The sequence below is a fragment of the Pseudomonas sp. Irchel 3E13 genome (assembly GCF_900187455.1).
Taxonomy (GTDB): Bacteria; Pseudomonadota; Gammaproteobacteria; order Pseudomonadales; family Pseudomonadaceae; genus Aquipseudomonas.
In genome coordinates this window covers 1-115,343 of sequence record NZ_FYDX01000020.1, presented here as the reverse complement: position 1 = coordinate 115,343, position 115,343 = coordinate 1, and the positions used below count along the sequence as shown (strand labels likewise).

The 115,343-nt window shown below is 57.3% G+C and carries 100 protein-coding genes and 8 pseudogenes (1 of these 108 running past the window's edge); 37 read left to right on the top strand and 71 right to left on the bottom strand.

Going from position 1 to position 115,343, the window contains the following annotated elements:
* From CKW37_RS28310 to CKW37_RS28285, 7 genes and pseudogenes are all read right to left on the bottom strand, one after another.
* On the bottom strand, positions 1–1,077 hold the 5' portion of the coding sequence (locus CKW37_RS28310) for a PAS domain-containing methyl-accepting chemotaxis protein (protein ID WP_004577349.1). The gene continues 489 nt to the left of window position 1, outside the view; only the first 1,077 of its 1,566 coding nucleotides appear in the window; it begins with the start codon at positions 1,075–1,077; its stop codon lies off the left edge, out of view.
* A 572-nt stretch (positions 1,078–1,649) separates the two neighbouring features.
* Positions 1,650–3,902: a bifunctional diguanylate cyclase/phosphodiesterase gene (locus CKW37_RS28305; protein ID WP_024717484.1), complete on the bottom strand. Its 2,253-nt coding sequence runs from the start codon at positions 3,900–3,902 to the stop codon at positions 1,650–1,652.
* A 4-nt stretch (positions 3,903–3,906) separates the two neighbouring features.
* The gene (locus CKW37_RS33850) at positions 3,907–4,683 is read right to left on the bottom strand and encodes a methyl-accepting chemotaxis protein (protein WP_371316875.1); all 777 of its coding nucleotides are present in this window, start codon (positions 4,681–4,683) and stop codon (positions 3,907–3,909) included.
* Positions 4,684–4,764: 81 nt separating this feature from the next.
* A pseudogene (locus CKW37_RS33845) lies at positions 4,765–5,547 on the bottom strand (MCP four helix bundle domain-containing protein); the annotation flags it as partial.
* A 160-nt stretch (positions 5,548–5,707) separates the two neighbouring features.
* On the bottom strand, positions 5,708–6,085 hold the full coding sequence (locus CKW37_RS28295) for a response regulator transcription factor (RefSeq protein ID WP_004577346.1): 378 nt from the start codon (positions 6,083–6,085) through the stop codon (positions 5,708–5,710).
* Positions 6,086–6,166: 81 nt separating this feature from the next.
* Positions 6,167–6,796 (bottom strand): response regulator transcription factor, encoded by a 630-nt coding sequence (locus tag CKW37_RS28290; protein ID WP_004577345.1) that lies wholly within the window; start codon positions 6,794–6,796, stop codon positions 6,167–6,169.
* On the bottom strand, positions 6,793–8,241 hold the full coding sequence (locus CKW37_RS28285; RefSeq protein ID WP_004577344.1) for a sensor histidine kinase: 1,449 nt from the start codon (positions 8,239–8,241) through the stop codon (positions 6,793–6,795). Before CKW37_RS28285 ends, CKW37_RS28290 begins: the two co-directional genes overlap by 4 nt.
* A 329-nt stretch (positions 8,242–8,570) precedes the next feature.
* Here CKW37_RS28285 and CKW37_RS28280 point away from each other — a divergent pair, with 329 nt between their 5' ends.
* Entirely contained in the window at positions 8,571–9,641 is a 1,071-nt protein-coding gene (locus CKW37_RS28280; protein WP_231589926.1) for a cupin, read from the top strand.
* Positions 9,642–9,657: 16 nt separating this feature from the next.
* Here CKW37_RS28280 and CKW37_RS28275 read toward each other — a convergent pair whose 3' ends face one another.
* Together CKW37_RS28275 and CKW37_RS28270 are read right to left on the bottom strand one after the other, a co-directional pair.
* Positions 9,658–10,563 carry a LysR family transcriptional regulator gene (locus CKW37_RS28275; RefSeq protein ID WP_004577342.1) on the bottom strand — a complete coding sequence of 302 codons (906 nt, stop codon included), beginning with the start codon at positions 10,561–10,563 and terminating at the stop codon, positions 9,658–9,660.
* A 43-nt stretch (positions 10,564–10,606) separates the two neighbouring features.
* Positions 10,607–11,512 carry a LysR family transcriptional regulator gene (locus tag CKW37_RS28270; protein WP_004577341.1) on the bottom strand — a complete coding sequence of 302 codons (906 nt, stop codon included), beginning with the start codon at positions 11,510–11,512 and terminating at the stop codon, positions 10,607–10,609.
* A 112-nt stretch (positions 11,513–11,624) separates the two neighbouring features.
* Between CKW37_RS28270 and gcl the strand changes: the two genes are divergently transcribed.
* From gcl to pyk, 5 genes are all read left to right on the top strand, one after another.
* On the top strand, positions 11,625–13,400 hold the full coding sequence (gene gcl / locus CKW37_RS28265) for a glyoxylate carboligase (RefSeq protein WP_004577340.1): 1,776 nt from the start codon (positions 11,625–11,627) through the stop codon (positions 13,398–13,400).
* Positions 13,401–13,413: 13 nt separating this feature from the next.
* Positions 13,414–14,184 (top strand): hydroxypyruvate isomerase, encoded by a 771-nt coding sequence (hyi, locus tag CKW37_RS28260; RefSeq protein ID WP_004577339.1) that lies wholly within the window; start codon positions 13,414–13,416, stop codon positions 14,182–14,184.
* Positions 14,185–14,260: 76 nt separating this feature from the next.
* Positions 14,261–15,145, top strand: a complete 885-nt coding sequence (locus CKW37_RS28255) for a 2-hydroxy-3-oxopropionate reductase (protein WP_004577338.1) — start codon at positions 14,261–14,263, stop codon at positions 15,143–15,145.
* A gap of 181 nt (positions 15,146–15,326) precedes the next feature.
* Positions 15,327–16,607, top strand: a complete 1,281-nt coding sequence (locus tag CKW37_RS28250; RefSeq protein ID WP_004577337.1) for a glycerate kinase — start codon at positions 15,327–15,329, stop codon at positions 16,605–16,607.
* Positions 16,597–18,018: a pyruvate kinase gene (pyk, locus tag CKW37_RS28245; RefSeq protein ID WP_004577336.1), complete on the top strand. Its 1,422-nt coding sequence runs from the start codon at positions 16,597–16,599 to the stop codon at positions 18,016–18,018. The genes CKW37_RS28250 and pyk overlap by 11 nt, the downstream gene beginning before the upstream one ends.
* Positions 18,019–18,066: 48 nt before the next feature.
* On the opposite strand, the gene glcC is transcribed toward pyk, so the two are convergent.
* The gene (gene glcC / locus CKW37_RS28240) at positions 18,067–18,846 is read right to left on the bottom strand and encodes a transcriptional regulator GlcC (RefSeq protein WP_004577335.1); all 780 of its coding nucleotides are present in this window, start codon (positions 18,844–18,846) and stop codon (positions 18,067–18,069) included.
* Between the two features lie 259 nt (positions 18,847–19,105).
* On the opposite strand from glcC, the gene glcD reads away from it, so the two are divergent.
* The 7 genes from glcD (at position 19,106) to CKW37_RS28205 (ending at position 28,912) form a co-directional block, all read left to right on the top strand.
* Positions 19,106–20,605 (top strand): glycolate oxidase subunit GlcD, encoded by a 1,500-nt coding sequence (glcD, locus tag CKW37_RS28235; protein ID WP_004577334.1) that lies wholly within the window; start codon positions 19,106–19,108, stop codon positions 20,603–20,605.
* Complete coding sequence (glcE, locus tag CKW37_RS28230; RefSeq protein ID WP_004577333.1) at positions 20,605–21,657, top strand: glycolate oxidase subunit GlcE; 1,053 nt, start codon at positions 20,605–20,607, stop codon at positions 21,655–21,657. The genes glcD and glcE overlap by 1 nt, the downstream gene beginning before the upstream one ends.
* Positions 21,658–21,666: 9 nt before the next feature.
* Entirely contained in the window at positions 21,667–22,884 is a 1,218-nt protein-coding gene (glcF, locus tag CKW37_RS28225) for a glycolate oxidase subunit GlcF (protein WP_004577332.1), read from the top strand.
* A 198-nt stretch (positions 22,885–23,082) separates the two neighbouring features.
* Entirely contained in the window at positions 23,083–23,481 is a 399-nt protein-coding gene (locus CKW37_RS28220) for a heme-binding protein (RefSeq protein WP_004577331.1), read from the top strand.
* 45 nt (positions 23,482–23,526) lie between these two features.
* Positions 23,527–25,704, top strand: a complete 2,178-nt coding sequence (locus CKW37_RS28215; RefSeq protein WP_004577330.1) for a malate synthase G — start codon at positions 23,527–23,529, stop codon at positions 25,702–25,704.
* Positions 25,705–25,920: 216 nt separating this feature from the next.
* Entirely contained in the window at positions 25,921–27,606 is a 1,686-nt protein-coding gene (locus CKW37_RS28210) for a lactate permease LctP family transporter (RefSeq protein WP_004577329.1), read from the top strand.
* A 61-nt stretch (positions 27,607–27,667) separates the two neighbouring features.
* A complete protein-coding gene (locus CKW37_RS28205) occupies positions 27,668–28,912 on the top strand; it encodes a malic enzyme-like NAD(P)-binding protein (RefSeq protein ID WP_004577328.1) in 1,245 nt (414 codons plus the stop codon).
* Between the two features lie 14 nt (positions 28,913–28,926).
* Here the strand turns inward: CKW37_RS28205 and CKW37_RS28200 are convergent, their stop codons facing one another.
* The 5 genes from CKW37_RS28200 to proX all read right to left on the bottom strand — a co-directional run bounded on the left by CKW37_RS28200 (position 28,927) and on the right by proX (position 32,653).
* A complete protein-coding gene (locus CKW37_RS28200; protein ID WP_004577327.1) occupies positions 28,927–29,649 on the bottom strand; it encodes an LrgB family protein in 723 nt (240 codons plus the stop codon).
* A complete protein-coding gene (locus tag CKW37_RS28195; RefSeq protein ID WP_004577326.1) occupies positions 29,646–30,047 on the bottom strand; it encodes a CidA/LrgA family protein in 402 nt (133 codons plus the stop codon). The genes CKW37_RS28200 and CKW37_RS28195 overlap by 4 nt, the downstream gene beginning before the upstream one ends.
* Before the next feature lie 450 nt (positions 30,048–30,497).
* Positions 30,498–31,517, bottom strand: a complete 1,020-nt coding sequence (locus CKW37_RS28190) for an aldo/keto reductase (RefSeq protein WP_004577325.1) — start codon at positions 31,515–31,517, stop codon at positions 30,498–30,500.
* A gap of 97 nt (positions 31,518–31,614) precedes the next feature.
* A complete protein-coding gene (pcaC, locus tag CKW37_RS28185) occupies positions 31,615–31,986 on the bottom strand; it encodes a 4-carboxymuconolactone decarboxylase (RefSeq protein ID WP_004577324.1) in 372 nt (123 codons plus the stop codon).
* Positions 31,987–32,047: 61 nt separating this feature from the next.
* Positions 32,048–32,653, bottom strand: a complete 606-nt coding sequence (proX, locus tag CKW37_RS28180) for a glycine betaine/L-proline ABC transporter substrate-binding protein ProX (RefSeq protein ID WP_004577323.1) — start codon at positions 32,651–32,653, stop codon at positions 32,048–32,050.
* Positions 32,654–32,709: 56 nt separating this feature from the next.
* On the opposite strand from proX, the pseudogene CKW37_RS28175 reads away from it, so the two are divergent.
* The 5 genes and pseudogenes from CKW37_RS28175 to CKW37_RS28155 all read left to right on the top strand — a co-directional run.
* A pseudogene (locus CKW37_RS28175) lies at positions 32,710–32,880 on the top strand (aldehyde dehydrogenase family protein); the annotation flags it as partial.
* Between the two features lie 21 nt (positions 32,881–32,901).
* Positions 32,902–33,477, top strand: coding sequence for an aminotransferase class III-fold pyridoxal phosphate-dependent enzyme (locus CKW37_RS28170; protein WP_004577321.1), 576 nt, complete (start codon positions 32,902–32,904; stop codon positions 33,475–33,477).
* 315 nt (positions 33,478–33,792) lie between these two features.
* A complete protein-coding gene (locus CKW37_RS28165; RefSeq protein ID WP_004577320.1) occupies positions 33,793–34,194 on the top strand; it encodes a hypothetical protein in 402 nt (133 codons plus the stop codon).
* On the top strand, positions 34,191–34,511 hold the full coding sequence (locus CKW37_RS28160; RefSeq protein WP_023102075.1) for a hypothetical protein: 321 nt from the start codon (positions 34,191–34,193) through the stop codon (positions 34,509–34,511). Before CKW37_RS28165 ends, CKW37_RS28160 begins: the two co-directional genes overlap by 4 nt.
* Positions 34,512–35,366: 855 nt before the next feature.
* Positions 35,367–35,759 (top strand): hypothetical protein, encoded by a 393-nt coding sequence (locus CKW37_RS28155; RefSeq protein WP_011005898.1) that lies wholly within the window; start codon positions 35,367–35,369, stop codon positions 35,757–35,759.
* A gap of 217 nt (positions 35,760–35,976) precedes the next feature.
* Here the strand turns inward: CKW37_RS28155 and CKW37_RS28145 are convergent, their stop codons facing one another.
* Positions 35,977–37,677: a sigma-54-dependent Fis family transcriptional regulator gene (locus CKW37_RS28145; protein ID WP_095159416.1), complete on the bottom strand. Its 1,701-nt coding sequence runs from the start codon at positions 37,675–37,677 to the stop codon at positions 35,977–35,979.
* A 446-nt stretch (positions 37,678–38,123) separates the two neighbouring features.
* Here CKW37_RS28145 and xylS point away from each other — a divergent pair, with 446 nt between their 5' ends.
* A complete protein-coding gene (xylS, locus tag CKW37_RS28140; protein WP_011005901.1) occupies positions 38,124–39,089 on the top strand; it encodes a XylDLEGF operon transcriptional activator XylS in 966 nt (321 codons plus the stop codon).
* 186 nt (positions 39,090–39,275) lie between these two features.
* On the opposite strand, the gene CKW37_RS28135 is transcribed toward xylS, so the two are convergent.
* The 24 genes and pseudogenes from CKW37_RS28135 to CKW37_RS32695 all read right to left on the bottom strand — a co-directional run bounded on the left by CKW37_RS28135 (position 39,276) and on the right by CKW37_RS32695 (position 59,234).
* Positions 39,276–39,467 carry a 2-hydroxymuconate tautomerase gene (locus CKW37_RS28135; RefSeq protein ID WP_011005902.1) on the bottom strand — a complete coding sequence of 64 codons (192 nt, stop codon included), beginning with the start codon at positions 39,465–39,467 and terminating at the stop codon, positions 39,276–39,278.
* A gap of 48 nt (positions 39,468–39,515) precedes the next feature.
* Positions 39,516–40,310, bottom strand: coding sequence for a 2-oxo-3-hexenedioate decarboxylase (gene dmpH, locus CKW37_RS28130; RefSeq protein ID WP_095159415.1), 795 nt, complete (start codon positions 40,308–40,310; stop codon positions 39,516–39,518).
* Complete coding sequence (gene dmpG, locus CKW37_RS28125; RefSeq protein WP_011005904.1) at positions 40,307–41,344, bottom strand: 4-hydroxy-2-oxovalerate aldolase; 1,038 nt, start codon at positions 41,342–41,344, stop codon at positions 40,307–40,309. The genes dmpH and dmpG overlap by 4 nt, the downstream gene beginning before the upstream one ends.
* Positions 41,345–41,354: 10 nt before the next feature.
* Entirely contained in the window at positions 41,355–42,293 is a 939-nt protein-coding gene (locus CKW37_RS28120; protein WP_095159414.1) for an acetaldehyde dehydrogenase (acetylating), read from the bottom strand.
* Positions 42,294–42,307: 14 nt separating this feature from the next.
* Positions 42,308–43,093 carry a 2-oxopent-4-enoate hydratase gene (gene dmpE / locus CKW37_RS28115; RefSeq protein WP_045633702.1) on the bottom strand — a complete coding sequence of 262 codons (786 nt, stop codon included), beginning with the start codon at positions 43,091–43,093 and terminating at the stop codon, positions 42,308–42,310.
* A gap of 11 nt (positions 43,094–43,104) precedes the next feature.
* On the bottom strand, positions 43,105–43,953 hold the full coding sequence (locus CKW37_RS28110) for an alpha/beta fold hydrolase (RefSeq protein WP_045633701.1): 849 nt from the start codon (positions 43,951–43,953) through the stop codon (positions 43,105–43,107).
* Positions 43,954–43,963: 10 nt separating this feature from the next.
* On the bottom strand, positions 43,964–45,424 hold the full coding sequence (locus tag CKW37_RS28105) for a 2-hydroxymuconic semialdehyde dehydrogenase (RefSeq protein ID WP_064481766.1): 1,461 nt from the start codon (positions 45,422–45,424) through the stop codon (positions 43,964–43,966).
* A 34-nt stretch (positions 45,425–45,458) separates the two neighbouring features.
* Positions 45,459–46,382 (bottom strand): catechol 2,3-dioxygenase, encoded by a 924-nt coding sequence (locus CKW37_RS28100; RefSeq protein WP_011005909.1) that lies wholly within the window; start codon positions 46,380–46,382, stop codon positions 45,459–45,461.
* Positions 46,379–46,717 (bottom strand): 2Fe-2S iron-sulfur cluster binding domain-containing protein, encoded by a 339-nt coding sequence (locus tag CKW37_RS28095; RefSeq protein WP_045633698.1) that lies wholly within the window; start codon positions 46,715–46,717, stop codon positions 46,379–46,381. Before CKW37_RS28095 ends, CKW37_RS28100 begins: the two co-directional genes overlap by 4 nt.
* Positions 46,718–46,861: 144 nt before the next feature.
* A complete protein-coding gene (locus tag CKW37_RS28090; protein ID WP_045633697.1) occupies positions 46,862–47,638 on the bottom strand; it encodes a 1,6-dihydroxycyclohexa-2,4-diene-1-carboxylate dehydrogenase in 777 nt (258 codons plus the stop codon).
* Between the two features lie 114 nt (positions 47,639–47,752).
* Positions 47,753–48,763 carry a benzoate 1,2-dioxygenase electron transfer component BenC gene (benC, locus tag CKW37_RS28085; protein ID WP_064481765.1) on the bottom strand — a complete coding sequence of 337 codons (1,011 nt, stop codon included), beginning with the start codon at positions 48,761–48,763 and terminating at the stop codon, positions 47,753–47,755.
* A 9-nt stretch (positions 48,764–48,772) separates the two neighbouring features.
* The gene (benB, locus tag CKW37_RS28080) at positions 48,773–49,261 is read right to left on the bottom strand and encodes a benzoate 1,2-dioxygenase small subunit (RefSeq protein ID WP_045633695.1); all 489 of its coding nucleotides are present in this window, start codon (positions 49,259–49,261) and stop codon (positions 48,773–48,775) included.
* Positions 49,262–50,617 carry a benzoate 1,2-dioxygenase large subunit gene (benA, locus tag CKW37_RS28075; protein WP_045633694.1) on the bottom strand — a complete coding sequence of 452 codons (1,356 nt, stop codon included), beginning with the start codon at positions 50,615–50,617 and terminating at the stop codon, positions 49,262–49,264.
* A gap of 180 nt (positions 50,618–50,797) precedes the next feature.
* Positions 50,798–51,547 carry a TIGR03747 family integrating conjugative element membrane protein gene (locus CKW37_RS28070; protein ID WP_064481764.1) on the bottom strand — a complete coding sequence of 250 codons (750 nt, stop codon included), beginning with the start codon at positions 51,545–51,547 and terminating at the stop codon, positions 50,798–50,800.
* On the bottom strand, positions 51,544–53,700 hold the full coding sequence (traD, locus tag CKW37_RS28065; RefSeq protein WP_064481763.1) for a type IV conjugative transfer system coupling protein TraD: 2,157 nt from the start codon (positions 53,698–53,700) through the stop codon (positions 51,544–51,546). Before traD ends, CKW37_RS28070 begins: the two co-directional genes overlap by 4 nt.
* An 8-nt stretch (positions 53,701–53,708) precedes the next feature.
* A complete protein-coding gene (locus CKW37_RS28060; RefSeq protein ID WP_095159413.1) occupies positions 53,709–54,242 on the bottom strand; it encodes an integrating conjugative element protein in 534 nt (177 codons plus the stop codon).
* 311 nt (positions 54,243–54,553) lie between these two features.
* Positions 54,554–55,687 (bottom strand): annotated as a pseudogene (locus tag CKW37_RS28055) (TIGR03752 family integrating conjugative element protein); the annotation flags it as partial.
* Positions 55,684–56,592, bottom strand: a complete 909-nt coding sequence (locus CKW37_RS28050; protein ID WP_011005918.1) for a TIGR03749 family integrating conjugative element protein — start codon at positions 56,590–56,592, stop codon at positions 55,684–55,686. The gene CKW37_RS28050 and the pseudogene CKW37_RS28055, both read right to left, overlap by 4 nt.
* Complete coding sequence (locus CKW37_RS28045; protein ID WP_095159412.1) at positions 56,589–57,281, bottom strand: PFL_4703 family integrating conjugative element protein; 693 nt, start codon at positions 57,279–57,281, stop codon at positions 56,589–56,591. Before CKW37_RS28045 ends, CKW37_RS28050 begins: the two co-directional genes overlap by 4 nt.
* Positions 57,278–57,688 carry a TIGR03750 family conjugal transfer protein gene (locus CKW37_RS28040; protein ID WP_045633950.1) on the bottom strand — a complete coding sequence of 137 codons (411 nt, stop codon included), beginning with the start codon at positions 57,686–57,688 and terminating at the stop codon, positions 57,278–57,280. Before CKW37_RS28040 ends, CKW37_RS28045 begins: the two co-directional genes overlap by 4 nt.
* Before the next feature lie 12 nt (positions 57,689–57,700).
* Positions 57,701–58,069: a TIGR03745 family integrating conjugative element membrane protein gene (locus CKW37_RS28035; RefSeq protein ID WP_011005920.1), complete on the bottom strand. Its 369-nt coding sequence runs from the start codon at positions 58,067–58,069 to the stop codon at positions 57,701–57,703.
* Between the two features lie 22 nt (positions 58,070–58,091).
* On the bottom strand, positions 58,092–58,331 hold the full coding sequence (locus tag CKW37_RS28030) for a TIGR03758 family integrating conjugative element protein (protein WP_011005921.1): 240 nt from the start codon (positions 58,329–58,331) through the stop codon (positions 58,092–58,094).
* Entirely contained in the window at positions 58,328–58,699 is a 372-nt protein-coding gene (locus CKW37_RS28025; protein WP_011005922.1) for an RAQPRD family integrative conjugative element protein, read from the bottom strand. The genes CKW37_RS28030 and CKW37_RS28025 overlap by 4 nt, the downstream gene beginning before the upstream one ends.
* Before the next feature lie 319 nt (positions 58,700–59,018).
* A complete protein-coding gene (locus CKW37_RS32695; RefSeq protein ID WP_064481777.1) occupies positions 59,019–59,234 on the bottom strand; it encodes a hypothetical protein in 216 nt (71 codons plus the stop codon).
* On the opposite strand from CKW37_RS32695, the gene CKW37_RS28020 reads away from it, so the two are divergent.
* A complete protein-coding gene (locus CKW37_RS28020; RefSeq protein ID WP_081262894.1) occupies positions 59,163–59,498 on the top strand; it encodes a transposase in 336 nt (111 codons plus the stop codon). The two genes, CKW37_RS32695 and CKW37_RS28020, sit on opposite strands and share 72 nt — an antisense overlap.
* Positions 59,499–59,704: 206 nt before the next feature.
* On the opposite strand, the pseudogene CKW37_RS28015 reads toward CKW37_RS28020, so the two are convergent.
* From CKW37_RS28015 to CKW37_RS33835, 11 genes and pseudogenes are all read right to left on the bottom strand, one after another.
* Positions 59,705–59,812, bottom strand: a pseudogene (locus CKW37_RS28015) (IS5/IS1182 family transposase); the annotation flags it as partial.
* A gap of 118 nt (positions 59,813–59,930) precedes the next feature.
* Positions 59,931–60,706, bottom strand: a pseudogene (locus CKW37_RS28010) (transposase); the annotation flags it as partial.
* 221 nt (positions 60,707–60,927) lie between these two features.
* Positions 60,928–61,281 carry a hypothetical protein gene (locus tag CKW37_RS28005; RefSeq protein WP_011005926.1) on the bottom strand — a complete coding sequence of 118 codons (354 nt, stop codon included), beginning with the start codon at positions 61,279–61,281 and terminating at the stop codon, positions 60,928–60,930.
* 404 nt (positions 61,282–61,685) lie between these two features.
* Positions 61,686–63,083 carry an OmpP1/FadL family transporter gene (locus tag CKW37_RS28000; RefSeq protein WP_095159411.1) on the bottom strand — a complete coding sequence of 466 codons (1,398 nt, stop codon included), beginning with the start codon at positions 63,081–63,083 and terminating at the stop codon, positions 61,686–61,688.
* A 112-nt stretch (positions 63,084–63,195) separates the two neighbouring features.
* Entirely contained in the window at positions 63,196–64,296 is a 1,101-nt protein-coding gene (locus tag CKW37_RS27995) for an NAD(P)-dependent alcohol dehydrogenase (RefSeq protein ID WP_011005928.1), read from the bottom strand.
* 195 nt (positions 64,297–64,491) lie between these two features.
* Positions 64,492–65,544, bottom strand: coding sequence for a 2Fe-2S iron-sulfur cluster-binding protein (locus CKW37_RS27990; RefSeq protein WP_011005929.1), 1,053 nt, complete (start codon positions 65,542–65,544; stop codon positions 64,492–64,494).
* 149 nt (positions 65,545–65,693) lie between these two features.
* Positions 65,694–66,803: a xylene monooxygenase subunit XylM gene (gene xylM / locus CKW37_RS27985; protein ID WP_011005930.1), complete on the bottom strand. Its 1,110-nt coding sequence runs from the start codon at positions 66,801–66,803 to the stop codon at positions 65,694–65,696.
* A 27-nt stretch (positions 66,804–66,830) separates the two neighbouring features.
* Positions 66,831–68,294 carry a benzaldehyde dehydrogenase gene (locus CKW37_RS27980; protein WP_011005931.1) on the bottom strand — a complete coding sequence of 488 codons (1,464 nt, stop codon included), beginning with the start codon at positions 68,292–68,294 and terminating at the stop codon, positions 66,831–66,833.
* Between the two features lie 31 nt (positions 68,295–68,325).
* Entirely contained in the window at positions 68,326–68,934 is a 609-nt protein-coding gene (locus tag CKW37_RS33360; protein WP_226930338.1) for a zinc-binding dehydrogenase, read from the bottom strand.
* Between the two features lie 39 nt (positions 68,935–68,973).
* Positions 68,974–69,372 (bottom strand): annotated as a pseudogene (locus CKW37_RS33840) (alcohol dehydrogenase catalytic domain-containing protein); the annotation flags it as partial.
* 740 nt (positions 69,373–70,112) lie between these two features.
* A pseudogene (locus CKW37_RS33835) lies at positions 70,113–70,404 on the bottom strand (transposase); the annotation flags it as partial.
* A 59-nt stretch (positions 70,405–70,463) separates the two neighbouring features.
* On the opposite strand from CKW37_RS33835, the gene CKW37_RS27965 reads away from it, so the two are divergent.
* Positions 70,464–71,501, top strand: a complete 1,038-nt coding sequence (locus CKW37_RS27965) for an IS5 family transposase (RefSeq protein ID WP_023082810.1) — start codon at positions 70,464–70,466, stop codon at positions 71,499–71,501.
* A gap of 8 nt (positions 71,502–71,509) precedes the next feature.
* Entirely contained in the window at positions 71,510–71,758 is a 249-nt protein-coding gene (locus CKW37_RS32865) for a hypothetical protein (protein ID WP_090315687.1), read from the top strand.
* 34 nt (positions 71,759–71,792) lie between these two features.
* Here CKW37_RS32865 and CKW37_RS27960 read toward each other — a convergent pair whose 3' ends face one another.
* The gene (locus CKW37_RS27960; protein WP_010953870.1) at positions 71,793–72,152 is read right to left on the bottom strand and encodes a hypothetical protein; all 360 of its coding nucleotides are present in this window, start codon (positions 72,150–72,152) and stop codon (positions 71,793–71,795) included.
* A 118-nt stretch (positions 72,153–72,270) separates the two neighbouring features.
* Here CKW37_RS27960 and mreA point away from each other — a divergent pair, with 118 nt between their 5' ends.
* The 3 genes and pseudogenes from mreA to CKW37_RS27945 form a co-directional block, all read left to right on the top strand.
* On the top strand, positions 72,271–72,558 hold the full coding sequence (gene mreA, locus CKW37_RS27955) for a metal-sensing transcriptional repressor MreA (protein WP_010953869.1): 288 nt from the start codon (positions 72,271–72,273) through the stop codon (positions 72,556–72,558).
* A gap of 10 nt (positions 72,559–72,568) precedes the next feature.
* The gene (gene mrdH, locus CKW37_RS27950; RefSeq protein WP_010953868.1) at positions 72,569–73,702 is read left to right on the top strand and encodes a Ni(II)/Co(II) efflux transporter permease subunit MrdH; all 1,134 of its coding nucleotides are present in this window, start codon (positions 72,569–72,571) and stop codon (positions 73,700–73,702) included.
* A gap of 4 nt (positions 73,703–73,706) precedes the next feature.
* A pseudogene (locus CKW37_RS27945) lies at positions 73,707–74,117 on the top strand (YqaA family protein); the annotation flags it as partial.
* 145 nt (positions 74,118–74,262) lie between these two features.
* On the opposite strand, the gene tnpC reads toward CKW37_RS27945, so the two are convergent.
* The 4 genes from tnpC to CKW37_RS27925 all read right to left on the bottom strand — a co-directional run bounded on the left by tnpC (position 74,263) and on the right by CKW37_RS27925 (position 80,325).
* Positions 74,263–74,625 carry a Tn3 family transposase post-transcriptional regulator TnpC gene (gene tnpC, locus CKW37_RS27940; RefSeq protein WP_010953865.1) on the bottom strand — a complete coding sequence of 121 codons (363 nt, stop codon included), beginning with the start codon at positions 74,623–74,625 and terminating at the stop codon, positions 74,263–74,265.
* 8 nt (positions 74,626–74,633) lie between these two features.
* Positions 74,634–77,639: a Tn3 family transposase gene (locus CKW37_RS27935; protein ID WP_023082813.1), complete on the bottom strand. Its 3,006-nt coding sequence runs from the start codon at positions 77,637–77,639 to the stop codon at positions 74,634–74,636.
* A gap of 150 nt (positions 77,640–77,789) precedes the next feature.
* Positions 77,790–79,121, bottom strand: coding sequence for a hypothetical protein (locus CKW37_RS27930; protein WP_095159410.1), 1,332 nt, complete (start codon positions 79,119–79,121; stop codon positions 77,790–77,792).
* A gap of 241 nt (positions 79,122–79,362) precedes the next feature.
* The gene (locus tag CKW37_RS27925) at positions 79,363–80,325 is read right to left on the bottom strand and encodes a DNA-binding protein (RefSeq protein WP_004577307.1); all 963 of its coding nucleotides are present in this window, start codon (positions 80,323–80,325) and stop codon (positions 79,363–79,365) included.
* An 87-nt stretch (positions 80,326–80,412) separates the two neighbouring features.
* Here CKW37_RS27925 and CKW37_RS27920 point away from each other — a divergent pair, with 87 nt between their 5' ends.
* The gene (locus CKW37_RS27920) at positions 80,413–81,516 is read left to right on the top strand and encodes a site-specific integrase (RefSeq protein ID WP_024717480.1); all 1,104 of its coding nucleotides are present in this window, start codon (positions 80,413–80,415) and stop codon (positions 81,514–81,516) included.
* A gap of 112 nt (positions 81,517–81,628) precedes the next feature.
* On the opposite strand, the gene CKW37_RS27915 is transcribed toward CKW37_RS27920, so the two are convergent.
* A complete protein-coding gene (locus CKW37_RS27915; RefSeq protein WP_004577305.1) occupies positions 81,629–82,399 on the bottom strand; it encodes a DUF6602 domain-containing protein in 771 nt (256 codons plus the stop codon).
* 172 nt (positions 82,400–82,571) lie between these two features.
* Positions 82,572–83,267, bottom strand: coding sequence for a hypothetical protein (locus tag CKW37_RS27910; RefSeq protein WP_004577304.1), 696 nt, complete (start codon positions 83,265–83,267; stop codon positions 82,572–82,574).
* 555 nt (positions 83,268–83,822) lie between these two features.
* Here CKW37_RS27910 and CKW37_RS27905 point away from each other — a divergent pair.
* The 3 genes from CKW37_RS27905 to CKW37_RS27895 all read left to right on the top strand — a co-directional run bounded on the left by CKW37_RS27905 (position 83,823) and on the right by CKW37_RS27895 (position 87,007).
* Positions 83,823–84,389: a hypothetical protein gene (locus tag CKW37_RS27905; protein ID WP_004577536.1), complete on the top strand. Its 567-nt coding sequence runs from the start codon at positions 83,823–83,825 to the stop codon at positions 84,387–84,389.
* Positions 84,390–84,393: 4 nt separating this feature from the next.
* A complete protein-coding gene (locus CKW37_RS27900) occupies positions 84,394–85,227 on the top strand; it encodes a hypothetical protein (protein WP_004577537.1) in 834 nt (277 codons plus the stop codon).
* Between the two features lie 550 nt (positions 85,228–85,777).
* On the top strand, positions 85,778–87,007 hold the full coding sequence (locus CKW37_RS27895; protein WP_004577538.1) for a hypothetical protein: 1,230 nt from the start codon (positions 85,778–85,780) through the stop codon (positions 87,005–87,007).
* 7 nt (positions 87,008–87,014) lie between these two features.
* Here the strand turns inward: CKW37_RS27895 and CKW37_RS27890 are convergent, their stop codons facing one another.
* Genes CKW37_RS27890 through CKW37_RS27875 form a run of 4 tightly spaced genes read right to left on the bottom strand, consistent with a single transcriptional unit; the run spans position 87,015 to position 91,932 of the window.
* On the bottom strand, positions 87,015–88,412 hold the full coding sequence (locus CKW37_RS27890; RefSeq protein ID WP_157404876.1) for a TniQ family protein: 1,398 nt from the start codon (positions 88,410–88,412) through the stop codon (positions 87,015–87,017).
* A 29-nt stretch (positions 88,413–88,441) separates the two neighbouring features.
* On the bottom strand, positions 88,442–89,428 hold the full coding sequence (locus tag CKW37_RS27885) for an ATP-binding protein (protein WP_004577540.1): 987 nt from the start codon (positions 89,426–89,428) through the stop codon (positions 88,442–88,444).
* Between the two features lie 13 nt (positions 89,429–89,441).
* Complete coding sequence (locus CKW37_RS27880) at positions 89,442–91,316, bottom strand: helix-turn-helix domain-containing protein (protein WP_033727105.1); 1,875 nt, start codon at positions 91,314–91,316, stop codon at positions 89,442–89,444.
* Entirely contained in the window at positions 91,309–91,932 is a 624-nt protein-coding gene (locus CKW37_RS27875) for a hypothetical protein (protein ID WP_023102086.1), read from the bottom strand. The genes CKW37_RS27880 and CKW37_RS27875 overlap by 8 nt, the downstream gene beginning before the upstream one ends.
* Before the next feature lie 957 nt (positions 91,933–92,889).
* Between CKW37_RS27875 and CKW37_RS27870 the strand changes: the two genes are divergently transcribed.
* Both CKW37_RS27870 and CKW37_RS27865 read left to right on the top strand, forming a co-directional pair.
* A complete protein-coding gene (locus tag CKW37_RS27870) occupies positions 92,890–94,200 on the top strand; it encodes a hypothetical protein (protein ID WP_143502161.1) in 1,311 nt (436 codons plus the stop codon).
* Between the two features lie 656 nt (positions 94,201–94,856).
* Positions 94,857–95,276 (top strand): hypothetical protein, encoded by a 420-nt coding sequence (locus CKW37_RS27865; protein WP_095159408.1) that lies wholly within the window; start codon positions 94,857–94,859, stop codon positions 95,274–95,276.
* Positions 95,277–95,655: 379 nt separating this feature from the next.
* On the opposite strand, the gene CKW37_RS27860 is transcribed toward CKW37_RS27865, so the two are convergent.
* Together CKW37_RS27860 and CKW37_RS32685 are read right to left on the bottom strand one after the other, a co-directional pair.
* Positions 95,656–96,804: a reverse transcriptase family protein gene (locus tag CKW37_RS27860; RefSeq protein ID WP_095159407.1), complete on the bottom strand. Its 1,149-nt coding sequence runs from the start codon at positions 96,802–96,804 to the stop codon at positions 95,656–95,658.
* A gap of 159 nt (positions 96,805–96,963) precedes the next feature.
* Positions 96,964–98,214 (bottom strand): hypothetical protein, encoded by a 1,251-nt coding sequence (locus tag CKW37_RS32685; RefSeq protein WP_143502159.1) that lies wholly within the window; start codon positions 98,212–98,214, stop codon positions 96,964–96,966.
* A gap of 362 nt (positions 98,215–98,576) precedes the next feature.
* Here CKW37_RS32685 and CKW37_RS27855 point away from each other — a divergent pair, with 362 nt between their 5' ends.
* On the top strand, positions 98,577–100,886 hold the full coding sequence (locus tag CKW37_RS27855) for an AAA family ATPase (RefSeq protein WP_095159406.1): 2,310 nt from the start codon (positions 98,577–98,579) through the stop codon (positions 100,884–100,886).
* The gene (locus CKW37_RS27850) at positions 100,883–102,754 is read left to right on the top strand and encodes a UvrD-helicase domain-containing protein (RefSeq protein WP_095159405.1); all 1,872 of its coding nucleotides are present in this window, start codon (positions 100,883–100,885) and stop codon (positions 102,752–102,754) included. Before CKW37_RS27855 ends, CKW37_RS27850 begins: the two co-directional genes overlap by 4 nt.
* 909 nt (positions 102,755–103,663) lie before the next feature.
* Here the strand turns inward: CKW37_RS27850 and CKW37_RS27845 are convergent.
* Positions 103,664–104,485 (bottom strand): NADPH-dependent oxidoreductase, encoded by an 822-nt coding sequence (locus CKW37_RS27845; RefSeq protein WP_095159419.1) that lies wholly within the window; start codon positions 104,483–104,485, stop codon positions 103,664–103,666.
* 137 nt (positions 104,486–104,622) lie between these two features.
* On the opposite strand from CKW37_RS27845, the gene CKW37_RS27840 reads away from it, so the two are divergent.
* Positions 104,623–104,937: a hypothetical protein gene (locus tag CKW37_RS27840; protein WP_095159404.1), complete on the top strand. Its 315-nt coding sequence runs from the start codon at positions 104,623–104,625 to the stop codon at positions 104,935–104,937.
* Positions 104,938–105,070: 133 nt separating this feature from the next.
* Here CKW37_RS27840 and CKW37_RS27835 read toward each other — a convergent pair whose 3' ends face one another.
* From CKW37_RS27835 to CKW37_RS27825, 3 genes are all read right to left on the bottom strand, one after another.
* Positions 105,071–105,286 (bottom strand): antitoxin Xre/MbcA/ParS toxin-binding domain-containing protein, encoded by a 216-nt coding sequence (locus CKW37_RS27835; protein ID WP_095159403.1) that lies wholly within the window; start codon positions 105,284–105,286, stop codon positions 105,071–105,073.
* An 883-nt stretch (positions 105,287–106,169) separates the two neighbouring features.
* Entirely contained in the window at positions 106,170–106,955 is a 786-nt protein-coding gene (locus CKW37_RS27830; RefSeq protein ID WP_256587885.1) for a metallophosphoesterase, read from the bottom strand.
* Between the two features lie 278 nt (positions 106,956–107,233).
* The gene (locus CKW37_RS27825) at positions 107,234–107,926 is read right to left on the bottom strand and encodes an ImmA/IrrE family metallo-endopeptidase (protein WP_095159402.1); all 693 of its coding nucleotides are present in this window, start codon (positions 107,924–107,926) and stop codon (positions 107,234–107,236) included.
* Positions 107,927–108,306: 380 nt separating this feature from the next.
* On the opposite strand from CKW37_RS27825, the gene CKW37_RS27820 reads away from it, so the two are divergent.
* Genes CKW37_RS27820 through CKW37_RS27810 form a run of 3 tightly spaced genes read left to right on the top strand, consistent with a single transcriptional unit; the run spans position 108,307 to position 112,012 of the window.
* Positions 108,307–109,518, top strand: a complete 1,212-nt coding sequence (locus CKW37_RS27820) for a hypothetical protein (RefSeq protein ID WP_095159401.1) — start codon at positions 108,307–108,309, stop codon at positions 109,516–109,518.
* Entirely contained in the window at positions 109,515–110,012 is a 498-nt protein-coding gene (locus CKW37_RS27815; protein WP_256587884.1) for a three component ABC system middle component, read from the top strand. The genes CKW37_RS27820 and CKW37_RS27815 overlap by 4 nt, the downstream gene beginning before the upstream one ends.
* A complete protein-coding gene (locus CKW37_RS27810) occupies positions 110,009–112,012 on the top strand; it encodes a DUF3732 domain-containing protein (RefSeq protein WP_095159400.1) in 2,004 nt (667 codons plus the stop codon). Before CKW37_RS27815 ends, CKW37_RS27810 begins: the two co-directional genes overlap by 4 nt.
* A gap of 216 nt (positions 112,013–112,228) precedes the next feature.
* Here the strand turns inward: CKW37_RS27810 and CKW37_RS27805 are convergent, their stop codons facing one another.
* The 3 genes from CKW37_RS27805 to CKW37_RS32675 all read right to left on the bottom strand — a co-directional run bounded on the left by CKW37_RS27805 (position 112,229) and on the right by CKW37_RS32675 (position 115,047).
* The gene (locus CKW37_RS27805; RefSeq protein ID WP_095159399.1) at positions 112,229–114,262 is read right to left on the bottom strand and encodes a hypothetical protein; all 2,034 of its coding nucleotides are present in this window, start codon (positions 114,260–114,262) and stop codon (positions 112,229–112,231) included.
* Between the two features lie 9 nt (positions 114,263–114,271).
* A complete protein-coding gene (locus CKW37_RS27800) occupies positions 114,272–114,523 on the bottom strand; it encodes a hypothetical protein (protein ID WP_256587883.1) in 252 nt (83 codons plus the stop codon).
* A gap of 176 nt (positions 114,524–114,699) precedes the next feature.
* Positions 114,700–115,047, bottom strand: coding sequence for a hypothetical protein (locus tag CKW37_RS32675; RefSeq protein WP_143502157.1), 348 nt, complete (start codon positions 115,045–115,047; stop codon positions 114,700–114,702).
* Positions 115,048–115,343 lie beyond the last annotated feature (296 nt).

Below are 115,343 nucleotides of genomic sequence, written 5' to 3'. Positions count from 1 at the left end.
AGTGATGACATCCACTACGCTACCGATAGACTCGGTCTGACTTGCTAACGCATCGACCGCCTGACCAATTTCATTGACTGCCTGGCTCATGTTTCCCATGGAAACCAAGCTTTTCTGAGCCAAATCGCTGCCCTGCATGGCCAATCGGTCAGCCTCAGATGCTGCATGCGCAGTATTCTGCACGTTATGCGTGATCTCCTGAATCGTTGCCGACATCTGAGAGATTGCGGCGGCTGAGCGATCAGTTTCACTGCGTTGGCGTTCGAGTGACTGCGCTTGCGAACCGGACAGTTCAGATGAGTGTGCTGCCTTGGACTTAACACTAATCCCAGCATCGACCAAACGGGTCAGAGCCGTTTGCAGGCGTGCTTCCTCACTGATCATGGCCATTTCCAGTTGCCCTTGGGCTCCGGGGTTATCGCTATAAGTGAGAGCGACCAATGGACTTGTAAACGCTTTCGGGTGCTCCGCCAAAATGCGCTCGATGGTTTTACGCTGGCGCGACTCGAATAAGTACCAGGCACTCAAGAGACTCGCCCCCGAAATCGTAAGGGCCGCAGTCTGTGGCAGCCAGACAGCACTAGTCGCGGACAGACCTCCCAACATCAGCAGTGGCCAACCGAACTGTAGTGTTCCCAAAACTCGCGTCCCTAGGGATATAGCCGCTTTACCGGATCGCAGCCGCGCGTAAAGCGCCGTCGCGCGACGAATCTGGGCGCGACTAGGTAGCGAACGAACCGATTCATAACCACTGATGCGACCGTCTTCATAGATGGCGGTGACATAGGCACTGACCCAATAGAAGTCGCCATTCTTCGAGCGATTTTTGACCACCCCCATCCAAGGTTTTCCTTGCTTGATCGTCTCCCACATATGAGCAAACACAATGGGTGGCATATCCGGGTGGCGAACCAAATTGTGGGTTTGCCCTATCAGTTCTTCATAAGTGAACCCGCTAATTGCTACAAATGCATCATTACAGTAGGTGATCCGGCTGTCGAGGTCGGTGGTCGAGATCAGCCGCTGCTCATTGGAGAACGTTCTTTCGCGCTCGGTAATGGGCAAATTTACACGCATATCAGGCTACCTCTATTCTCATTATGATCTGGCCAAAAAACAGATTAACCATAGTGCTATCATCAGGAAGCTAAAAATGCATAGCACCCAATGAATCTGTAACCAAATTAATCCTTGAGCTCATTATGAATAGACTACAAGTTACTCCATTCCAATTGAACAACAATACCTCCAGCGGAAGCAGTGCGTTGCCTATGTCGACTGGGTTTTGATGCCCAATACGTTCAAAAAAGCGCATATGAAACAATCCGCCGCGAGGACAGCGCTGTACGTATCCTTGCGGCGACGGTAGGTATTTATTTAAGTCAAGAATTTCAGTGCGCAGGTTTTTATAAGAATTTGAAGGGATATTTTTGCACTAAAAAAAACAACTGGGCACACGCAACACGTTGCACGTAACAGATTGTCATTGTAAATCAGTCCAGCACCAGCAAACGTAATACGTCACTAGCAACGCTAATTTTTACGTACCTAGACGTCACAGCAGTTAGAAGATGCTGACGACATCAAAGTTCGCGCGGCTGCTCTATGAGCAACATGGAGCAACATGCTTCTCTCTTGGACATGGTTGATTAGACTGTTCCCAAAGCAGATGACATGAACAACTCGAATTCCTTCACCGGCACTGGTAGAGAGAAGTAATAGCCCTGAGCTTCGTCGCACCCCATACGACTCAATATGGGTAATACATTGTCGCTTTCCACACCCTCCGCGACGATCTGCAAATTAAGATTGTGCGCCAAGGTCACCATTGTGCCGACGATAGCTCTGTCATCGGCATTGTCGGCCAGATTCTGGACGAATGAGCGATCGATCTTCAGCCGATCAATCGTCAGATGTTTGAGGTAAGCCATACTCGAATAGCCGGTACCGAAATCATCGATTGCCAACCGTACGCCCATAGCCTTCAACCGCCCGAAACAAGCGATCATCCTCTCTGTGTCCTCGATGAGAATCGACTCGGTGAGCTCTAGCTCCAATAAAGATGACTCTAAACCGGATGTGCTTAATGCCAGGGCGACACTATCGACATAATCGCCTTGTTTGAACTCAATAGCAGAGCAGTTCACCGCGACTATGAGTGCTCCAAGGCCCATGCGTTGCCAAGCCACGGCCTGTTCGCATGCAGTGGTAAGCAACCAACGCCCGATGGGCACGATTAATCCACTGGACTCCGCTTCAGCAATGAACTCCCCCGGGTATATCATTCCTCGAGAAGGGTGGCGCCAGCGCAATAATGCCTCTGCTCCGACTACCTCACCGCTGTCTAGATTCACCTGCGGCTGGTAGTGCAGCTCGAACTCATCGTTGTGTAGTGCAGCCCGCAACTCAACTTGCAGTTGTAGTGACTTCAGCGCGCGCTCCCCCATCGCAGGGGTGTAGAAGGTATGCCGGGCCCGACCGCATTTCTTTGCTTGATTCAGCGCAATGTCTGCAGCCTTGAATAAGTCGTCAAAGCTCGTCCCGTGATCAGGATGACAGGCAATACCAATGGAAGTCCGCACCTCCAACAAGCAGTTATGTACCAGCCAAGGCTCTCGCAGACGACTGTCAAGGTCGCGCAGCAACTGCTCCAACTGTTTTCTGGTCGTGGCTCTGACCAACATCAGATACTCATCTCCCCCCAAGCGGGCAGTAGTATCGATGCCCTGCAGACTTGTAAGACGCTGCGCCAGTTCGCACAGCACCTGGTCTCCGGCCACATGACCGAGGGAATCGTTGATGGTCTTGAAATTGTCCAGATCGAGGTACAGCAGGTGGAAACCTTCTGCGTCGACAATGGCTTCTTCAATGCGCTCACTGATGCGATGCCGGTTCGGCAGCCCGGTCAGGGCATCGTGGTACGCCATAAATGCGAGGTCGGCTGTCGCTCGTGACTCACGCCGTTGCGCACGATGCAGACGACGGTCCAGAGAGATGATCACCAAAAAGAACACGGCGCTGAGCGCACAGGCCCAACCGAAGGTGTAGTGCCATTCCTTTCGGTAATCGTCGGTGGCAAGGCCGATAGTTAATGCCAGCGGATACTCGCCTATACGTTTAAAGCCATACAGGCGCTCAATGCCATCCAGCGGTGAACGCATATAGAAGTCACCGTCACGGCGTCCGCTCACATGCTGCTCGTCCAGGGCGACGCGTTCCTGAGGATCAAGAGGATTGGCCAGGGGGGGATCGCGCAGCACGCTTTCCGGCCGATCCACTCGACGTACACTGATGACGCCGTGGAGCCCGACGTCTACCTCGTGGAACAGTTCGAGCACCGTTGCCAAATTTAGCGACGTGGCGACCCAACCCTGCCTGCTTCCCAAGCGATCAAAGATAGGTATGGCGAAGTGCAGCCGCGGTTGATTAGGATCTTGCTCGATCACCAGCGAGTCACCGTCTTGCGCTTGCCGAGCAAGCAGTGACCAGTATCGAAGTTGGTCGAAGGAAGGCGCGGCGGTGCCATCGAAGCTGCTAGCAACCAGGCGCCCCTTTTCGTCGATCAGTTCGAAGGGCATCTGGCTTGGCAGGCTAGCCGCCTCTTCGTGAAAGCGCCTGATCAACGTGGCATCCAAACCGTGGTTACTTACCTCCCCGCCCGATAGCCGGGTAGCCAGAGTACGCAGATTGGCGTGTAGAGGTTGTAGCAAGCCAGAATCAAGCCGCGCCTCTAGTGCGAGCCCCAGATTGCGAACATCCAGCCGCGCCTGACGCTCTGTCTGTCGGTAAGCCACCACCAAGAGGGCTGCGAGCAGCACGAACAGACCGCAGCCGAATACCTTCCACAGATGTCCACGCCATGTTTGTAGTGCCGAGCGTGCGCTGTCACGGGTCGAAATCATGGGGTTACACCGAAAAACGCGAAATCATACCCTTGAGCTGGACCGCCAGTTGTGACAACTGCAGGCTTGCCACAGACGTCTGGGTCGCACTCGTGGCGCAATGGTTGGACAAGGTGCGGATGCTGACCAGGTTGCGGTCGAGCTCACGGGCCACGAGGGCCTGTTGTTCGGAGGCGCTGGCAATGACCAAATTGCGTTCGTTGATCATTGAAACGGCCTCCGTAGTTCGCTGTAACGAACCGCTCACAGCCTGGGCCCTCTCAAGGGTCTGAGCCACTTGACCAACACTCATCTGCAAGGCCTCAACTGTGACGACTGTGCCCTGCTGGATCGCAGTGATGATGCTCTCAATCTCCAGAGTTGAACTCTGCGTACGCTGAGCCAGTGAGCGAACCTCGTCGGCTACTACCGCGAAGCCTCTCCCCGCCTCTCCGGCGCGGGCTGCCTCGATCGCGGCGTTCAAGGCCAGTAGATTAGTCTGCTCGGCAATGCCACGGATGACCTCCATAACCATGCTGATGTCTCGTACCTGATCCGACAGTCCACTTGCCTGCCCCGAGGAACGCGTGATGCCCTCGGCTAGAACCTGAATCTGGTCAACGATGTTGGCGACCTGGCTGTGACCATTGCGCATCTCCTCGTCCGACTCGCGGGACAACTCGGAGGTGGAAACAGCATTGCCCGCCACCTCATCCACGGCGCTGCTCATCTGGGTGATCGCGGTCGCGGCCTGTTCGATTTCCTCGCTTTGCTGTTGAAGGCCTCGAGTACTCTCGTCCATCGCCGTGCTCATCTGCTCCGAGGCGGTGGCCAATTGACCGGCAGAGTCACTGATCAGGCAGATAGTTGTGCGCAGGCTATGTTGCATTTCCGCCATCGCATGCAGCAACTGCGCGGGCTCATCCTTGCCGGAGGGTACGATCGGCCTGTCTAGGTGACCGTCAGCGATGGCACGTGCCGCCTGCAGCGCGGTATGCAACGGCCTGACGATGCTGCGGGTGAGTAGCAACGCAAGCAGTACGGTGGCCGCAATCGAGGCACACAAGGCAGAGGCGACGACCACGACCACTCGTTCGTACAGCGCTTGGGCCTGAGTGATGGCCTTCGCCCCCCCTGCTTGGTTCTGCGAAACAAGTGCGTCGATCTGTTCGCCGATCAGGCTCCCACTTTGTGCCAGGGCCGCATTGATTTCCGCCTGTTGCGAAGCATCTGGGGTGCCAACCTGCAAGAGCCGAAGCAACCGGTCCAGATTGCCCACGTAATTTGCTAGCTCTACCTCTAGCATCTCGACCATTTGTTTCTCTAGCGCCGAAATCCCGCGGTTCTTGTATCGCGCTAGCTCTTCGGTCAGCCGCTGCCGGGCAGAGATGATCAAGTCTTCACTGCGAACCAAGGCCTGTGGATCAGATGTCGACCGAATGCGCACGCTCTCAATTCGCATAACGGCAACCTGAGCACTGAAGGTTTGCAGGATGCTCATTCCCGACATCCAAGTATCATTCACATGTCGTGCTACTCGATTTAGCTCGGCCATGCGCGACAAGCTGAAGATTCCAGTGAGCAGGAAGATTAGTGTGACCACCGCGAAGCCCAAGGCCGCACGCTTGCCTATCGTAAGATTGCTCAAAAGCACTGCGACCCCCATCCAGATAAACCCAGGAGATACCTCTCCTACTCTTCTGCCGTGAGATAGCCAGATGCCATCTCCGGATGAGTCTCAATGATGGAGCAACGTCACGATCACGCCTGCCACACCTTGGACGAGCCGGCGTCATATCATGGTGCTAACGACTCATACCTTGGTATTAACGCCCGCGTCCAAGTCGGCCCGCCCGCTCGATCAGGCTTACCAACGTGCGACCATCAAAGGGTTTGCCAAGGAACTCCAGAGCCCCGGCGGCCAGAGCCTGCTCACGCCAGCGAGCCTCAGGAAACGCGGTAATGAAAATTAGCGGCAGGCATACGCCCAAGGTCAGTAGCTGCTGTTGCAGCTCGAGCCCGGACAGCCCGGGCATCTGCACATCAAGGATTAGGCAATCGCAGGTGTGCAATGCTTGCGACGCCAGGAATTCAGTTGCCGACCCAAAGGTGTCAGCGCAATGGCCCATCGAACGGACCAGCCCATCGAGCGCCATCCTGACGCTTTCATCGTCATCGACGATACAAATATGGTAGGGAGACAAGACGTACTACCTGAAAAGCCAAAGACCGAGCTTTAGACTATGCTGCACTTGGCCTGCTGCAAATCATGCTCTGGTATGCCCCTAGGCTTGACCTTGTGCTTGCCATTGCACTGATAACGCTTGAGCCATGCGCACTAATTCGGCGAACGAGCCGGCGTTCATCTTGCGCATCGCACTGCCTCGATGAATCTTCACCGTGACCTCGCTAATCCCTAGCTCGGCTGCAATTTGCTTGTTCAACAGGCCAGTCGTGGCCATGGCCATCACCTCCTGCTCACGTGTGCTTAGGCGGTTGTGGCGCTCACGCAACTCGATGATGCCTTCCTCGCTCACTCGGCGTTGACGATCATGCTCAAGAGCCTCTACTACAGCATCGAGTAGATCCTGATCGCGAAATGGTTTGGTGAGAAAGCCCAAGGCGCCGGCCTTCATGGCCCTGACGCTCATTGGGATATCCCCGTAGGCAGTCATCATGATTACTGGAATGTTCACCCGCAAATCGTCCATACGAGCTTGGAAGTCCAGGCCGCTAGCGCCTTTGAGGCGCACATCGAGAATCAAACAACTAGGAACCTCCGGACGCGGAAACTGGAGGAACTCATTCGGCGAAGCGAAGGTTTTCACGGCCAGATCAACCGAACGCAGAAGCCCAACTACGGCCTCGCACAGGTCGTGATCATCGTCCACCATGTAGATGCAGGTGTTTTTCATGCTATTACCTCCTCGCAGACTCTAGGCAGTACAAACGACAATGTCGCGCCTTCTCCCGCTCGGCTGTCGGCCCAGATGCGACCGCCATGCACCTCGATGATTGAGCGGCAGATGGGCAGGCCAATACCGATCCCCTCATCCTTGGTGGTGAAGAATGCGTTGAACAACATGTCGAGGTGCTCTTCCTCTATACCTGTACCACTGTCTCTGACCGTGACCTGCACCTGCTGATCCTGCTCACAAACCTCGATGTACAAATGGCGAGCTGAGCCTTCACGCTCGTCGATAGCGTCGATGCCGTTAATCAACAGGTTGATCATGACCTGTTGCAGCTGAATCCGGTCACCGCGTACCGTCAGACGACGGACCGGGCTTCGAAAGAGTTGTATCCGGCGATGCTGGATATCCCGCTCAAGGAGGGTCAGGGATTCGCTCACAACACTCTCTATATCCAGGCATTCATGCCGTGGCTCGGCCTTGCGGGTATGTTCGCGAATCCGCTGTATCACATCGCTCGCCCGTCGGGCATTGCTGGCCACCCTGCCAATTGCCACGCGCGCTTCATGTGCGTCGGCACGGTCCAGCCAACGTTGGGCCGCTTCGGCATTGGTTACGATGGCAGCCAGTGACTGGTTAACTTCATGAGCTATTGAGGTGCCCAACTCGCCCAACATGCTGACTCTGCTTACGTGGGCCAGTTCAGCCTGGGAGCGATGTAGTGCGACCTCGGCTAGGCGCCGGTCGGTCACATCGTTGTTACTGGCCAGAATCGCCCTGGGATTGCCAAGTTGGTCTCGGTGTAGCGACCATCGGCTGAGGATTGTGACCTCTTTGCCGGCGCGTGTTGTCTCGATCAGTTCGCCTTCCCAAACACCTTTTTCCAACAGCTCGGCCTTGATTGCCTGCGGTGCCTGTGATGAACGACTGCAGAGCAAATCCCAGCAGTCTCGTCCGATTACTTCATCGGCGGTCCAGCCGTAGAGTGCCTCGGCACCGGAATTCCAACTGCGAATACGGCTGTCAAACGTACAGACGATAATCGCATCATGGGTCTGCGACAGCAGTGCAAACTGCTCTCGTAAACGGTCGGTGACCTTCCGACTTTTCACGGCAAGCCAGCCAGCGACTGCAATGGCAACAAGGCTGACTAGGCAGCGGGCCAAAGCCTCACTGAAGAACTGGTTGTGGTGCGAAAGCAGGAAAGCCGCCAACGTCAGGCAACTACAAATCGCTGCTAGCAGACGTATGCCCCTCACCGAAAGACGGGTCGTGGCGATCATGATGACCAGTACGTAGAGGACGGCAACGGCGATCTCGAACGAAGTCAGAGTGTCGACAATGAAGATCGCCAGGGTGATGAGGCAGATGAAGCGCAAAAGCAGATCGTTGAACGCGCCACGCTCTGGCGCCATTGCATCGATCTCCTGGCCAGGAAAGCCCTGCATAGACAAATCCACTAATGAAGAAGGGTAACGGCGACGTCGCTACGGAAACGAGTGATATCCGCGCTTTTACAGCAAAAAAATCCGGATTGGTAACACCGGAACTGGTATTCGTTTTTGCAGGTCCTCACAGCCCAAAGCTCAGTGCAATAGGTTGAAGGTACAACCTTCGAAGATGGCGCATACATACTTGGGCTTGATCCTCACTGGTTCCGGGGGCTGACAAAGGCATACGGCGCTATAGCTGTTTTTGAATCCTTCGCCATCGAGCAAGAGCACGGCCTCGTCTGCATACGAAGGTGCCGTCCAATATGTGGGGGTGTCATTATCCAATGATGGTACGGCTGTTCACATCCCCTACTGGCACAACACCTATGCTCTTTGGGGGCTTAATCCTCCTCCCCCACGTTTGTACAGTGACCTCGCACCACCGCTTTCATCGTTTATCAAGAGGTCATACCGTGAACAAACCCCTGAACGAGCAGATCATCTCAGCACGTCCGAGCTACTTAGCCGAAGCCGAATTCTTCGAGTACAGCAAAGCTGCCAATCCCATTGGCGCGAAGCTGATCTCTCGGGTGCCGTACCATACGTTTCCGGCGTCCCTATGTCAGGAGGGCGAGTCTCGAGTCATACCACTGGACTTAAGCCAAGCACTGGGTTGCGAAGGACCTGCCACGGGGCCGGGGCTGTGCGCTAACTTCGTACGAGTACTTGCTGGCGACAGCTTGCATCTAGCTCCTAACGCCACCTCGCAAGTGCTCTACGTCATCGAGGGTGAGGGTCGGTTGACCTATGACAAATCCACCTTCGAGTGGCATAAAGGCTGCTTCGTTGCGCTGCCGGCCATGCATGCGAGCATCCTTCAGGCGTCTAGCGACAGCCGATTCTACTATGTGCACGACGAACCGCTGCTTCGTTACCTGGGCGCCACACGCAGTGAGGACCGTTTTGCACCGACGCTGTATGCCAGCGAGGTCGCCAACGCCCACTTGCGCCAAGCCGCCGCCGACCCGCGGGCCAAGGACCGCAGCCGAGTCAGCATTCTGCTCGGTAATCGTAACTTCCCGCAAACTCGCACCGTCACCCACGTGCTTTGGGCGATGTATGGCCTGGTCCCGGCTGGTGCCGTGCAGAAACCCCACCGACACCAGTCCCTCGCGCTGGACTTTATCGTCGACTGCCCGCCAGGTTGCTACAGTCTGGTCGGTACACAACTCGACGAAGCCGGTGAAATCGTTAACCCGACTCGGGTCGACTGGACCCCAGGCCTGGCTTTCGTCACCCCGCCCGGTTACTGGCATGCCCACTACAATACTTCCGATCGTGAGGCGCTGCTGATCCCGATCCAGGACGCAGGGCTGCAGACCTGGTTGCGCGCCTTAGATATCCGTTTCAGTTGAGTACTGTGGCCGGCACTCAAAGACGCCAGTATGGAGCCTCGCCAATGCGTTGCACCATGAAGTCGATGAAGCTGCGCACCTTAGAGGAAACGATCCGTTTCGGCGGATAGATAAACCACAGCGAGGTACCTACCTCTCCAGGCTGGCACTGCCATGCTGATAACCAGCGCACCAACGTGCCTTGGCGGATCGCCGTAGCGACCAGCCAAGCCGGCAGCAGGACGGGGCCCTGCCCCGCCTGCGCGGCGACTAGCTGAGCCTCAAGGTCGTTGGTTCGCAACGTAACCGTGTGACTTTGCCGGACTGTCTCGCCAGCGTGGCTCCAATACAGGTCCAGACGTTGGCTGGACGCAATGAAGCCTTGATCCGCCAGGGCCTCTGGATGCTCTGGTCCGCTCGGCTCATGCCACAATGAGGGCGCGGCGCACAGCACCCACTGCTCGTCAGCAATCTTCCTGGCTTTAAGCGAGGAGTCCGGCAAGCAACCGAGACGTATTGCTAAGTCGGCTCCGGCGTCGATGAGATTGACCTGACTCTCCTCACAGGTGAGATCGACTTGGATTTGTGGAAATCGCGCCCTGAACTCGCTCAGCGCCGGCACGATGTGGTGCCGGGCAAACGCCGGTGGTGCGTTAAGTTGGAGCACGCCACGGGGCTCGTCATTCAACGAAGAGGCTGCGGCGCGCGCGACTTCCAGTTCATCCAGCACGCGCTGAGCATGTACCAGGAATGTTCTCCCGCCCTCTGTCAGCCTCAGCGCGCGGGTTGAGCGATTAAACAAAGCAATACCCAGGTCCGTCTCTAAGTCTCTTACGTACCGAGAAATAGTTGAGGCCTTCACCTCCAGTCGTTCTGCCGCCCGTGAGAAGTTGCTCTGCCGCGCCGCCTCGACGAAGGCATTCAAAGCACTGAAATAATCCAAACCCCGACCTCTATAGCATCCATAGGGTGCATCGCTGCCCCCATCACTGTTCCCAATATCCGGGGCTCTGGTACACCAGCTTCAGGTACTCAATAAAATGCCGCACCTTGGCTGGCAAGAAGCGCTGCTGTGGATACACCGCTTGGATATCGTAGTCATCGAGGGCAAAGTCATCCAGAACCGTGACCAGTTCGCCGCTTAGCAACTCCTTCTGAATCTCCCACGTCGAGCGCCAGCCGATCCCCAAGCCTTGGCGCATCCATGAGAACAGCAGTTCGCCATCGTTACACGCGAGACTGCCGCTGACCCGCATCGCTACCTGTCGGCCATTCCGCTGGAATACCCAGCCCCGTTGCTGGCCGCCCTGCAAAGTAAATGCCAAGCAATTGTGGTCGGCCAGGTCCTCCAGGGTGGTCGGACGGCCATTCCGGGCAAAGTATTCAGGAGTGCCACAAACTACCCGACGATTGCTGAACAACTTGACCGCTACATAGTTCGGGTCGGTTACCCCGCCAATGCGGATGCTCATGTCGTAGCCCTCGCTAACCAGATCGACGAGGCTGTCGGTGAGGTTGAACGAGAGCTTCAAGTTGGGAAACTCTTGGTGAAACCCCAATGCGTGCGGGGCAACGTGAACTCTGCCAAAAGAAGCGGGCGCCGAAACCATCAGGTTGCCTTTGACCATAGAGCCGCAGCCACTGATATCGGCCTCCATGTCGTCAAAATCACGCAGCAGTAACCTAGCGCGCTCCAGCAATTGCTCCCCAAGTTCGGTCAGGCGCAAACCCCGAGTCGATCGGTGCATCAGTTTCACGCCCAAGCGTTTCTCCAATGCATCTAGTCGCCTACCGAGTATTGCCGGGGTCACCCCTTCGCTCAGCGCGGCAGAAGCGAAGCTGCCCTTCTGGGCAACCTGAACGAAGCTATGTAGCTCTGTGTACCGTGCCATTCGATACCTTTCATATCGACAGAAAACATTTTTCAGGTGTTCTAACGCACGCAAGCCTAATACAGACTGACCTCCACTACAAAAATTATCGACCCGTGCGAAGGAGTACACAATGGCCAAAATGAGAGCAATCGAGGCCGCCGTTCTGGTGCTGCGCCGTGAAGGTATCGATACCGCATTCGGTATCCCCGGAGCCGCAATCAATCCGTTCTACGCTGCCTTGAAAAAAATTGGTGGAATCGACCATGTATTGGCCCGCCATGTCGAGGGTGCCTCGCACATGGCCGAGGGCTACACCCGTACCCACGCAGGTAATATCGGCCTGTGCATCGGCACATCCGGCCCGGCTGGCACCGACATGGTCACTGGCCTGTACAGCGCCTCGGCAGATTCCATTCCGATTCTCTGCATCACAGGGCAAGCCCCTCGAGCTCGACTGCACAAGGAAGACTTCCAGGCCGTCGACATCACCAGCATTGTCAAACCGGTGACCAAGTGGGCCACTACTGTGCTGGAGCCGGGTCAGGTGCCCTATGCCTTCCAGAAAGCTTTTTACGAAATGCGCAGTGGCCGGCCCGGCCCAGTACTGATCGACCTGCCATTTGACGTGCAGATGGCCGAGATCGAGTTTGACATCGACGCCTACGAGCCGCTACCGGTGCACAAGCCCCAAGCCAGTCGCGTTCAGGCCGAGAAGGCTCTTGCCATGCTCAATGCCGCTGAGCGCCCGCTGATCGTCGCCGGTGGCGGTATCATCAACGCCGACGCCAGTGACAAGCTGGTGGCCTTCGCCGAACTGACCGGCGTGCCGGTAATCCCTACCCTGATGGGCTGGGGAACCCTGCCCGATGACCACCCGTTGATGGCGGGCATGTGTGGCCTGCAGACCTCGCACCGCTACGGCAACGCTACCCTGCTCGAGTCGGATCTGGTGTTCGGCATCGGCAATCGCTGGGCCAACCGCCATACTGGCTCTGTCGACGTCTACACCGAAGGCCGCACGTTTGTGCACGTGGACATCGAACCGACCCAGATCGGTCGTGTGTTCACCCCGGACCTCGGCATCGTCTCCGACGCAGGCGCCGCCCTCGATGTATTCCTCGAGGTAGCTCGCGAGTGGCAGGCCGCTGGCAAGCTCAAGGACCGCAAAGCCTGGGCTGAAGCCTGCCGTGAACGCAAACGCACCCTGCAACGCAAGACCCACTTCGACGAAGTGCCGGTCAAGCCGCAACGGGTATACGAGGAAATGAATCGTTTCTTCGGCAAGGATACTTGCTACGTCAGTACCATCGGTCTGTCGCAGATTGCCGGCGCCCAGTTCCTGCACGTGTACAAGCCGCGTCACTGGATCAACTGCGGCCAGGCGGGGCCGTTGGGTTGGACCATCCCCGCTGCTCTCGGCGTGGTGAAAGCCGATCCAGAGCGCCAGGTCGTCGCGTTGTCTGGTGACTACGACTTCCAGTTCATGATCGAGGAACTGGCGGTGGGCGCACAGTTCAACCTGCCGTACATCCACGTGCTGGTGAATAACGCCTACCTCGGTCTGATTCGCCAAGCCCAGCGTGGTTTTGACATCGACTACTGCGTGCAGCTGTCGTTCGAAAACGTCAACGCGCCAGAACTGGGTAGCTACGGCGTGGACCACGTGACCGTGGTTGAGGGCTTAGGCTGCAAGGCCATCCGTGTATTCGACGCGAACCAGTTGCCCGCCGCCTTCGCCCAGGCCCGCGAACTGATGGAAACCTTCCGCGTACCGGTGGTGGTCGAGGTAATCCTGGAGCGCGTCACGAACATCGCCATGGGTACTGAGATCAACGCCATTAACGAATTTGAGGCGCTGGCTACCAGTCGAGCCGACGCCCCTACTTCCATCCTGCCACTGGACTGACCCGGAGCCGATCATGCCTCGTTTTGCCGCTAACCTGTCCATGCTGTTCACCGAGGTGGACTTCCTGGACCGTTTTAAAGCCGCCGCCCAGGCCGGATTCCGTGGTGTCGAGTACCTGTTCCCCTACGATTACCCCGTAGAGGAGATCCGCGCCCGCCTGGATGCCAACCAACTGCAACAGGTGCTCTTCAATCTGCCCGCTGGCGACTGGGCTAAGGGTGAGCGTGGTATCGCCTGCCTGCCGGAACGGGTCGAGGAGTTCCGTGCCGGCGTCGACATTGCCATTGAATACGCCAAGGTGCTGGGTAACACCCAGGTTAACTGTCTGGCTGGCATCACGCCGCAGGGTGTAGACCCGTTCATGGTGCAAAACACCCTGCTCGACAACCTCGAGTACGCTGCCGACCGCCTCGAAGCGGTGGGCATCAAGCTGGTGATGGAGATGATCAATACCCGTGACATCCCCGGTTTCTACCTGAACACCACGAAGCAAGCGCTGGAGATTCGTGAACAGGTCGGCAGCCCAAACCTGTTCCTGCAGTACGACATCTACCACATGCAGATCATGGAAGGGGACCTGGCACGCACGATGGCAGCCAACCTCGCTGCGATCAACCACATCCAGTTGGCCGACAATCCTGGGCGCAACGAGCCCGGCACTGGCGAGATCAATTATGCGTTCCTGTTCGAACACCTGGACCGCATTGGCTACCAAGGCTGGGTGGGCGCGGAATACAAGCCACTGACAACAACCAAAGCGGGGCTCGGCTGGCTCAAGGCCTGATCGAGACCAAAGCCCCCATACAGTTCCGTGACACGTAACTGTATGGGGTCAATAAATAGAAAAGAGGCAATTTCTCATGGCTAAAATCGGTTTCATCGGCACTGGTATCATGGGCAAGCCCATGGCCCAAAACCTGCAAAAAGCAGGTCATGAACTGTTCGTTTCTACCCACCATGACCCGGTGCCCGCCGACCTCATCGCCACACCACTGCCCAGCCCAAAAGCGGTGGCCGAAGCAGTTGAGTTCATCATCGTCATGGTGCCCGACACCCCTCACGTTGAGGATGTTCTGTTTCGTCAAAACGGTGTAATCGAGGGCGTGGGCGAAGGCAAGGTGGTGATCGACATGAGTTCGATCTCACCAACCGCCACCAAGGTTTTCGCCGAGAAGGTCAAGGCCACCGGCGCTGCCTACCTCGACGCCCCAGTGTCCGGCGGCGAAGTCGGTGCCAAAGCCGCGACCCTGAGCATCATGGTCGGTGGCTGCCCGAACGCCTTCGAACGCGCTCTGCCGCTGTTCCAGGCCATGGGCAAGAACATCACCCGCGTCGGTGGTAACGGTGACGGCCAGACCGCCAAGGTCGCCAACCAGATCATCGTCGCCCTGAACATCCAGGCCGTCGCCGAAGCGCTGCTGTTCGCCGCCAAGAACGGCGCAGATCCTGCCAAGGTACGTGAAGCACTGATGGGCGGCTTCGCCTCCTCGAAGATCCTCGAAGTGCACGGCGAGCGCATGATCAAGGGCACCTTCGACCCAGGCTTCCGCATCAGCCTGCACCAGAAGGACCTGAACCTGGCCCTGCAAGGCGCCAAGGAACTGAACATCAACCTGCCCAACACTGCCAACGCGCAACAGGTGTTCAGCACCTGCGCGGCCATCGGTGGCAGCAACTGGGACCACTCCGCACTGATCAAAGGCCTTGAGCACATGGCCAACTTCTCGATCCGCGACGAGAAGTGATTCCCTAGCGACTACAGCGGTTTCTTCGCTGGAAGTTCGCAAAGCGTCCAGCACTGTCTGACTTGCGACCACGGGTCAGGCAGCGGCAATGAGCAATACCCGCCCTTGGTTCGGCCTGCACGGAGGCAGTTCCAGGGGCGTTTTCGATTCTGCAGAACAACAAGAATTTTGGGAGCCTGCCATGTCGGTCGATCCGCAAAAAATCCTTCGCAAGCTGTTCGATACAGCCATCAACGCCGCGCATCCCCGCCAGGTGCTCGAAGCCCATCTGCCCAGCGACCGCACCGGCCGCGTCATCGTCATCGGCGCTGGCAAAGCCGCCGCAGCCATGGCCGAAGTGGTCGAGCGCAGTTGGCAAGGCGACGTCTCGGGCCTGGTGGTCACCCGCTACGGCCACGGCGCCAACTGCTCGAAGATCGAGGTGGTCGAAGCCGCCCACCCGGTACCGGACGCCGCGGGCCTGGCCGTTGCCAAGCGCGTGCTGGAGATGGTCAGCAACCTCACCGAAGACGACCGTGTCATCTTCCTGCTTTCCGGCGGTGGCTCTGCCCTGCTGGCCCTGCCCGCCGAAGGCCTGACCCTGGCCGACAAGCAGCAGATCAACAAGGCGCTGCTCAAGTCCGGCGCCACCATCGGCGAGATGAACTGCGTGCGCAAGCACCTCTCGGCGATCAAGGGCGGCCGCCTGGCCAAGGCCTGCTGGCCGGCCACGGTCTACACCTATGCGATTTCCGATGTACCGGGCGACCTCGCCACGGTCATCGCCTCCGGCCCCACCGTGGCCGACCCGAGCACCAGCGCCGAAGCCCTGGCGATCATCAAGCGCTACAACATCGCCGCACCAAAAGCGGTGATCGACTGGCTGAACAACCCGGCTTCGGAAACCGTCAAGGAAAACGACCCGGCCCTGGCCCGCAGCCACTTCCAGTTGATCGCCAAGCCCCAGCAGTCGCTGGACGCCGCCGCCGTGATCGCCCGCAAGCACGGCTTCAGCCCGTTGATCCTTGGCGACCTGGAAGGCGAGTCGCGTGAAGTGGCCAAGGTGCACGCCGGCATCGCCCGGCAGATCCGCCTGCATGGCCAGCCGCTGGCCGCGCCCTGCGTGATCCTTTCCGGCGGCGAGACCACCGTGACCGTGCGCGGCAACGGCCGTGGCGGGCGCAACGCCGAGTTCCTGCTGAGCCTGACCGAAAGCCTCAAGGGCCTGCCGGGCGTCTACGCCCTGGCCGGTGACACCGACGGCATCGACGGTTCGGAAGAGAACGCCGGGGCGATCATGACCCCCGACAGCTACGCCCGCGCCCAGGCCCTGGGCCTGTCGGCCGCCGACGAGCTGGACAACAACAACGGCTACGGCTACTTCGCCGCGCTGGATGCGCTGATCGTCACCGAGCCGACCCGCACCAACGTCAACGATTTCCGCGCCATCCTGATCCTCGAGACTGCCCAACATGACGCCTGATAAAAAAGTAAAGATCCTTGCCACCCTGGGCCCTGCGATCAAGGGCATCGACGACGTACGCCAGTTGGTCGAGGCCGGGGTGAACATCTTCCGCCTCAACTTCAGCCACGGCGAGCACGCCGACCATGCGATGCGTTTCAAGTGGATCCGCGAAGTGGAAAGCCAACTGAACTACCCACTGGGCATCCTCATGGACCTGCAAGGTCCGAAACTGCGCGTTGGCCGCTTTGCCGAAGGCAAGGTCCATCTGCAACGTGGCCAGTCTCTACGCCTGGACTTGGATGGCACGCCGGGCGATGAGCGTCGAGTTAATCTGCCGCACCCTGAGATCATCGCCGCCCTGGAGCTGGGCATGGATCTGCTACTGGACGATGGCAAGTTGCGCCTGCGGGTGACCGCCAAGCACGCTGATGCTATCGACACCGAGGTGCTCAATGGTGGCGAGCTGTCCGACCGCAAGGGCGTGAACGTGCCGCAGGCGGTGCTCGACCTCTCTCCGCTCACCGAGAAAGACCGCCGCGACCTGACCTTCGGCCTGGAACTGGGCGTGGACTGGGTGGCGCTGTCGTTCGTGCAGCGCCCGCAGGACATCGTCGAGGCGCGCCAACTGATCGGCGACCGTGCCTTCCTCATGGCCAAGATCGAGAAACCGTCGGCCGTTACCCAACTGCGCGAGATCGCCGAACTGAGCGACGCGATCATGGTCGCCCGTGGTGACCTAGGTGTGGAAGTGCCGGCCGAAAGCGTGCCGCAGATCCAGAAGAGCATCATCACCATCTGCCGCCAGTTGGGCCGCCCGGTGGTCGTTGCGACCCAGATGCTCGAGTCCATGCGATTCTCCCCTGCCCCGACCCGCGCTGAGGTCACGGACGTAGCCAACGCCGTGGCCGAAGGTGCGGACGCGGTGATGTTGTCGGCCGAGACTGCCTCGGGTGACTACCCACTGGAAGCGGTGCAGATGATGAGTAAGATCATCCGCCAGGTTGAAGCGGGCCCGGATTACCAGGTGCAGTTAGACGTTGGACGGCCTCAGGCCGAGGCCACTGTCTCGGATGCGATCAGTTGTGCGATCCGCCGGATCAGCGGCATTCTGCCGGTGGCGGTGCTGGTGAATTATAGCGAATCAGGGGCGTCGACCCTGCGTGCCGCCCGTGAGCGCCCGAGAGCTCCTATCCTCAACCTGACACCAAATCTGAACACAGGTCGACGTCTGAGCGTCGCCTGGGGCGTCTATTCGGTCGTCAATCAACGGTTGCGGAAGGTCGAGGATGTTACGAGTACAGCACTCTCTCAAGTGCAATTGCTGGAAATGGCCAAGCCCGGCGACACGGTTGTCATAACCGCCGGTATGCCGTTTGGACGCCTTGGCAGCACCAACACGTTACGCATAGAACAAATTCCCATGAGCTAGGACCCTCAGGCCATAGTCCCGAGCACAGGCGCTTACAAGCGCCTGTTTTTATTTCCAACCTTCCAGGCGCATAGTCGCTCGAACCAGGCGTTGTTCTTCTTGCTCAATCTCTTGCAGGTTGTCACGGACGCTAGTGATGTGTTCTCGAGCAGCTCGTTGGGCCTGTTCGGGTAACTGCTCCATCACCGCATGGTAGAGCCGAGAGTGCTGGCGATCGATCTGCCGTTTCTGCGCTGGCCGACAGTAGAGATTATTGACGGAAGCAAACACCGTGCTGAGCGTCAAATCGCTGAGTGACTGCAAGGTGTGCACTAAGACCGGGTTATGCGAAGCCTCACTAATCGCTCTGTGGAAGGCATGGTCGCGCCGGGCGTGCTCACGTGGGTCATGGGATTCTGGATTCTCATGGGCGTCTACCATCTCGTCGTAGCGACGTTTGATCAGCACCCGATCAATATCAGTCGCACGTAGTGCGGCCAGTCTGGCCGACTCTGCTTCAAGAAGTGCTCGCACTTCCAGCAGGTCGAACAGCGTCCGCGGTTGTGAGCTAAAAAGGTGCATCAAAGGGGTCGCATTACCTGTCCTACTCAAATCTGCAACGAATGAACCCCGCCCTTGTTCGGTCTCAACAATGCCTCTGCCACGTAGCACTCGCAAACCTTCCCGTAATGCTGATCGCGAGCATCCCAGCTTCTCCACCAGACGTCGCTCAGAAGGCAATGCCTGGCCAACCTTGAGTACACCATCGACGATCAGCTTTTCGATACGTTCGGCCACTTGATCGGCGATCTGTACTTTTTCATGCTTCTGCGAAACCACGGTGTTCATTGCCACCTCTCAACTGGTAGGACCAGCTTCTTATTGTTATCTCGTTAGAGAAAGATTTTCACGCAAAAACCTCTCTACCACCACATTCATTTTAGCCATGCGGCAAAAAAGTGGTCCTACCAGTTGGCGTGCTCATCGACTCCCCGCGATAGAACGAGCAGCCTAATCTCGACTTCGGTCTGGTGAGCCAGCGTCGTATGGGTGATCCCCCCAGGCGCCCCGGCCACGCCAAAAAACAACAAAAATACAAGTGAGCCTTATGAATATTCTCTACGATGAGCGAGTCGACGGTGCCCTGCCGCGGGTCGACAAGGCTGCCCTGCTTTTTGAGCTACAAGAGTCCCTTCCAGATCTGGAAATCCTCCACAGCCAAGAAGATCTCCTTCCCTACGAGTGTGATGGTCTTTCCGCCTACCGTGTGGTTCCGCTGTTGGTGGTACTGCCTAAGCGGATCGAGCACGTCCAAGCCCTTTTAAAGATTTGTCATGCCCGTCAGGTCCCGGTGGTCGCACGCGGCGCTGGCACAGGTCTATCCGGAGGCGCCCTGCCACTGGAGCAAGGCATTCTGTTGGTAATGGCCCGCTTCAACCGAATCATTGAGGTCAATCCCGAAGGTCGTTACGCACGGGTTCAGCCCGGTGTTCGTAACCTGGCGATTTCTCAGGCGGCTGCGCCTCATGGGTTGTACTACGCACCTGATCCTTCCTCACAGATCGCTTGCTCAATCGGCGGCAACGTCGCCGAGAACGCAGGTGGCGTGCATTGTCTGAAGTACGGTTTAACCGTACACAACCTGCTCAAGGTTGAGATTCTCACCATCGAAGGCGAGTACATGACCTTGGGCAGCGATGCGCTAGACGCCCCAGGGTTTGACCTGTTGGCGCTGTTTACTGGTTCTGAAGGCATGTTGGGCATTGTCACTGAGGTGACTGTCAAACTGTTGCCCAAGCCCCAGGTCGCACGCGTTTTGCTGGCTAGCTTCGACTCGGTGGAAAAAGCCGGGCGCGCAGTTGGCGATATCATCGCCGCCGGCATCATCCCCGGGGGGCTGGAGATGATGGACAACCTGTCTATCCGCGCCACGGAGGACTTCATTCACGCCGGTTACCCCGTGGACGCTGCTGCCATCCTGTTGTGCGAGCTTGACGGCGTAGAGTCCGACGTGCAGGAGGACTGCGAATGCGTCGAGGCAGTGCTTCGGGCTGCGGGCGCGACCGACGTGCGTCTGGCCTGCGATGAAGCCGAGCGCGCGCGCTTCTGGGCCGGACGCAAGAACGCCTTCCCGGCGGTGGGGCGCATCTCTCCAGACTATTACTGCATGGACGGCACCATTCCACGCCGTGAGTTGCCGGGCGTGCTCAATGGCATCACGGAGCTTTCGGAACAATACGGTTTGCGTGTCGCCAACGTATTCCATGCCGGCGACGGCAATATGCATCCGCTGATTCTCTTCGATGCCAACCAGCCTGGTGAACTGGAGCGTGCCGAGGCGTTGGGCGGGAAGATCCTCGAGCTGTGCGTGGCAGTCGGTGGCAGCATCACCGGTGAGCACGGTGTGGGCCGCGAGAAAATCAACCAGATGTGCGCGCAATTCAACAGCGATGAGCTGACCCTGTTCCACGCCGTCAAGCACGCCTTCGACCCGCAGGGCCTGCTCAACCCCGGCAAGAATATCCCTACCCTGCACCGCTGCGCCGAATTTGGCTCGATGCACGTGCACCACGGCAAGTTGCCCTTCCCTGAACTGGAGCGCTTCTGATGCGACACGATCACGACGCTAGCGCTGCCCTGCTGGAGCAGGTCAATCAGGCGCTCAACGAACGCACGCCTCTGCGCATTCAGGGCAGCAACAGCAAGAATATGCTTGGCCGTCCGGTCACGGGCGAGGTGCTTGATACCCGCAGCCACCGCGGGATTGTCAGCTATGACCCCACCGAGTTGGTACTAACCGCCCGCGCCGGTACGCCGTTGGTGGACATCGAGGCCGCGCTCGACGCCGCCGGCCAGATGCTGCCTTTCGAGCCACCGCATTTTGGCCCTGGAGCCACCCTCGGCGGCATGGTCGCCGCCGGACTTTCCGGCCCACGCCGCCCTTGGGCCGGCTCGGTACGGGACTATGTACTGGGCACCCGCGTTATCACCGGTCACGGCAAACTGCTGCGCTTCGGTGGTGAAGTAATGAAGAACGTCGCTGGCTACGATCTCTCGCGGCTGATGGCGGGTAGTTTCGGGTGCCTGGGGGTGTTGACCGAAGTGTCGCTGAAGGTGCTACCCAAGCCGCGCAAGTGCCAGAGCCTGCGCTTGGAAATGGACCTGCACCAGGCCTTGGGCGAGCTGGCCGAATGGGGCCAGCAACCGATACCGATCAGTGCAGCCTCCTACGACGGGCATGCCCTGCACCTGCGCCTGGAAGGCGGCGAAGGCTCGGTGGCCTCCGCGGTCGAGCGTCTGGGAGGTGAGGACCTCGATGGTAGTTATTGGACTGACCTGCGTGAGCAACGCCTGGGCTTTTTCGAGGCCCCTCAACCGCTGTGGCGCCTTTCGCTGCCACACAACAGCGCGCCGATCGAATTGCCAGGCAGGCAGTTGCTGGACTGGGGGGGCGCACAGCGCTGGTTGAAGTCCGACGTCCCCGCAGAACTGATTCGCCAGGCGGTAGCCCGCATCGGCGGTCATGCGACTCTTTATGAATCAGATCCGGCGTCGTTCCATCCGCTGGTGGCACCGCTGCTGCGCTACCACCGCAATCTCAAGTTGCAACTCGATCCCCAGGGCATCTTCAACCCGGGCCGCCTGTACGCCGAAGTCTGAGAGTGCACCATGCAAACTAATCTGAGCGAACAAGCCAAAAGTCTTCCCCGTGCAGAGGAAGCCGAACGTATTCTGCGCTCCTGCGTGCATTGCGGGTTCTGCACGGCCACCTGCCCCACCTACCAACTGCTGGGCGATGAGTTGGATAGTCCACGCGGACGCATTTACCTGATCAAGCAGGTGCTCGAAGGCCAGCCGGTCACGGCCAAGACCCAAGCTCACCTGGACCGCTGCCTGACCTGCCGCAACTGTGAAACCACCTGTCCGTCCGGAGTTCAGTACCACAACCTGCTCGACATCGGCCGCGCCGTGGTTGAGCAACAGGTGCCTCGCCCGCTGGGCCAGCGGCTACTGCGTGAGGGCCTGCGTGCAGTGGTACCGCGTCCTGCACTGTTCAGGGCCTTGACCAGCACCGCCAAAGCCTTCCGTCCGTTGCTGCCGCAAACCCTACAAGCCAAGCTACCGCGCCATCCGCACCCGGCTAAGCCTCGTCCTCAACTGTTGCATGCACGTCGTGTGCTAATGCTCGAAGGCTGCGTGCAACCTGCCCTCTCGCCCAACACAAATGCGGCGGCAGCACGTGTGCTTGACCGCTTGGGCATTTCTGTGACTGCGGCCCGCGAAGCCGGTTGCTGTGGTGCAGTGGACTACCACCTCAATGCTCAAGAAAAGGGCTTGGAACGCGCCCGGCGCAATATCGATGCCTGGTGGCCAGCTATCGAGGCAGGTGCCGAAGCCATCGTACAGACGGCCAGTGGCTGCGGCGCTTTTGTGCGCGACTACGGCCATCTGCTCGAAGACGACCCTGCATACGCCGAAAAGGCCGCGCGGGTCAGTACTCTGGCTCGTGACTTGGTCGAGGTGTTGCGCGACGAGCCATTGGAACGGCTGGGTATCCACGGCGATCGTCGCTTGGCCTTCCACTGCCCCTGCACTCTGCAACATGCACAAAAGCTCGGTGGCGCTGTTGAAGGTGTGCTTGAGCGACTGGGCTTCAGCCTAACCGCCGTGCCTGACAGTCACCTGTGTTGCGGTTCGGCAGGCACCTATTCGCTGACTCAGCCGGAACTGTCATTTCAACTGCGCGACAACAAGCTCAACGCCCTGGAAAGCGGCAATCCGGAAGTTATCGTCACCGCCAACATCGGCTGCCAGACCCACCTCGACGGCGCTGGACGCACACCTGTGCGCCATTGGATTGAACTGGTGGAAGAAGCACTCGTTTAGGTGACTCCGATGATCTCCCACGGCGCTACGTTCCGTCCGTGGGAGTTCCCGAAGTGCCATTCGATACCTTTTGTATCGGCAGAAAACGCTTTCCAAGTGTTCTGCCGCTAACAAGCCTCATCCAGACTGATAGCCACAGAAAACCTAGTGCCATGCAACGCATAGCAGTATGCAAGAAGCACTAGCCAGGAGAACACCATGCAACGCAAAGCTGTGCTCGAACAAGCCGAAGTCGCCCGCATCCTCGCTGCCGCACGCGAAGAGGCGCAGCGTAACCAGTGGGCGGTGTGTATCGCCGTAGTCGATGACGGCGGCCACCCGCTGGCCCTCGAGCGCCTCGATGGTTGCGCCCCCATCGCTGCTTACATCGCCACCGAAAAGGCTCGCAGCGCAGCGCTCGGCCGACGCGACACCAAGGGTTACGAGGAAATGGTCAACGGCGGGCGCACCGCGTTTGTCAGCGCACCGCTGCTGACATCGCTCGAAGGGGGCCTTCCGCTGCGGGTGGACGGGCAAGTGGTTGCTGCCGTGGGCGTTTCCGGAGTGAAGGCCGAACAGGATGCCCAAGTGGCTGCAGCCGGGATCGCTGCGCTCTGAGCGCGGCTTCAAGAACAGATGAACCAAGCGATAGGAGAGACGAGAATGACCGAGCGCGTGCCATGCCAGCGTTTGCAGGTGGCTGAGAACTTCAAGCACTTCATCGAGGATGAGGTGCTCCCCGGCACCGAGATTACGTCGGATCATTTCTGGAGGGGGCTCGATGCCCTGGTGCACGATCTGGCGCCGCGCAACCGCGCTTTGCTGGCCGAGCGTGTTCACTTGCAGGGCGAATTGGATACCTGGCACCGCGCCCACCCCGGGCCGGTAACGGACATGGAGGCCTATCAGCGCTTCCTTGGCTGCATCGGTTATCTGCTGCCACAACCTGAAAAGGTTAAGGTCGGCACGGACCATGTCGACCGTGAGGTAGCAGTGCAGGCCGGCCCGCAGTTGGTGGTGCCGGTGATGAACGCACGCTATGCGCTCAACGCCGCTAATGCCCGTTGGGGCTCGTTGTACGATGCCCTGTATGGCACCGACGCCATCGCCGAAGACGGCGGCGCCAGCAAGGGGCCTGGATACAATCCGGTGCGTGGCGCTCGAGTCATTGCGTTCGCCCGCGCCTTCCTCGACCAGGCCTTCCCCCTGCAGGGCGGTTCTCACGTCGATGCCAGCGCCTACCAGGTAGTGGATGGTCAATTGCGGGTATCGCTGCATAGCGGTGAAGCGATCGGTTTGGCCCAATCGGATCAATTCGTTGGTCACCAGGGCGAAGCATTGTCACCGACCGTCGTACTGCTCGTGCATCGTGACTTGCACGTGGAGATCCAGATCGACCCGACCAGCCCAGTCGGCAGCACCGATGCCGCTGGCGTCAAGGACCTGGTGCTGGAGTCGGCCTTGACCACCATCATGGACTGCGAAGATTCAGTGGCCGCGGTCGATGCCGATGACAAGGTGGCTGTCTACCGTAACTGGCTGGGCCTGATGAAGGGCGACCTGACTGAAACCGTGAGCAAGAACGGGAAGGCATTCACGCGTACCCTGAACCCTGACCGCACCTACCAGGGCCGCGACGGTAAACCAGTAACCCTGCCGGGGCGCTCGCTGCTGTTCGTGCGCAACGTTGGTCATCTGATGAGCACCCCAACCATCCTCGATCAGGAAGGTCAGGAGATTCCCGAAGGAATTCTCGATGCCGTAATCACTAGCCTTGCAGCCGTTCACGACCTGCGCCGCCGCGGCAACTCGCGTAGCGGCAGCGTCTATATCGTGAAGCCCAAGATGCACGGCCCTGCTGAGGTAGCATTTGCCAACAGGCTGTTTGGTCGAGTTGAGGATCTTCTTGGCCTGGCCCCTCATACCTTGAAGATGGGCATCATGGACGAGGAGCGCCGCACCAGCATCAACCTCAAGGCGTGCATCGCCGAAGCCGCCAACCGAGTGGTGTTCATCAATACCGGGTTCCTCGACCGTACGGGCGACGAGATGCACTCGACCATGGAAGCCGGCGCCATGCTGCGCAAGGGCGACATGAAGTCGACTCCCTGGATCCAGTCCTATGAGCGCAACAACGTACTGGTGGGGCTGGACTGTGGCCTGCGTGGACGGGCGCAAATCGGCAAGGGCATGTGGGCCATGCCGGACCTGATGGCAGCCATGCTTGAACAGAAAATTGCTCACCCCAAGGCCGGCGCCAACACTGCGTGGGTACCTTCGCCTACCGCCGCGACGCTGCATGCGCTGCATTACCACCAAGTAGACGTGCGTCAAGTGCAACAAGAGTTGGAACGCATCGACCTGGACAGCCAGCGCGCCGAGTTGCTGCAAGGCCTGCTCAGTGTGCCGGTCAGTGTCGATCGCAACTGGAGCCCGGCCGAGATCCAGGCAGAACTGGATAACAACTGCCAGAGCATCCTTGGCTATGTAGTGCGCTGGATCGAACAGGGCGTTGGTTGTTCCAAAGTGCTCGATATCCACGACGTAGGTTTGATGGAAGACCGCGCCACCCTGCGTATCTCCGCCCAGCATATTGCGAACTGGCTGCACCATCGTGTGGTTAGCACTGGCCAAGTCCGTGCAGCGCTGGAGCGCATGGCTCAGGTGGTCGATGGGCAGAATGCTGGGGACCAAGCCTACCGCCCGATGGCGCCGGACTTTGAAAGCAGCCATGCCTTCCGCGCCGCCTGTGACCTGGTGTTCAAGGGACGTGAGCAGCCAAGTGGCTACACAGAGCCGCTGCTCCATGCCTGGCGGTTACGCTTCAAACAGGCTCGCTGAACCCGTACCTGCCCGTCGCTGATGAGCTCACTCCCACATGACTGCACCGCGTCTGTGGGAGATCCCAAATAACGTTTTCGCAGCATCCAGTGCCGACAGGATCTGGCTTGCCAGCGAGGAGGCATTGCTCACCGTCATACACATTCGACCAGCTAACCCCGTCGAAACATCCGCATCACCCTTACAAGCTATCAACAATAAAAAGAGGCTTTTAACATGCAAACTTGGGAACAGATGTACACTCCCCTCGGCAGCCTGGGCTTGTCAGCCTTGGTCGCGCTGATCCCGATCATTTTCTTCTTTATTGCTCTCGCCGTCTTTCGCATGAAAGGCTATATCGCCGGCACCATTACCTTGGTGTTGTCGATCCTAGTCGCCACCCTGGCCTACGACATGCCCTTGGACATGGCCTTTGCCGCTGCCGGTTACGGCTTCGCTTATGGTCTGTGGCCAATCGCCTGGATCATTGTCGCGGCCGTATTTCTCTACAAGCTTACGGTCAAAAGCGGTCAGTTCGAGGTGATTCGCAGCTCGGTGCTGTCGATCACCGATGACCAGCGCCTGCAGGTACTGCTGATCGGCTTCTCCTTCGGGGCTTTCCTCGAAGGTGCGGCCGGCTTCGGCGCGCCAGTGGCGATCACCGGTGCCTTGCTTGTGGGGCTGGGTTTCAATCCGCTGTACGCCGCAGGGCTGTGCCTGATCGCCAACACCGCACCGGTGGCCTTCGGTGCTTTGGGTGTGCCGATTATCGTCGCTGGGCAAGTGACTGGCATCGACGCGTTCAAGATTGGCGCCATGGCCGGACGCCAACTGCCGCTGCTCTCGGTCATCGTACCGTTCTGGCTGGTAGCGATCATGGACGGTTGGCGCGGCGTCAAAGAAACCTGGCCTGCCGCGCTGGTGGCCGGCGCGAGCTTTGCCATCACCCAGTACCTGACCTCGAATTACATCGGCCCGGAACTGCCGGACATCACCTCGGCGCTGGTCAGTATCGTCTCGCTGACGCTGTTCCTCAAGGTCTGGCAGCCGACCCGTGCCGCCGATCGTGAGGTGGTCAGCGTGTCCGGCGGTGCGGCGGTCATGGGCGGCTTCTCCGGCCCTCGCGGCGGTACGCCGTCGCCGTACAGCTTCGGGCAGATCCTCAAGGCTTGGTCGCCGTTCCTGATCCTCACTGTGCTGGTAACCATCTGGACGCTCAAACCATTCAAGGCGATGTTCGCCCCAGGTGGCGCGCTCGAGCAGTTGGTGCTGATGTTCAAGATTCCGCACCTGGACCAACTGGTGATGAAGGCCGCACCCATCGTCGCCCAACCCACCCCAATGGCGGCGGTGTATAAGTTCGACTTGGTGTCGGCGGGTGGTAGTGCAATCTTACTGTCGGCGCTGGTCTCGATGTTTGTCCTGCGCATCAACTGGAAGACCGGACTGGTCAGCTTTAAGGAGACCCTGGTCGAACTCAAGCTACCGATCCTGTCCATCGGCATGGTGCTGGCTTTCGCCTTCGTCACCAACTATTCCGGTATGTCTACCACCTTGGCGCTGGTGCTGGCCGGTACTGGCGCGGCGTTCCCGTTCTTCTCGCCGTTCCTGGGCTGGCTGGGGGTATTCCTGACCGGCTCCGACACCTCGTCCAATGCCCTGTTCGGCTCGCTGCAAGCCACCACCGCGCACCAGATTGGCGTCAGCGACACCCTGCTGGTCGCTGCCAATACCAGTGGCGGCGTAACCGGCAAGATGATCTCGCCGCAGTCGATCGCTGTGGCATGTGCTGCCACCAGCATCGTCGGCAAGGAGTCGGATCTGTTCCGCTTCACCTTGAAGCACAGCCTGATCTTTGCCGCCATCATCGGTCTGATCACCCTGTCCCAGGCATACGTGTTCACCGGCATGCTGGTGCACTGATACCCACCGGGCGCCGGGTTCACCGGCGCCTTTCCACCCCAATCATGATCGGTGAGAACCCATGACCTCCAATTTCAAGCAAGCAGCCCTGGACTATCATGAACATCCCACGCCAGGGAAAATCCGTATCGAACTGAGTAAGCCGGCCAACACCGCCAACGATCTTGCCTTGGCTTACAGCCCAGGCGTCGCCGAGCCAGTAAGGGCTATCGCTGCCTGCCCAGATGATGCGTACCGCTATACCAGCAAGGGCAACTTGGTCGCCGTTATCAGCAACGGTTCGGCGATCCTCGGCCTCGGCAACCTCGGCCCGCTGGCCAGTAAGCCAGTGATGGAGGGTAAAGCACTGCTCTTCAAGCGCTTTGCGGACATCGATTCGGTAGATATCGAGGTCAAGGCCACGACGCCCGAGACGTTTATCGATACCGTGGCACGCATAGCCGACACGTTCGGTGGCATCAACCTTGAAGATATCAAGGCGCCGGACTGCTTCGAGATTGAGCAGAAATTGATTGAGCTGTGCGACATCCCTGTCTTCCACGACGACCAACATGGTACGGCGATCGTGACTGCGGCCGGTCTACTCAATGCGCTAGAAATCCAGGACAAGCGCTTAGAGGACGCTCGCATCGTTTGTCTTGGTGCCGGTGCGGCAGCAACCGCTTGCATGAACCTGCTGGTTGCACTCGGCGCCCGTCGCGACAAGCTGTATATGCTGGACCGTCAAGGCGTGATCCACTCTGGTCGTGAAGGTCTCGATCCGCACAAGTTGGCATTCGCCAATGACTCAGGAGCACGCACCCTGGACGAGGCCTTGCAAGGCGCCGATGTATTCTTGGGTCTTTCTGGTGCGAACCTGTTGACCCCTGAGGCACTCGGCAATATGGCAGCGAGGCCAATCCTGTTTGCCTGCTCCAACCCTGACCCAGAGATTAGCCCTGAGTTGGCCAAATCCGTGCGTGACGATCTGATCATCGCCACCGGTCGATCTGACTACCCCAACCAAGTGAATAACGTGCTGGGCTTCCCATTCATCTTCCGTGGTGCCCTGGATGTGAGGGCTCGACATATCAATGAAGCGATGAAAATTGCGGCGGTAGAGGCACTGCGACAGTTGGCCAAAACCCCGGTCCCAAGTGACGTACTGCAGGCCTATCAACTGGACAGTCTGGCATTTGGCCGGGATTACATCTTGCCCAAACCGATGGATGCCCGCTTGCTGGTAGCGATTTCGAGCGCAGTTGCCAAGGCTGCAGTCGAGTCAGGCGTTGCCCGCCTGCCATACCCGGCGCATTACCCCGTATAGGGGTAAAGCAACACTCAGGCAGGCCACAGGGAACTGATCAGGGGGACGATCACTGCGGTCAACAGTCCATTAAGGCCAATGCCGACCGCCGCGAACGCAGCCCCCAACCCACTGAGCGGAGCAATCTGCGCGGCGGCTACCCCACTGCCGGCGACCCCAGCAGCCAGCCCATGGGCACGCCAGTCGTCGACACGTAGCCAACCCAACACACTCCGCCCCAAGACTGCGGCTACGATTCCCCCGGCAATGGCCAGGCTGGCGGTCAGTGCGGGGACTCCACCAACCTCCTCCGACAATGCCATGGCGATTGGCGTAGTGACCGATTTGGGTGCCATAGAAAGCGCCACACTCCGATCCCCTCCCAGTAACCAGACCAGCACAACACCGCTGAGCGTCGTGGTGAGCGAACCGGCCAGGAGGGCCAACCCTACCCCACTCAAGCTGCGCCTCACATGGCTGAGGTTAAGTGCGAGTGGTACCGCAAGTGCGACAGTTGCTGGTCCCAAGAGGAAATTGATGAATTGCGCACCAGAATAGTAGGTGTCGTAACCGGTCCCGGTCGCTTGCAGTACCACGACCATCAATACGATGGCTATCAACACGGGATTCGCCCAGGCGGCCCCTGCACATCGACGTTGCACCTGTTGACCGACCACGAAGGCTAACAACGACAGCGACAGCCATAACAGAGGAGAGACTGCCAATGGTGTCCATAACGCAAGCAATGAACTAATCATGCCCGATCCTCTTCACTCGCCGATGCTTGACGCCGTTCAGCCAGACGCGTCAGGTGATGCATCACCAAGCCAGTGACCACCAGGCCAAGCAGTGTAGAAACTAGAAGGCCGACCGCAATCGGTATCCAGTCTCGCTCGAGTACACCCAACTCGGCCACAATACCTACGCCAGCCGGTACAAACAGCAATCCCATGTTACCGATCAGCGACTGCGCCACTTGCGTCAACGGCGCCGGTGCCCCATCACTTGGGACAATCCAATGGTTGGCAAAAGTGACCAGTGCCACTGCGAGCAGGAACATACCAATCACTGGCCCAGGTAACGGCAGATGGAACAGGCGCCGGGCAATTTCCCCCAGCAGTTGTGCACCGATGAGCATGGCGAAAGCAGCGGGCATATGAACCTCAGTCTAAGGTGTTGCGACCCGCGACCAGTCTAAAAACCTGAGCCACCCAGAGGTTGAAGACCAGTACAATGGACCGAACAGAGTCAGAACATGGCCCGTTCCCCTTTGCATCTGGAAGGACCGACGAGGTCATGCTGGCCTTTCGGGGGCGCGCTGAAAACCACCCGACTGGCAAATGATTTGTGCGGAAAGGGTATTTGAATGGGTATCCGCTGTGGAGAAGACATGGATACTTTGGCGAGCACGCTTTCTGACCTTTCAATGGCAACGCTGCAGGGTTGAACGTTACCACCACAGCCCGCTGGCCAATCGCCTGTTTGCTGCCCTACTTCGCCTCATACCCCGGCCTCGGTGGCCTGGCCGGGTAGCGTCAATATCGGCATTGAGCGCCAGCAAGTTGGTCTGCTCGCCATCCAAGTGAAGCTTACGATCGGCGGGACATTACCGCCGAGGCAAGGGAGAACTGAAACGCCCCTCGACCGGGTAGCTAGGGTCAGTGTAGTGCGGCGTGGAGCAATGCCCGGGCGGTACCAGGCTGTCGACGAAGCACTCGTCCTGCTCCTCGATACGCACCTGCAATGCTTCTAGGTAACCGTACCACTGCGCCTCGGTGCGAGGCCCGGCGATGACCGAGCTCACGCAGCGGTTGTTGAGGACCCAGGCCAGAGCAAAGGCAGCGCTGCTGGTGCCGCGCGAGGCGGCGTGGGCGGCGACCGATTGGGCAATGTGCAGGGATTCGCGCCGCCATTCGGTTTGGCGGATGCGCTGGTCGCCGCGCCCTGCCCGGCTGTCCGACGGTGGCGGGCCGTCTGGAGCGTACTTGCCGGTCAGAACACCCCGCGCCAGCGGGCTGTAAGGCACAACACCCAAACCGTAGTGATGGGCGGCAGGCAAATGCTCGACCTCAACGCTGCGGTTGACCAGGTTATACAGCGGCTGGCTGGCCACCGGCCGGTCCAGGCCCATATCGTCGGCCAGACGCACCACTTCGGCAATGTACCAACTGCGGAAGTTTGACACCCCGAAATAACGTACCTTCCCCTGGCGGATCAGGTCGCCGACGGCGCGCACGCCTTCTTCCAAGGTCACACCGGGAACGGCACGGTGGAAGTAAAGGATGTCGAGGTAGTCGGTGCCGAGGCGCTTGAGGCTCGCTTCGACGACTTGGTTGATCCATTTGCGCGACTGACCCTGGCGGTTCGGGGCAGTATCGACGGGTGAGCCGAACTTGCTGGCCAGCACCCAGTCGTCGCGCTGGGAGGCGATGCCCCGGCCGACGATACACTCGGCGGCACCGCCGGTGTAAACGTCGGCGGTGTCGATGAAGTTGACACCCTGGGCATGGGCGTGGGCAATGATGCGCTGGGCGGTCGGTTCGTCGGTCGCGCCGCCGAACATCATGGTACCCAGGCACAAGGGGGAGACCTTCAGGGCGCTGTGGCCCAAGTAGCGGTAGTCCATGAATATCACCGTGGGGAGGGTTGGAAGTGTGCCTGCAGCGGCTGAGTCACGGGGCGAACTCGCGATAGCGCTGACGCGAGAGCCCCGTGCCAGGGCATCAACCCTGCTGGAACACCTCACGGGCACAGCGGAAGCTGTCCACTGCCGCCGGCACCCCAGCGTAGATCGCCGCCTGCAGGAACACCTCGCGGATCTCGTCCTTGCTCACCCCGTTGTTCAGCGCGCCACGAATGTGAAGCTTGAGCTCGTGGGGCCGGTTGAGCGCAGTCATGAACGCCAGGTTAAGCAGGCTGCGGGTGCGCCGGTCCAGGCCCGGCCGGTTCCATACATCGCCCCAGCAGTATTGCGACACCAGTTCCTGCATCGGCATGCCGAACTCATCGGCGTTGGCCAGGGCGGCGTCCACGTAGGCGTCGCCCAACACTTCACGACGGGTCTGCAGCCCGCGTTCAAACAGTTCCTGATTCATGCAAGGTTCTCCGTTTCGATACTGGATAAGTGCCGGGGCGCCAGCCGCCCCGGCGTGACTGTCACTTGGCCGCGGCGATCCACTGATCGAACTGCGCCTGGTTGGCGCCGATCCACTGGTCGGCGAGCTTGCGGATCATTTCCGGCGAGCCGCCCTCCTTACCGATCGCTGCCTCCCACTGCGACCACACGGCAGTGGGGAAATGCACCTGCTGCATCAGTTGCCGGATCGCCGGGTTGTCGGCGAGGAACTGCTTGTTCGCCACCGTGTGGTAGTTCCACGAGCCCATGGCCATACGGCACGGGTTGGCATCGCCGGCGCAGCCCTCGACGTCCTTGACCAGCGCCGAGCCGTCGTTGGGAATGTCCGGGGGCAGCGCGTCCTTGGGCGTAGGCAGCCACAGCACGTCGCTACCCGGTACCAGCGCATTGGTCACCCACGACGGGCTCCAGGCATAGAAGAACACCGGTTTGCCGCCCTTGACCTTGGTCACCACGTCGGCCATCAGCGCCTCGTACTTGCCACGCACCTGGCGCACCGTGCCGGTCAGTTCGAACGCCTTCATCTGGTAGTCGATCACCTTGCCACAGCTCCACGCCGGGTCGCAGCTGGTCAGCTCGGCCTTGCCACTGGAGCCGAACAACGCGGCGACCTTCGGATCTTTCAACTGTTCCAGGGTGGTGATGTTGTTGGCCAGTTGGCCAGTGCGGTCTTCTTGTCGATCAAGTATCCGAGCAGTTGGAGTACGGCATGGTCGCGCTCAACACGCCGAAATTCACCGGCGCACCGATTCCTTTCGGTGGCTGGAAACAGTCCGGCCTGGGCCGGGAAGGCTCAAAACATGGCCTGGCCGAGTACATGGAACTCAAATACGTCTGCGTCGGCGGCCTTTGATCAAATAACAGGAGAACAACCATGGACAAGCAAAAGATCGACCTCATTTCGGCCCAGGATCGTGGCGCGGTACTGCACCCGTTCACCCACCTGAAGGACTTCGCTTCCGGGAAACTGGGAGACCCAACAATCGTCGAGACCGGCAAAGGTATCACCATCACAGACGCGACCGGCCGTGAGTACATCGACGGCTTCGCCGGCTTGTATTGCATGAACGTCGGCTACGGCCGCACCGAGGTAGCCGAAGCCATCTCCCGCCAGGCCCACAAGCTCGCGTACTACCATACCTATGCCGCGCACACCACCGACGAGTTGGCGCGGCTGTCCGATCGGCTGGTAAAAATGGCCCCGGGCAAGATGAGCAAGGTGTTTTACGGCCTGTCGGGCTCCGACGCCAACGAAACCCAAGCCAAGCTGGTGTGGTACTACAACAACCTGCGTGGTCTGCCGAAGAAGAAAAAGATCATTTCCCGTGATCGCGGTTACCACGGCTGCTCAGTCGTTTCGGGGTCCATGACCGGTATGTCGTTCTACCACGACTTCATGGACCTGCCGGTCTCCGGTATCTTGCGAACCGGCGCTGCGCACCACTACTAGTGATCAGAACTGAAAAGACCAAAAAGCGGTAAGTCAATCCCCCAAATCGACCCTGCCGCACATTCCCTAAACATTAGTTCCAGGCCGCCCACCGCCATCACGCGGCCTTAGTCGTTCAACCTGGCCCTTTCTGTGTCTACTGTGTCATTGGGGGATTCCAAGCCGTTGCTTGAAAGCTCCACATCCGTGACGTACATACGATTCCGCTGAACGACCGCCCTTGCCACGTCGACCATAAAAACCACAAAGCTATGGCTTTGCTTACTGTTGATTTGGGGGCATGCTGTTAACGAAAGGTCGCGAGGGGAACAAGTCATGAACCAAGAGGCATTTCAGTTAACCGCGCTGTCGGCTGCAGAACTGGCTGATTACCTATGCAACACGAAAGGGACAACCTCTCCAGGGGAGCGTTACGCCAAGGTCTTTGGCCTCAACCCAGCTGAGTTTGACGTTTACCTCACTACTTATCGCCAAAGCCAGTCAGATGGTGCAACCATGCCTGACTCCGAAGCAGCGCTACGCTTCATAACAGATGTCCTACGGGTGGTTCTGACGGTGACTGAGACCGGAGTTACTGTCGAGCAAGCCATTGGCTGGTTCCGCCAAGATCAATTGTTAACTTTCGAAGGGCGAACTGCGGAACAACTGGTCAGTCAGGGCCAAGCTGAGCAGGTGCTGCAATTTCTGGCCTCCTGGCAGGCCGGGAGCCAAGGATGAGTAACGACGCCTACCTACAGACCGGCCAGAAACCGAACTATCACTTATGCTATCGAACCATCCTTTGCGCCATGGATGAGCGATACGACATACGCGGCTATGTACTGGCGGAAATGGTGAGAACATGTCTGAAACACCGAGCTTGTCTATCTGCGGAACAGCGCGAGTACTTTATGCGATATGCGCAACCGGCGGCGATCACCTATCTCGAAAATCTAACGGCCGATTTACTGTTTGGTCCACAGGGACGCTTTTCACCTGAGGAGTATCGTTATTCACAAACAGCAGATATCAATCAGTTTCGAGGTCTCTGGTGAATACATGAAAAGAGCGCGCGCAGGACATTGGGCAGGATCGAACTCGCGCTTTATTTCGAAACCGATGAATCGGAGTATCACCAGCGAGCTATAGGTCCAACCTTGATCAACCAGCGCTGTTTTGCACTCACCTGAAACCCGTTCCACATTGTCCGCCAGACAAAGAAGGCGGGGTCGTTGCTACTGAGCCTTTTGTTTTTCACTCTAGCTTAGCGGGCCGCAACGTCCGATCAGTCGCACATCAGTAATGACGCGATGATCCCTGGCGGCATCTCCAACTGATGAGTCCTCTTGCGTTCAAATCAACGGGCAGCGATTTCGCCCAGTCGGCATCAAAATAGTCGCCGTCTTCATTGCACGAGTGACAGCGACACGCATGCTAAACGGGCCTGACGCACGCGATCCGCGATTGCTTCGGTCGGCAAGAAAGGATGCTACGTTTAATGAGATTCAACTGACCACCTCTAAGGTAGTCAGCTGAGCCTGATCCTTATGATCTCATGAGCGCTTCAGGGGTGTGCTTCCTTCAAGTAATGCCTTAACTCTCTGATGCGCACCGGGCATTGACGACTCATGGCTCCTCCTATTTGGGCAATTATGAGGCTTGGAGGTGTCTAGGAAACCAGGGGCGATTCAAGCGTCACCTGCGTCCGAGTCTCACCCTCAATGAATCGCTTCATGATCGCCCTCGATACGATCTCGACGATCAGAAGGTTAGACAATCTGGGGAGTTTTTCACCAAGCCTGGGACCAATGGGTCGCTCACGACGGGCATAAATTAGCGAAGAGTTGACGATAGACACTTGATCGCGAGGTGCCTAATCTAGGCTGCGAAGTCACGACAGGGAAAAGGATATGGCAGGAGGGAACATCATTTGCGGTACGTTCCAAAGTGCCGACAAATCGGGATCAGCCTTGGAGGCAGTGTTAGATGCACTCCCATTGCAGGCTCACGAACTGGTCGAGAATGTTAAACAGCAACTCGATACAGCAGACTTTGTCCTCATAGATGTAGAACAAGCGAAAAGCTTGCTTCCATTTTTACGGGTCTACCAGGCGCAACTGATCGCTGAGATCGGGCACGATGATTGGGCTCGGGCAACGCTGGAGGAAGAGTTTTCGCTTGAAACGGTCGCTGCCAAGTGGGGATCGGGTAAGGGATGGAGACTTTACTGCGTGCGAGATCTCGTAGGTGCTTGTGAAAATGCGTTGGTAGAGATGGAATCTGTTTGCATAGCGTTCAGTTAACTGCATCCAGCCCGTTTTCACACAACCTGGGGCGAGAGGCGACGACGTCGTAGCCTGGCCAGAAAGCGGCAAGATCAATAGGATGCACGGCGACAGCAGGGTGTGGAGGTTGGGATGTTGAGCGACTGCCAATTTACCCACTCCCCTGCCTGTCAACTCGCTCTTTCCCCAGAATCCGCGAAGGACCTTAGAAAGGCCCAAACCTGGCGCAAAGCAGCTATCGGCCCATTGCTTTCACAGATAAGCTGGGGTCAAGCTTCTTAAGTCGATAGGCCATTGCCGGGCGGGTCAATCCCAGCAACCGCGCCGCCTGTGAGATATTCTGCCCACAACGGTCCATGGCCGTGCGCATTAAACCCGCTTCGAGATCTTCGAGGCTGACGCCCTGGTCGATAATTTGCCTAAACCAACTGTCACCGGACTCCTCCTCCAACCGGCCCTCGCTCGATAGCCTGTCGCCTTCGGTAGCCGTCGCCAACCCCGGGAACAGCGACTCGACATTGATGCTTTCGTTGCTCTCGGTAAGAATCACCCCGCGCTCAAGGGCGTTCTCCAGCTCGCGGATATTGCCTGGCCATTGGTAGTGGAGGCAGGCCTCCATCGCTCGATCAGACAGGCCAAGAGTCTTCTTACCGTATTCCTTATGGTGCCTTCTAAGAAAATGCTCGACCAGCAGCGGGATATCTTCCACGCGCTCGCGCAACGGCGGGATATGCACGGGAAAAACATTCAGCCGAAAGAACAGGTCTGCGCGAAAGCGCCCCATCTTGACCGCCTCTTCCAGGTTCTCGTTTGTTGCGGTGATTAACCTCACGTCGACCTTTCGCGTGCGGTCGCCGCCGACCCGCTCTAGCTCTCCTTCCTGCAATACCCGTAGCAGGGTGGCCTGGGCCCTCGGCGTCAATTCGATCACCTCATCAAGAAAGATGGTGCCGCCGTTGGCCCGTTCAAAACGTCCAGCGCGTGCATTGACCGCGCCCGTATAGGCGCCCTTATCGACACCAAACAGTTCCGACTCGATCAGATCCGGCGGAATTGCCGCACAGTTCACCGCGACGAAGGGTTGCTCTGCGCGCTCACTGCGCAAATGCACGCTGCGCGCGATTACCTCCTTGCCCACCCCAGTCTCACCCAGTAGCAGGACCGAAACCCTGCCGCGTGCAGCCTTGTCGATGGTCTCACAGATGCGCTTGTAGGCTGGCGAATGGCCAATGCCGTAATACTGCCCATCGTACTGCTTCAGGCGGTTGCGCAGGTTGGCAACCTGGGTCTGCAGCTCGTAGCGCTCGTCTACGATCGGGTCGCTTTTGAAGTAGGCTTCGAAACTGCTGACATCGCCCCACTCTTCTGCGGTCTTGCCGACGATAAGGCATTTATCGTCACCGCACCCGCGACAGCTAGTTTCCTGGAAAATGATTCTGCGGCCCATGAATGCCGAACCATAGCCGCTAGCATAGCCTAGCACCGTCCAGCAGACGGGCTCATTCATCAGGCCCAGCTCAGTTCGGCAGATATCCACTTCAAAGGAATCAATCCACTCGGCCTCCACGTTGAAACGTCCGTCCCGGATGGCGATATCCATTGTCAGCAAGCGTACTTTGACCATCCCCTTGAGCGCATACAATTGAGGCCCAGCCAGGAACACCTCCTCCTCGCGCATGGCCGGCCGCAGCTTGCGTGCCAGCTCGGCATCCATCAGGCCGGACTGATAGCCCAACCGCAGGAAGAAACCCTTGGCCCGCTCGACGCCGATCAAGCTGATAATTTCGCGACGGAAGCTGGCCAGCGTAGATAGCTGCATTAGCAGCATGCGCTGCTCTCCCAACCAGATCTTGCCTTCGGCGGCAACGAAACGGATCTGGCTGCTAAGGTCTTGCATATCCTCATGCTGCATCTTGGGTTTGTATGTAAGCGACATTTGTTTTCCTCTTGTTTTTATCGGGATGATCCACCCGGCGGAACATCAGAGGCTCACTGCGGTCATGACTACCTTGCAACGTCAAGGCCTGTGCTTGCCGGCTCAGCATTCCATCTGCCACTTTAGCATTTGCTTAGGTGGTCCTGAAAGATTAACCAATTGATTAACTGAAATCCACCTCAACGCAGATCCCCTTTATCCGCCAATTCGTCGCCGCATGCCCCGACAGCACGAACTTCTGGTGTTCTCGCTTCTTAAAAAGAACGTCTTCGTTCTGCTTGGCGTTATTTTTGCTTGGAAAAGTGGTCACTGATTGCAAAAAGGATGGCGCAACGTGGCAATGGGGGTAACCCGTATACGCATCACGTCGAGATGCATTTTCATCGACTTGGCGCCTTTCTACATCACACCAAGCAGCCCACATTAAAATAAGAGAACCGTGAACTATGGATTTTTGCTTATTGAACGAGAAAAGTCAGATCTTCGTCCACGCCGAGCCCTATGCAGTCTCCGATTATGTTAACCAGTATGTCGGTACGCACTCTATTCGCCTGCCCAAGGGCGGGCGCCCGGCAGGCAGGCTGCACCACAGAATCTTCGGATGCCTCGACCTGTGTCGAATCAGCTACGGCGGTAGCGTGAGGGTAATCTCGCCTGGATTAGAGACCTGTTATCATCTGCAAATAATACTCAAAGGCCATTGCCTGTGGCGTGGCCATGGCCAGGAGCACTATTTTGCGCCGGGCGAACTATTGCTGCTCAATCCGGATGACCAAGCCGACCTGACCTATTCAGAAGATTGCGAGAAATTTATCGTTAAATTGCCCTCAGTGGTCCTTGATCGGGCATGCAGTGACAACAATTGGCACAAGCCGAGGGAGGGTATCCGTTTCGCCGCGCGACACAATCTCCAGCAACTCGATGGCTTTATCAATCTACTCGGGTTAGTTTGTGACGAAGCGGAACATACAAAGTCGATGCCTCGGGTCCAAGAGCACTATGCGGGGATCATCGCTTCCAAGCTGCTCGAAATGCTGGGCAGCAATGTCAGCCGTGAAATTTTCAGCAAAGGTAACCCGTCTTTCGAGCGAGTCGTTCAATTCATTGAGGAGAATCTCAAACGGAATATCAGCCTTGAGCGGTTAGCGGAGCTGGCGATGATGAGTCCACGCTCGCTCTACAATTTGTTCGAGAAGCATGCCGGCACCACGCCGAAGAACTACATCCGCAACCGCAAGCTCGAAAGCATCCGCGCCTGCTTGAACGATCCCAGTGCCAATGTGCGTAGTATAACTGAGATAGCCCTAGACTACGGCTTCTTACATTTGGGACGCTTCGCTGAAAACTATAGGAGCGCGTTCGGCGAGTTGCCTTCCGACACCCTGCGTCAATGCAAAAAGGAAGTGGCTTGATTACGAACGTAGCCGAAGAAGGGATGGGTTGGCATCGCCCCGGCTTTCTTAGACACTCTCCAAGCTCTGAAATAGCGTTTTACAAACTCCACTGGCTATAGTGCCGGCGTTTGCCCGCGCTCTCCGTGGCCGCGTCCCAATGCAGGTCGGGTTCCTCGACCCGAAGTGCCCTTGGGCATCTCCACTTCAGCGTCTGACCTTGCTGGCCAGTTCGCCGCCGATGCCGAAGTGGCCCTTGGCCATCTCCGTGATAATCACTCGCACGCTGGTCAGCGGCGCATCCAGGGAGCGCGAGATGGCCTCGCTGACTTCCCGAATGAGGGTTTCCTTCTGCTCGTCGCTGCGGCCTTCAAGGATGTGGATCTGGGCAATAGGCATGGTGTGCCTCCTGAAGAAGAGGCCGCCCGGGCAGGGCGGCCGGATGGCTCAGACGAAGCGCGCGGAGACGCTGCCAAGCCCCTGGTAGCGCACGGTGATGTTGTCGCCCGGCGCTACTGCGACGGCGGCGGTGATGCCGCCGGTCATGATGAAGGTGCCGGCCGGTATGTGCTCGCCGCGCTCGGCCAGCAGGTTGGCGAGCATCGCCACGCTGGACAGCGGATGGCCGAGCACCGCGGCACCGGCACCGAGTTCCACCACCTCGCCGTTCTTCTCCATCACCACGCCAAGGGTGCGCAGGTCGACATCCTCGAGATTGGCCATGCGGCCTCCAGTGATATAGCGGGTCGACGAGGCGTTGTCGGCCACCACGCTGATCAGGTCGAACTTGAAGTTCTCATAGCGCGAGTCGATTACCTCGACGGTGGGGATCACGTAGTCGACCGCGGCGATCACGTCGCCGATATGGCAACCAGGCCCGACCAGCGGTGCCTTGGTGACCACCGCGATTTCCGCCTCGATCTTCGGATGGATCAGCTTGGAGCAATCCACCACGCCACCGTCGGGCACGCTGAAGTAGTCGGCGAGAAAGCCGTAGATCGGCGTCTCCACGCCCATCTGTGCCATCTTCGCCCAGGAGGTCAGGCCCATCTTCAGGCCGACGATCTTGTTGCCGCGCTCCTCCTTGCGGCGGCGGATTTCCCACTGGATGTCGTAGGCATCGGCAAAGGTCATCTCCGGATAATCATTGGTGACCTTGTGGATGTCATGGGCCTGCAGTTCGGCGTTCTCGATGTGCTCGGCCAGTGCCAGCACCTGCTCGCGGTTGAGGGTACGATTCATGCCTGTTGCTCCTTGCGGGCTGCCAGCAGATCGAGGGCGACGTCGACGATCATGTCTTCCTGGCCACCGACCATCCGGCGCCTGCCCAGTTCTACGAGGATGTCCAGGGTCTTCAGCCCATACTTCGCGGCTGCCACCTCGGCGTGGCGCAGGAAGCTGGAGTAGACCCCGGCATAACCCAGGCCGAGGGTTTCGCGATCAACTCTCACCGGACGGTCCTGCAACGGCCTGACGATATCGTCGGCGGCGTCCATCAGCGTGTAGAGATCGGTGCCATGGTTCCAGCCGAGGCGCTCCGCGGCGGCGATGAACACCTCCAGCGGCGCGTTGCCGGCGCCAGCGCCCATTCCAGCCAGCGAGGCGTCGATGCGGTCGCAGCCCTCTTCCACCGCGATGATGGAATTGGCCACGCCGAGGCTGAGGTTGTGGTGCGCATGCATGCCGGTCTGGGTCTGCGGATTCAGCACCGCCTTGAAAGCGCGCATGCGGTCGCGGATGTCGTTCATGTTCATCGCGCCACCGGAATCGGCCATGTAGATGCACTGTGCGCCGTAGGTCTCCATCAACTTGCCTTGCGCTGCCAGTTGCTCAGCCGGAATCATGTGGCTCATCATTAGAAAGCCGACGGTGTCCATGCCCAGTTCACGGGCATACTCAATGTGCTGTCGCGAGACATCCGCCTCGGTGCAGTGTGTGGCCACGCGCACCGAGCGGGCGCCGGCGTCATAGGCGGCTTTCAGGTCATGCACGGTGCCGATTCCGGGTACCAGCAGCACTGTGACCCGGGCGTGCTGGATCACATCGGCGGCGGCCTCGATCCACTCCAGGTCGCTGTGCGCACCGAAACCGTAATTGAAGCTGGAGCCCTGCAGGCCATCACCGTGGGTCACTTCGATGGAGTCGACACGGGCCTTGTCCAGCGCGCGGGCGATGTCCTGAACATTCTGGATCGAGTACTGGTGACGAATCGCATGGCTGCCGTCGCGCAGGGTTACGTCGGAGATATAGAGTTTCTTGCCGGGGTTGAAGGTCATGGTTCGGTCCTCAGGCGTTCAGCAGCGACTGCGCCATGCGTTCGGCGGTAGCCAGCGCGGCGGAGGTCATGATGTCGAGGTTGCCGGCGTAGGCCGGCAAATAGTGGGCGGCACCTTCGACTTCGAGGTAGATCGAGGTCTTCAAACCGCTGAATGTGCCGAGGCCTGGGATATGCAGCGGCGCGGATTCGGGAATCACGTCGAACTGCACCTTCTGCTTGAGACGATAGCCCGGCACGTAGGCCTGCACGGCGCTGGTCATCTCCTCTACGCTGGCCTCGACCTGTGCCTGGTCGACGGTTTCGGACAGTACAAACACCGTGTCACGCATGATCAGCGGCGGCTCGGCCGGGTTCATGACGATGATCGCCTTGCCCTTGGCGGCGCCGCCAATCACTTCGATGGCCTTGCTGGTGGTCTCGGTGAACTCGTCGATATTGGCGCGAGTGCCGGGACCAGCCGATTTCGACGCGATCGAGGCGACGATTTCGGCATAATGCACCTTGGCCACACGCGAGACCGCGGCGACCATAGGGATGGTGGCCTGGCCACCGCAGGTGACCATGTTGACGTTGAGTTTGGCGAGGTGCTCTTCCAGATTCACTACCGGTACGCAGTAGGGGCCGATGGCCGCCGGGGTCAGGTCGATCAGGCGGATGCCGGGTTTAGCACGACGCAGCAAGGCATCGTTCTGCACATGGGCGGAGGCGCTAGTGGCATCGAAGACAAAATCGATGTCGGCGAATTCCGGCAGGTTGATCAACCCTTCGACGCCTTCATGGGTGGTCGCCACGCCCATGCGCTGAGCACGGGCCAAGCCATCGGAGGCCGGGTCGATACCCACCATGGCCCCCATTTCCAAGTACTGTGCGTTGCGCATCACCTTGATCATCAGGTCTGTGCCGATGTTGCCTGGGCCTATGATCGCTACTTTCAGTTTCTTGTTCATCAGGCTGTCCTCGATCAGATGAAGCGCACGGAGGCGCTGCCGATGCCGCCGATCTCGACGCGCATGAAATCACCGGCCTTGACCGGTTCCAGCGGAACCAGCGAGCCGGACAGGATCACTTCGCCGGCCTTCAGGCCGATGCCGAAGTGGCCGAGGGTGTTGGCCAACCAGGCGACGCAATTGACCGGCGAGCCGAGCGCAGCCGCTCCAGCGCCGGTGGAGAGCAGCTGGCCGTTCTTCTCGACCAGCATGCCGCAGGTGACCAGATCGACCTGGCGCGGTGAGACGGCCTGGTCGCCGAGCACGAACAGCCCGCAGGAGGCGTTGTCCGCCACGGTGTCCTGGATCTTGATCTTCCAGTCCTGGATGCGCGAATCGACCACTTCGAAGCAGGGGATCACGCATTCGGTGGCAGCCAGCACGTCGGCGTTGGTCACGCCCGGCCCCATCAGGTCCTTCTTGAGGATGAAGGCGATCTCGCCCTCGGCGCGCGGCTGGATCAGCTTCTCGCTGATCGGCATGGCTTCGCCGCTGTTGTAGACCATGGCATCGGTGAGGTAGCCGAAGTCCGGCTGGTGCACGCCGAGCATGTTCTGCACGGCCTTGCTGGTGACGCCGATCTTCTTGCCGATCACCCGCTCGCCGGCGGCCAGGCGCCGTTCCAGCATGCGCAGGGAAATGTGGTAGGCGTCCTCGACGCTGATGTCGAAGCCGCGGCTGGTCAGCGGCGTGACGGTCTCGCGCTGGACCATCGCCTGGTAGAGCTCGTCGCCGAGTTCGTTGATCAATGTCTTGTCCATATCGGTCTCTCTCAGGAATGGAGGGCGTCGGCCTCGGCGAGGAAATTCTCGACCAAGCGGGCGAAACGCTCGGCGTGTTCGATCTGGGTCCAGTGGCCGCACTGGCCGAACACGTGTAGCTGGGCGTTGGGAATCCACTGCGCGAGGGTCAGCGAAGCCTGCAGCGGGATGATCCGATCCTCGCGGCCGTGGATGACCAGGGTTTCGTTGGGCAGGGCGCGGATATCGGTCTCGTTGCTGGCCAGATCGTCGACTCCGTTCTGCCGTGGCGGCGGGAACATCGCGGCGAACGACTCCTGAAAGCCGGGGCGGATGCTGGCCTGGTAGCGCAGCTCGGCCAGCTCGTCGTTGACCAGGGTGCGGTCGTGGGCGAACAGATCGAGCAGCCTGCGCATGTTGGCCAGCGACGGCGTGTAGCCCCAGGCTGTTTCCAGTCCTGCGGTGATGGGGAAAGACACACCGACGCTGCCCATCAGCACCAGCCGGCGCACACGCTCGGGGTGACGGATGGCCAGTGCCAGTGCCAGCCCGCCGCCGAACGAGTTGCCGACGATGTCGGCCTGCTGGATGCCGAGGGCGTCGAGCACGCCGATGGCATGCTCGACCCAGCGCGCCTGGCTGTACTTGCCATCGGCCGGACGTTCGCTGTAGCCGAAGCCGAGCATGTCCGGGGCGATCACCCGGCGCGTCTGCGCCAGCTGCGGAATGATCCCGCGCCAGTTGGCCCAGGCGGTGACGCCGGGGCCGGAGCCGTGGATCAGCAGAGCCGGGAAGCCTTCGCCCTGATCATGCAGGTTGGTGCGGTAGCCGGCGGCGAGGATTTCGCGACCGATTTCAGGGCTTTGCTGCGGTGCGTTCATGACCAGGTCCTCAAAGTTTCACACAGATGTTTTTCAGCTCGGTGTAGAACTCCAGCGAGTGCACACCCCCTTCGCGCCCGATGCCCGACTGCTTGCTGCCGCCGAAGGCGGTGCGCAGGTCGCGCAGGAACCAGCTGTTGACCCAGACGATGCCGGCCTCAATCTGCCCGGCGACGCGGTGGGCGCGCGAAGCGTTCTCGGTCCAGATCGCCGAGGCCAGGCCGTAAGGCAGGCTGTTGGCCAGTTCAATGGCTTCCTCCTCGCTGTCGAACGGGCGGATATGGCAGCAGGGGCCGAAGATTTCCTCGGTGACCACCGCCGAATCGTCGGCCAGGCCGGTCCAGATAGTCGGCTGCACCCAGGCGCCGCCGGCCAGGTGCGCCGGCATCTCCGGCACGCCGCCGCCGGTGACAACGGTGGCGCCGTCGTCGACTGCCTGCTGGTAGTAACTGAGGACTTTTTCACGGTGCTTATGGCTGATCAGCGGGCCGAAATTGGCCTCTGGATCGTTCGGTTCGCCGATCTTCAACGCTTCGGCGCCGGCCTTCAGGCGGGCGACGAACGCGTCGAAGATCGGCCGCTCGACATACACCCGCTCGGTGCCCAGGCAGACCTGGCCGCAGTTGGCGAAGGCCGAGCGCAGGGTGCCCTCGATGGCCTTGTCCATATCGCAGTCGGCGAAGACGATGCCGGCGTTCTTGCCGCCCAGCTCCAGCGACACCTGGCGCACGCCCTTGGCCGCGGCGCGCATGATGGTTTCGCCGGTGCCGGTCTCGCCGGTGAAGGTGTAGGCGTCGACGTCCGGGTGCTCGGTGAGGAAGGCCCCGGCCGAATCGCCGCCGAAACCGTGCACCACGTTGTACACGCCGGCCGGCACACCGGCGGCCTGCATCACCTCGCCGAGCAGGGTGGCGGTCAGCGGGGTTTCCTCGGATGGTTTGACCACCACGCAGTTGCCGCAGGCCAGGGCCGGGCCGACTTTCCAGGTCATCAGCAGCAGCGGCAGGTTCCACGGGCTGATCACCCCGATCACCCCCTTGGGCCGGCGCACGCCGTAGTTGAGTGCACCGGCGCCGTCCGGGGTGGCCATCTCGAAGGCTTCATTGGCAACATTCTTGAGCAGGTCGGCGAACACCTTGAAATTGGCCGCGCCGCGCGGAATGTCGATGTGGCTGGCCAGCGACTTCGGCTTGCCGGTGTCCAGGCATTCGGCCTCGAGAAACTCGCCGAAGCGCGCCGTGATGCCATCGGCCACGCGATGCAGAATCTCAGCGCGCTCGGCCACCGTCATCTTCCCCCAGGGTCCCTTCAGCGCAGCGCGTGCCGCCCTGACCGCGGCGTCGACCTCGGCGCGGCCGGCCTCGTGGACGCGGCCGATCACCTGGCCGTTGGCCGGGCTGACATTGTCGAACAGCTTGCCGCTGGCCGAACCGACGAAGGCACCGCTAATGAAATGCTTGATTTCTTTCATCTGCGCAATCTCTGCAATAAGTCGTACCGGACCATCAGGTCAGCACGGTCATGAATCGTTCGTTGAGAATGCGGTCGTGGTAAAAGATCGCCTTGCCCAGCTGGTCGGTGGTCCAGGTCACCGGTTTGTGGTCCGGGTAGTTGTAATCTCCCCCGCAGAACACTTCGTTGCGGTTACCGGACGGGTCGAAGAAGTAGATGGTCTTGCCGTGAGTGAGGCCGTGGCGGGTTGGGCCGATATCGATAGATGTGTCGGTCATGGAGATCAGGTCGGCGGCGCGAAGCAAGTCTTCCCAGGTTTCGAGGTGGAAGGACACATGATGGAGGCGGCCTTTTTCCGGATGGTGAATGAAGGCCACGTCGTGGGCCTTGGTCGACAGACTGAGAAACTGGGCGACGCGCGTGCCATTTTCGTCCAGCACCTGTTCGGCCAGATAGAAGCCGAGCACCTTGGTGAACAGGTCATAGGTCGCCGGCAATTCGTCGCCATACATGAGGGCGTGGTCGAAACGCACAGCCGCCATACCTTTCAGATCGCGCGGCCATGCCTCGGGATTGACGTCATTCAAACCCCACTTTCCAGTATATTCCTTGTCTGCATACAACTCGAAGTGATGCCCGGAGGGGGCCTGGAAGCGCACGCGCCGGCCACAACTGTTCAGTTCACCTGCGGGTAGCTGCTCAACGGCACAGCCATATGCCATCAGATCCCGCTCCAGTTGCCGGAGAGCATCCTCATCCACAACCTTGAAACCCATAAAATCCATGCCCGGCTCGTCAGCCTCGCGTAGCACCAGGGAAAACTTATCCACTTCGGTCCAAGCCTTCAGATAGACACGGCCCTGGTCGTCACGGTCCATCTCGATCAGGCCCAGCAACTCGACGTAGTGTTCCAGGGCCTTGCTCATGTCCAGTACACGCAGCTGCACATGGCCCGGTCGCATTACACCTTTGTTCATGACGTCACCTCTTCATAGTTCTTGTTGTCAGGTTTGTTTCCGCCAACGTGGCGAAAGTACTCGATGGTCAAGTCGGTTTGCGGAAACACTTGACAGGCCAGGGCCAGGCCTTCGGCGGCGGCCTTGGCCGGCACGTGACCGCGGCTCATGCGTCCGCTCCGGTAGGCTCCGCTGAGCACCCGCACTCTACAAAGGCCGCAACCGCCACCGCGACAGCCCACCGGTATGCAGCGCTTGCCCTGGGCTTCCATGGCGCGCAGCACCGACTGGCCCTCCGCGCAGCGGAATGACTGGCCGCTTAGCACTTCGAACACCTCGTAGCCGGCACTGTTCATATTCATCCCAGATACACTAAACATGACGGAAGTATCCCCCAACAGCTCTGGGTGATGCCGGCAAAACCCCGAAAATGAGCGTCAGGGACCTCATGTACGTTGCTTCTTCGCATGTCGATTTCTCTTCTTAACCAGACATAAGGGTCAACCGAGGTCTCCCCCTGCCACCGGAAGAGTTATACCGGTGATGTAGGAGGCGGCGTCAGAAGCAAGGAACAGAATTGCCTCGACCTGCTCGTCAATGCTTCCGTAGCGTTTCATAAGGCTGCTGTCGAGGGACTGGTCGACGATCTGCTGGTACCAGACCTTCTCCTGCTCACTCGGCTCGGCGCTATTGCGCGGAATCCGCCGTGGCGGCGCCTCGGTGCCACCCGGTGCGGTGGCGTTGACGCGGATGCCGCGCTCGGCGGTTTCAAAGGCCAGACAGGCGGTCAGGGCGTTAACGCCACCCTTCGCCGCGCCGTAAGGCACGCGATGGATCCCGCGCGTGGCAACGGAGGAAACATTTACGATGGCGCCACTGCCCTGCTCGATCATTGGCGCCAGCGCGGCGTGGCAGCACCATAGGGTAGGAAACAGTGAACGCCGCACTTCGGCCTCGATCTCGCGTTCCTGGTAATGCTCGAATGGCTTAGCCCAAATGGTGCCGCCAACGTTGTTGATCAGAATATCCAGACGACCGAAGCGCTCGAGCGCCGCCGCCATCACCCGTTGGCACTCGGCGAACTGCTCAAGGTCGGCGGTCAGGGTCAGCACCTCAGCAACTCCGACCAGTTCGTCGGCCAGCTCATGTATTAGCTCGGAACGGTCGACCAGCAGCAGTCGACCGCCTTCGGCCGCCATCCGTTCGGCCACGCGGCGACCGATGCCCTGGGCGGCGCCGGTGATAACGGCAACCTTGCCCTGGAAACGTTTGTTCATGAACCACCTCGGTTGTGTAGCCCGGATGCAATTTGGGAAAGTTCGTAGAGAACCTGGGCCCTACTGCCCGAATAAAACAGGCCCGCTCACCTAGTAAGCGGACCAAAGGAGCCTCTAGGCGCTGGCGGCGAACTTCTCATAATAGAAATTGGCCGGCTGGATGCCCTGTGCCCGGATGTACTGACTGACCGCCTCGACCATCGGTGGCGGACCGCAAAGGTAGACATCTACCTCACCGCCGTTGAGGTGTTTGGGCTCGATGTACTGGGTCACATAGCCCTTTTGCGGATAGGCGCTGTCCGGGCTGGCGACGCAGGCGGTGTAGCTGAAGTTGGGAATGCGCGCGGCGAATGCCTCTAGCTTGTCCATTTCGACCAGGTCGTGGTCATGGGTGACGCCGTAGATCAGATGGAGCGGGTGCTCGCTGCCCTGCTCGGCGATCTTCTCCAGCATCGCGGTGAACGGCGCTAGGCCGGTACCACCCGCCAGCAACAGCAGCGGCCGCTTGATCTCGCGCAGATAGAACGCGCCCAGCGGTCCAGCCAGACTGACGCTATCGCCGACCTTGGCGAGGCTGGTCAGGAAACTGCTCATCAGCCCGCCCGGCACGTTGCGGATCAGGAAGCCGACCTCGCCATCCTTTTGCAGCGAGCTGAAGGAATAGGCGCGGGTCTGGTCGCTGCCCGGCACTTGCAGATTGACGTACTGGCCTGGCAGGAACGCCAACTGGTTCAGCGATGCGCTTTTGATAGACAGCGCGATGGTGCTCTCGGACAGCTGACGCACGTTGCTGATCGCTGCCTGATAGCTGGCCTGCTGGGTCTTGCAGACGTCCGATGCGGCCGGAACGCGAATCACGCAGTCGCTTTCGGCGCGCATCTGGCAGGTCAGCACGTAGCCCTGCTCGGCTTCGGCTTCGCTAAGTGCATCCTCGATATACTCCTCGCCGAGGCTGTAGCGGCCGCTCTCGGCGAAGCATTTGCAGGCGCCGCATGCACCGTCTCGGCAGTCCAGGGGTAAATTGATGCCTTGGCGGTAGGCTGCATCAGCAACAGTCTCGCCAGCATTAGCATCGATGAAACGAGTGACGCCGTCTTCGAAGTTCAGTGCAACCTTGTGTGTCATGGCGGCACCTCAGACGTGGTATACATCGATAACTTGGCGGATGTAGTCGTTCTTCAGCACGACCTTCTTGGCCTTAATCAGCGGGGTCTCGCCACATGTGTCGAGGGTGCAGAAGTTGGTGCCAAAGAAGTGGTCCACCGTCTTGTACCGATAACTCATGGTGTGCCAGTTGTAGCGCAGCTTACAGAAGCCGCCGGACTGCTCGAGCAGCTCCAGATTGCTGATGTTGTGGCTGGTTCGGGTGTCCGGAATGGTGGCACTGGAGCGCTCGGTCTTGATGCGGAACACCCGATCCTCTAGGCCACCGCGATTGCCGTACCAAATCAGCGAGATCTGGCTCTGCGGGTCTTCGGTCAATTGGTCGCGGTCGTCCCAGGCCGGCATCCAGAAAGTGGCGTCCGGCGCGTACATTTCCAGCCAGCTTTCCCACTGCTTGTCGTCGAGATAGCGTGCTTCGCGGTAAAGGAAATCGCGCACGGCTTCGTAGGAGATAGTCATTTACACGCCCTCCGCATGGATCAGCCGATCCTGTTCTGCCTTGACGGCCTTGATCATCTGCTGTTGCCAGTACTTGTGCTGCATGACGAACAGGCCTTCGTCTTCCGAGCGGACACCGCTCAGCTTCGGATGCAGATCGATCTCCTTCGCGCCCTCGTCCGGCCCCTCGATCCAGTGTTTGGCGCCACGGGACATGTCGTTCATCCCCCCGCCGGCGAAGCCCTCCTGGCAGGCGCGGAATTCCTCCAGGTCGTCCGGGGTGGCCATGCCGCTAACATTGAAGAAGTCCTCGTACTGACGGACACGGCGGGCACGCGCCTCGGCGCTTTCGCCTTTGGGCGCGATGCAGTAGATGGTGATTTCGGTTCTATCCACCGACAGCGGACGGGTGATACGCAACTGCGAGCCGAACTGGTCCATCAGGTAGAGGTTCGGGTAGAGGCAGAGGTTGCGGGAGACGCCGATCATCCAGTCGGCACGGGCTTCACCAAACTCGCTGGCTAAGCGATCTCGCTCGGCGAACAGCGGGCGGTTTTTCGGGTCACCCCAGCGTGCCCAGACCATCTGGTGGCCGTTTTCAAAGGAGTAGAAACCGCCGCCATCCCCGCCCCAGCTACTGGCGCTCATGGCGCGAATATCATCGCCCGCTTCTCTTAGCTTGCGCTGCTGCTGGGTGGCGGCGTAGTTCCAGTGAACAGTACTGACGTGGTAGCCGTCGGCACCGTTCTCGACCTGCACTTTCCAGTTGCCTTCGTAAACATAGGTACTGGAACCGCGCAGCACTTCCAGACCTTCGGGCGACTGGTCGACGACCATGTCGATGACCTTCCTCGACTCGCCGAGGAACTCTTCCAACGGGGCGACGTCCTCGCGCAGGCTGCCGAATAGAAATCCGCGGTAGGAAGCAAAGCGCGCAACTTTCTTCAGGTCGTGCGAGCCGTCACAGTCGAAGCTGTCCGGATAGCCGGCGCCCTTGGGGTCTTTGACCTTGAGCAGCTTGCCCGAATTGCTGAAGGTCCAGCCGTGGAACGAGCAGGTGTGGGTGGCCTTGTTTCCACTCCTAAAGCGACAGAGCGTGGCGCCGCGGTGACTGCAGGCATTGATGAAGGCATTGAGCTCACCATCTTTGTTGCGTGTGATGAATATCGGCTGCCGGCCCATCTGCGTGGTGTAATAGTCGTTCTTCTCGGGAATCTGGCTCTCGTGGGCGAGATAAATCCAGTTACCCTCAAAGATGTGTTTCATCTCTAAATCGAACAGCCGAGGGTCGGTGAACATCTCGCGCTTGCAGCGGTAGATGCCCTCATCCTCATCTTCTTCAACGAGACTATTTATATAGTCGAGCCCCAGGTGCATTGTCATGGTCATGCCTCCATTATTATTGTTTCTGTTGCATAAAGCCTAAGGGGTAGGCCTTTCTAGAGATATCCATTTTTTGCACTCCTGTATCCGCCTCTTGCAAGACTGGACTTATCCCTATCAAACCGGACACTGCAGCCCGTTAAGGAACTGCTGACCAAAATTAACGTGTCGCACCTACAGATACTTCTTGAACGTCGCCGCCGCAATGCACACCGCCACGCCGAGCAGTGCCGCGCTGGGCAGCAGGATCAGCAGCGGGTTTACGCTGACCGGCAGTGCCAGGTAAGTCACCCACGGCAGCACGGCCAGCGGGGTCAGGCTGGCCCGGGCGCGGTGATAGATGAACCCCGACTCGCGTCCCGCGCCGAAGCGGCGCACATCCCGGCGCACCAGGCCGTCCACCAGCCCGACGAAGGCGGCCATCAGGAACAGTGGCAGGGTCAGGCACAGCACCAGCAGCCGCACGAGGAAGACCAGCGTCGTGTAGGCCGCCGCGATCAGGTAGCTCTCCACGTTCACGTAGACCAAGCCGATGTAGTAGCGGAGATCCTTGCTCGGGCGATGGCTGCCGGCGCGGGCCTGCGCCGAGGCGTCGCGTATCCAGTCCAGCAGGCCGCTCTTCACGAACAGCCAGTCGTAGCCCTGCTCCACCAGCCGGTGCGCGGTGCGCCCCGGCTCCTGCACCAGCGCGCTGCGCGTGAAATGCGTGGAGAGCTGATCGAGCTCGTAGTGCAGCATACCCTGCGCGTGGCGCCAGCCCTGCTCGGGCCAGAAGAAGTGCATGCCGACGCATTCGATCAGGATGCACAGCAGCAGCGCGCCGCACAGCACGCCGAAGAAGCGGAACGGCAGCGTGACCAGGCCGGCGATCAGGCCTTGCTGTCTTTGCTGCTGGCGCTGGGCCGCGACGGCCGGATCGCTCATGCTCCTTCCTCTTCAGCGGCGGCCATCTGCCTGAAGTCGTCCAGCAGGTCGTCGGGCAGCGCCTCGTCCTGCAGGCCGGGGATGCCCTGGTTCTCCCACCAATCTCCCGCCTCGACGTAGTGCTGACGCATGTAGCCGGCCAGCTCCTGCAGGTCCTTCGGCATGGCTTCGTCGGGGTCGGGAGCGGGCAGCGGCATGCGGACTTTCCAGAGGTTGCCGCCCTCGCTCAGCGCGAAGCACTGCCCCTTGGGCAGCGCCACCACATGCGCCGGCTCGATCAGCGGCACGCTGTTGCTGCTGATGCGGTCCTGGGTGTTGGACGTGAACGCGGTATTGCCGCGCGGGTCGGAGCTGTCGGTGGCGCCGCTCATCAGTGCCGTGGCGTACACCTCGACCTTGGGCAGTTGTCGCGTCAGCAGCTCGGCGGTGGCGGTCTCGCGCACGCGCAGCATGAACAGATTGTTGAAGTTGCCGACCACCTGGCCGGCCTTGGCACGGTTGCCGATGCGCGCCTCGATGTCGCTCAGGGTCTGCGTGTAGGCCGTCACCTGCACGCCGGCACCGCCGCCCTTGTTGACCATCGGGATGAACTCGTCGCCCATGAGTTCATTGAATTCGTCGGCGTGGACGTTGATCGGAATCCTGGCGCCCGCGGCGGCGCCGGGCAGCCCGTCGTCGATGCCGAACTTGTAGATATGGCCGGCGACCGAGACCAGGTCGCTGAACATCGAGTTGCCCACCGCCGCCGCGACTTCGGCGTCGGACAGCGCGTCCAGCCCCACGTAGACCACCGCGCGTTTGCGGATGACCTGCATCCAGTCGAAGATCGGCCGCGGGTCGGACAGGTCGGAATAGTTCGGCGCCAGCAGTTGCGCGATCTTGCCGGTGGTGAGCTTCTCCAGCAGCGGCAGCAGCGAGGCGACGATCTTGTCGAAGTACGTCCGGTCGTAGCGCACGGCGCTGCGCAGGCCGTCGAGCACGGGGTCATAGACGCGCACCTGGGACAGGTACTGTTCGAGGGCCACCACGCGCTTCTCGCGCCCGATCATGTTGCGCGGGATGTTCTTGTCGTTCAGCTTCGCTTCGAGCTGGACGATGACCTCCCAGGCCTTCGGCTCGTTCCTGGCGAAGTAGTGCTGGGCGTACTCGATGAACAGCGCGTCGATGTTGATGACGTGGCGCTGGATCAGCAGATAGTCCGGCCGCTGCCCCAGCTCGACCAGGGCGCGCGCGATGATGTTGACGAAGCGCCAGGCGAATTCGCGGAACGCGGCGCTGTTGCCTTCGCCCGAGAGCTGTCCGGCGATGCGCGTGGCCACCTCGGAGATCCGCCCGAACCGGCCCACGGCGTTGTAGCGCGCCGAGATGTCCGGCCAGCCCAGATGAAAGACGTAGAACTCGCCTTCGCGCCCGGCGCGCTTGGCCTCGACGTACATGCGCTTCAACAGGTCCGCATCGCCCTTGGGGTCGAAGACGATCACCACCTCGTGCTCGCCGCGGACCTTGCGGCGGATGTCCTGGGTGATGAACAACTCGGCCAGCCGCGTCTTGCCCACGCGCGTGGTGCCCAGCACCAGGCTGTGGCCGACGCGCTCGCCCAGCGGCAGGGTGACGTCGACCTCGTGCGGCTCGATGCCATGCAGGCGCGGCAGTCCGCCGACCGGCGGCAGCGGCCGTGCCGGATTGAAAGGACTGTCCCAAGCCAGGACCCGCGCAAGCTTCGAGAGTGGAAACGGCGCGAACTCAAGCCGCTCCTCCAGCCGCCGGGCGGCCCGGTAGATCGCCATCGGCTCGACGTAGCGGCGGAACTCCGGCCGGTAGGTCTGCATCAGCCGGTGCGTGTGCCGCTGCTCCCAGCGAAAGCCCCGGCCGACGAACAGCCGTTGCTGACTCACCGGCACGTCGCGGCTGGTCATCACGTAGCGCGGCAGGCGGCGGATGTTGCGGCGATGGCGCAGGATCGCCCAGGCATCGCGCAGGCGAATCGCGCCGAAGGTCAGGAAGGCCAGCGCCGAGCCCAGGCCGAGCAGCGGGTTCAGCGCGAGCGACCACGGTGCCACCAAGCACAGAATCGCGGCGCCGGCGCAAACCGCCACGGTGTAAAGCTCCACCGCTGGCCGCAGCAGCACCTCGACCGCATGCGGTTGGGCCATTTGCGCACCTACTGCTCGATGCCGGTGGACGTGATGAGCACCGGGTAGTGGCGCAGGCCCAGGCGCTGGGCCAGGTCGTCGCCGGAGGCCGGCGAGAGGGTCAGGCCGGGAGCAAGCCTGCGCAGCGCCGTCAGCGCGGCCATCGACTCCACGTTGACCACCAGGCCCACGGCCTGCAGCTCGCGCAGCGCCGCCTGCCGCTGCCGCAGCCAGGCACGCGACCGCTCGTCGTCGCCGATCAGGAACAGCGGCGTCAGGCCCGGCGCCCGGATGACGCGGCGCTGCACGTCGCCCGGCGACAGTTGCGTCGAGCGCACCGGCAGCATCGCGGCCTCGGCGTCGGCCGCGTTGCCCACGCGCGGGGCTGGCATCGGGGCCGGCGGCGTGGCCTGGTCCGGCTGAGGATTCAACGACTGGTAGTACGGCAGCGCGGACGCGCCGCCACGGTCTTCGACCACGATCAGCGGCGCGGCGGCGGTCTGGGCGAGGACGCTGGTCGTGGACAGCAGTCCGATGGCGGCGATGAGGACGATGTGGTTCATGGCGTAGCGGCCTGGAGGGTTGGAACGGGAACGCTGGTGTCGAGCATGTGGGTCAGGTGCCGATGCACACTGCGCCGGTAGCGCGCCGCGGGTGCCCCGCCGGCGGGCCGGTGGTAGCGGCCGATGGCAAGAAGCCAGTCCTCGCCCGGCGTGTGCTGTTCGCGCAGGATTTCCGCAGCGATGGCGAGGTTGCGGTACGGGTCCAGCAGCTCGCAGGGCTGCGTGTAGCGATGCCTGTGATAGCCGAGATTGACCTGGCCGAGGCCGGCGTCGATGCGATGGGCCGGCGTGCGGGCGAGTGCCCGGCGCAGCCCCGCGCAGGCCGCGGTGATCAGCGCCTGGCTGCCGAGGTACTGCTGCGCGTTGCTGCGCCGCTCGCCGCTGACGCAGGGAATGCCGTAGGGATCGCTGATCCAGCCCAGGCCGGGCGTGGCAGTCGTCGTGCTGTTGGCACTGGCTTGCCCGCCGCGCTGGTCCTGGTTACCGTCCTCGGGCACGGTGCGGATGGTGCCGTCGTGGAACACGAAAGTGACCGAACGGATTTGCCCGCGCACGCACGAAAGCGTCCAGTCCCCAGAGGCCGTGCCGCTGACCACGGCGCCGGCCACGTCGGGGATGTCGATGCCGTTGGCCGTGAGGTTGTCCGGACCGATCAGCACCTTGAACGGGTACGGGTCGTTTACGGTTCCGTCGATCGGCACGCGCCCGATCAGCGCCGTCATGGCAATCGACCCCATGAGCGTCGAGTTCGACGGCACGGTGTAGACAGCCTGCGCGGATGCGCCCACCGCGCTGCTGCCGACGTCGGCGACGGATTCCACTGCGGCCGACAGGCTTTTCTGGGCCGGCACGAAGCTCTGGGGAAAGCTCGGCTCCTTGCTGCCGTTTGTGGCGTCGACCTTGGCATCGTCGGGCTCGACCCACTGCGTGCCACTGGTGCCGCGGTCGAGGCGCTGCCCGTCGCCCTCTTCCAGCCCCAGGCCGACGGGCAGGTCGGACGGGCCACCCTTGCCGGCAAGGCCGTCCAGTTGCCGCTGCAAGTCCTGCAGTAGCCCCTGGGTCTGCTGCCTGTCGCTGGCCACCTGGGTGCGCTCTTGCTCCAGGCGGTTGCGCTCGCCTTCCAGCGCGCTCTGGATGCGCTGGTCGATCGCGCTTTCCCGCGCCCGCAGACGCTCGTTCTCGGCCTTGTGCTGCCTGTTGTCGCCGAGCGCGCTCTGCAGCTCGGTGCGCAGCTGCTTGACCTGGGCCACCAGCGTGGCGACGGTATCGCGCGGCGTGTCGCCGGCGATGCCCAGGGCCTTCATCTCCTCGGGCGTGAGCGTACCGGCCGCGCCCTTGGGGGCGGGCTGGCCGCCCGGGGCGCCGGAGAACAGTTTGATTCCGACGAACACCAGTAGCAGCGCCATCGGGATCAGCAGCCACTTGAGCAGCGGATTACTCTTCAATCGCGCGCTCCTCCAGTCGAGCCGGCCGCGGCGGCCGGCGGCAGGTTCACGGTGGCGTCGATCGGGCTCAGCGCCGGCAGCAGGGACTCGGCCAGGCCGTGGCGGCGCGTGACCAGGTAGAGCACCGTGGTGTCGGACGGGGTGCCGGCCGGCCCCAGGTTCGGATGCTGGAAGGTCGCCGCCACGAAGTTCCCCTGCAGGGCGCGCGGGTCGAGGTCGAGCCAGCGCGCGGCCGTGTTGGTCAGTCGCACGGCCGTCACCCATTGGTCTTCCAGGCGCCACGCGGCCAGCGCCCGCGCGTGCACCGGCAGCGTCGGCAGCAAGGTGTCCAGCGCGAGGTCGCGGCGCAGGTTCACGCGCCCGATGCCGGCGACCGGCTCGACGGTGCGCAGCGGCGCGTACAGGTTCTGTGCGGCATGACGCGTCAGCACGACCGGCACCGGCGTTTCGCGCCGGGGAACGGATTCGTCTGCGGGCCCATCGGCCCGCTCGTCCGCACCGCTTGCTGCACTGCCGCCGTAGCGCTTCGCGGGGGCTTCCGCTGCCACGATGCGCACCGGCTCCAGTGGCGCCTGGCCGTCCTGCGCTAGTTCGGCGGCGATGTCGAGGAGAATGAACGCGCCGGACTCCACGTCCTGCAACTGCAGTCGCGTCGGCGGCAGCGGCTCGCTGGCCCGCAGGTAGATCGCGCCGCCCGCGCTCTGCACCCGCAGGTGCGCGGCCGCGCTGTCCGGTACGCCGACACGCACGTTGCGGTCGATGAAGATCACCCGCTCCTGGCCGACCACCAGCGGCACCGCCAGCGGCAGGCGTTCCCAGCGCAGGATTTCCACGGCCTGGCTGGCCGGCACGAAACCGAGGATCAGCAGGACGCCGGCCAGGGCCGACGAGGCGACGGATTTCATGGGGAGCCTCCCTGCAGGCGGCCGGATGCGTTGGCGGGCGCACCGGCCCGGGTCGGCGTCGGCGGCGGTTCGATGCGCTGGGGTGCGCCGGCGTAGCAGTCCAGCGCCAGGCCAAAGGGGTTGCGCTCGGGATCGATGTCCAGCCGGACGACCTTAATGGGGTAGCGCACCAGGGCGCGCTTGACCTGCTCGGAGCCGTAGTATTCGTCCGCGCTCACGTCCAGCGTGACGATCCAATCGCGGCCGGAAACCACCTTGACGCGCGTGGCCGGATCGTCGCCGTAGCCGCGGCCGGGAATCTCGTAGATGCCGCGCACGCGCCGACGCAGCTCGCCACTGGCGCGCCGGTATTCGTAGTCCTGCTGCAGGAAGGCCCGGCAGCTCGGTGTCAGGTAGGCCGACAGCGCGCGCAGGTTGCGTGGATAGTCTTCTTCGCCGTTCGTGGGCCAGCGCTGCACCTGCTGCCAGATGTAGAACGAGAAGGCATACACGCTCTCGGGCGGCACGTCCCACCACTTGCGCGTGCTGCCCGAGCGCAGGTCCGGCGGCACATGGATGGTCAGACTCTTCGGCGCACTCCACCAACCGAAGCCGAGCAGCAGCGCCACCGCGAACAGCGCGCCGGCGCCCAAGCGCAGCGTCTTCACGTGCGCCTGCAGATGCGCAACCTCGTTCTTGAAACGACTCATGGCGCACCTCGATCGGCATTGCGCCGGGTCGTCCAGTAGCCCGAGCGGGTGACGAGGCGCTGGCCGCCCAGGAGCGCTGCCAGCGCCGGATTCCGCAAGGCCAGCCGCCACTGGAGCTGCCGGTACAGCCAGGTGTCGGGCCGACCGCGCTTCTGCGCGCGCAGGAAGCCGCCGCCGACGAAAACGCCCAGCGCGATGCCGGCGACGATCAGCGTGGGCACCATGGCGATGCTGTGCGTGAGCCAGGCCAGCGGCAGGCCGAGCGCGAACCCGGCTGCGGCAGACAGGCCGGCGCAGATCCACAACTCATCGGCGGTCAGCCCGCGCACGACCACCGGCTGGCGGTTCAGCCGGTGCGGCAGGAAGGTCACCAGCGTGTCGCGCGGGGTCTCCGAAGGATCGGCCATCGCTTGCCGCCCTTACAGCACGCCGGTGGCTTTGGTGAGCAGCCAGATGCCGACCACCAACAGGATCGCGCCCACGGCGACCGTCAGGCCGAACTGGCCCCAGGTGGCGCGGCCGGTGTGGATCTCCGAGTAGCGTGTGTAGGCGTGATAGCAGACACCGATGAACATCGAGGCGACCACGAGCAGCGCGATCAGCAGCACGATGTCGTAGCCGTAGTTCTGCAGGGTCTGCAGGATGCCGCTGCCCTGGCCGCGCGATGGGTCTTCCATGGTCGGCAGGCCCTGCGCGAAGGCCGACAGCGGCAGGCCCGCGAGCGCCAGCGGCAGCAGCGGTGCGGCGATACGGGACGGAATGCGATGGGATGTCGGTGGCGTGCTCATGGCGTATGGCCCTTCGTGGCGGTCAGGACAGGAGGAAGAAGGCCAGCACCAGGTACATCGCCACGAAGCGCACGACGACGGCGAGGAACTGACGTTCGGTGATGCGATGCTCGGCCCAGCCGACATAGGCGGTGCGCACGGCCCACACGCCCCACAGCAGCAACACGGCGAACACGAAGCCCAGCACCACGGCGGAGACGGCCGAAGGCGCAAAGCCGCCGTTGGCCTGGAAGGCGGCGACCTGATCGGCAGAGGGCGTCATGGCGACGGCTCCTCGTCGTCGGCGCGCTCACGGCGGACGTAATCGCCGGCCAGCGGGACGGGATCGCGCGGCTGGGCGCGCTGGGGCACGAGGTAGTCCTGCACGCCGGTACGCACGCGCGTCAGGTCGGCACGCAGCCGGGCGTAGTCGAAGTGGTAGCGGGCGCGCGCCTGCGGCGTGGTACTGGCGGCGTGCTCGGCCAGGCGGTCGATCAGGTCGAGTTGGCGGGCGAGCGCGGCCAGTTGCTCGTGTTCAGCGGCAGCATCGCCGGCCGATGCGGGCGATGCGCCGGCCAGCGCGATGATCAGCGCCAAGGCCAAGGCCGGCACACGGCGGCAAGGGGGCAGCGGGTTGCCAAGGGGTATCATCACGCCGTTCCGCAGTCGTCTGGATGGTGAGATGCTGCGGTGGTCGGCTGGAATCTGCCGCAAACAATCGGAACGGGCTGCGAACCGGATTCACGTGATCTACTTCGTAGAGTGCCAAGCTAGCGCTTGCCGTGTCCGGCGTGCCCTGCGCCGGAGCAGCCAATCCACGACCGGGGCGAGCGCCGTTGGCAGCACCTGCACTTCTTCCAGTTTCGCGTCTCATCGATGCCCACCGCCGTGGGTGGGGTGCACGCAGTGAACTTCAGCGCGGCGCGGCGGCCGTGTGTGGACGAGACTAACCCCCGTCGCGGCCAGCGCTCTACGTGACGTTGTTCCATAATACCGATGCGCGGCGCTTGCTGTTCGCCACGCCGGGCCGGGATGCCCAGACCTTTGCGACGTTCGCAGCCGATCTGCGTGCGTATGGTGGCGAGCCCGACGCGATCACCGACATTGGTATCGACTGCCCAGGGCCTTCCAGGCGGGCGCGGCCAAGCAGCATCCGCAGGCGCGCCTCGCCTTCGATCCATTTCATGTGGTGGCGCTGGCCAGTCGGGCGCTCGACCAGGTTCGGCGTGCGGAAGTGAAGCTCGCGCCGGAGCTAAAAGGCAGTCGTTGGGCGTTGCTCAAGCGCGCGGCGCACTGGTATCGCAAACAGATCGACAGCATGCATTGGCTGCAGCGCAGCGGCCTGAAGACAGCGCGTGCCTTGCGCCTGAAAGAGGCATTGCGCCAACGCTATCAAGCACGCCCCGCACCGGATGACGCCGCTAGCCTGCTCGACCGCTGGATCTCGTAGGCACGTCGCTGCCGGCAGCGGACGAATGGCTTCGCCTTCGCTCCTGATGCCCCTCTCGTGAACTCAAGTCCGACAGGCTACTAGGCAGCGGTGCTAAAGATCCTCTGAAGTAGCCATGCATTTCTGGCTGACTTCAGCCTCCGCTGATTTTAAAAGCGGCAAATCAATCAGCCGCCGCGAGCAACTCGCGGTAGCCATTCCCCTCACTACAGGCGCACCTCTCCTGCGTTCGTCAGTAAATGCGGGCGTGCCATCCACCGATTCGACAGCGCGAATAGTGTCACCAGTTGCGCCGTGCTATTCGCCAGACCCCTCCTGCCGTCTCGATGGCATACACAACTTAAACTTTTCTGCAGCGCTCTTGGTGGGCGCCACAGCTCCGGCGTAGAGGCTGAGCAGCAGGCTCACCTCGTTGCGGGCCATCGCGTCCTAGACAGTGGAGGCGCCGCGATCAGTCGATGAGAGGTGTGCGGCGAGCGCCGACTTGACCTTGCCCATGTACGCCTCGGCGCTGCCTCGCTTGCGGAGAGCGCCAGGATCTTCTCCGATGGCCAGTCGAACTTGCCGAGGTTGGTGACCAGGAAGAAGGCATGCACCAACAGGTCATCGGGGCGTTCCTGCACCACCAGCACCAGCACCACGCGCCGTGGCGTCGGCCAGGAACCAGCCTGGTACTCAAGGTCGTGGCACCACTCCCGAGGCTGCTCGGGTTGACGGCCCGGTGGCCGCTTCAGGTGCGGTGCCGCCAGCTTCTGCAGGCCGATGTGGCTGCGCAGCAGGCCACCCACCATGTCGCCCGTTTCGGCCAGCGAAGCCACCAGCGGTGAGTAAATCCGTGCGCTGTAAAGCCCATGAAACGCCGAGCCACCCTAGTGGCCGTGGACATCGATCGGCACGCCGTCGATGTCCAGCGTCAGCTGCTCGGGGCGTTGGCCATGCTTCAGCGAGGTCAGACGCCAGACCACCAACAGCAGCAGGTCTTCATGCACAGCATCGATGTTGTCATTTCGCCCCATGCAGGTCAGCAGCCGCGACAGCGTGGCTTGAGACAGCCGACCCTGAGCTAGGGGCTTACAGAGCACCGCTGTCGCTGGTGGTGCGCTGGCCGCTCAGCTCGACACGAACAGCGCCGTTTCAGGAGGGCGTCCAGGCGGAAAGCTTTCCCCCATAGCGGATGGCTGTCTTGGTTCATGTTCTTGGCGGAACACACTGAATTTCCGAGAGAATACCATCCGCTATCTTCGTTTTCAGGTCGGCCTCATGAATAAGCCGGGTTAATTCATGAGGTGCGCTTACTGGTCCCCCACCTGAGTCGGCTCTTTATACCCCCAAAAAAACTGATGCGCCCACGTCCACACTATCGGAACTGTTGTGCAGCTATAATCCGCGCCACCAAACAGACGGTGCAGGTGCAAGGCACCCTCGCGCCTTAATAGGCGGCCATAAATAGCACGACAACGCCCGCCAACGCCAAGCCGCCGTGCCCGATGATCGCCCACCAAGGCTTGGCGTTACGGAACAGCACCCCAAAAAACAACGCCCCTCCCAGAAAGGCTGCTACCAGCAGGCCCAGCGCCCAGAAAGCGGCCTGCGGAATCGAAGCATCGGGCCCGCCGCTAAACAACGCATAGACCAGCGTCACGAGTCCCGCGAAGGCGAGCCCACCGTGCGCCAACCTCAACCACGAAGGGTAACGCACCTTTATAGCCGTCAGCAGGGCTAAAAGCAACCCGCCCGAAGCAGCCGCTACCATCCACCAGAATATCCACTTCACAAGCTCCATCAGTTGCTCCTCAATTTGGTGTCTTTATAGAATGACGGCCGCCACTCGCCGCCCCCAATAATGTGGCATTGCTAGAATATAGCAACGACGAAAACCAGCGGTCTTCCAGTAAGCTCATTCCATCGATAGCACATTGACTTACTTGCTCGCTCAAAGACGGTCAAGAAGTATCGCTAACGAATACGCAAGTGCAACTTTCAGTCCGCCTCCTTGCTAATATTATGATCTTAAGCCAGCATCAAGACTTATCGCCACCAACCTGACCTGCAATGCACATCTCAGTAGCCACTCATGCCTACCAGGCTAGTTAACCAGATAGCTATTGAACCCGAAGATTGAGCCAACAAAGATAGCGGCTCAAATTGATTAGTTCGAACTTCAGAAGCTTACGATAAGCGTTTTAATCAGAATGAATAATTATAGGCCAGGACGAAATTATCTTGCGCTATGGACGATTTCACGGGCGATGAGGTGTTGTAAGCCGACCGGTTGGTCATACTTTCCTTGAAGGCGTGCGAGTAGGCAGCATCGAATCTGCCTGATTTGGATAACTGATAACTAAATCCTAAAGAGGCATGATCCTGTAGCACTGCTGGAATCAGCGCCAGCAGCCCTTCGTCATTGAATGGCTGCGTGGCATGACGGTATCCTGCTCGCAGGGTTAAACGCGGGGTTGCCGCATACGACGTGCCAATCGCCATGATCGTTTGATCCTTGGCATCCTGCGGCAGCTTTAAGTCAACATCGCCCATCCCACTGGCGAACCCCAATTTAATGTCCTTCAAAGCATCCTTCCAGAAAACGCGAGAAACATCAAAAGCGATCAACCATTTATCCGTGACCTGATGGCTGATACCCACATCAAGCTTGGCTGGCGTATTGAAGTCCAAAAACCGAACCTCGCCTTCGATAGGCACATTACCGGCAATACCGTCCACCGCTGTAACAGTCCCCTTCCCTTTCAAGTCGTTCATGTGACTTTTGAACATGTAGGAGACACCCACATTCGTTGTGGGGGCCACCTTGTACAATAACCCTAATCTGGCCGAATACCCCCACCCATCAACGCCACTCGACATCTCTTTGTTTTTGCTAACGCTCAAATGGACACCCCGTGGGTCGGGCAAGGTTCCAATCACCCCCATTAAGGAGCCGGACGCTCGCCCATCCCCCGCTAGACTCCCTAGCTGGTTCATTCCAAGTAAATAATCAAGATTCAAGCCAGTCCACTTGGCATCAAGTGAACCGCCAATGGCCAGGCGATCGTTAACTTTAAAGCTCGCAGCAAAAGGTATATCAAGGATAAACAAACGGCTAGCATTTTCAAGACCGGTGTCCGCCCCGGCAGCATAACCCTTTCCACCAACATCACCGCGCGACAAAAAACTGTCATTCCCATATTCCACCCCTACACCGGCTTGTGCAAACACGCCCGCACCGAAGGTCCAGTTGGAAACCTTGTGGATATAAGCAAACTGGGGGGCAACATAGGGTCCTCTGTTGTTCGAATGGTCACTCGACGACACATGTTCCCCGGTCTCCGGGTTAGTGGCGCCAATGTCTGTAGTGATAAGATCGAATCCGAGCAACAGTTCGCCGGCAGAATCAGATAAATCCATGGTCGCTGGGTTGACCATCATCGACGCGGGCCCGACATAATGCGCAACAGCCGTTCCACCCATGCTCCTAGAAATTGCTCCAAAGCCCTCCAAGAACAAACCATCCGTCGCTATCGCATGGCTTGATGCGATACCCAAGATCGCACCACTAATTACTTTATTGGGTAAATTTTTTATTTTCATATGCTTCACCGTTTATTAACGTTTTTATATGGGGAAAACAACATCGAACAACACATTCTCTACGCAACGTTGGAAAAGTTCCACACGGGCCGCGCATTTCTACCAGCACGCGTCAACCAATCCGGAGTACCGGCTTAAGCGTCACGCCTTTTTCCGAATCTTCGGCGGCTCGATTGATTTCATCAAAAGGATAAAACTTAATCAGCTTGTCAAACGGAAACTTCCCCTGGCGATAAAGCTCCACCAGCCTGGGAATGAAAATATCCGAGATCGACTGACCCTCAACGATTCCACGAAGCTTACGATTGAATAGCAGGAAGTTAATGTCAACGGGCACCGTGGCCCCCATAGGTGGCGCCCCTACAATACCGATCTCACCGCCTATAGCAGAGCTGAGGATCGCCTGCGTAAGCACGGCGGGCAAACCGCTAGTCTCCAATACATACGGAACACCGTCAGCGAATATCTCTTTGATCGCCTCAATGGGATCGTTAGCGGCCGGGTTAATAATGTGCGTCGCCCCAAGTTCACTGGCTAGTTCCAGCCGGTTTTCCTTAACGTCGACAGCGATGATGGTGGTACAACCTGCTACAACGGCAGCCATCACGGCCGAAAGACCAACTGCCCCAGCACCAAAAATTGCGATAGCAGAACCCGCTGGCGGATTAAGCGCATTCAGAACAGACCCTGCGCCAGTTTGAATGCCACAACCAAGAGGCCCAAGCAACTCAAGCGGTACGTCTTTTGTAACCTTCACAGTGTTACGTTCATAAGATAGCGCATATGTCGCAAAGGAGGACTGCCCAAAAAAGCTTGCTCCCACCTCTGCCCCTTGGTGATCGTGGATGGTGCACTCCCCGGTTACCGAGCGCCCCATAAAGTTAGGGCCAAATGAGTTTGCACAACTGGTAGGGTCTCCGGAAAGACAAGCATCACAACTCCCGCAGGTATAAAATGTCAAAACAACATGGTCGCCCGGCTGAACCTTTTTGACCGCGGACCCAACCCGCTCAACCACACCAGCCCCTTCATGCCCAAATACCATCGGTAGTGGAACCGGATAATGCTGATCGCGACAAACCAGATCCGTATGACACAGCCCGGTTGCAACCAATCTAACGAGAACCTGATCTTCAGCTGGCTCATTAAGAGCTACATGCTCAAGTAAGAACGGGCCATTTTTTTGGCGAACTATTGCTGCTTTGATTTCCATTTCCATCTCCCTCTTTATTTTAGACTAAAGTTATAAACCGATCTTTACCAACCTTTTGGACAACAACCTATTTATCTCACTGCCATCAATTTTTGGCCGCAAGACGATTCCAATCATTAACTCACCGATTAGCTCGAATACCGTAAGCTAGACTATGCATCGAACCACAGTTAAACTTGTAAGCTTCTGCTACTGCTAGCAAGGAGGTCTATTATAAAAACGGTCCGCAAACACTAATTCCCGCGCAACACCAAGTCGAACGAGCTCGGTCTCGGCAGCGTCCACCATAGGGGGCGGCCCGCAAAGGTATCCTTCATAAGGCTGCCCAGTGAGGTACTCCTTAAAATACTCGGTTACCATGCCACGTTTCCCTTTCCATGACGACGTAGAAGACTCTTCGGACAAAACTGGAATAAGCTCGAAGCGCCCACCCCAATCGAGTTGCAGCGCTTCTATTTCGTCGAGGCAATATAGGTCACGTTGTTGACGAGCTCCAAAGAACAACAACACATCACGCTCTCGCTGGGCCTGGGTCATGCTCTGCAAAACACATTTAATTGGAGCAAGCCCCGTTCCGCCGGCTACGCAGACCATCGTGGCATTGCTCTCATGGAGCCCGAACTGTCCATAAGGCGCTCGCAGGGTTAGTGTCGCTCCTGTACGATCGCCACCAAATAGCCAACCACTGAAAACTCCACCTGGGACAAGGCGAACATGGAAGCTCAGGGAGCCGTCAGGTTGGGGCGGAGCGGAAAAAGAATAACTCCTTACAGCAGAGCATTCTGCACATTCTACATCTGCATACTGGCCGGGGTAGAAGGCTATCTGCTTATCGGGCACTACTTCCATCTCGACTATATCGTGCGCCAGCCGTTTCTGCTTACTAATCAAGGCACTCGTTTCTATTGGAACTAACGCCTGCCCGAGCACTGTGTCTAGCTCTATCTCGAGATCTTCTTTTGGTATGCATTGACAACCCAAACGATAGCCGGACTGATACAGATCGCCACTCAGACCCATAGCAGAAGAGGTCAACTCATTGACCCTGCCAGATATCAGTTTATATTTACATGTCCCACAAGATCCGACTTTGCAATCATGCGGAAAGGCAATTCCTTGATGCAGAGCGCTTTCCAGAATGGTTTGCCCGCGTGGCACCTTAAACTGAAACCCCTGCCCTCTGACTGAAACGGTAGATTCCGGAGGCGGCACAAATAAACCAGAGATTTTCTTAAAAAACTCATTCATAAACCCATCGCTCAGTTAGACGCCCGTTAATTAGAAAAAACGGAAACTTTGTCCCATTTGGAACGTTTTTTTCAAAAAGAGACCGTAGAGTTCGTTCGCTCTTCGCTTATCTACGGTCTCAGTCGAAACGGTTTAGACTGCCTGTATTATCAAATGCTAGCCACCCGACCCAGTTCACTTTCACACCACAGTGGCCATCCCGCTTTTTTATTTGCAGCCATAGCCAGTTCGCGCTCACCTGGAGTTGCGTACCGCTGGTCCCAGTCTCTCAACTTTGGTTTTGCAATGAGAGCGAACCAAAGAGGCGGAATAAGCCCTAGAAGGAAACACACAAAGAGCGAAGGCATCTGCGGGGCTTCTTTTTCCGGACGCAACTCATAGAACCGTGTATAGCCGTCAATATGATGATTGATATGGTTAGTAATTTCGCAACCCAGCGGGCGCACAATTGTTCCCATATGATTCCACGCGTGGTGCAGGAGGATAGGCTGATCTAAATCGCGTACTAAACCATAGTGCTGAAAGTAATTAAAACCCTCGACTATCCCTTTCGCAATAATCATCGAAGCAATCGTAACCAACCCTAATGCTGGCCCGCCCAGATAAGAAACCAAGCCAGGCAGAGCGAGCAGAAGTGCGACATATTGATATGTTTTGTTGGACAAATTCCACGGTGACTGTCCTTTTCTACGTAAAGTTTCAGCCTCAATCTTTATCGCATCTTTGACGGAACCAACTGTCGCACTGATCACGAAACTGTAAATTGTCTGACCACGGTACGGAGTATCGCTATCGAGAGGCGTATCTAAGTAAAGGTGATGCGTGTTGACATGGGCAATGTCTCGGTTCGGATCACCATAAAACATAGCCAATAGCTGCGCCATTTTCCGAGGCAACCAGTGGCGACGATGCATCAACTCATGCGAAACCGGAAGAGTTGGCACACCACTAAGCCAAGCCAAAGAAAGAATGCACCCTGCCACTTGTAACGGCTCACTAAGTTCGATACGCCCGTTTTCAACTCCGAAGACAAGGAGCCCATATAGACCGATCATTAATGGTAACTGCAAATACTGGGTAAGGTCTGCGAAAAAGGGACTTACCTTTCTGGCCGAAAAATCCTTCGGTAAAATGACATCAAGCACCATCAGTGCAGGGAATGTTGCCGCCCCAAGCCAAACCCAATAGCCACCATAGTAAAATCCGATCAGCCCGCAAGCAGTAACAACAGGAATCAGGTAATAACGAAGCGTGTCCATATATCCTCCTACTTTATTATTGTCGACTCAAAATGGGTAATTAGCTGGCTTCTCAACCATACTAATCCATTGAGATTGAGTAAATTCTTCAATACTTGCAGGTCCGCCAAACCGGCCTCCGCTACCCGAGGCACCCATTCCTCCGAAGGGAACATGCGGCTCACAGTTAATTGGCTGGTCATTAATATGGACCATACCGGTATTTAGACGCTTTGCGATGTCTAGACCAGTCGCCAACGCCCTAGTATGGATAGATGCGGCCAACCCATACTCCGAACAGTTTGCCAATTCAATCGCCTCTTCAATACTGTCAAATACAGTGATCGGAGCCACCGGGCCGAAAATTTCAGATTTGAAAACCTCCATCTCCGGCTTCACATCCATGATTACGGTAGCTTGGTAGTAGCGATCTTGATACGTACCTCCCGCCAAAACCTGAGCACCGGCCCTTTGCGCAGATTCAACGAGCGCGTGGACGCGAACTACCTGTTTCTCATTGATAAGCGGGCCGAGATGCACTTGATCCGAGTTTGGATCCCCCACCACTAAGTTCTTGGCACGTAGCGCCAGTTTCTCTGCATATTGCTGAGCAACGTCCCTATGTACTAAATGACGTCCGGCGGCCATGCACACTTGGCCCTGATGCAAAAACGTACCCCAAGCAGCGCAGCTGACAGCCCCTTCTAAATCGGCGTCAGGCAACACGATGTGGACATTATTACCACCCAGTTCAAGCGCAACCTTTTTCAGCATTCTCCCGCATTTCTCTCCGATCAACCGGCCCACCTGTGTGGACCCGGTAAAAGAAATCATGTTAATTCCGGAGTTCGCAACCATTGACTCTCCTACGTCCGCTCCACCAGGAAGAACGTGAAGAACACCGTCCGGCATGCCAGCGTCGGAAAAGATTTCGGCAATGAGCGCCCCCCCGGTGACAGCAGTCTGAAGGTCGGGCTTTAAGATCACCGCATTACCCAACGCTAAGGCTGGTGCTACCGAACGCATTGCTAGAAACAACGGGAAATTCCAAGGTGCAATTACGCCGACCACGCCAACTGGAACGCGCTGACAAAGATTCATGCGCCCTGGAACTGCCGATGGAAACAATGTACCGTTAGGCAAAGAAGCTAGACCCGCAGCTTGATGCATTTGCTCATACGCAATTCCGGCCTCCCATAAGCCCTTCGGACGAATTGCGCCGCATTCCCGTACGTTCCAATCGGCGAATTCATACTCGCGCTCCTTTAGTTTTTCGGCAGCCTTGCGGACAATGGCGGCTCTTTCACTAAATGGTATTGCGGCCCATTCCTTTTGCGCTCTCTTAGCTGCGTTCACAGCAGCATCGACATCTTCGCCGTTAGCAACACCCGTAATGCCAAGAATGTCTCCATTGGACGGATCGACAACATTGGCAACACCTCCCCGCGCCTCTACCCAATTAGAACTAAACACCTTCCCGTACCAGATAGGCTGCTCTTTTGTTTCCCGCATAATTATGCCTCCTTAACTTCAAAGTTATAAATTAGATACATGAGCCATTGGGCTCAAACAGGATTTTCAAGGACTGACCATTTAGGGCCATTTCGAACGCATCCTCTGCCGCCGATAGTGGCAATCGATGCGATACGAGCGAAGACAAATCAACACGCCCTGTAACCAATAAGCTAGTTGAACGCTCCCATGTTTCATACAGACGCCTGCCATGCAGGCCACGTACAATAAGGCCTTTGAAAAGCCACTCCTCTAAGTTGAGCAAAATATCATGTGACGGGACGCCCATCAGTCGCAACTCACCACCATGGGTGATGGATTGAATAAGCTCCTTTAACGCCGCTGCTTGCCCAGAATAGTCAATTGCAACATCTACTCCCCTCTCACCGAGCAGCGAACGCACAGTCTTATAAACGCTCTCTTCAGTTGCATTAATGCATTCATCCGCCCCCATTTTGGCTGCTGCAGTGAGGCGCAGAGGATGAATGTCCGTTGCAATGACCTTGCTTGCTCCCAGTGCTTTGGCGGCTGCAATGTTCATAAGTCCGATCGGACCGCAACCAGAAACAAGAACATTCAATCCCGAAACCCCAGAACCCTCCAGACTTGCATGCACCGCAAGCCCGAACGGCTCCATCATTGCCGCCTGGAGCGGAGGAATTCCGCACGGCACCGGCCAACACACGCTTTCCGGAACCACAACGAAAGACGCGAAGCCTCCATCAAAGTCGACCCCCGGATACCGCGTCTTAGGACAAACATGCGCCCAACCGCGTCGACACGTGTAGCACGTTCCACAAGGGAGATGACTCTCCAGACTGACGCGCATCCCAGGCCTTAGACCTTTAACGTCAGATCCGACCTGTTCAATCACCCCGCTAACTTCATGACCCAAGATAGTGGGGAGTTTCATTCTTTTGGCGAACTCGCCCCATTTATAGATCAACAAGTCAGTACCACAGATACCGGCCGCTTCAACTTTCACCAGCACGTCAGTACTGTGGGCCTCTTTAGGGGCGGCCACATCATCGACAGATAGCCCTCCTGGCCCTGCTTTAGTTTTCCTTATCGCGAGCATTGAATCACCTATGTAGACGTCAAATGTTATAGGTAGCAAGGACGGCGATATCAAATCACTTAATGCATCACATGCAGCCAAGTTCTCGGCAACAAACGCACAGCTTCCGAGATCGACACGACTAGTTAGTAATGTCGCTGCAGCTGTGACTGCGGTAGATGACTAAGGCTCGAGCGAATGCGCGACAGGCTGGATATATCGTTGCAGACCTGGGCATATAGTCGGTTGAGGTTAGCGATGAGATTGAAGATTGATGCAGCCGCACCGTTGGACTGGCATCTATAACCCCTATCACGAGAGATGAAGCCGATAACTGCGACGAAAATGGTGCGCAAAGTCGCACGCACGCCAATGACCTTGGCCTCACCAAAATTGGTGGTCGGGCTAGCCTGCTTGGGCTCGCCCTCAGAAAGCACTAGGCCAGCGTCACAGACTCCAGGCGTAACGGCTACGGCTGGCCCGCTTTGAGGATATACATGGCGAAAGCAACCAATCTGAACAGAGTTGAGAAAATACAACATTGAAGGGTCACCACTATTTTTATTTTAAGTCTCGTATAGCTAGCAACCGCCATGCCATTGCTTATACCGATCCCCTTATTTCATCTAAATTATTGATTTTCTTTGTAAAAAAGAAAGGGGGGTATGAGAGAAAATCTACAGCACGCTGGCTGTATTTGAGCAAATCATCAATCGCGCATAACCACCTGTCGATTTGATCAAGGCAGCGATAAAAAAGGTTCATCGCGCTTTCCCGGGGAAGACAGCCTTGACTTTCAGGAAGAAGTAGTCCGAGCCCCGGAAACCATAGGCCATGCGCTTGATCACCTTGATTCGGTTGTTCACGCCCTCCAGCAGGCTGGTATGCATGGGAAAACGGGCGCTGGCGAGGATGCCGCGGATATAGCGCCTGAGGTTTTTGGCGAAGCGCTAAGCCCCTGTCACGGGCATGCCGTAGCCAGGCCCGCCAGCGTTGCCAGCCTTCCCATACGCTCGGGGCGTAGCAGACTTCCTTCAGGGCACCTCGAAAAACCTCGGCCCCCTGCGATTGGTAAAATTGCGTTGTCCTGATTTCGTTCTCTGACACCAGCCATGAAGAAGCGCACTGCCATCAAGACGGACCTGTTCGCTGACGAACATCATCGGAAGAAGATCGACACGCTTGGAGATCCGCTGGCCCAGATCGAGTCGTACATCGATTTCGCGGCACTTGCGGCGGAAGTCGATCGGGTAGCGCCGCGCCCTGTCAGCCCTCAAGGCGGTCGCCCGCCGTATCCGACGGAGACGATGGTGCGGATTCTGGTGCTCAAGCGGCTGTACAACCTGTCGGATGAACAGATGGAGTACCAGTTGCTTGACCGGATGAGCTACAAGCGATTCTGCGGGTTGGCCAGCGCGGTCAATATTCCGGATCGAACGACCGTGTGGACGTTCGAGAACCGCATCGGCGACGCCGGCGCGAAGGTCCTGTTCGACGGTGTCACGGCCCAACTGCTCCGGCACGGATTCATCGCCCGCGGCGGCCAAATCGTCGATGCCACGCTGGTGCCTGCTCCCAAGCAACGTAACAGCCGTGAGGAGAACAAGCTGGTCAGGGAAGGCGCGATGCCGGCTAACTGGAAGCCAGCCAAACGGCGCCAGAAGGATACGGATGCCACCTGGACGCAGAAGCACGGCAAGAACCACTTCGGCTACAAGCTCTCGGTCAACGTGGACAAGAAGTACAAGATCATCCGCAAATTCGAGACTGATACGGCCAGCGTCCATGACAGCAAGCACTTCGATGCGCTCATCGACCGGAGCAACACGAGCCGCGATGTCTATGCGGACCGAGGCCACACCAGCGCAGACCGGGAGGGCTGGCTCAAGGATCACGGCTATCGTAATCAGATCCAGAGGAAGGGGTACCGCAACAAGCCCCTTTCCGAGTGTCAGCAACGGCGCAACCACCGCATCGCCAAGACGCGTGCCCGAGTGGAGCACGTGTTCGCGAGCATCGAGCAGATGGGCGGCAAGTTGATCCGTACCATCGGACAGGGGCGCGCGAACTTTGCGATGACGATGATGGCGGCCTGCTACAACTTGAAGCGGCTGGTGTACTTCCAGAAGGCGGGAATCAAGGCCTTCTGACGCCCGGAGTGGGCCGAATCGCCGCTGCAGAGGGCGATTCGGAAGAAAAACGGGGCGACACCGCCCAGAAAGCGGTGATTCGCCGCAGAAATCGAACCGAATTCGATCATGGCCATCATTTGGCGGTCGGATTCACTGAAAACCTCGCGTTATTCGAGGTGCCCATAAACAACAGCAGCAGTAATAACGAGCGATTCGGACGCACGACAAATGCGCCCATTGCGCTCATGGATAACGAATCCATGGTTGAGTCCTGAGTTAAAGGGGTCTTGGGCCGCACAGCAGCCTATGTCAGAGCACGAATGTGGCGCGCGGTGGCCGTTCAATCAGGAAGATCGGGCTTGGAGGAATGGAGTAACGAGGGGCGGGTATCGGCTGCGTACGTTCAGGCAGCGTGCTGATGCTGAGCAGCGTGGTCAGGTGCGGTGTTTCATGCACATGGTCGGCGGTCAGCGGTGAGTGGCAGTGATCCCCGTATGCAGCACAGGCGAGCGCCTCGTCACCATGGGTATGCGAATGTGCGCCATTGTTGCCACTCCCGACTGGCTGACTCGAACCCATAAAGAGCGCAGAGGTGTGCCCGGCCCAGGCTATCAAGATGGCCAGAGCAAGGGCAAAAATCACCTTAGTGCTGATGGGGTTGCTGAGCATGTCGTGTTTCTTTTGATGCCTAAGCGGATGGTTGTTCTGAAGGGGTAGTTGGTTTGACCATATCCCCCCCAGGGGGATAGGATGCGAGCGTAATTCATCGATGCATGAGACTCAAGGCATGAGCGATCACGAACACGGCCATCAGCACCAAAGTCATAGCGATATCATCAAAAGGTTGAAGCGTGCGGAGGGCCACCTGCGCAGCATCGTCAGCATGATCGAAGACAGCCGGGCCTGCGTCGACATCGCTCAGCAACTGCATGCCGTGGAAAAAGCCGTCTGCCAGGCCAAGCGTGTGCTTATCCAAGACCATATCGATCACTGCCTGGAACACACCGTCGAAGCACTCGCGACAGGTGAACGCGCATCGCTCGAAGACTTCAAGCAAATCACTAAGTACCTCTAGGCCTTTTCCCATGTCGAGCTTCGCTGAACTGCTGCAACAGGGAGCCTCGCAGGCCTGGTTGTACTTCCCCAGTGCCATCCTGCTGGGAGCCTTGCATGGCCTAGAGCCAGGGCATTCGAAAACCATGATGGCGGCGTTTATCGTGGCCATTCGCGGCACGGTGAAGCAGGCTGTTCTGCTGGGACTGGCCTCAACGCTTTCCCACACCGCAGTGGTTTGGCTGGTGGCCATGGCCGGCATGTACCTGGGGCAGAACCTGAATGCCGAAACCACCGAGCCGTATTTCCAGCTTGCGTCCGCCGCCATAATTATCACCATCGCCCTGTGGATGCTTTGGCGCACCTGGCGTGGCGAGCAGATGTGGCGCTTCGAGGAAGGCGATGATCTTCAGCATGACTATCACCACCACGATGAAATGCAGCGCATCGACACCGGGCATGGGCGCATCGAACTGTCGATCTTCGAAGAGGGCGTCCCTCCGCGCTGGCGACTGAATATCTTGACTGGCCATGCCTGGTCGGCAGCTGAAATGAGCCTGCTGACGACCCGCCCCGATGGCCTGGCCCAGCAGTTTCGCTTCGTCGACCGAGGTGACTACCTGGAGTCAGTGGACGAGATTCCCGAACCCCACGAATTCACAGCGCGCCTGAGCCTCGGCCATGCCGGTCATTCTCACGACTATGATCTGGAGTTCCACGAGCACGGCCACGGTCATGGCCATGATCATGCAGAACTGGAGGGCCTGGAGCTGTCGTTGGAGGGCTACCAGGATGCCCATGAGCGGGCGCATGCCAACGATATCCGCAAGCGCTTTAGCAATCGCAACGTCACCACGGGCCAGATCATCCTGTTCGGTTTGACGGGCGGGCTGATTCCTTGCCCGGCAGCGATCACCGTGCTGCTGCTCTGCCTACAAGTGAAGGAAGTCGCGCTGGGAGCCGTGCTGGTGTTGTGCTTCAGCATTGGCCTGGCCATCACCCTGGTTACCGTTGGTGCTGCCGCCGCTATCGGAGCACGCCAGGCGTCCAATCGCTGGCCCTGGCTTGGTGCTGTGGCGCGTCGCGCTCCGTACCTGTCCAGCCTATTGATCATCGGTGTGGGGATTTACGTGGGTGTCCATGGCTGGATCGGCCTGAACGCCTAGCCTGATGTGCGAGTTATCCGGCTATTTCGGCCTGTTCCTCGCCGCCTTCGGTGCCGCCACGCTGCTGCCCATGCAGCCGGAAGCGGTGCTGGTCGGCTTGCTGCTGACCGACCCCTATGCCGCCTGGACACGGCTGGCCGTGGCGACCACGGGCAATGTACTGGGCTAAGCACTGAACTGGCTGTTGGGCCGTTTTATCGAACACTACCGACACAAACGCTGGTTTCCCGTCAGCGAAGAAAAACTGGAAAAGACCCAGCAGGCTTATCACCGCTTCGGGCGCTGGTCGCTGCTGATCAGCTGGGTACATATTATTGGTGATCCACTCACAGTAGTGGCTGGCGTCCTGCGGGAACCCTTTTGGAGCTTACTGTTGATCGTAACGCTGGCCAAGGCCACTCGCCATCTGGTGCTGGCCCCTGACGCTCGGGTGAGACAGGTCAAGTTCTTCGGCTGGTCGCTCGATAAGTATTGGATTGCCGCTGTCGAAGATTTAATCCGGCAAGAGATGGTCTTTCCTCAAGCCTGCGCATTTACAATATAGGCACTCTCCCAAGTGCTTACTGTTCGTGGTCGGGCGCTAGATTGACCAAGGGGATTATTCCAGCTTGAGCAGAGCGCACCCACCCAGCGAGGGTCTCGAGATTCTGTTGCAGCGACTCAGCCTCCGTCCAGATGCAGGCATTCTCAGTAGGTACTGTCAGTGGCACACCCTCTACAAGGGTTAGGGCCATCGCATGAAGCTTCAGCAGCTCATCTCGGACAGCCACAACTCCACCTAACTCAGCCAGACAGGCATCGAATTGGTCAACCAGTCGCAGAAGCTGGGAGGTGTCGAAGCTGGCTCGCAGCTTGTCCAGTGCTACACCATCCACTTCTCCGTAGGGTGTGACTCGAAAAGTCGCGGGAGGGATCTCGATCATGTTGCCTCCTAGGCACCGGTCTTGCTGGCCGTGTTGGCTCGAAGCGAGCCGGCGGCCTGTTGGAATACCGAGTCCTTGATCCAGGGCTCCGGTGGCCTATTGAGCTTGAGGTTGAACTCACCGAAGCGCTTGACGTTGCTGGTCAGGTAGGGGCTGAGGAACGACACGTCCTCATCGGTGAACTGCCAGCCCTCGCGGGCCAGTTTATGCAGGATGCGCATCATGTCCACAGTGTTCTGCAGGATCACCGACGAGGCCACCATGTCGTTGTAGCGCAGCCGTTTCTGCTGCTCGTCCGGATCGTTTTCAGCAATCACATCGCCGCCGAAAGATAACCACTTGGAGAAACCGTTGTAGGACTCGATCTTGTTGGTGTTCGCGGTGACCTCCTGGCGCAACTCGCGACTGCCGATCCAGTTGAGCAAGAAGATCGTACGGATCACGCTGCCCAGTGCCTGAGCCGCATGGTAGAGCTTGTTGCGCCGGCTGTAGGAGCCGAGTTTGCGCAGCAGCATGGGCGAGGAAATCTTGCCGGCCTGGATCGACAATGCGACCTGCATCAGATCCTGCCAGTGGGTTTCGATCAAGTTCCAGTCGGCAGTGTCGGTGAACAGGCGGTTGATATGCTTGTACGAAGCACCGCGATCCGGCCGGCACATCACCAGGTCGCGCCAGTTGCGAATACGTGGCATCAGATTGATGCCCAACAGATGGGTGAAGGCAAACACCGTGGCCGACTGCCCTTGGGTATCGGAGTACACCGTGTCAGCCTCGACGCTGAGATCAGCCTTGAGCAGCCCCTCGATCACGTAGATCGCCTCCCAGATGCCCGGCGGGATGAAGTGCTGGAACACGGCGATGTAGTTGTTGGCCACGTGCCGATAGGCCACGGCTCCCATTTTGCGGTAGCGAAAGTGGTAGCCGGCCAGCAGGTTGTCATCATAGAAGTCGAACTGCGTGCCGTCCGCAGCCACCGCCTTGCCATCGCCCCAGAGCTTGGGCAGATCAAGTTGAAGGTAGAGTTCCACCAACTCGCGGTTAGCCTTGTCCAGTTTTTCCAGCGAGAGGTGACGGCGATTCGTATAGGACAGCATGTGTGGCGTGACATTACCGGTCAGATGCCGTGCAGCCTGGCTAGGGCCTAGGTTGCAGCCCATGGCGAAGATCGTCATCAGGTAGCGCTCGGCAGGCTCTTTGAGCTTCGGCTCGTTACCGGACATGGGCCCGAAATGCCGCGTGAACTGAATCCAATGCTCGATGTTAGCCATGATATCGAGCACATGCCTGGCCGGCATGCGCTGCATAAGCGCCGTCTGCAGCGAGATGGCCGAAGGGGGGATGTCCCGCGCCGCTACTCGGCGCAACACCGGTTCTCCAGCTTCGTTAATCGATACGTCCCCTCGGCATGATGGGAATTTCTCGTCCAGTTGTTGCGCGGTTTCCTCCAACTGGGTCTTGAGAGAGGCAACAAACTCCTTCGCTGTGCCAGGCAGCCCCATCTTTTCGCAGTAGGCCGGTAGTCGCTGGAGACATTCCTCCCAGGGTAGCAACTGCTTGCGATAGTCGGCGAAGGATACCGACCCTTGTACGCACATGTCGCCGGATCGCAGCTCGCTGGCCAGGTAGGAGAAAACGCAAACTTCCAGATAGCGCCGGTTGGTCGGTGGCCCCTCACTCGAAGGGCGACGAACGACCTTGACCCAGCGCTCCGACGCAAACGACAAATCGACGTGCTCGTCGATCCATTCGCGGTGTAGATTCTCGCTGTCCTGGATCAGTTGAAGTGCCTGAGTCAGCGACCGATCCTGAGTCGTGGGCTCCAGTTGGAGAAGGTGACTGAGACGGAACAACAGCGAGCGATGGGACCTGAAGTGCTTCCAGATCAACGGCAGGTAGTTATTACCGCCGGTAGCTTGGACTTCGGCGCAAGTCTCACGCAACCGATCCAGATTGCCATCAGGGGAGAGGTATTCCCGAATCAGGCTGCCAGCTTCCTGGTCATCCGGTTCTTGAACCAGAATCTGCACCACGCCGTCCAGGGTCGCCGCCAACTGCTCCAGCTTCTGGCGTTGTCGCGCCTGGATTTGTTCCAGCTCCTCCTTGGCGCGTTTATGGATCGTCGAAATCCGCCGGATGAACATCTCGGCCAGGTGGTCCCGAGTTCGCACACGCATTCGATATATCAAGGCCAGCATCAGCGTGTGGCGCTTCGGCAGCGAGCAGTCCTTCAGCTCGGAGACGTCCGCCGCCGCGGCTTGGGCAGCAAAGTGGCGAATCTTGGCATCGACGATCCCCTCAAAGATGGCCTCCAGGTCCCCGAAGCTCTCTAGCCAGGCCAAGTGGTCGATCAGCACCTCCAGGTGCTTGCGAGATGGCTTCTTGGGTGCCTGTTTCAGCGCATTGAAATCGCTCTGGCGCCGGCCGAAGTCGGTGTCGAGCAGCTCCTTCAGCTTGTAGATCACCTCGATTGGCGCTCGAGTCACGACTAGGTTGAAGGTAACTTCCTGGGCACTCGCCAAGGCGGTTTCTGCGAGGTTGTTGAGCGTCGAATAAGCCGGAAGCTCATAGCCACGCTGAATCAGCTCATCAAGCATGGCATTGATGAGATCGACTCGCTGCTCAAGAACTACAGCGCAGTCACGTGCGATCTGCTCAGTGACCGCTAGCCCGTCGCTGCTGTAGAAGGGGGTAACCTGCAGGTACTGCCGTACCGCTGCTTGGTGCCGGTAAAGGGTGCGGGGATTGCTATAGCGTGGAGCTATTCGTGCGCCGTAGCGGAGGCATTGCCGGACATGACTGATGAGTTCCTGAGGAAGCTCCTCGAACGGAACGAAATAGTGCAGCTGCTGAAACACCTTTAACTGGATTGCCAGCCCAATCGAGAGCGCTGGACTCTTAGCGGTGTTGTTGACCCATTCGATCTCTGAATCAGACAGGGAATAGCTTCGATGAAGCTCCTTGGCCGGTAGCTGACTGGGCAAGATAGGGTAGGCTGTTCTTTCCACCGATGCCATTGAACACATCCCCCAAGCGAGGCAAAAGCATCAGCATAGACGGCTAGCCAGACGGTGGATGACCAGCAAGCCACGGCCTCTCGAATAACCTTTTAAATCATATATTTACAGAACGAATGTCCTAATTTTTGCCTTATCTCGGCATAACCCCTAGTACGTGTTCACCCAGCGCTGCATGGGCGTATCCTGCGCCTCAGGCAATGCCCTGGTACGAGCACTGAGCTTGACCTTCTCGGCCTGGTCGATTTGAACCCAGGGTATCTGGCCACGCTCGCGCATCACCGTCGCGTGGTAGTCCACCATGCCGAGAAACTGGTCACTGAAGCGTTCCTGACGCGCCAAGCTCATGAGTCGCTCCAGCCGTCGGCGGCCGGTGTGCGAAAGAATGCCGAGCAGTTCTGAATGCGCATCGATACGCGCGGCGGCCGCCGGCAAGGTTGCGGCATCGCGCCCCAGCCCTTGCCAGTGCGCCTCGATTTCGCCAAGGCTCTGGTGCCGGCCATGACAGGCCAGGGTAAACAGCAGATCGACCTGAGCAAGGAGTGGTTCGACCTGCTGCACGTGCACGAGCTTGCGTCGCTCGGGCGTTTCGCTGCAGTTTTTTTCGGCCAGGGCGAACAACTGCTGGATCGGCAGGTGGCCGTCTGGATTGTGTTGAACTTGATCATCCATCACCCGCAGCAGTGCACCCGCAGCGCCCGTGTCGAGGCCAGTCAAGGCTAGCCAGAAGTCGCGCGTGGCAGCGCCTACTTGCGCGGAGTTCGGCAGTGCTCTTCGGTAGGCCTTGATCAGACTGCCCGGTACTTGCTTGAGCGCGCTTCCGCCACCTGCTTTGAAGCGCAGGAAAATCCCCTGCAAATGCATGCGCGCTTCTTGGAACAACCTGTGAAACGGCTCGTGAGTTTGAATCATCCCCTTAACTTTCACCCACAACAGTCCTGCTTCTTGACTGTGGTGGTAGTTGTAGCGGTCGTTGAAGAAGCCTATCTGCATGAACGGTGTCTTATAGCGCCCACTCACACCCAAGCCCAACTGACGCACCAACAGGTGTCCGGCTGGTTGATGGGTGAAGCGCAGAAATGGGTTACTGTCGACCTCCAGACGTGCACGAGCCTTGCTGGCGCCCAGCACGCCTTGACTGTCAACGCCGGTATCGGGCGCAGCAGTCACCATGGCATACGTGAATATGTTCTCCAGATAGACTAGACAAGCCTGGCACAGCGCCAGCCCATGACGTCCTCCTGACTGCTCACGCAATGCTTTGCTCGGGCCGGTATCAACATCGTCGAACAGGTCCTTAATCACTGCATGATGCAGCAGATTGAGCGTGTAGTTTCGTACGTCGTTCGAAACCGAATTGACCCGGTTGCGAAAGATTTCCTGGCCAAAGGCAGACCAGATGGTCAGTACACCCAACGGATCAATCTGGCTGTCGCCACTGAGGTCTTCATCGTATTCAGTCAGGTATTGGCTCAACCGCATGAGGTTTCTCAAGACAAAGGATATCAACAACGCGACCGAGCAGCTGAGATTATGCTACGCCAGTCTCACGATACAGATTTCAAGCGAGGGTTAGGTGCTGCGGGCTACAGGGCAGGCGCGGGTGCAAGGCCTTCGACGCACCTTGTACGGATCGCCGACACCACGCCTCGCGTCAGTCGCGCAGCCCTGTTGCACTCTAGACATGGTATTGCGACCGCTTGCGGTGCTCCTCCCCGACCCATCACCGCTCCTTGATTCTGGACTTACGCAGCTTCGGCGCCTGCTGCTGGACCAGTTGCTGCTCCAGCGTGTCAGCACGCGCCTGCTGGGCCGCGGCCGTATGTCGCACCTCGTCAAGCATTTGCTGCATGGCATGTAAGCGGCCTTCCAGAGCTTGCCGCTGCTGCTCGCCCTGCTCCGCCGCCACTTCGGCCCGCGCCTGCTGGGTGGCTGCCTGGCGCTGCGTCTCGCTCAAGACGTGACGGTCTTGCTCCGATCGTTGCTGAAGTTGGTCGAACTGGCGCTGGAGCTCTCGGCGTTCAACCTGGCGTGTTTTGCTCTCCTCGCGCGCTCGGTCAATTTCGCGGTAGGCGCGCTCCTCGACACCGCGCACGTAGGCTTCTTGTGCCAGCCGAGCCTGCTCGACTTGATGCAGGGTGTCGTGCTGTTCGGCCTGCAGACCATGCAACTGCTGTTGCAAGGTGTCGCAGGCCAATTGCAAGGCGCCACGTTGTTCCTGCAGATCCTTAATCTGCGCCTGACGCTGGGCCAGCAGTAGCTCTAGATCGGTCAGGCGGGTTTCAGCGCTCTGCCGCACAGATATTGCCTCTGCCGTCTGCTGTCGCGCCTGAGCAACGTCCAGCCGGGCGCGGGTATCCAATGCTAGGAGCTCCTCTCTTTCCTCCGCGAGCACCTGCCGCTGGCTGGCCAGTGACTGCTCGACCACGCCTTGAGCCAAGGTGGTCGCCTGCTGCCAGATAGCGACAAAGGCCTGGGCCACTTCCGCCGGCAGTCCGGGCAACCGCGTTTCACCGCGCAGGCGGCCGGCCAACTGTTCCCACCATTGGTCGAGCAAGGCGCCGACCCGCGCCGGGCTGCCGCGACCCAGTTCCAGGCGCACCCGTTCTACCGTCGGCCGCTCGCCACGGGCCAGCACCGCGTCTGCCGCGGCAAACACCTCGCTTTCCGGTACGCCTACCGCCATGCCCTGCCCTCCGCTATATTAGGTCTGATAATGAATGATTATCCGACCTTATTAGATTGAATCTAAATTAATAATACGTAGAACGTAATGAATAATACAGAATCATTGCAGCCATCGATTGACACGCCACTGGCGCCGCACGAGTTGGCGGCCAGCACCCGCGCCGCCGCCGAGGCGTTCATCGCCGCCGGCACCGCCGCCAACACGGTGCGCAGCTACCAGAGCGCCCTCGCCTACTGGTCAGCCTGGCTGCGCCTGCGTTACCGGCGCGCGCTCGGCGACGCTGCCTTGCCGCCGGAGGTCGCAGTGCAATTCATCGTTGATCACCTTGCCCGCCCGGGCGCTGACGGCGGCTGGAGCCACCTGCTGCCCGCAGACCTCGATGCCGCCCTGGTCGCAATGGGAGTCAAGGGCAAGTTGGGAGCACTCGCGTTCAGTACGGTCAGTCATCGTCTCGCCGTGCTGGCCAAGTGGCACCGGTTGAAGCAATGGGACAACCCAACCGAGACGCCGGCGGTGAAGACCTTGCTGCGGGAAGCGCGCAAGGCCCAAGTGCGCCAGGGGGTGGCACAGCGCAAGAAAACTGCCGTGGTCCTGGAGCCATTGCAGGCAATGCTCGCCACCTGCAGCGACGGCGTACGCGGCGTGCGCGATCGCGCCCTACTGCTGTTGGCCTGGAGCGGTGGCGGCCGACGCCGCTCGGAGGTGATCGGCCTGCAGATCGAAGACCTGCGCCGGCTGGATGCCGACACCTGGCTGTACACACTTGGGGCGACCAAGACCGACACTGGCGGCGTACGCCGAGAAAAACCGCTGCAGGGGCCGGCGGCGCAGGCACTGAGTGCCTGGCTGGAAGCAGCACCGGCCTGCCGCGGCCCGCTGTTTCGCCGCCTGTACAAAGGTGGCCGGGTCGCACCGCATGGACTGTCCGGCGACCAAGTCGCGCGGATAGTCAAACGCCGCGCGGCGATGGCAGGTCTTGATGGGGACTGGGCAGCGCACAGTCTGCGCTCAGGCTTCGTCACCGAGGCAGGACGCCAGGGCGTGCCGCTCGGTGAGGTGATGGCAATGACCGAGCACCGCAGTGTGAGCACGGTGATGGGCTACTTCCAGGCGGGCGCCCTGCTTGACAGTCGGGCCAGTAAGCTGCTCGGATCGACACCGGGCGCGAGCGAACCCCCACCAGAATAAGCAGCCAGGTCAAAAGGGGGGGGCGCCTTCTGCGTCTCAACCATGACAAACGCGAAACACTGAAGCGGTTGTGCCACTGAACGATGTAAGCAAGTGCAGCGCATACCTGAGGTTACATGGGGAACAAGTCAATGGCGAAAATAGTTTTGCTGGGAGTACTGTTGTGATAGGACACTCGCGGCACCAACACACCCACGGGCAGACTACTTCTCAAGTGGCGTTCGACGCAGGCATACACAGAGAGGAAGAACCGCTCCAGTGCGTTGATCGCGGTACCTTCGTGATCCTCGTAGAAGTACGAGAGATAGCCCATGGCATCGCGGTCGTGGATAACCATGTCTCTATGCAAATGGTAGGAATGATCTAGGCCGGTGATTTCGTCCGGGAGGAACTGGAAAGTATCATGATCGAACTCCTGATAGCTGCCTGGGTGTCGAAATGAATGAAAGTGCCTGCTGACAGTCCCCAACGTCGGAGCGTTGAACATGAACAAGTACGTCCTCGCCGCCAATCGCAGGTTCTGGAAACTCTGGAAATAGCGAATCACCTCATGAAATCCGGCTCGGTTGATCGAGGTTTTTACTTCGATAATAGCAATCACCGCCTCCGCCGGCACCACAACCACACCCTCTACTCGATAGAACGGGGCATACCGGTGCGAGTCGTAAATCAGAATGTCGCACTGCTTGGATAAACCGCCCGCACTGTCGATGATGAAGCCCTGCTCCACGCTGACCGCCCCCGGCAGGTGGTCTTTGAGGAACTGGCGAAGCACCGCTTCGGCCAGTGCGCCAGTGGTCGGGTTGTGCCGGGTGATGTACACCTTGGCCTGGGCGATCTTGCTGTTGAGTTCCTGACTCGCATGATCAAAGTAGTGACTCATGCCTTCTCCCTTTAAAGGTAAGCTGCAAAGCTGATGGCCGCCGCCGGCCAATCCCCATCGATTGTCGGTATGACGCGCCATCTCGACGAGACGCCGCCGCGCTGGCAGTTGTACGCCTGCGGCAGCTCATCCTGCAGCGCCAACGCAGTGGCTTCCAAAAATTACGCGGAATTCAAAGGTCGAAGATCCGCGAACCGCCAGCATCCACGCGGAAATTTGACCACGCCCGCCGTCCTTGGCGCATTTCCTTGAGGCCGTCCTCACCAAATCGCGCGAGAATCTGCCCAAATAGCTGATCGGGCTCCAGTACTTCCAGGAGCCGGTAGGTGACCAGCGGACGGAGTAAAGACTGATGCTCCAGGGTGGGATCGTGAAACTGCCCTGCGTGCTCGATCAGTGCATGCCCCTCGACCCCTGCCTCCGGGTGATGAATGAGTGACAGTGCATAACGAAGCTGCGGATGTGAGGCCTGAAGACTCAGGATGGTGAGCAAACAGTTTTGCCAACAGAAAGTGGGCTGAGTGAGCATCGGCTTCCTGGCGTGCAGCTCCCGGATGAACGCCGGCGTAGGCGTCACCTGACCTGTAATGTCAATTCCTTGGAGGAACGGCTCCGGAAGCAGTGCAGTTTTCTTGTAGTTGAAGACTACGGCGTCCCCGGTGTAAGTATCCACAATCCGGTAGTGCTGGCCCTTGAAACTGCGCTGAGCCAAGACCTCGGCCTGTTTCAACGACGCAAACCGGCCGAACGGAAGTGGTGCAGCTCCGTTGACATACAGATCAAAGCGGCCAGCGCGACTGACGCCTTCTTCCGAAGGTGCACCCGCAGCGACCGTGGAGAACCACTTGCGAATCCATTGCAACACCATGATCTCTCCCGTGAGACGCCAGCGCTGGCACCGGGTAATCGCTTACTTTTCAGAACACGGAAAATAACACGGCGCTGCTCTTTTGGCACCAAGCGAGCATCTGTTGTTTGCCACTGTAGGTAAGCAAGGCTGACCACAAATAGTGGTCGCCCGGAAAGCCGAATGACCTACACAAGAATCGTCGTTACACCGTATCGCGGATGGAACTGACGGACGCTGCCGCTAGGATAGAAGCGATCACAGTCATGAATCGAGCAATTGCCTGTATCGCCTCCGACCATTTAGAGATCGTGATGCGTCGTGTCACAGCAATGCTCGACGAGCCCTGCAGGATTGCCCACTACTGCCGTTTGGACAATCTTAGACTCAGACCCTGCGCTAGAAAGGTGGTCACCAGAACCTTGTTGTCTCTCCCGAGACCGCGCGTTTATGGTTCGCGCAGCCGCACTTGGTGAAGTATTCGTTGTGGACGTGAAGCGTGGCTATTTGATATCGTCCAGAGCCCTATCTCGCACCTGTCGACATCCACAGTCGGCGTCACGCACTGGAGATGCCATGGAGTGGCCGAAACTCGACCTTAACGTTCCTTTCCGGTTGCTACTGACCTTCAATGCGACGTCTCTCCTAGTAATCGTATTTTTGGTTCAGAAGGGCTACGTGCTGGGGTCTTTTTTTCCTGAGCATGGCCTTGTTGTTGCGCTTCCCAATTTCGTGTCGTACGGCCTCTATCTCTGCGTCCCCGTGCTGCTCACAGGCTTAAGCTTGGTGCTAAGTCCATCGCTGGGCAAGGATGAGTTCAAGCCAGGCCAAGTTGACTCCATTGATCATGCTAATAATAGTTTTTTACCGAGCTATCTCGGATATTTTTTCGTGGCGCTCAGCGTTCCAAATTGGGAAACCCTGCTCTTTGTATACGGCGTTTTGTTTGTTTTCACCTACCGCTCGCAAGCACTGTATTTCAATCCGCTGTTTTTATTGTATGGCTACGAATTTTATAACATAACCACTACAGCGCGCGCGTCAATTTTCCTAATCTCACGAGCCGGGTACAAGTTACCGGATGACGTCGTGATCGAAAAAGCTTATAGAATCAATAACTACACATTCATAGAAAAAGGCTGAGCATATGGATTGCGTACTGGTAAAGGTGAAAAAACTCAGAAAAAAACCATTCTTCAAGTTGATTTCTGATTACACGCTTTTCGACGACTTGGGCATTGATCCCGCCGCTTGTGTAAATTACTGTCCTGATCACAATCTGGACGAGGATTCTTGGTTCAAAGTTGAGGAGTTTTCCGCACAAACATTTTGTGTGGAGATGCTGAAGGGCGATTTTGACGCAAAAGTGTATGACGATCTGGCCAAGCGACAGTTTAATGACATCTCTTACCTAGTGGCGAGCCAAGGGGAAGATTTTTATTTTCAGAAAGTCACACCTTCACTTTTTCTTAAACGGAAGACTGTAGTCTTCGGCGAGGTTGCGGAGATTGAAGAGTCCCAGAGCCGCTTAGTGATTAATGCTCAGCCAGATGCTGTCTACCTCAGAGCTTCTGACACCCTTATCTTCAAAAACCTAGCCACTATTTCCAGTATTTTCCCCGGGATCGATGAACTGTACAAAGAAGCAACGCAAGAGGAGGTTGAGCAGTTCCTTGATAAACCATTTATCACCTTATCCAACGATTTTGCAGCGGAGAAGGTTTCCAAACCGAATCGCAAGCGTATTGCTTTGGCGATGGCGACATTAGAGGCGTTACCCGAACAAGATAAAGCAGGAATGCTGACCTACATTGATGGCTACTGCGGCCAACAACTCGTCTTTAATGCCAACAGTGGTCAGTTCGAAATTTCGACAGACAATGAACTGAAACTCCTTATTTATGGCATTGAACAACGGTTCTATACCACCCAATTCGGACAAGAGAAAAGACTGGCCAACTCAGTTCAGGCCCTTGGCTGATGTGCCCGAGACGATGTAAAAAGCAAATCTGATGATAGCGAGATCTTCCATTTTTTGAGGCACTCTCGCCTACGGGAGAGTAGACGCGCTAAGGAAACCAGCGAAACGGATCCTCAGCCTTACGGCAACTGCCCGTAAAGCGAAAGTACGAACAGACATAGTTGGCGAATGTACCAGTGCATCGTTGCTTATCGCTTGAAGATGATGTGACAGCGGGCGGCTTGCACGTTGCGTGATTTCTTCCGTTTGCTAGGCTAGAACTAGATCTCAGTCAGGCGCAACGCAGGGATTTAGCATGAGCGCTAACGCACTCAATGATCACCACTTAGCACATCGTGCGCCGCTGCCTCGGGGTATCCAGTCAGCAGGCCTAGGATTAGTGTGCTTCTGGACCGCAACGACCGCCCTGTGAGCACGACCGTTCATAAGTCCATGGTTTCAAAGAAACCCTGCTGCAATACGCTTCGCTTGATCCGCGACGTGCGAATCTGTGCAACTGAAAGCCCCCCGTGCACGACTCATCAGTGATGATTGCCTGTCGGAGCAGCCCATGGCACTACTGCAAACTCTCTATTTCATCCCCTGTCTCGGTCAGGAAATCACCGATTTTCTGTTGCAAACCGTACCCCTACGTAGACGGCGTAAAGTGGCGCGTTACCTTCAGCATGTCGACTTATGGTTGCGCCACACACAGTACAAGTCGCTCAGTGATAGCCTGCTGCCGCTAGAGGCCTATGTGTATTTTTATCTTTCACATATCACTGTATACCCCGGACCGGCAGAACCCACAGAGCCCAGGAATTACTACCTTCCAGTCTACATTGATGACTTGCTCATCCAGCGTGAACTGAAAGGCTTGGGTCGACTGAGCAATCGCCAGGCCGCTTCCAGAATCGCCGCGGCCATGAACTGGCAGGAACATCGCTTCGGCGAAAATCTGGACCCCCTGCGTTCCCAGATGAAGAAGCTCTACCGTCAAGCCACTCGCTTTGCCCATGCTACTGAACTCACAGCACACACAAAACTGTACTCAGGCGAAAGCCTGGAACTGATTTGCGGAACCTGCAGAGGTGTGGAGCACTGGGTGAGGGATCTCGCGATGCTTCGTTTGTTACAAGAAACAGGATGCACCACATCGGATCTGGCCAAAGCAAAATGCACCGATCTTCTTTACGGATACAATGATGAGTGGTATTTCCAATTCGGCAAGGATAAGAAGATCTGCCTCAGCGAAGGGAGCGCGACCCTCCTGCAGGTGTTACTCGGCCGACATCATCATTTGGAGAAATATCGCGCTGGTCACCAACAATTGTTCAGCATGGGAGACGTTGGGGTCGAGTTCGAGATGAGTGCCCACGAGGTAGAAGTCGTATTGGAACGCCGCTACCGCTTTGCGCTAATGCTGAGCAGTGTGAACTGCCTATCGGTTGCCAATCTTTACGACCCTGTCGCCACGCCCTTCCCGGAAGGATTTGTCAGTGAACGTGCCGCACCCACTCCACACCTTGGAAAAATCCACAAGGCCGTCAACCTCCAATTTACGGCCGACTTTGATAAAGCACTTGAGCGCCCCACCTCAGCAGCCTCAGAAGACCAATACTTTTACGAAGATTGGGACGCTGCGATTCGTAACTCTCGACTAGCATTGACAGAGCCGGAGGATTTACACGCCACTGAAAGACCTGCCGAGACGCAAAATGCCAACCTGCGACAGAAGCGCGTGCTGATTGCCGGGGAAGGCATCGATGAAGCGGCCTGGGCCAATTGGGGCGTAGACTAATCGCTTATTACTGTGACAGCGACGCATACGTCTCTCGCTGCGCCGGTTTGCTCACCTTTGACCGACCGAGTTCAGCGAAAACGGAGCGGGCTGTAAAATGGAATTCACAAGCGGACTGCTGGGGAAGGACAATCAGCGCCCACGCAGCGGGCCCTACCCACCGGCGATAGACCACTTGACTGGGGGTCGTCCTAGAGCAGGTTAGATCCGATTCGGATAGCCGGCGTATCTGCCTGGTCATGAAAAAAATAATTTCATGAGCTAGTATTTTCGTCATCAGCCAATTTTTTTCGCGCTCCCCTTTGAGTGAAGCAAATACTTCGTGCGTCCGTTTCGATTCAAGCCAGGCTCCCAGTTTTTTTTTGACACATGACCTTGCTTTCGCGCACAAGTCGGATGGCGTTTTAACTCCGTACCAAAAACATAGCCAGTCAAGATAGCCGACGAGTTGATAGCCTTGCCTGGGCACATCACACTCCTCAATACTTCGCCAAATTCCGGCAAGATTTTTCTTGCTCAGTTTGATTTCAGGAAGAAAACACTTTCTAATTTTTCGGAAGATACACTTCAAAATCGGAAGTAGGTCATTGACTGTCAGCTCTATTACCGAGCTTTTCACTGTCGAGCAACGACTGATGTTACTGATTCTGTAAAAGCCCACTTTTTTATCACCCTGACCTGATGCCGCCCTAGCCTGAACCTCATTGAACAGCGCACGCTGATGCACCGCAAAATCGGTGATAGCCGAGGAAAACTGAGCGGCATTATCAAAGTAAATATTGGTCGGCTGATTGATATCAAAAAACACCTGACGATCCCTGCCGCGCTCAAAAATTCGATGGGCTAAAATCAGCCGGTTCAGCCCGGATCTATTCAAATAGGACCGGCCACTTTGACTTCCCTTGAGTCGCAGCAGATGGCCACAATAGTTGCAGCCGTATGGTTCACGGAACAACCTGCTGTTTAACGAGTAATCCATCGCCCCGCCGCAGGTCTGACACGCTTGGCTCAACTCGACCTGATGGATCGGGCACTTCTTGATGAGTAGGTATTGAAATAGGGAGTAGTGCACACCACGCACCATGCATACGGGACAAACTCTTAAATTGGCTGCAATGTGATCATTGCTCGGTACAGCTGAAGGTACTAAGAAAAGTGCATCTTGTTGCGCTCTATCAAGGGTAAAGCATTCGCGAATCGCTACCGGATTCACAGCCGCGCTGTGGGCGAGGTTTGGGAATCGGCTACGCTTACCATTACCCTCTCTCTGTGATGGCGCAAAGATTTTAACCAGTGTATCTCCGTGGATGACGTTATAAAGTGCAAACCGGCTTAGAATCGAATACGCAGATTCGTAAGCCATGTACAGTGGGGCCACCGGACAATACCTGGGATTGATGCTCATCGTTTTAGTATCCGGGACGATTATCATCATCAGGCGCTCGGATCAGCAGCTTTACTATTGCGCGTTGCGGCTTGAAACCAAGATTCACGGATAGATCGCAAGCTGAACTCCCTGGTAATCGTGTAGCCTGGGTGATCCATGTCAACACTATCGCGCAAAATAATTTCTATCGTTTTGCTGAAATACTGCATCGGTATTTCCATTTTGCTTTTTAGCTTTAATTCCTTGTAAGCATCACAAAAGGCATCCCACAGTATGTCTTTCACTTGCGCCAGCCTAAAGCCATTGGCATATGCCTGTGGGACAAAAAATTTGGTGAAAGTCCATGTGGAATTGGCCGGATAAGGGGTACTGTCAAAAAAGCCAAGGCAGGTCGCGAAATCTTCTTTTTCGCGTATGCCGCGGAAAGGGTGCTCGTAAAGCATGAACCTATTAACAATAGCCTCCCCCTCCACCCCGGTTTTGAGGAAGGCTTCCTTCTGATCAAGCAGTTGCTGCTGTCCTACCAGGATGGGAAGCAATGTCACACCCTTTAGCCGCAGGTCATTATAGATATCCTTGACCCAGTCAAAATGCTGCTGCTGAAGCCGCTGAGCTTCATCCATGAATAGAATAAAGACCTGCCGTGAATCCCTGCGCGCCGCTTGCTCCATGAAATTCACTAACCGAAGATGTTTTTTTGAGAGGCTAACATTGTCATTCCACTGCTTGTGACCGACAACCGCCAGCAGTGAGTTATAAAAATTACCTTTCGTGGCTGATATTTCTCGCTTCGCATTGTAAATAACAACAGGAAAATCAGGAAAATCTTGTGCAAGGCATTGCTGACAATAAAGCATTGCCCAAGTCTTACCGTAACGGGTATGCCCCCAGATCACTAAACCAGAGTCTCTGCGACGAATAACCTTAAGCACAAGCGCGTAAGTCTCACCGATCGAAAATGTCGGGATCAAATACCGCTGATTGCAGACAGGATGAAGATCAACCTCGACGGGTCGCGTATCCTGGATGTCCATTTGCACCCTCTATTCAAAAAGTGAAAACTTTAAACAGCTTTACTCTGTCGACTTGTGATTCCGATGTCGGAGGAGACGTTTCTTCCTCGACAGACGAACCTACTGAAGTCATGCCAGTATTTTTGTAGAGACTAGTCGCTCTCTCTCGAGTCATTTTGTTACCTTTCAATTGAAACCTACGGACAGCTTCAATGAATGACTCATTTTCCGTAAAGCGGAATTGTCCGTCCTTCACGGCCTTTGAAATCTCAGTCTGCAATCTGTAGCTGTGTGGCGTGTTTGAGTAGGGTGGCGGTGGTGTTAGCACACCAACAAATGCACCAGACTCATCAAGCAAATTGATCGAAGATACATCTCTACGAGAATACTCGATGATCATTTTCCGTCCTGCCGAATTACTCCGCAATACATCCGGATTTCGGTATTTCTGGTAAGCAAAGTTAATGAACGCGCCCCCGTATTTGGCATTTGACTGAACGATCTTTGGCTCGCGAATTCGCGTAAACGCTGCCTCATTTTGATAACGGGTAGGCAGTGTGTTCGGCGGCAATGCCCTTGCCTCCATACGCATGAGGAACAAGTCCAATGGGGTGTGGCCTTGGATTGACGCGTGCGGACGACCATTATAGTCAGAGATCACAATGTCTACGGAACTTTCCAACTCTTCTAGAGACAGCAACATCTTCAAAGGGTTTTTGGACTTTGGCGATAAACGTGCCTTGATCTCATCTGTGGATTCACTCCCCGTGGTACCAATTATTTTGTGAGAAAAGTTTTGCACCAAATAGAGAAAAAAACGCTCCACAATAGGGCGATCATTGGGGGTGTACGGTCTACCGAACTCCACCACACAGCCAAGCCTATCATTTAGCACCTCAATCACATGCTTCGCCTTATGCGCCCAAGCATTATCCAGTTTTAATGTGGACCACGTTTGCCACGCCCCCGAACTTTCTGAGGGGAATCCCCCTTCATCGCGATAACGGGTATCAGGAATATTCAGCGGTGGACGAACGTGCGGGCTCAGGGCTCTATAAATCGCCGTAAGCAAGTCTACTTGATCATACTGGTGGCCCAGTGCCAATGAATACCCCAACACACACCTTGAAAATTTTTCGATTAGACAAATTAACCAGACCCTGAGAATTTCATATTCAACAGGCTCCCCATAGGCATCCCTTTCGCGAATAACCAAGCGAAGATCCAATTTGTGTCCATCTGCTTCAACTTGCTCCAAGATGTCCGATGGATCAATATCTCGGACGCTCTCGTTAGCTTGTGAGGACTTCAGTTCTTGCTCCGCTTTCAATTCTCGGTGTTTATCCTGCAACCACCTCCTAAGCCCGCTTATACCTTCGGTTTTTTGATTTAATGGGTATTGATGTCTGGCAACTCCAGCCTCAATGCACCTGCGCACGAACGCTTTATGAATCGCTATAAAGTAGTCGCCGCCAGATTTTCGGGGTCTATATCTACGGGCTTGAGCTTTCAGCCACTCATCCACATCTGGATGTTGCTCAACGAAATGCGTAAAAGCGCCGGAATAGCCTTGCGTAGCGGATGAGCCGGGCTGCGCTTTCCGATTGTATTTTTTTTCACCACTGCGCTTATAAGGTATTGCAGCCACCCAGCCAGCGGGACTTCCGGACTTGTCTAGTGCTTCGCATTTGTCGATGACTCGATAAAGCGTTGAGCGAGGTATCCCATATTTTTCTTGAATTTCCTCTAGCGATGCGCCTTCCTTCAAGAACGCCCGGATAGCTTTAATACGATTCTCCGTCGGACCTCGAAGGGCGTCCGGCAAGACCGTTAAGTCAACCGCACGCCACTTGTCACAATCATAGCCTTCTCGTTCGCGTTCGGACCTAGAAAATCGTTGATCACTCATCCTGGGCATCTCCATGGCCTAATTGGGATGCCCCACTCAATTTAGTCGAACTCAAATTCTTGACGTTTAATCGGCCCTTTCTGACCAACTCGAACACCAAAGCTGCGCCCTTCTCGCCAAAATCCTGCTCAACCGCCTGCATAGCGCTGCTCACCGTAAGTCCATGCCTTGGGAGGAGTCTCATCACTTCGCGAAGATTGCGCTCAGTCAGTGCATCTCTCTGCTTGTTGATATAGGAAAGCATGAGTAGGTAGTTTTCGTAGCGGGTACGTTCAGATTTCAGGAAATCAGTATCTAAAATTTCGCAGAGAAAGCCGTTATCGTCGGCATAATTCTGGACTTCAACGCTCGTGCTGGAACCCAGGCATGACTTGGACACCACAATGAGTGACGCGTGGCTATTCTCAAAAGCGAGCGCGACCGGGATTCGAACTTTGTCCAATTCGATGAAACGCTGGTTCACGGTCAAATCGCTCACCCAAGGATCAAACTCCACCTCGGCGAATCGCCATAGAGTGGGTCGGCAGAACAAGCTGACCTTCTCGTTTTGCTTATGACTGAACACCACGAATTCTGGAGCGCCCGCTGGTCTTGAAGGATGGGAGAGTGGGTCCATTGCCTACCTTTTTGAATAATGCCATTGAAATCAACAAGTTACGAAGTTTCAAAATTGCACATGCACTCGATAGTTTCACAATTAGAGAGGGATTATGGGCGACAGATAGCGCATCGCTATATTTTATAAGAATAAAAATATATTATTTATTCCAGAATGGATTAATAGCTCAGCGAAAATGCTTAGGCGTGGTTGTTAAATACGATGAATCCATTTCAAATGCTGAGTTTCAAATTTTGAGAGTCTCGAATTTTCGAAGTCGCAAGGTCACCAGCCTCCGAAAACCAGACTTTGCCTGAATTGACCATGCATCCCTAGAATCAATCCGTTACGTTCCATCTCTCCAGTACCTCCTCAGCTTCAGCAGCCCGGCCATCCCTGCTCGCCCGGTTTGAAAACCATAATTCAGCAGCTAGAGATCCCATCCGAAATCCCATCGTCTAGTTCAGCCAAAGCTCTCGATCTACGGTTGAAGTTGGAGCTTCACTCAACTGAGCCGACGATTGCCCAAGTTTAGTCTTCTCCTGTCATGCCTGTGCTTTGCTCGACGATCGGCACCATCGCGTAAGCCAGCGCTCAAGTCAGCCCCAAGCCTATTCACCAATGATCCCCGCACCTCAAGCGGCGTAGATCTGATTCCGCATCCGTCAGCATCCTTCGGCGTCTACAATTATGCAGCTATGCAGCTTGGGCCAGACTGCCAGATTAGAACGCCTGCAGGCAGCCGCAGCCGGTGACCTAACCATGTTGCGTTCCTAGCGGCCTGTGGTGTTTTACGGCCACCGCCATGATTGAGGCTGTCCTTCAACAGTCGCTCAACCTGCGGCTTAGGAGCTTTGCGCCATGATGAAGTCAGCGCGGACATCGATTAAGAACCCAGCGCGCAAACCACGCCCTAAGCCGGCGCCGAGCTCGCCGTCGGAACCTCCAACGGCAGCCGAGCCGACGGACTCCTTCGTGCCGTATCCGTTGTTCCCGCCGATTGTGCTTCTAACCGACCACCAAGGCCTGGAGCGCCCCATCAATAATGACGTCCGCGCACGGCTCGCTACCCTAGACCCCGCACTGGAGGCATTTCAAACGTGGCGCCTCGGGATCAACTTCCTCGCCAAGCAATGCCAACGGCCCGGGTTCAGCCCAAGGCACTACAAGATCATGTGCCCAGTGCTTGAGACGATGATGCATTGGAGCTGGTCTATTCGGCACAAGCCGTTCCTGGAGTGGCAAGAAACGGATGCCAGGGAGTTCATGCACTTCGTCATGCGCCTGCCCATATCATGGATTTCGAAGACTGGCGGGACGCGTTACTTGCTAAAGACCAAAACAGAATTCGCGGTCAAGCCAATTAATAACAACTGGCGGCCGATAGTCAGAAAGCAGCTGGCAGAAATTTCCGCCTCAACGTCGACATCCACTCCAGGGACAGGGTCAGATTTCGCACTTGGAACCGCTCAGCACCGAAATATGTTCCTGCGCAGTGGGATGGATTTTTTCAACTACCTGTATGCCCTGCGAACCACAACTCCGATGAATCCCTTCGATGCTCTGAAACCTCGAGATTTCGAGGTTCGCCAGGTGAAAACCCGGACGATTTTCACGCCCGCGCAACTGACAGATTTGATGTCGACGGCTACCTCGTTGGCCCAGAGCGATAACCAATGCGAGTCGTGGCTTCTCGTCGCAGCCATGGCCATCTATTCTGACGTCCCTCTGGGAGCGTTGGGGTCACCATCGGCGCTGAGATTGACCTTCTCAAGCTTCAAAACCAACGAGGCCGACGATCAAAAGGCAGGATCAAGTCAGAGTTCACCAGGATGGTTTGAAAGCCCTCACTACCCTCGCCTACGCTATCCGCTGGCTCCTCCGTTCGCTGCCTATTTCCGGCGTTATGCCAAGTTCAGGCATAGCCAGAATTCGGATGTTTCCCCGCAAAGCCTGCTGCTGCCTTTGATGGATGGTACCGGCGGTTACTCGGGCCACACCCTGGTCGACCTATTCTGCAGGTTCACGATCAGCATTTTGACGCGACTGCAGCAAAGTCCGCTCGCAGGGAGCGTCCCTTGGCGCAGTTGCGATCACTTGCAGCCCGGGGCATCGGTCACGTTCCTTGAGCTGAGGAAGTCAGCCAGGGCGGCTGGCTGGGTGCCGAGCGCGGTGAGTATCGATGAGCCACATCATGACGAAAGTGTTTGGCCAGATATTGGAATCCGCAAAAATCTGCCGGCGGCTCAGTGGCTGCATCGGCATGGAGGTGGGCCGTCTTTCTGACTGCGAGCATGCACCACCAGTTAGATCCAGACCATGGAGACCGAGCTCGGCATGGCTGTCGGAAATCAAGCCTGACTTTGCCGTGGTTGCCCCAAGGCCTCCATCCTCGTGTCTGCGCCAAGATTGCAACTGCCCTCCCCGACTTAATAGCTCACGCAGCTTCAGCAAAATTTCCCGCGCCTCGGTTGCACGCTGAAACAATCATGTATGCCTCACGTTGAGCCCAATGAGATCAGCTTGATACGTTAGATAAGCCACGCCGACTCAATGAGCGAGATGGGTGTAATGAGTCTTCATAAGCTCTCTTGAGTACATTTGTACTCCACCACTATTCCGGTCACTAAGTCCCTAACAACCTCCACTCGTGACCAAGGCAAGCATTTACGTGGAGCGCTTTGTTCGCGATCACGTATCGCGGTGAAGCCAGACCCAGGAACACCTGAGGGCTGGACACGGCCTGCGGCACGGCTGTTGTGAGCCATGCCTTGACTACATCAGGGTCATGGCCCTCCGGGCTTACATCCTCGTGCTGGCGCACTCCGCTTGCCTCATGGCCTCGATTCATGAATGCCCGGGCAGACATCATGCGACGTGTTGCGGCGACGCTTGCTCCATGGGCATCATGAAATAAAACAACAACAATAAGGGCAGCACCTATGACCTCCCCGATCGCCACCGTATTCGCCTTCATCCCGCAGCAGACTTGTGCCTCGAAAGCTCCCCAATGTAGCGACAAGCTGGACAGCCAAGTGGTATTGATCTTCCAGGCGATTGGTATTTCCTATTCGATCCTGGACAGGATGATTGCCCATGACGCCCGCTGCGCGAATGCGGCCGCGGAATTCTTCGTGACAACGCTTATGAAGGACGGTTGGTCATGGAACACATCGCACCGGTTAGTGACAGAGACCGACTGGCAGCAACGGATGTATCGAGCATGGAGCGTTTTGAGCACCGAGAACCGCGGGATCGCAGAGGCGCTAGACTATGAGGTGTACCAGAACTATTGGCCAAATCTGGAGTTTTGCGCGGATGGGTTTGAAGGGGGGATGGAGCGTTGGATCGCCGGGGCTTGAAGGCGCCGCACGCTAGATGCGTTGCCCAGTCACCCTCCAGCTACAAGGCACTTTGAAGGATACGAGCCCCCTACTCTCATGAGCGCTCAGGCCTCAGTCGAGCAAGCTCATGATCGGGGAGGTGCTTGATCCAGGCGATCACCTTTTCGAACCCTGCTCGAACCCGCTGTCTGCGCTCCTTAGCATCTTCTGCGCTGTGGATTGAGCACGCTTGGAGCACAGCGGGAGTAAACAATGCGTACGAAGCTCTCTCAGAACTCAACATTTGTTTGGTCATGGGGAGTCCTTCAAGATCGCAGCTGGAGTCCAGGGCCCAATCGACGCATTCCCCATAAATGCGAGCGTGCGAAGCGTAGATTTGAGAGCTCACCAGGGCGCCTCAGCTTGTCCAATCGATTTTCCTGAGAAGATCTCGCATCCTTGCCGTCCATCGAGGCTCGATCGGCTGAGCGTACGCGAGCTTTCCAAAGAGATAGTTTTGCATGCCCCAAGGAGTGTCAAATTTACGAGCTCGAAGGTGCTTACGAACGCCCACGTCTGGTCTCAGCATGAAATGAATGTGAGTGCGTACTTCGGCTTTGAATTCCTTCGTCAATCTAGGGACGGGCCCATCTACCAACAGGCCCAAGACTACCTTTCTTGCACCTGGAGGTATGATTTTGGTCTTACTCTTGTTTGGCCATAGTCCGTGCGTTCGCATGATTTCATAGATTTCACGCACTAGGTTGGTCGAAATGTCGCGATCAAAGTCGCCAAAAGAAGAAAATGTAAGATCGTCGGCATAACGCGTGTAGGTAAGCCCCCTATCGTTAGCAAGCCCTGTAAGCGCGCAATCAAGTTTGCGCGCGACCAAGTTCGATAATAACGGACTGGTTGCTGCACCTTGTGGAAGGTGGCCTATCTTGATGGTGCGGTACGGCAGATTGCCCTGCCCTTCCTTAACACGGTTAGCTTTAACAGGATTTCCAGTCGGACGCACCCGTGTGCACAGTCGCGCCAGCTCAAACGCTACCAATGCTTGGTAGCCCATATCCCGAAACACGAAATAAACATCTGGCTCCAGAATTGATTCAAAAAAATTAGTAGCATCTAACTTTATCATCCACGTGCAGCCAGCATGCATGGTGGCTGCATCGCAAGGAGATGTTTTTTCCTTGTAAGCGTAGCTTGCCGGATGGGCATCAACCTGCATCAGGATGTGCTTGTGGATCCATCGCTGAACTTTCAGCAATGATGGATGAGGGACACAGATATACCTGAAACGATTGGCGCCAAAGCTCGCAACAGCCTTTTTCAGTTTGAATACCTTGTAAGCTTCGGCTCGCTCGCTTCTCGCGACGACCGCTCGAAGCAAGGCGTAGGGGACGCCCGCCTCATGAGCGAGGTGTCTCAACGTGAAAATGGGTGGGAGCTTTGGGGAATTAGCACGTAGCAGCTCTGCTGTACTCAGGGCGTTGCTCAAGGTGTTTTGGTCGACACCTTGGTTTAGTCCTTCGCTTTTGTAGCGCTGAGGGCTCCAGCGATTCATCTACCTTAGATTCCGCCCAGGCGGATGAGCGCCTCGAGATCGCAAGACAACGCCAGCGTAGGAACGAGGTGCTCAACCTCCTGTTTTGCGGGGGTTCTTCCTATGGACAGCATAACCTGCTTCCTACAGCCTCTAGAGTCTAGAGGATTCTAGATTTCGCTAAGTGGGAGCCCTCAGCTGCGACGGATAGTACGCGTCTGGCGCAGTGGCTGTCACCACCTGTAAGACCATGGTTTCAGAAAACCGTGTTATCAAGCAACGTCCCGTGTCGGTCATACGACGGTTCAGCGTAATCCATCCCAATTCTTGAGCATTATGTAATGCATCAAAGAGCACGGCGACTGGCATATTCGTCAGTGCAATCAAGTCGACCACAGTTCGTCGGCTCTTATAGATAGCGGCGGTAACCAAAAGGGCTTGCCTCCAGTTCCAGCCTATCTTACCGTATGCTTTCGTTTCAGTAATTCTCTGCAAACCCAGCAAACCGAAGGCTTCTATAATTTCTTCCTCACGGTATTGACCACGCGTCCACAGCACCTCGGTTCTGCGATCAGGGAAAAGCGGTTTCCAAAGGTTAACTCGACTCTTGTTCTCGCGAGTAAAAATGGCGGGCATATTGTTGGGTGCCGAGTGTTCAAACGCGATCAAAGCGCCCACATCGCCATGCCCTAATGGCTTTTTGTCGAAGCTGCCGTACCGTTTACACAAATCAATTAAGGCCAGTGATACATCGGGGCTAAATGATTTTTGAAGCGTGGGACATGACTCACCCAAAAGCACTGTGGGCCTGCATGGGTGTCGCCTTACGCAGGCAACACCCTTATCGGTACCTGACGCAGCAACTACACACATCTCTATCCGCCCGTAGGACGCCCAGCTCCTGACAGATCTTACTCGCCATAACGAGCCCAGCATCCTGTTAACGCGCTCGCCGCTTCCAATGAAGTCCGTAACAATTACGACTTTCCTGACCTTGCATTTGCGTATTTCATCCGCTGAGGGTTGAAGCAGAAGATCGTCCGAGTGTCTTTTGCAGAGCGAGGACATCATCTGTGCAATGACACCTTCACTGCCTACATCCTGTCGGTTGTACCGAAGAGACAGAACGACTTGTTGAGCGGCACCTGTGGCCCGCAGACGACGTTTACGAAAACCTGATCTGAGGATTTTCTCTTCTTTATACATAGCAGGTGGGCGAGTGCTCTTGGTGCGAGGCAGCTCTCGCTCGATGAAAAGGGCGCAAGGCCCTTCACTAACCAGTTGGCCTAATATGACGTTAGCCAGCAGGGTCTTCAGATAAAAGTGATCAATGTAAAGCAGGCTTTTGAGCATGTGTGTAGCAAGGGCAAAATCTTCCGGGGTTTTATTGAACTGCTGTAGCCAGATTTGCCTATCGCGTATGCCTTTCATTGATGGAGCACCCCAGTGAATATGGAAATCGCCGCTTTAGCATGCCAGATGAAGAACGCCGGCAGGAAATTGCTCTCCAGCTAGGCCTGGGGTGTCACTCCCTGCCCTGTCTCAAGCATCGAAGAGTCTGCGGGCAAGCGAGAACGGCAGTGTTACCAAGAAAGGAAGGTGTGCCCGCGATACTTACAATGGCTGGCGGACATCATACGTCAATCCAGTTAGGCGTCAGTGGGCACAGTGGGAGAAATTGATGACTAGTGGCAAAAAGCCATCATGGCTATTGGAGTCCTGCAGACGCTGGGCTAGAGTCCCAAAATCCACCACCACGGCAACCGACCGTGAGTCGTCACAAGGAAGAGGCTATGCAGATCCAGTACTTGGAGATTGCGAATTTCCGCAAGCTCCTGTCCGTTCGAATCAACCTGGCAAGCACCACCACCCTACTGGTCGGCGCCAACAACAGCGGTAAGTCATCCGCTATGTTGGCCCTGCGCAAGTTCCTGCTGTCGAAAGCAACCGCGTTCCGCCTCCAAGACTTGACCCTTTCCCACCTTGCAACGATTGATGCCGCAGGGGCGGATTGGGAGGCTGCTGACGAAACCCTTGAGCCCCCTAAGGCTAACGAGTGGGCGCATTGGTTGCCCACGCTGGATCTCTGGGTGGAAGCTTCGCAAGGGGAGCTGCATCATATTAGAGACCTAATCCCCAATTTCGCCTGGAAAGGCGGCCATGTAGGAATGCGCTTCAGGCTTGAGCCCAAAGACATGGCCAAGCTCTTTACCGATTACCGGAAAGAGCGAGCACGCGTGAAAAAGCTGCAGCAGGAGATCGTGAAGCAGACCGCGGAAGGGAAAACGCCACCCACCCTGCCCCTCTGGCCACAAAGTCTTCACGACTACCTGAATCGGCGCCTAGGTACCATGTTCATCGTTCGCTGGTATCGCCTCGACCCTACTCAGCTTCAGGCGCCGGATGCCAGAACGCGCCATGCCAACCTGCAACCGCTATCTTCGACCGCTATGGCGCTGGATGCCAACCCGCTCACTGACCTAATACGCGTTCATGAGATCAACGCGCAGCGTGGCTTCGGAGACAGTGCAGAAGAATCTGTCACTGAGGGCCGAGGGGGCTCGGGGAAAAGACTGACAGAGCAATTACGCGCCTACTACAACCGGCATCTGGATCCAGGTGACAGCCCAGACATATCAGATCTGGAAGCGTTGACAGCTATCCAGGCTGCCCAGACTGCGTTCGATTCTCGGCTCACTTCAAGCTTTGCACCTGCTCTTTTAGAAGTCGCTGGCTTGGGCTATCCCAACCATTCCGATCCCGCTATTAAAGTAGAGACCCGTTTGTCTCCTACGGATGGTATGAACCATGAAGCAGCGGTGCTGTTCGAGCTGGATTCAGTTGCCGGTGCGCCTGGCGCACCTCCCATGCGGTTGCCCGAAACCTCTAACGGGTTGGGTTACCAGAACCTGATCTCCATGATTTTCCAATTGATGGCGTTCCGGGACGACTGGCTGAAAAAGTACAAGGATTCGGAGGAGCGAACCGACGCCGGGGTCGAGCCAATCCACCTCGTGCTCATTGAGGAGCCTGAAGCCCACCTGCATGTCCAGGTGCAGCAAGCCTTCATCAAGCATGCGTATCACGTCCTGAGCAATGACCCACTGCTGAAGAAGTATCCGAAGCTCAAAACCCAGATGGTCGTCAGCTCTCACTCGAGCCACGTTGCTCATGAGACGGAATACGCAAATCTACGATACTTCCGGCGGCTGCCGGCAGGAATGGCCGGTGTGCCGGTGCCGGTATCGACCGTCTCCAATCTGAGCACGGTGTTTGGCGACAAGAACCGCCACAAGCAAACGAAAGAGTTCGTAACCCGCTACCTCAGGGCCCAACACGCTGATCTCTTCTTTGCCGACGCAGTCATCTTGGTTGAAGGTGCGGCGGAAAGAATGATGCTGCCGCATTTCCTGCGCAGCCACTTCCCTTTCCTTGATCGGTGCTACATCACCATTCTGGATATCGGGGGCAGCCATGCGCATCGCCTCAGGCCTCTGGTTGATGCGCTGGGTATTGTGACGCTGGTGATCACGGATCTCGACGCGGGGCACAAGAAATCAGCTGTACCCGTTAAGCGGAAAGCAGCACAGGAGACCAATAACCCTACCTTGCGCAACTGGGTGACGGCGCAGAAGGTTGGACACGATGTCGACACGCTCCTAGATCTGGATGATGAGCACAAGGCTCAACAGATAGATGACCTATTTGCGATCCGAATCGCATATCAGACGCCCATCAAGATCCGATTGCCCAGCACTGAGAACGAAGCCGAAGCGCTCCCCAATACCTTCGAGGACAGCCTGGTTTTGAGCAATGTGCAGCACTTTAAACAGAAAAAAGGCCAAGGTCTGACCAAACCCTTTGCGGTGGCGCTGCGTGAGTCGAAGACCGCAGATGATCTTGGCAGAGCATTGTTCGACGCGCTTAGGGAGGGTGACAAAGCGAAGTTCGCCCTTCAGGTTTTGGGTGACCCGGATTTTACGAAGCTGACGGTTCCAGAATACATCCGAGAAGGGCTCGTCTGGTTAGAGGAAAAGCTCAAGAAGAAGAGCAAGGAGCTGCTGATTGTTCCAACGGCCAGTATCGAGGTGACAGAGCGATGAGCATCGCGACTGAGGTATCAGCTGACCCGAAGCGGAACGCGGACGATGTTATCCAGGAGTGCCTTAACCTCGAACATCCACGCAGCTTTTTCCTGTACGCAGGTGCCGGCTCTGGCAAGACCCATTCGCTTGTGATGGCCGTGAAATCGCTCAAGGATCATGAACGAGAACGCCTGACCTTTGAGGGGCGCCAAATCGCGATCATTACCTACACCAATGCAGCCTGTGAGGAAATCGCTCGCCGCCTCGAGCACGACCCATTGGTTGAGGTCTCGACAATTCATGCGTTTTCATGGCGAATGATCAAGGGCTTCAACGACGACATACGTGATTGGTTGCGCATCAAGCTTGCCGAGGATATCGAGGAGCTTGATGACAAGCTCAGTCGCGCGCGGGGAGTTAACAAAACTTTTCTGGCGAACCAGGCCAGTCGGGGCAGCAAAGCGCGCCGCTTGGCCAACCTGGACGACATAACTGCCTTCACATATAGCCCTACCGGTGACAACCGAAGCAGGCAGTCGTTGAATCATAGTGAGGTCATCCAGATGGCCGCGGCGTTCATTCCCAAGCCGCCGTTGCTTGACGTCATGGCGGATCGGCATCCGGTGCTGCTGATCGATGAAAGCCAAGATACGAATGGCCCTCTGATGGATGCATTTTTACAAGCTCAAGCCGCAGCTCCCAAACGTTTCTGTCTGGGATTGCTGGGTGACACGATGCAGCGGATCTACAACGATGGCAAGGTTGGGCTGGATGATGCGATTCCACCGGATTGGGCCAAGCCTGAGAAGCGCATGAATCGCCGCTGCCCGACGCGAGTTGTTGAACTGATCAACGTGATCCGCGCCAGCGTAGATGATCATGAGCAGATACCTAAGCCGGGCGCTGCGCAAGGCACCGTGCGCATGTTCTGCACCCGACAGGTTGCAAGTCTGGACTTTAGCTTGGAAGACCAAATCGCACAGCAGATGGCAAAAGTCACTGGCGATGCGCAGTGGGCAGCTGGCACGAAAGGCCGCAAAACGCTCATCTTGGAGCACAAAATGGCTGGACGGCGCATGGGATTTGAGGGGGTATTCTCGCCGCTGTATGACGTTGAGCACCTGAATACCGGACTGCTGGACGGAACGTTACCCATACTCAAGCTTTTCTTCGAGCAAGTCGGCCCGATCCTTGAAGCTGCGCAAGCAGATGACTTCGCATTGATGGAGGCGGTGCGTTTACGCTCTCCTCTTCTTGATCCCGAGCACCTGCAGTCGGTACCAAATCAGCTCGATTTGTTGGAGTCGGTTGGTAAAGCGACAGCCACGCTTTGTGAGCTGCTCAGGGACAACGATCCGTCGATAGAGGAAGTATCCCAAATCCTTCTACAGACTGGCCTGCTTGAGCTGCCGGAGCGTTTCGCGGAAGCCTTGGCTCAGGGCCCGACGACGGACGATGCGCCCGATACTACAGATCGTGATGCGCTTGAGGTGCATGCGTATCGGGTTGTGCTAGGTCGCCCCTATTCGGAGATGGCCGCATTCGCGGGTTACGCAAATGGGCTGTCGCCATTTGACACACACCAGGGCGTCAAGGGGCTTGAGTTCCCGCGGGTAATGGTCGTGCTGAACGATGATGAAGCAGGCGGTTTTTTGTTCAGCTATGAAAAGCTGTTAGGCGTGTCGCCTGCGTCCGCAAACGACGTTAAAAACCAGCTGGCCGGTAAGGACGATTCCCTTTCTCGAACGCGACGACTTCTGTATGTCACCTGCAGCCGCGCTGAGGAAAGCTTGGCAATCGTGGTTTACACCGCTCAGCCAGAGGTTGCCAAGGCAAGCGCCATCAAGGCCGGCTGGTTGAAAGCGGACGAAATCGTGCTGCTTTGAGACGGATGTTAGCGCTGTTGGTCTGCTCTTCAGGCACGATGCAGCATCAAGAAGTGGAAGTCGCTGAAACGACAAAAGCCCCGAAAGGGGCTTTTGTGTACGTGCAAAAATCATCCGTATTAATGCACGAGTCCGAGAAGGCGCATCGTGAGAGTTAGTACCACACCTATTGATGAGAGCACTGCCCAGACATAATTACTGTATATAAATACAGCATGGAAGTCAACCCCCGATACTGGTCATCCTCGACCCTAGTCACGAGTCGGCTCCATGAGCGTGGCATTTCCCTACTGCGCCGGCTCTCGCATGAACGTCATGATGCGAACGCAGTGCATGGCATATTTCATTAACCATGCGGTCGACCAAGTCGGAGGAATGACAAGCCAACAGCATCCCAACACGCACAGGCACCTTTCTTTTGGCAGCGAAACCACTAACAGCCCGCGAGGCCTATCAAATCCTGCGGGAGATCGCCTTGGTGCAGCTGGGAGAAAACTAAGCCATAGCTTAGATTCTCTAGCCAACCGTCACAAAAAACGCAGAAACTAAGGTAAACCTTAGTTTTTAGATCCCGATCTTAGCCAGTGGGTTGCCCAGCCGATTGCGTACGAGTCTCTCCAAGAACTCAACATTTCCTCCTTGGCGGGGAGTCCTTCAAGACCGCAGCTGTAGTCCAGGGCCCAAGCGACACGTTACCCACCTACCCTCGCTTGCGAATGCCGCCAGGCTCGGATAGCGAGCGACGAATCCTCGGAGGAGTACAAATGTACTCAGTACTGCACTACTGGTTGAAGGCTCTCAGCGCTACGCTTCTTAGGCATCCACCTCGCTCGATGCACGCAACGCTATGAGTTCTGCTTCTGCGCTGACGAGCTTGTGTGCCATACCCTCCTCCCTCAGCCTCGCGCATCAGCGAAGCCCAAAGCCCATTCGCGCCAGCTCACCCAGAAGCTCCTCACGCCCATGCAGACTCGAAACATTCCGGAGTCTGCTGATCACTTGCTCCGACCAGCCGGAAGAATTCATTCCTTCCCGCTGATAGAACGCACCCAGGCGGGAATCGTATTCCGACAGGACGCCCTCCTCGCCGGCAATCGTATAGGTTTCGTGATGCAGTACGGCTTGCTGCGGTAGCCGTGGTTTTACCTTTGCAGGTCGGTTAGGTGATGGATAACCGACGCATAGGCCGAAGACGGGATAGACCTGGGCAGGCAGACCCAGCTCATTCGCAACGCCTTCAATATCGTTACGGATACCACCGATGTATACGCTGCCAAGCCCCAACGACTCCAGAGCGACAACAGCGTTCTGAGCGGCCAACGCTGCGTCGATCGTGCCTAGCAGCAAGCTTTCCAAGTACGGTAGTGCTTCCAGCTCTACCCCCGCCTGCTCCGCTATGCGCGAAATCCGCGACAGGTCTGCGAGCCAGACCAAGAACAGTGGGGCTTGATGGATATAGGCCTGATTGCCGGCCAGGCCGGACAGGCGCTTCTTGCGATCGACATCTTGAACGGCGACGACACTCCAGACCTGGAGATTGGACGATGTCGATGCGGACTGGGCGGCTGCGACCAGGGTCTCGATCGTGCCATCAGGCAAGGGCTGTTCAGTGAATGCCCGGACACTCCGGTGATCAAGGAGTTGCTCTATGACCTCATTCCATTGCGTGGGCGGCGAGATGTCAGTCGCGCCGTAGCGGGCACTGAGCTTGGACTGTGCGTTGGCTGTCATCGATGTGCTCCAAAAGGGCCGAAGGCTACCAAATTGATTCCCGCGTAACACGCCTACCATGCCAAGTTTCATTTACCATGCGGCCAGCCGAGTTCGGACACGGACAGTTCGACAACATCCAGATATAGGTACTTTTTTTGGAAGCAAAACCGCTCACGGCCCGCGAGGCTTATCAGATCCTGCGGGACATCGCCCTCGGGGTTCGTAGCATGCGCCGTCTAGGTGAGCAGTCTTGGGCTGAGATCTACTGCGGTTTGATGACGGTGGAGGCCGATGGCTGGGTGCTCACGTTCTACAACGACTGTGACACGCTCGACTATTGCGACAGCTGCTACAGCCCGGAGGGACGTGCCTACATTTTCGATTCGCTGCAGTCGTACAGTACTGACCCCGTAGAGCTGCTGAGCACCTGGGAGCATGCGCAGCTGGAAAAGCTGTTGGGTGTCGCGTAGTCAATCACCGAGGAGCGGCAGGGGGTTGGTTTGGCAGACAGTCTGCTTACGTTTGGGGTTTGAAACGAGCCATTTCTGGCGCCGCCCCGGCTCAATGTCCAAACTTCCATCTAAAGGGCATCGTCTAGGCAACTCACGCAATAAACCCATGCTCCAAGCGCCTGATAAACTCGATGACCGTGTCCGTTTCCAGCCTGGTTGTGATCATGGCGCCAGGAGCTTTGCCACCAAACGCTGTAACGGGGCGCGTCATCCATTGCTCTGCATCACGATCACAGCCGAATAGGCTCTTTGCTGCTTCGAGTATTTCCAAGTAACGGTCGTGTTGATCGGGGGGCAAGGTACTCATCTGAAGGCTCGCTCCGCTTTGGCGATGGACAGGCCGGGCATGTAGCTGTGCGAAGGTTAAACGAGATCATTGGCCAGGGTACGATTAAAAGATGGGCTGCGTTGAATGGTTACCGTACACGACGCAAAAAACCACGGCTACCTACCAGGTCGATGGCGAGCTCTCACTCAACCTCACCTCGCCGGCGGCCGAGTAGGATTCGTGGTGCAGTATTGCCTCCTGGGGCAGCCGCCGCTTTACCATCGCAAGTCGGTCAGTGGATGGATAACCGACGCATCATCCTGTCGTTCCGAAGGGCTAATACTGGCCTGCTTTGGGCCTGCAGCGTTCTGAGCCGCACGACTCAGCGCCAACTGCTCTTGCATCCATTGCCCTGCCAATTTGAGTTCTTGCATCATGTCCATGAACTCTTTGTCAGTTAGAGCCCTGGGAATATCTGGCCTCAAGGTGCGCCTCCAAGCAACGAACCGGCTGGGAGTAGAGTACTTGATTTTCAGGCCGGCATCGCTTCCGCTGTTCGAACCTACAAAGGCACTTTGGTGATCTAAATTCCTGCTCCGTCCTGGACATAATCAAACGTCCAGTCAGCAAGGCCCTCACAGCCATGATTGGTCGCTCGACTCATGCCAGGCGAGCACATACGCCCAACCGTCCTGCGTGGGGGCGGTAAAGAATTTCAGATGGCGCCAGCAATCGTAAGAGATCAGCAAATGGCCCTTCCGCTAACTCAGGTTTGCGTCCGAGATTTACAGTGCTCACTCGACGTGGCTCGGGTTTGCCTGGTGGGCAGGAAACTCAGGCAGGGGCATTAAACGCTCATGGAGTACGTGGGTTAGAGCAACATGAAATTTGGTTACATAGCGCCAGCGCCGTTATCAACCTATCAGGTGATGATCGAGCCATCGATGGCCATGATGGATCTAAATGCGACCCCGTGTGCCTCAAACCCCAGTTTCGGCCATGCCTGTCGGTAATCAAGCGAGTCATGATGGTGGCCGTGCACGACCGCCCTTGCCCCGATTGCCAGAGCCAATTCATCAATCTCAGTGTAACCGTACGGGTGGCAACTGGGAGCTTCGTGACAGACCAGAATATCCGCCTTCTCCATTGCGAGTGCGAAGTAGTCATCCGGGTAGATTGCTGACTGTGCATGCTGTCTTTTCGTCGCGAGAATGTCTGCGTGATGTGGCCTCAGCGCCAGGTGCTTGAGGAAGTCCCCGTAATTTTGGATGCCGGTATCACGGCAGCCTGGTAGCCAAACCGGCAACTCAAATGTGCCACCCAGTCCCGCTATACGATGGCCAGCAATCTCCACTACCCTGCCATGTAGGCTGCGATCAGCGAGGCCGCAGCCATGGAGGTTATGCCAGTAGGCCGGACGATCGCTGTCATGGTTGCCGTGAATGAACCAGATCTCTGTCTGCTCTAGGATCGGGCGCAGGATCATGTCCAAGGGCAAACTCCATTCTAGGTCACCCAGGAAGACCACTGCTTCGGGACGGTGAAGCTTCACCAGCCTGATCACATGATCAAAGCGCCCATGAACATCACCCAAAAACCAAACCACACGTTTCCCCCATGCAGTGGTAACCAATGATGATGCCGCAATGGCACAGTGAAGCCGCTCTAGCTGCCCCTTCCTGGCGCTCAGATGAAGGCTGAGGCTCATCCCGAGTGATTTCGTCTGCATGACTCATAACTTGACCGGCCTCCCTAATGCTTCACCGTTTTGTCTGACTCTTAATCAGGGTACACGGGATAGTCTCCCATCGCCTCACGGACTCGTGACGTGCTGGTAGATGTAGTCTCGTTGAACGACTTGTGAGAAATGGGGATTTTTGAGTTCAATCCGTGCAGGAGTACATTTGTACTCCTGCTCTCGAATGATGCCTCTCTGGGTGTCCCTACAACTCCCGCCTACTGCACGCTCCAGGTGCCCTGCTCGCTCTAAGGCCACCGCACCAACTCCAGCTCCTTGAGCCGGATGGCCATCGCCGAGTCCGAGACACCGAATTGCTGGGCCAGTGACACCAGGTACTGGTTGTTAAATCGGGTGCATCGCGCCAGCGCCAGCTCCCGTTCTCCCGACTCTTTCGAGGAGTAGAGAAGCCGATCCGGATTGTTGGGATCGAGGTGATAGGCAATCACGTCGCTGAAGCGCAATTGGCCCTTGCAGCAGAACATGAACTCGAACCGTTCCCTCACCAGTTTTTGAGGCATGAGGAAGCAGGCGGCGAAGCGATCGGCTTGTCTCTCTGCAGGTGCACGTGGTGCTTGCAGAGGACTGCCGTCAAAAGCGCGGTCGCGGTGCATGACAGTGTCTTTGTGGAGCACAAGATGGCCGATCTCATGCGCGCCGGTGAAGAGCTGGACTTTGTCACCAAACTCAGTCGCGACGGCGATCTTGTTCGATTGACGATCAATCAGGCCCGCGATACGGGTACCGGTATTGTGCCGGTTGAACTGGGTGTCTCCCAAGGTGGGATGCTCATGGTAGTCGTAGCCGCAGACCAGGGCAGCGATCCGGGGACTGCGCATTATCATCGGCGGAATATCTTGATCTGGCCACAGGTACCGGCGATCACGGTATATCTGCATGAGCAGGTCAGTCGCTGCTTTCTCGATATGGGTTTCGTTCATAGCAAAACACCAGATGTAGGCTCTCAAGCACAACCTAGCCCAATATGTAGTGCTTTCAATATTTTCCTAACCCAATATATAGGTTTTGCCGACGAACGGTAGAGTAATGGCAAGGGATACTGCGGAGGTTTGTATGCTGCCCAGGACGTGCAAGATTTGACTGATGCCATGCGAAATTTGGGTATGAGCCTTTTATGGCCATTGTGAGGAAGATGCCAAGGGAGTGCTCGCGCGATGGCGCTTGGCCACTGCAGCTTGGTAACATTGCCTGCTGAACACATCAAACCTGTACATTTGTACAGTATCGTGGATATTCCCGGCCAGGATGGCGACGTTAGCTGCTCACTGGCCGATCTTGCTTTCCCAAGATTGGAGTAGCTGTGAACGCCAAGCTCGATTTTGACGCAACAAAGCTCTACGAAGCCCTGAAGTACCAGATCCATGTCGCGATGGAGTACTGCCATACCCTTGAGAAGGACGATGTCCTTTGGATCGAGGTCTTCGGTGATGTCACCGTCGAAGGGCGTGATCAAATTGAGGTCAAGGAGTACAGCGACAGCCTCACCGACAGCCATGAAAACTTCTGGAACACCCTCAATAATTGGCTAAAGCCTGATTTCAACCATCGCCAGTACGCAAACCTGGTTCTCTTGACCACCCAGGCCTATGGTGAGCGAGCAGCTATCAAGGATTGGGATCAGTGGAATGCTGATCAGCGCCTGGCTGCGCTTCAGGACATTTTGAAAGACAGCGAGGCTCGCTTCGAGGCCGCCACACTCAAAAAAGAAGCGGCCGCTGATCAAAGCGATGAAAGCGGGGCTAAGACCTCCGGGCCCTCGAAGGCGTTGACCTTGCAGCGCAAGGTAATGGCGCAAGCCATGCGCGAATCCCTGATCGATGCGCTGCCGAAGGTCAAGATCATCACCGAGCAGCCTGACCTGGTTGGTTTGATCGCCAGGTACAAAAGAGCCCACCTCAAAAGTATCCATGAACATCGTATGGACGACTTCCTGAATGACCTTTTTGGTTTCATGACCAGTGCGGTGAAGGTCACTGAGGGGTGGCGTTTCACCACGGCTGAGTTCGACAGGAAATTCACGGAGCTCACGGTGCGCTACATGAAAGGCTCGGTGAGGTTTCCTCGGGTCAACGCCGACGAAATCGAGAGCGCTGCTGCGAAACTGAACGTGCGTGACCGTACCTATGCCAAAAAACTGGATGAAATTGGCGGCACTGAGGACGTGATCCTTGAGGCTACCGTCGATTTGCTTCACGCCCACCAATACATCGCCGAGCTGATCAAGGATTGCACCACCTCGCAGGATGACGTGGAAAGCTACAGCCAAAAGCATATGCGTACCCATAGCGCTAGCAGGTCAGCACTCATGGAGGAAATCGACGCAACCTGGTCGGCGGATAAGACCAAGCGAGCTTCCCGCCAATTTTACCATTCACGTCGCGGAATGGATGTCGTTGGCTTGGGTAGCTACGAAGATACGCCAGCGGAGTTCCGTAATGGCATCTATCACATGCTCGCGGAGGAGGTTCCTCCAAACCCAGCCAAGGAGTTTCACTGGAGGCTGTGGAAATGATTGAAGAAGATATCGAAAAAGCTCCTGAGAGGCTGGTCAAGAAGCCGATCGAACACCTGTTTACCCTTCAGCGCTCACCGATCGCCCTGGCGCCGGTGATCCACAATTTCTTTGCCAATTCTTCACCCAGAGAGCGTGACCTGCTGTTGAGCTACCTGGTACTGCCCATGGTGCTCTACCCCGCCATGCAGGCAGCGTTACTGGGCGTCAGGAAGACCAGCAGCTTACGTACGCTCTGCAAGGATCAGTCGAGACTGGTTGGGCTCACCCATAACACCCATCAATTCAAGTCGCTCACAAATGCGGCCCTACTGATCCTTCAGGCCGAACAAAGCATCGAGCTCACTGACGACTTGACTGTGAAGTCCATCAGGGATGTCAGGACTTCGAATGCCAATCCCAAACACCTCGAAGCCGCACGCCGGCTTTCCATGGTCTGCGCAGAGGCAGACGTCGTCACTATCTACAGGACGTTAGGATTCAAATCGCTATGAAATGCTTTCTGCGGTATATCGGCGTAGTTGATACCCAAGACAATATTCACCAGGTGCGTTTGGAGCCTGGGCTCAACGTCATCACTGGTAAATCTTCCACGGGGAAAAGCGCGATCCTAGAGATCTTCGACTATTGCCTTGGCAGCACTGAAGACACCATTCCGGTAGGGACGATCACCGAGCGGGCTGAGACGTTCTTCATCGCGTTGCAGTTCCCTAGCTATTTCGTCGTGGCGGCACGGAAGAAGAAATCCGATCGATGCTTCCTGCTCGAAGTGCAGGGATCCGACCCGGAGCGGCTGCTCAAGCTCATTGAGCAACCCAAGGCCTTTTTCGATCCCAAGCATTACATGCCCCTGGCTGACTTCAAGAAAAGCCTTGGACGTTACTTTGCTATCACGCTTGAGAATGTCGATGAAGACCCGTATCTGAAAGCGGCTGGACGTAATAAATCTGCGACCCCGTCAGTACGAAGCTTCTCCTCCTTCATGCTCCAGCACCAAAACTTGATGGCCAACAAGCACGCAATTTTCTACCGTTTCGATCAAAAGGAGAAACGTGATCAGGCGATCAACCATTTCAAAATCCTGATGGGGCTCGCAGATGAGGCCTATTTTGATCTGCACCGGGATCACGAGGTAGCCAAGTACGAACTGAAGAAAATTCAGACCCAGATTCCTAAGCAAGAGCAGCGAAAAGAAGCCGCTATCGCGCGGTACAATCGTTATTTGACTGAGTTTACGGCTCTGGCAGGCGTGCCCCTGATCGAAGCCACGGCTGAAGAGATCTACAGTAAACCCGCCACCATGCTAAAGATGATTTCTGGGCGGGCTGTCAAAATCGATGTGCTCTCAAACCAGGTCGAAACACGCCGGGCTGATCTCCATGCGCAACGAATCGTACTGCTCATCGAGAAGCGGCAGCTGCAGGGGCAAATGAGACTGGTCAACGAGTCCCTTTCCTCTGCGACACAGTTCAGCTTGAGCATGACGGCAGAATCGTTGCCTGACTCCATTGATCTGTCCGAAGCCCACTGCCCCCTTTGTGAAACCCCTACAAGTACTCCGGCAAAGGAAGCCAACAAGCTTATAAGCGCGATCGATTGGTTGAACGATGAGCTCAAACTGTCTGCATATGCCAGGGAAAGTTTCGCAGCCGAGCGCCGATCCATTCAGGAATTGCTCGACAAGGTAAACGCTGAGTTGCGCCGAATCCAGGCCGACATCCAGCCACTTGATGAAGAAATTGCCAAGCTCAAGACGTCCAAATCAATTGATGAGCAGGCCATGAAGGCCAAGCTACGTCTCGAAATTGCGGTTCAGGAGCAGGTGGACAAGCCGGAGTCAGAGCTCCTTGCCCTGGAAAAAATTCTGCGCGCTGAAGTCGAACGTCTGGCGGGCGAATTGGCGAAATACAATATCAAGGAAAGGCTGAAAACCCTCAGCAATGATATCGATGCCAAGATGTGCGAGATTGGCAGTGAGTTCGACTTCGAAGCTACGTATAAGCCATCGAAGCTCCGTTTTGACGTTGATTCATTCGATCTCTGGTACCAGCAGAACCCAAACACCAGGGTGTATCTGCGCTCCATGGGCAGTGGTGCAAACTGGCTCTACTCGCACCTGGCATTGTTCATGTCGCTCCATTACCAATTCGCAGCGCTTTCGGATAAAGGATGCAAAATTCCTCCGATCCTGTTCCTTGACCAGCCCACACAAGTCTACTTCCCGGCGTCTCTGGATGACGCAGAAGCATTTGACGCCAACGAGCTGGCAAAGCAGGCTAAGCGTGAAGATGCAGTGGATGCGGACATGGCCGCTGTAACGAACATGTTCACTCAGCTGGCCAAATTCTGCGATGAGACCGGAGAGAAAACCGGTGTAACACCACAAATCATCGTTTCCGATCATGCAGACCGACTGACCCTGGGGGAAGGCTACAAGTTCTCGGACTATGTCCGAGCTACTTGGAGAACGCGTGGTTTCATCGCTGAGATGTGATGGTTAGATCATCTGGCCGTCACATCAAATACGTGACGGTCAGTGATCAATTTTTACCGTAAATGGTCGGCTACTTTTGCCCAATGACCGTAACGCGTGCCGGGTTTATAGACAGTACTTTTGCAGGGGTACATCTTTATCATTAAAAGTTTTATCATCACAGATGATTATAAGCGAACATGCTCGGCACTTGCCTATTTACAATCCGATGGTTCACTAGTCTAGTTTTCTCAGGATGTCCGACAGCGCCTCTCCGCCTAGGTCTTTCCTTCTAAAGTTGTAGACCGCAGCTGCTGCATCCACCGAAAGTCGCTCTATCCTCCCAGTGACCTCATAGTACTGTTGAGCAATCTTTATCTGAGGAGGGGCGGACAAGTATTTAATGAAGTCGGATACTTTTGGCGAGGATCCTTCCCAGATACGCTTGAGATCTTCTCGGGCTTGGGGGCCCTTGCCGTCCAGTCGCCCAACAGTCACTCCGAGAGTAGGCGATGAGAAGAACCTGCTCAGAATGGAGTCATCAATAACGTTTATTCCTTCAATTTCACCCATCGAGTAAGGTAAGGCGTTTAGTATGCTGAATATTGGCTTCTTCCCTACGGCTTCTGGAAAATCTTTGGTTAAGATGTCAGGGTAGTCATTCAATCCTCTGCGAAGGCGCTCGACCTGCTTGACATGTTCACCCATCTCTTCATTAAAGCGGTGGATTAGAATAGGGTTGCTCATTGGAATGCTGCGATTTTTGCATTCAATAAAGAAAACGTATTCATCCCATGTGAATGCTACATCGTAATCAAATTCATGCTCATTATTCTCTCCGCGTCTAACCTTAAGTGTGCGCGCCTCGAATCCATGGTCGCGTAACATTCTAATTGTTGCCCGCTCAAAAGCTTTACCTTTCTCTTCGAAGCCCACTCCTTCAATGGATAAAGCAGAAAGCATTGTTTTAGTAAGGTCGGAAAGAAATAACGAGCATCCAAATAAGAGATAATTTCCGTCGAGTGTCTTGATCAGTGGTTGGTCGTAAAGGTCTTTGCTGCCAATGCCAAACGTGGCTTTGTCGATGAATATCATTGCGACTTGAGAGGTTAACCCGTAACGCTGAAGCTCTTGGGTTAAACGATCAAGGGGAACTATTGGGAAATAGGTATTTTGCTCTTTTTCTAGCTCAACGATTAGCAACCTCAGTACAGCGTATCCTCGTAGCCTTTCCGACAGTAATAAGCCTCCTGCAAGACTGTTCAGTTTTTCGATTTTTGTGAAATGGCTCAAGGCAAATGCAGAAGATGCCTCATCAAAGGATACATACCCTTGGGGAGGAAGTGGTTCATTCTCTCGGGGACTCTTGAATGCCTGGGCAGCATTGGTTTCCCTAAATAGCTTTAAAATATTTTGTTGGATAATCGTGTCGAAGCGCTCGTTCGCCAGAATATCAAACTGTTCTGCTGCAATCTCCGGTTTAAATTCGAAGACTGTATTTACTTCTGGCGCGCGCGATTTAATATCTTTGCACCATGCAGGAAAGTTCTGAGAGTATTGCTCTAATTTTCCGCCTAGATAGCGGATGCGCTCATCAATATCTTTCCAAAGACGCCATGTGCTGGCATTAAATAGGTTAGCGCTCACCGCTTCAATGATGCTTTCAGATACAGGCGCCAATGCAGGTAGCACCATTCGTTTTTCATCATCGAACCATTTGTTTCCATAGGCTTCTAGCATCAGGACGTCGCCACCGGCGATCGATAATCCGTGTATAAGAGCATGGGGGTCGTAGGAGTTGCCGTTTGCGTCCTTCAAATTGCGATCTGGCCCCATCACGCCTGCGCTCGCTTCAGCCTTCGTATCAACATCCTGAAGCGCTGTCCTAATCACGCTATTTAGTGCAGCAAACATCCCTGAAATTCGCTGTCCCGGAGAAAATTGTGCGGAAGCCATTTGAGGGACAACGGAGTGAATGTGCACATAGCCAGCATCAATTTTTAGAAGCTTTACGCGCATTTTTTCTATGAAGTCTTTCGCTGAGGCTACGCCACGCCTCTCGTAGTACTCTCCAAGATCGTCAAGATATTTATCTCTCTTTAATCCATCGTCGCCTGGCCTTCTTCGTACAATTGTATCGGTATGGTACGACAGAAGAGCAAACTTCTTGAAGGTTTCCTCTGTGGCCGGCAGAGGATCAAGGATTTTCTTGAGTTTTTTAAAATTTAGTTGGCGGATTGCTTCTGTGATTTTTTCGTTGCTATCGGTCATGGAATGTCCCTATATTGAATTAGCTATCGTTTGAAGTGTTGCGTGATCTTGAGTGAGATTTTCGTACCTGTCTTCTAGTGTTTTCTGCAGGCGCATCAGGCGAAGGTTGGCGGTGCTCACCAAGGTGCCATAAGTGGTGGCTCTTACCTGGCCACAGCTCCGAGATTCATCACCCACAATCTTGGAAGTACTCACGAGGCCCAACTCGCGGACAAGATAGTCCTCCTCAAACAACGACTGATGACGGGTTTGGTCGGACATTGATTCCCTCCATGGATTGGGTACTGGTTGGCCAATTGCCAGATAGCGCCAATCCTACCTCATTGGCTTACTGAGCTAAATCCAGAAGGGTCACCTCCCGAAAGCAACTGAATCAGCAATCAAGACGGTACCGCTCTCGACGCTTAGCATCCGTCAGCTCTGGAAATAGCACCAAGCTACAGCCCCAAGTCGGCAGCAAAATGTTCGTCGCGCATACAGCCAGGCGCGTCTCCATCGTTGACGAGGTGTTGGCGCAAGCAGTGAACCAGATGCAAGCGCAGAGAGTGACGCATCTCGATGCCCGGATCGAGCACATGGAACTGACTTGCTCGATTGCGAAGTAAAGCATGGCGCAATGCATCAATACCTTCTTCACCGATATCTTGGGCGTAAAGGCGCGACGGCGACTCTAGCCCTGGTGGTCTTCGGTAGGTTGTGATCGCTGAGTCGAGTATCCGTCCCAAGTCAGCGCCATAGCGCTCAGTTGCTCGTGTCCACACCGCCGTTTCTACACTGATGTTCAATACGCTTTCCCAAGCCCATGCTTGCAAGCCCTACCGCGAGAGCTAAGGTAGGTCATCGTTTAAACTGGCTTTCGCTCAAGCGAAAACCTGGAGGATTTTGATGTTTATTGAGTTTGATCTGAACCGCAACGATTTTGATGCCTTGATGAGGCATTGCCAAACGCATCGACCTAGGCTCTGTACGAAATCCCGAGAAACCCAATCGGCGCCCTTTGGAAGCTGAAATTCAGTAGGGTTCCCGGTCATCTACGGAAAGGAATTCTGTGATGGCAAAGCGTTACGAACTCTCGGATGAA

Bases quoted from the DNA above. Each gene is read 5' to 3' on its own strand.
- CKW37_RS27925 (WP_004577307.1), bottom strand. From the start codon at position 80,325: ATGGCGGTAGGCGTACCGGAAAGCGAGGTGTTTGCCGCGGCAGACGCG.
- CKW37_RS27900 (WP_004577537.1), top strand. From the start codon at position 84,394: ATGGATTGCGTACTGGTAAAGGTGAAAAAACTCAGAAAAAAACCATTC.
- mreA (WP_010953869.1), top strand. From the start codon at position 72,271: ATGAGCGATCACGAACACGGCCATCAGCACCAAAGTCATAGCGATATC.
- glcF (WP_004577332.1), top strand. From the start codon at position 21,667: ATGCAAACTAATCTGAGCGAACAAGCCAAAAGTCTTCCCCGTGCAGAG.
- CKW37_RS28045 (WP_095159412.1), bottom strand. From the start codon at position 57,281: ATGAGTCGTTTCAAGAACGAGGTTGCGCATCTGCAGGCGCACGTGAAG.
- CKW37_RS27835 (WP_095159403.1), bottom strand. From the start codon at position 105,286: ATGAGTACCTTGCCCCCCGATCAACACGACCGTTACTTGGAAATACTC.
- CKW37_RS27960 (WP_010953870.1), bottom strand. From the start codon at position 72,152: ATGCTCAGCAACCCCATCAGCACTAAGGTGATTTTTGCCCTTGCTCTG.
- CKW37_RS27995 (WP_011005928.1), bottom strand. From the start codon at position 64,296: ATGGAAATCAAAGCAGCAATAGTTCGCCAAAAAAATGGCCCGTTCTTA.
- CKW37_RS27980 (WP_011005931.1), bottom strand. From the start codon at position 68,294: ATGCGGGAAACAAAAGAGCAGCCTATCTGGTACGGGAAGGTGTTTAGT.
- CKW37_RS28090 (WP_045633697.1), bottom strand. From the start codon at position 47,638: ATGAACAAACGTTTCCAGGGCAAGGTTGCCGTTATCACCGGCGCCGCC.
- mrdH (WP_010953868.1), top strand. From the start codon at position 72,569: ATGTCGAGCTTCGCTGAACTGCTGCAACAGGGAGCCTCGCAGGCCTGG.
- CKW37_RS27930 (WP_095159410.1), bottom strand. From the start codon at position 79,121: ATGCGGTTGAGCCAATACCTGACTGAATACGATGAAGACCTCAGTGGC.
- CKW37_RS27890 (WP_157404876.1), bottom strand. From the start codon at position 88,412: ATGAGCATCAATCCCAGGTATTGTCCGGTGGCCCCACTGTACATGGCT.
- tnpC (WP_010953865.1), bottom strand. From the start codon at position 74,625: ATGATCGAGATCCCTCCCGCGACTTTTCGAGTCACACCCTACGGAGAA.
- CKW37_RS27915 (WP_004577305.1), bottom strand. From the start codon at position 82,399: ATGAGTCACTACTTTGATCATGCGAGTCAGGAACTCAACAGCAAGATC.
- dmpH (WP_095159415.1), bottom strand. From the start codon at position 40,310: ATGAATCGTACCCTCAACCGCGAGCAGGTGCTGGCACTGGCCGAGCAC.
- dmpE (WP_045633702.1), bottom strand. From the start codon at position 43,093: ATGGACAAGACATTGATCAACGAACTCGGCGACGAGCTCTACCAGGCG.
- CKW37_RS27895 (WP_004577538.1), top strand. From the start codon at position 85,778: ATGGCACTACTGCAAACTCTCTATTTCATCCCCTGTCTCGGTCAGGAA.
- CKW37_RS27815 (WP_256587884.1), top strand. From the start codon at position 109,515: ATGATTGAAGAAGATATCGAAAAAGCTCCTGAGAGGCTGGTCAAGAAG.
- CKW37_RS28165 (WP_004577320.1), top strand. From the start codon at position 33,793: ATGAACCAAGAGGCATTTCAGTTAACCGCGCTGTCGGCTGCAGAACTG.
- CKW37_RS33850 (WP_371316875.1), bottom strand. From the start codon at position 4,683: ATGGACGAGAGTACTCGAGGCCTTCAACAGCAAAGCGAGGAAATCGAA.
- CKW37_RS28270 (WP_004577341.1), bottom strand. From the start codon at position 11,512: ATGGCACGGTACACAGAGCTACATAGCTTCGTTCAGGTTGCCCAGAAG.
- CKW37_RS27875 (WP_023102086.1), bottom strand. From the start codon at position 91,932: ATGGACCCACTCTCCCATCCTTCAAGACCAGCGGGCGCTCCAGAATTC.
- CKW37_RS27880 (WP_033727105.1), bottom strand. From the start codon at position 91,316: ATGAGTGATCAACGATTTTCTAGGTCCGAACGCGAACGAGAAGGCTAT.
- CKW37_RS28050 (WP_011005918.1), bottom strand. From the start codon at position 56,592: ATGAAATCCGTCGCCTCGTCGGCCCTGGCCGGCGTCCTGCTGATCCTC.
- CKW37_RS28000 (WP_095159411.1), bottom strand. From the start codon at position 63,083: ATGAAAATAAAAAATTTACCCAATAAAGTAATTAGTGGTGCGATCTTG.
- CKW37_RS28060 (WP_095159413.1), bottom strand. From the start codon at position 54,242: ATGAACCACATCGTCCTCATCGCCGCCATCGGACTGCTGTCCACGACC.
- CKW37_RS28105 (WP_064481766.1), bottom strand. From the start codon at position 45,424: ATGAAAGAAATCAAGCATTTCATTAGCGGTGCCTTCGTCGGTTCGGCC.
- CKW37_RS28215 (WP_004577330.1), top strand. From the start codon at position 23,527: ATGACCGAGCGCGTGCCATGCCAGCGTTTGCAGGTGGCTGAGAACTTC.
- CKW37_RS27805 (WP_095159399.1), bottom strand. From the start codon at position 114,262: ATGACCGATAGCAACGAAAAAATCACAGAAGCAATCCGCCAACTAAAT.
- benA (WP_045633694.1), bottom strand. From the start codon at position 50,617: ATGCACCTGGGGCTCGACTATATAAATAGTCTCGTTGAAGAAGATGAG.
- CKW37_RS27830 (WP_256587885.1), bottom strand. From the start codon at position 106,955: ATGAGCCTCAGCCTTCATCTGAGCGCCAGGAAGGGGCAGCTAGAGCGG.
- CKW37_RS27855 (WP_095159406.1), top strand. From the start codon at position 98,577: ATGCAGATCCAGTACTTGGAGATTGCGAATTTCCGCAAGCTCCTGTCC.
- CKW37_RS28005 (WP_011005926.1), bottom strand. From the start codon at position 61,281: ATGGAGCTTGTGAAGTGGATATTCTGGTGGATGGTAGCGGCTGCTTCG.
- CKW37_RS28220 (WP_004577331.1), top strand. From the start codon at position 23,083: ATGCAACGCAAAGCTGTGCTCGAACAAGCCGAAGTCGCCCGCATCCTC.
- glcD (WP_004577334.1), top strand. From the start codon at position 19,106: ATGAATATTCTCTACGATGAGCGAGTCGACGGTGCCCTGCCGCGGGTC.
- CKW37_RS27920 (WP_024717480.1), top strand. From the start codon at position 80,413: ATGAATAATACAGAATCATTGCAGCCATCGATTGACACGCCACTGGCG.
- CKW37_RS27865 (WP_095159408.1), top strand. From the start codon at position 94,857: ATGACCTCCCCGATCGCCACCGTATTCGCCTTCATCCCGCAGCAGACT.
- CKW37_RS32685 (WP_143502159.1), bottom strand. From the start codon at position 98,214: ATGAAAGGCATACGCGATAGGCAAATCTGGCTACAGCAGTTCAATAAA.
- CKW37_RS28035 (WP_011005920.1), bottom strand. From the start codon at position 58,069: ATGAGCACGCCACCGACATCCCATCGCATTCCGTCCCGTATCGCCGCA.
- CKW37_RS27905 (WP_004577536.1), top strand. From the start codon at position 83,823: ATGGAGTGGCCGAAACTCGACCTTAACGTTCCTTTCCGGTTGCTACTG.
- dmpG (WP_011005904.1), bottom strand. From the start codon at position 41,344: ATGACCTTCAACCCCGGCAAGAAACTCTATATCTCCGACGTAACCCTG.
- CKW37_RS27810 (WP_095159400.1), top strand. From the start codon at position 110,009: ATGAAATGCTTTCTGCGGTATATCGGCGTAGTTGATACCCAAGACAAT.
- CKW37_RS27850 (WP_095159405.1), top strand. From the start codon at position 100,883: ATGAGCATCGCGACTGAGGTATCAGCTGACCCGAAGCGGAACGCGGAC.
- CKW37_RS28195 (WP_004577326.1), bottom strand. From the start codon at position 30,047: ATGCCCGCTGCTTTCGCCATGCTCATCGGTGCACAACTGCTGGGGGAA.
- CKW37_RS28285 (WP_004577344.1), bottom strand. From the start codon at position 8,241: ATGCAGGGCTTTCCTGGCCAGGAGATCGATGCAATGGCGCCAGAGCGT.
- hyi (WP_004577339.1), top strand. From the start codon at position 13,414: ATGCCTCGTTTTGCCGCTAACCTGTCCATGCTGTTCACCGAGGTGGAC.
- glcE (WP_004577333.1), top strand. From the start codon at position 20,605: ATGCGACACGATCACGACGCTAGCGCTGCCCTGCTGGAGCAGGTCAAT.
- CKW37_RS28250 (WP_004577337.1), top strand. From the start codon at position 15,327: ATGTCGGTCGATCCGCAAAAAATCCTTCGCAAGCTGTTCGATACAGCC.
- CKW37_RS27800 (WP_256587883.1), bottom strand. From the start codon at position 114,523: ATGTCCGACCAAACCCGTCATCAGTCGTTGTTTGAGGAGGACTATCTT.
- CKW37_RS27860 (WP_095159407.1), bottom strand. From the start codon at position 96,804: ATGAATCGCTGGAGCCCTCAGCGCTACAAAAGCGAAGGACTAAACCAA.
- CKW37_RS27885 (WP_004577540.1), bottom strand. From the start codon at position 89,428: ATGGACATCCAGGATACGCGACCCGTCGAGGTTGATCTTCATCCTGTC.
- xylM (WP_011005930.1), bottom strand. From the start codon at position 66,803: ATGGACACGCTTCGTTATTACCTGATTCCTGTTGTTACTGCTTGCGGG.
- glcC (WP_004577335.1), bottom strand. From the start codon at position 18,846: ATGAACACCGTGGTTTCGCAGAAGCATGAAAAAGTACAGATCGCCGAT.
- CKW37_RS27825 (WP_095159402.1), bottom strand. From the start codon at position 107,926: ATGAACGAAACCCATATCGAGAAAGCAGCGACTGACCTGCTCATGCAG.
- CKW37_RS28255 (WP_004577338.1), top strand. From the start codon at position 14,261: ATGGCTAAAATCGGTTTCATCGGCACTGGTATCATGGGCAAGCCCATG.
- CKW37_RS33360 (WP_226930338.1), bottom strand. From the start codon at position 68,934: ATGATGGAGCCGTTCGGGCTTGCGGTGCATGCAAGTCTGGAGGGTTCT.
- CKW37_RS28170 (WP_004577321.1), top strand. From the start codon at position 32,902: ATGGACAAGCAAAAGATCGACCTCATTTCGGCCCAGGATCGTGGCGCG.
- CKW37_RS28070 (WP_064481764.1), bottom strand. From the start codon at position 51,547: ATGAGCGATCCGGCCGTCGCGGCCCAGCGCCAGCAGCAAAGACAGCAA.
- pcaC (WP_004577324.1), bottom strand. From the start codon at position 31,986: ATGAATCAGGAACTGTTTGAACGCGGGCTGCAGACCCGTCGTGAAGTG.
- CKW37_RS28095 (WP_045633698.1), bottom strand. From the start codon at position 46,717: ATGAACAGTGCCGGCTACGAGGTGTTCGAAGTGCTAAGCGGCCAGTCA.
- pyk (WP_004577336.1), top strand. From the start codon at position 16,597: ATGACGCCTGATAAAAAAGTAAAGATCCTTGCCACCCTGGGCCCTGCG.
- CKW37_RS28025 (WP_011005922.1), bottom strand. From the start codon at position 58,699: ATGATACCCCTTGGCAACCCGCTGCCCCCTTGCCGCCGTGTGCCGGCC.
- CKW37_RS27910 (WP_004577304.1), bottom strand. From the start codon at position 83,267: ATGGTGTTGCAATGGATTCGCAAGTGGTTCTCCACGGTCGCTGCGGGT.
- CKW37_RS28305 (WP_024717484.1), bottom strand. From the start codon at position 3,902: ATGATTTCGACCCGTGACAGCGCACGCTCGGCACTACAAACATGGCGT.
- CKW37_RS27965 (WP_023082810.1), top strand. From the start codon at position 70,464: ATGAAGAAGCGCACTGCCATCAAGACGGACCTGTTCGCTGACGAACAT.
- benB (WP_045633695.1), bottom strand. From the start codon at position 49,261: ATGACTATCTCCTACGAAGCCGTGCGCGATTTCCTTTACCGCGAAGCA.
- CKW37_RS28040 (WP_045633950.1), bottom strand. From the start codon at position 57,688: ATGGCCGATCCTTCGGAGACCCCGCGCGACACGCTGGTGACCTTCCTG.
- CKW37_RS32695 (WP_064481777.1), bottom strand. From the start codon at position 59,234: ATGAAATGGATCGAAGGCGAGGCGCGCCTGCGGATGCTGCTTGGCCGC.
- CKW37_RS28210 (WP_004577329.1), top strand. From the start codon at position 25,921: ATGCAAACTTGGGAACAGATGTACACTCCCCTCGGCAGCCTGGGCTTG.
- traD (WP_064481763.1), bottom strand. From the start codon at position 53,700: ATGGCCCAACCGCATGCGGTCGAGGTGCTGCTGCGGCCAGCGGTGGAG.
- CKW37_RS27845 (WP_095159419.1), bottom strand. From the start codon at position 104,485: ATGACAGCCAACGCACAGTCCAAGCTCAGTGCCCGCTACGGCGCGACT.
- CKW37_RS28030 (WP_011005921.1), bottom strand. From the start codon at position 58,331: ATGACGCCCTCTGCCGATCAGGTCGCCGCCTTCCAGGCCAACGGCGGC.
- CKW37_RS28120 (WP_095159414.1), bottom strand. From the start codon at position 42,293: ATGAACAAGAAACTGAAAGTAGCGATCATAGGCCCAGGCAACATCGGC.
- CKW37_RS28290 (WP_004577345.1), bottom strand. From the start codon at position 6,796: ATGAAAAACACCTGCATCTACATGGTGGACGATGATCACGACCTGTGC.
- CKW37_RS28190 (WP_004577325.1), bottom strand. From the start codon at position 31,517: ATGGACTACCGCTACTTGGGCCACAGCGCCCTGAAGGTCTCCCCCTTG.
- CKW37_RS27935 (WP_023082813.1), bottom strand. From the start codon at position 77,639: ATGGCATCGGTGGAAAGAACAGCCTACCCTATCTTGCCCAGTCAGCTA.
- CKW37_RS28200 (WP_004577327.1), bottom strand. From the start codon at position 29,649: ATGATTAGTTCATTGCTTGCGTTATGGACACCATTGGCAGTCTCTCCT.
- xylS (WP_011005901.1), top strand. From the start codon at position 38,124: ATGGATTTTTGCTTATTGAACGAGAAAAGTCAGATCTTCGTCCACGCC.
- CKW37_RS28145 (WP_095159416.1), bottom strand. From the start codon at position 37,677: ATGTCGCTTACATACAAACCCAAGATGCAGCATGAGGATATGCAAGAC.
- CKW37_RS28110 (WP_045633701.1), bottom strand. From the start codon at position 43,953: ATGAACGCACCGCAGCAAAGCCCTGAAATCGGTCGCGAAATCCTCGCC.
- CKW37_RS28100 (WP_011005909.1), bottom strand. From the start codon at position 46,382: ATGAACAAAGGTGTAATGCGACCGGGCCATGTGCAGCTGCGTGTACTG.
- gcl (WP_004577340.1), top strand. From the start codon at position 11,625: ATGGCCAAAATGAGAGCAATCGAGGCCGCCGTTCTGGTGCTGCGCCGT.
- CKW37_RS28205 (WP_004577328.1), top strand. From the start codon at position 27,668: ATGACCTCCAATTTCAAGCAAGCAGCCCTGGACTATCATGAACATCCC.
- CKW37_RS27990 (WP_011005929.1), bottom strand. From the start codon at position 65,544: ATGAATGAGTTTTTTAAGAAAATCTCTGGTTTATTTGTGCCGCCTCCG.
- CKW37_RS28155 (WP_011005898.1), top strand. From the start codon at position 35,367: ATGGCAGGAGGGAACATCATTTGCGGTACGTTCCAAAGTGCCGACAAA.
- CKW37_RS28160 (WP_023102075.1), top strand. From the start codon at position 34,191: ATGAGTAACGACGCCTACCTACAGACCGGCCAGAAACCGAACTATCAC.
- CKW37_RS28135 (WP_011005902.1), bottom strand. From the start codon at position 39,467: ATGCCTATTGCCCAGATCCACATCCTTGAAGGCCGCAGCGACGAGCAG.
- benC (WP_064481765.1), bottom strand. From the start codon at position 48,763: ATGACACACAAGGTTGCACTGAACTTCGAAGACGGCGTCACTCGTTTC.
- CKW37_RS28280 (WP_231589926.1), top strand. From the start codon at position 8,571: ATGATGGTACGGCTGTTCACATCCCCTACTGGCACAACACCTATGCTC.